Source organism: Mesorhizobium japonicum MAFF 303099, assembly GCF_000009625.1.
Lineage (GTDB): Bacteria > Pseudomonadota > Alphaproteobacteria > Rhizobiales > Rhizobiaceae > Mesorhizobium > Mesorhizobium japonicum.
In genome coordinates, this window is sequence record NC_002678.2 from 3,428,651 (window position 1) to 3,539,199 (window position 110,549).

The 110,549-nt window shown below is 64.1% G+C and carries 110 protein-coding genes, 1 tRNA gene and 2 pseudogenes (2 of these 113 running past the window's edge); 60 read left to right on the top strand and 53 right to left on the bottom strand.

What is annotated here, in order from left to right:
- The 4 genes in view from MAFF_RS17820 to mdh are tightly spaced (at most 50 nt apart) and all read right to left on the bottom strand, a layout consistent with a single transcriptional unit that may run on beyond the window.
- On the bottom strand, positions 1-94 hold the start of the coding sequence (locus MAFF_RS17820) for a DUF1579 family protein (RefSeq protein ID WP_010912335.1). It extends 404 nt beyond the left edge of the window; 94 of the gene's 498 nt are visible here — the first part of the coding sequence; it begins with the start codon at positions 92-94; its stop codon lies beyond the left edge, outside the window.
- A gap of 2 nt (positions 95-96) precedes the next feature.
- Complete coding sequence (locus tag MAFF_RS17825) at positions 97-468, bottom strand: cupin domain-containing protein (RefSeq protein ID WP_010912336.1); 372 nt, start codon at positions 466-468, stop codon at positions 97-99.
- Positions 469-472: 4 nt separating this feature from the next.
- Complete coding sequence (gene sucC / locus MAFF_RS17830) at positions 473-1,666, bottom strand: ADP-forming succinate--CoA ligase subunit beta (RefSeq protein ID WP_010912337.1); 1,194 nt, start codon at positions 1,664-1,666, stop codon at positions 473-475.
- A gap of 50 nt (positions 1,667-1,716) precedes the next feature.
- Entirely contained in the window at positions 1,717-2,685 is a 969-nt protein-coding gene (gene mdh, locus MAFF_RS17835) for a malate dehydrogenase (protein ID WP_010912338.1), read from the bottom strand.
- 234 nt (positions 2,686-2,919) lie between these two features.
- On the opposite strand from mdh, the gene MAFF_RS17840 reads away from it, so the two are divergent.
- The gene (locus MAFF_RS17840; RefSeq protein ID WP_032932254.1) at positions 2,920-3,348 is read left to right on the top strand and encodes a GNAT family N-acetyltransferase; all 429 of its coding nucleotides are present in this window, start codon (positions 2,920-2,922) and stop codon (positions 3,346-3,348) included.
- Positions 3,349-3,383: 35 nt separating this feature from the next.
- On the opposite strand, the gene zapE is transcribed toward MAFF_RS17840, so the two are convergent.
- A complete protein-coding gene (gene zapE / locus MAFF_RS17845) occupies positions 3,384-4,601 on the bottom strand; it encodes a cell division protein ZapE (RefSeq protein WP_010912340.1) in 1,218 nt (405 codons plus the stop codon).
- Positions 4,602-4,680: 79 nt separating this feature from the next.
- Positions 4,681-5,220 carry a protease inhibitor Inh/omp19 family protein gene (locus MAFF_RS17850; RefSeq protein WP_010912341.1) on the bottom strand — a complete coding sequence of 180 codons (540 nt, stop codon included), beginning with the start codon at positions 5,218-5,220 and terminating at the stop codon, positions 4,681-4,683.
- A 236-nt stretch (positions 5,221-5,456) separates the two neighbouring features.
- On the opposite strand from MAFF_RS17850, the gene MAFF_RS17855 reads away from it, so the two are divergent.
- From MAFF_RS17855 to MAFF_RS17895, 9 genes are all read left to right on the top strand, one after another.
- Positions 5,457-6,509 (top strand): MBL fold metallo-hydrolase, encoded by a 1,053-nt coding sequence (locus tag MAFF_RS17855; protein ID WP_010912343.1) that lies wholly within the window; start codon positions 5,457-5,459, stop codon positions 6,507-6,509.
- Positions 6,510-6,578: 69 nt separating this feature from the next.
- Complete coding sequence (locus tag MAFF_RS17860) at positions 6,579-7,145, top strand: hypothetical protein (RefSeq protein ID WP_044551031.1); 567 nt, start codon at positions 6,579-6,581, stop codon at positions 7,143-7,145.
- Positions 7,146-7,346: 201 nt separating this feature from the next.
- On the top strand, positions 7,347-7,508 hold the full coding sequence (locus MAFF_RS37110) for a DUF1328 family protein (RefSeq protein ID WP_010912345.1): 162 nt from the start codon (positions 7,347-7,349) through the stop codon (positions 7,506-7,508).
- Between the two features lie 167 nt (positions 7,509-7,675).
- A complete protein-coding gene (gene dapF, locus MAFF_RS17870; RefSeq protein ID WP_010912346.1) occupies positions 7,676-8,560 on the top strand; it encodes a diaminopimelate epimerase in 885 nt (294 codons plus the stop codon).
- On the top strand, positions 8,560-9,900 hold the full coding sequence (gene mtaB / locus MAFF_RS17875) for a tRNA (N(6)-L-threonylcarbamoyladenosine(37)-C(2))-methylthiotransferase MtaB (RefSeq protein ID WP_010912347.1): 1,341 nt from the start codon (positions 8,560-8,562) through the stop codon (positions 9,898-9,900). The genes dapF and mtaB overlap by 1 nt, the downstream gene beginning before the upstream one ends.
- 12 nt (positions 9,901-9,912) lie before the next feature.
- Complete coding sequence (gene ftsY / locus MAFF_RS17880; protein ID WP_044548471.1) at positions 9,913-11,745, top strand: signal recognition particle-docking protein FtsY; 1,833 nt, start codon at positions 9,913-9,915, stop codon at positions 11,743-11,745.
- A 45-nt stretch (positions 11,746-11,790) separates the two neighbouring features.
- Positions 11,791-12,465 carry a septation protein A gene (locus tag MAFF_RS17885; RefSeq protein WP_010912349.1) on the top strand — a complete coding sequence of 225 codons (675 nt, stop codon included), beginning with the start codon at positions 11,791-11,793 and terminating at the stop codon, positions 12,463-12,465.
- 18 nt (positions 12,466-12,483) lie between these two features.
- Entirely contained in the window at positions 12,484-13,104 is a 621-nt protein-coding gene (locus tag MAFF_RS17890; RefSeq protein ID WP_010912350.1) for a pyridoxamine 5'-phosphate oxidase family protein, read from the top strand.
- Positions 13,105-13,140: 36 nt separating this feature from the next.
- Positions 13,141-13,674, top strand: coding sequence for an NADPH-dependent FMN reductase (locus MAFF_RS17895; protein WP_010912351.1), 534 nt, complete (start codon positions 13,141-13,143; stop codon positions 13,672-13,674).
- Positions 13,675-13,870: 196 nt separating this feature from the next.
- Here MAFF_RS17895 and MAFF_RS17900 read toward each other — a convergent pair whose 3' ends face one another.
- Entirely contained in the window at positions 13,871-14,077 is a 207-nt protein-coding gene (locus tag MAFF_RS17900) for a tautomerase family protein (protein ID WP_010912352.1), read from the bottom strand.
- A gap of 177 nt (positions 14,078-14,254) precedes the next feature.
- The gene (locus tag MAFF_RS17905; protein WP_010912353.1) at positions 14,255-15,175 is read right to left on the bottom strand and encodes an SMP-30/gluconolactonase/LRE family protein; all 921 of its coding nucleotides are present in this window, start codon (positions 15,173-15,175) and stop codon (positions 14,255-14,257) included.
- Between the two features lie 296 nt (positions 15,176-15,471).
- Here MAFF_RS17905 and MAFF_RS40050 point away from each other — a divergent pair, with 296 nt between their 5' ends.
- A complete protein-coding gene (locus tag MAFF_RS40050) occupies positions 15,472-15,639 on the top strand; it encodes a hypothetical protein (RefSeq protein WP_080511879.1) in 168 nt (55 codons plus the stop codon).
- Between the two features lie 281 nt (positions 15,640-15,920).
- Here the strand turns inward: MAFF_RS40050 and MAFF_RS17910 are convergent, their stop codons facing one another.
- The 4 genes from MAFF_RS17910 to ccmA all read right to left on the bottom strand — a co-directional run bounded on the left by MAFF_RS17910 (position 15,921) and on the right by ccmA (position 18,312).
- Positions 15,921-16,499 (bottom strand): DsbE family thiol:disulfide interchange protein, encoded by a 579-nt coding sequence (locus MAFF_RS17910; RefSeq protein WP_010912355.1) that lies wholly within the window; start codon positions 16,497-16,499, stop codon positions 15,921-15,923.
- Positions 16,496-16,669 (bottom strand): heme exporter protein CcmD, encoded by a 174-nt coding sequence (ccmD, locus tag MAFF_RS17915; RefSeq protein ID WP_010912356.1) that lies wholly within the window; start codon positions 16,667-16,669, stop codon positions 16,496-16,498. Before ccmD ends, MAFF_RS17910 begins: the two co-directional genes overlap by 4 nt.
- 160 nt (positions 16,670-16,829) lie before the next feature.
- Complete coding sequence (gene ccmB / locus MAFF_RS17920; RefSeq protein ID WP_010912357.1) at positions 16,830-17,495, bottom strand: heme exporter protein CcmB; 666 nt, start codon at positions 17,493-17,495, stop codon at positions 16,830-16,832.
- A 211-nt stretch (positions 17,496-17,706) separates the two neighbouring features.
- Positions 17,707-18,312 (bottom strand): heme ABC exporter ATP-binding protein CcmA, encoded by a 606-nt coding sequence (ccmA, locus tag MAFF_RS17925; protein WP_010912358.1) that lies wholly within the window; start codon positions 18,310-18,312, stop codon positions 17,707-17,709.
- A 285-nt stretch (positions 18,313-18,597) separates the two neighbouring features.
- On the opposite strand from ccmA, the gene acnA reads away from it, so the two are divergent.
- Entirely contained in the window at positions 18,598-21,288 is a 2,691-nt protein-coding gene (gene acnA, locus MAFF_RS17930) for an aconitate hydratase AcnA (protein ID WP_010912359.1), read from the top strand.
- A 109-nt stretch (positions 21,289-21,397) separates the two neighbouring features.
- Here acnA and MAFF_RS17935 read toward each other — a convergent pair.
- Positions 21,398-21,598: pseudogene (locus MAFF_RS17935) on the bottom strand (ceramidase domain-containing protein); the annotation flags it as partial.
- Between the two features lie 178 nt (positions 21,599-21,776).
- Between MAFF_RS17935 and MAFF_RS17940 the strand changes: the two are divergent.
- Positions 21,777-22,583 carry a DUF1223 domain-containing protein gene (locus MAFF_RS17940; protein WP_032932270.1) on the top strand — a complete coding sequence of 269 codons (807 nt, stop codon included), beginning with the start codon at positions 21,777-21,779 and terminating at the stop codon, positions 22,581-22,583.
- 24 nt (positions 22,584-22,607) lie between these two features.
- Here the strand turns inward: MAFF_RS17940 and MAFF_RS40645 are convergent.
- Positions 22,608-22,971, bottom strand: a pseudogene (locus tag MAFF_RS40645) (UbiA family prenyltransferase); the annotation flags it as partial.
- A 418-nt stretch (positions 22,972-23,389) separates the two neighbouring features.
- On the opposite strand from MAFF_RS40645, the gene MAFF_RS17945 reads away from it, so the two are divergent.
- Positions 23,390-23,776, top strand: coding sequence for a DUF2794 domain-containing protein (locus MAFF_RS17945; protein WP_044551033.1), 387 nt, complete (start codon positions 23,390-23,392; stop codon positions 23,774-23,776).
- Positions 23,777-23,873: 97 nt separating this feature from the next.
- Here MAFF_RS17945 and MAFF_RS17950 read toward each other — a convergent pair whose 3' ends face one another.
- The 4 genes from MAFF_RS17950 to MAFF_RS17965 form a co-directional block, all read right to left on the bottom strand.
- Positions 23,874-24,458: a GNAT family N-acetyltransferase gene (locus MAFF_RS17950; RefSeq protein ID WP_010912363.1), complete on the bottom strand. Its 585-nt coding sequence runs from the start codon at positions 24,456-24,458 to the stop codon at positions 23,874-23,876.
- 221 nt (positions 24,459-24,679) lie between these two features.
- The gene (locus MAFF_RS17955) at positions 24,680-25,453 is read right to left on the bottom strand and encodes a Bax inhibitor-1/YccA family protein (protein WP_010912364.1); all 774 of its coding nucleotides are present in this window, start codon (positions 25,451-25,453) and stop codon (positions 24,680-24,682) included.
- Between the two features lie 228 nt (positions 25,454-25,681).
- The gene (locus tag MAFF_RS17960; protein WP_010912365.1) at positions 25,682-28,231 is read right to left on the bottom strand and encodes an ABC transporter permease; all 2,550 of its coding nucleotides are present in this window, start codon (positions 28,229-28,231) and stop codon (positions 25,682-25,684) included.
- Positions 28,231-28,926 (bottom strand): ABC transporter ATP-binding protein, encoded by a 696-nt coding sequence (locus tag MAFF_RS17965; protein ID WP_010912366.1) that lies wholly within the window; start codon positions 28,924-28,926, stop codon positions 28,231-28,233. The genes MAFF_RS17960 and MAFF_RS17965 overlap by 1 nt, the downstream gene beginning before the upstream one ends.
- An 88-nt stretch (positions 28,927-29,014) precedes the next feature.
- Between MAFF_RS17965 and MAFF_RS17970 the strand changes: the two genes are divergently transcribed.
- Both MAFF_RS17970 and thpR read left to right on the top strand, forming a co-directional pair.
- On the top strand, positions 29,015-29,659 hold the full coding sequence (locus MAFF_RS17970; RefSeq protein ID WP_032932275.1) for an arylesterase: 645 nt from the start codon (positions 29,015-29,017) through the stop codon (positions 29,657-29,659).
- Positions 29,660-29,787: 128 nt separating this feature from the next.
- Positions 29,788-30,384, top strand: coding sequence for an RNA 2',3'-cyclic phosphodiesterase (gene thpR, locus MAFF_RS17975; RefSeq protein ID WP_010912368.1), 597 nt, complete (start codon positions 29,788-29,790; stop codon positions 30,382-30,384).
- Here thpR and MAFF_RS37780 read toward each other — a convergent pair.
- Positions 30,288-30,800, bottom strand: coding sequence for a low molecular weight protein-tyrosine-phosphatase (locus MAFF_RS37780; protein WP_010912369.1), 513 nt, complete (start codon positions 30,798-30,800; stop codon positions 30,288-30,290). The genes thpR and MAFF_RS37780 overlap by 97 nt on opposite strands.
- A gap of 104 nt (positions 30,801-30,904) precedes the next feature.
- On the opposite strand from MAFF_RS37780, the gene MAFF_RS17985 reads away from it, so the two are divergent.
- Both MAFF_RS17985 and MAFF_RS17990 read left to right on the top strand, forming a co-directional pair.
- Positions 30,905-31,201, top strand: coding sequence for a 4a-hydroxytetrahydrobiopterin dehydratase (locus MAFF_RS17985; protein WP_010912370.1), 297 nt, complete (start codon positions 30,905-30,907; stop codon positions 31,199-31,201).
- A 128-nt stretch (positions 31,202-31,329) separates the two neighbouring features.
- A complete protein-coding gene (locus tag MAFF_RS17990; protein WP_010912371.1) occupies positions 31,330-31,692 on the top strand; it encodes a YkvA family protein in 363 nt (120 codons plus the stop codon).
- Positions 31,693-31,739: 47 nt separating this feature from the next.
- Here the strand turns inward: MAFF_RS17990 and MAFF_RS17995 are convergent, their stop codons facing one another.
- On the bottom strand, positions 31,740-32,054 hold the full coding sequence (locus MAFF_RS17995) for a methyltransferase family protein (RefSeq protein ID WP_010912372.1): 315 nt from the start codon (positions 32,052-32,054) through the stop codon (positions 31,740-31,742).
- A 618-nt stretch (positions 32,055-32,672) separates the two neighbouring features.
- Between MAFF_RS17995 and MAFF_RS18000 the strand changes: the two genes are divergently transcribed.
- Complete coding sequence (locus tag MAFF_RS18000; protein WP_010912373.1) at positions 32,673-33,176, top strand: invasion associated locus B family protein; 504 nt, start codon at positions 32,673-32,675, stop codon at positions 33,174-33,176.
- Positions 33,177-33,233: 57 nt separating this feature from the next.
- On the opposite strand, the gene MAFF_RS18005 is transcribed toward MAFF_RS18000, so the two are convergent.
- Entirely contained in the window at positions 33,234-34,577 is a 1,344-nt protein-coding gene (locus MAFF_RS18005; RefSeq protein WP_010912374.1) for a chloride channel protein, read from the bottom strand.
- A gap of 184 nt (positions 34,578-34,761) precedes the next feature.
- Entirely contained in the window at positions 34,762-35,070 is a 309-nt protein-coding gene (locus tag MAFF_RS18010) for a hypothetical protein (protein WP_044548482.1), read from the bottom strand.
- 262 nt (positions 35,071-35,332) lie between these two features.
- Between MAFF_RS18010 and rlmN the strand changes: the two genes are divergently transcribed.
- The 3 genes from rlmN to MAFF_RS18025 are packed head-to-tail and all read left to right on the top strand — an operon-like array spanning position 35,333 to position 37,490.
- Positions 35,333-36,565: a 23S rRNA (adenine(2503)-C(2))-methyltransferase RlmN gene (rlmN, locus tag MAFF_RS18015; RefSeq protein ID WP_010912376.1), complete on the top strand. Its 1,233-nt coding sequence runs from the start codon at positions 35,333-35,335 to the stop codon at positions 36,563-36,565.
- A complete protein-coding gene (locus MAFF_RS18020; protein ID WP_032932280.1) occupies positions 36,562-37,011 on the top strand; it encodes a hypothetical protein in 450 nt (149 codons plus the stop codon). Before rlmN ends, MAFF_RS18020 begins: the two co-directional genes overlap by 4 nt.
- Positions 37,008-37,490, top strand: coding sequence for a hypothetical protein (locus tag MAFF_RS18025; RefSeq protein WP_010912378.1), 483 nt, complete (start codon positions 37,008-37,010; stop codon positions 37,488-37,490). Before MAFF_RS18020 ends, MAFF_RS18025 begins: the two co-directional genes overlap by 4 nt.
- Here MAFF_RS18025 and MAFF_RS18030 read toward each other — a convergent pair.
- Together MAFF_RS18030 and MAFF_RS18035 are read right to left on the bottom strand one after the other, a co-directional pair.
- Positions 37,462-38,103 (bottom strand): LysE family translocator, encoded by a 642-nt coding sequence (locus tag MAFF_RS18030; protein WP_010912379.1) that lies wholly within the window; start codon positions 38,101-38,103, stop codon positions 37,462-37,464. The genes MAFF_RS18025 and MAFF_RS18030 overlap by 29 nt on opposite strands.
- Positions 38,104-38,222: 119 nt before the next feature.
- Positions 38,223-40,295: a putative bifunctional diguanylate cyclase/phosphodiesterase gene (locus MAFF_RS18035; RefSeq protein ID WP_244420806.1), complete on the bottom strand. Its 2,073-nt coding sequence runs from the start codon at positions 40,293-40,295 to the stop codon at positions 38,223-38,225.
- 348 nt (positions 40,296-40,643) lie between these two features.
- On the opposite strand from MAFF_RS18035, the gene MAFF_RS18040 reads away from it, so the two are divergent.
- The 4 genes from MAFF_RS18040 to MAFF_RS18055 all read left to right on the top strand — a co-directional run bounded on the left by MAFF_RS18040 (position 40,644) and on the right by MAFF_RS18055 (position 43,557).
- Positions 40,644-41,867 (top strand): argininosuccinate synthase, encoded by a 1,224-nt coding sequence (locus MAFF_RS18040; protein WP_010912381.1) that lies wholly within the window; start codon positions 40,644-40,646, stop codon positions 41,865-41,867.
- A gap of 270 nt (positions 41,868-42,137) precedes the next feature.
- Positions 42,138-42,479: a hypothetical protein gene (locus MAFF_RS18045; protein WP_244420807.1), complete on the top strand. Its 342-nt coding sequence runs from the start codon at positions 42,138-42,140 to the stop codon at positions 42,477-42,479.
- Positions 42,480-42,689: 210 nt separating this feature from the next.
- Positions 42,690-43,007, top strand: a complete 318-nt coding sequence (locus MAFF_RS18050; protein ID WP_244420808.1) for a hypothetical protein — start codon at positions 42,690-42,692, stop codon at positions 43,005-43,007.
- 61 nt (positions 43,008-43,068) lie between these two features.
- Positions 43,069-43,557: a hypothetical protein gene (locus MAFF_RS18055; protein WP_246723930.1), complete on the top strand. Its 489-nt coding sequence runs from the start codon at positions 43,069-43,071 to the stop codon at positions 43,555-43,557.
- 372 nt (positions 43,558-43,929) lie between these two features.
- Here MAFF_RS18055 and MAFF_RS18060 read toward each other — a convergent pair whose 3' ends face one another.
- A complete protein-coding gene (locus MAFF_RS18060) occupies positions 43,930-44,727 on the bottom strand; it encodes a lytic murein transglycosylase (RefSeq protein WP_032932283.1) in 798 nt (265 codons plus the stop codon).
- Between the two features lie 388 nt (positions 44,728-45,115).
- On the opposite strand from MAFF_RS18060, the gene MAFF_RS18065 reads away from it, so the two are divergent.
- The 8 genes from MAFF_RS18065 (at position 45,116) to MAFF_RS18100 (ending at position 52,162) form a co-directional block, all read left to right on the top strand.
- Complete coding sequence (locus MAFF_RS18065) at positions 45,116-46,213, top strand: zinc-binding metallopeptidase family protein (RefSeq protein ID WP_044548483.1); 1,098 nt, start codon at positions 45,116-45,118, stop codon at positions 46,211-46,213.
- A gap of 63 nt (positions 46,214-46,276) precedes the next feature.
- Positions 46,277-46,882, top strand: a complete 606-nt coding sequence (locus tag MAFF_RS18070) for a DUF1236 domain-containing protein (RefSeq protein WP_032932286.1) — start codon at positions 46,277-46,279, stop codon at positions 46,880-46,882.
- Positions 46,883-47,033: 151 nt separating this feature from the next.
- Positions 47,034-48,020: a CPBP family intramembrane glutamic endopeptidase gene (locus tag MAFF_RS18075; RefSeq protein ID WP_010912389.1), complete on the top strand. Its 987-nt coding sequence runs from the start codon at positions 47,034-47,036 to the stop codon at positions 48,018-48,020.
- Positions 48,021-48,304: 284 nt separating this feature from the next.
- A complete protein-coding gene (gene ffh / locus MAFF_RS18080; RefSeq protein ID WP_010912390.1) occupies positions 48,305-49,903 on the top strand; it encodes a signal recognition particle protein in 1,599 nt (532 codons plus the stop codon).
- A gap of 8 nt (positions 49,904-49,911) precedes the next feature.
- Positions 49,912-50,238 (top strand): chorismate mutase, encoded by a 327-nt coding sequence (locus MAFF_RS18085; protein WP_019862096.1) that lies wholly within the window; start codon positions 49,912-49,914, stop codon positions 50,236-50,238.
- Positions 50,239-50,296: 58 nt separating this feature from the next.
- Positions 50,297-50,698 (top strand): 30S ribosomal protein S16, encoded by a 402-nt coding sequence (gene rpsP, locus MAFF_RS18090; protein ID WP_010912392.1) that lies wholly within the window; start codon positions 50,297-50,299, stop codon positions 50,696-50,698.
- 144 nt (positions 50,699-50,842) lie between these two features.
- Positions 50,843-51,241, top strand: coding sequence for a hypothetical protein (locus MAFF_RS18095; protein WP_048894792.1), 399 nt, complete (start codon positions 50,843-50,845; stop codon positions 51,239-51,241).
- Between the two features lie 75 nt (positions 51,242-51,316).
- Positions 51,317-52,162 (top strand): acyl-CoA thioester hydrolase/BAAT C-terminal domain-containing protein, encoded by an 846-nt coding sequence (locus MAFF_RS18100; RefSeq protein WP_052292087.1) that lies wholly within the window; start codon positions 51,317-51,319, stop codon positions 52,160-52,162.
- Positions 52,163-52,226: 64 nt separating this feature from the next.
- Here MAFF_RS18100 and MAFF_RS18105 read toward each other — a convergent pair whose 3' ends face one another.
- The 4 genes from MAFF_RS18105 to MAFF_RS18120 form a co-directional block, all read right to left on the bottom strand.
- A complete protein-coding gene (locus MAFF_RS18105) occupies positions 52,227-52,490 on the bottom strand; it encodes a YMGG-like glycine zipper-containing protein (RefSeq protein WP_032932291.1) in 264 nt (87 codons plus the stop codon).
- Between the two features lie 138 nt (positions 52,491-52,628).
- Positions 52,629-53,156, bottom strand: coding sequence for an SRPBCC family protein (locus tag MAFF_RS18110; protein WP_010912394.1), 528 nt, complete (start codon positions 53,154-53,156; stop codon positions 52,629-52,631).
- An 18-nt stretch (positions 53,157-53,174) separates the two neighbouring features.
- Positions 53,175-53,585, bottom strand: coding sequence for a DoxX family protein (locus MAFF_RS18115; RefSeq protein WP_044548484.1), 411 nt, complete (start codon positions 53,583-53,585; stop codon positions 53,175-53,177).
- Positions 53,586-53,717: 132 nt separating this feature from the next.
- On the bottom strand, positions 53,718-54,623 hold the full coding sequence (locus MAFF_RS18120) for a bestrophin family protein (RefSeq protein ID WP_044551042.1): 906 nt from the start codon (positions 54,621-54,623) through the stop codon (positions 53,718-53,720).
- 170 nt (positions 54,624-54,793) lie between these two features.
- On the opposite strand from MAFF_RS18120, the gene MAFF_RS18125 reads away from it, so the two are divergent.
- Positions 54,794-55,207 carry an ACT domain-containing protein gene (locus MAFF_RS18125; RefSeq protein ID WP_010912397.1) on the top strand — a complete coding sequence of 138 codons (414 nt, stop codon included), beginning with the start codon at positions 54,794-54,796 and terminating at the stop codon, positions 55,205-55,207.
- Positions 55,208-55,211: 4 nt separating this feature from the next.
- Here the strand turns inward: MAFF_RS18125 and MAFF_RS18130 are convergent, their stop codons facing one another.
- Both MAFF_RS18130 and MAFF_RS18135 read right to left on the bottom strand, forming a co-directional pair.
- A complete protein-coding gene (locus tag MAFF_RS18130; RefSeq protein WP_010912398.1) occupies positions 55,212-55,670 on the bottom strand; it encodes a GNAT family N-acetyltransferase in 459 nt (152 codons plus the stop codon).
- Positions 55,671-55,877: 207 nt separating this feature from the next.
- Complete coding sequence (locus MAFF_RS18135; protein ID WP_010912399.1) at positions 55,878-56,912, bottom strand: aspartate-semialdehyde dehydrogenase; 1,035 nt, start codon at positions 56,910-56,912, stop codon at positions 55,878-55,880.
- A 439-nt stretch (positions 56,913-57,351) separates the two neighbouring features.
- Here MAFF_RS18135 and MAFF_RS18140 point away from each other — a divergent pair, with 439 nt between their 5' ends.
- From MAFF_RS18140 to MAFF_RS18160, 5 genes are all read left to right on the top strand, one after another.
- Complete coding sequence (locus MAFF_RS18140; protein WP_010912400.1) at positions 57,352-59,214, top strand: DEAD/DEAH box helicase; 1,863 nt, start codon at positions 57,352-57,354, stop codon at positions 59,212-59,214.
- 187 nt (positions 59,215-59,401) lie between these two features.
- A complete protein-coding gene (locus MAFF_RS18145) occupies positions 59,402-60,112 on the top strand; it encodes a DUF805 domain-containing protein (protein ID WP_044548485.1) in 711 nt (236 codons plus the stop codon).
- A gap of 70 nt (positions 60,113-60,182) precedes the next feature.
- Positions 60,183-60,836: a DUF805 domain-containing protein gene (locus MAFF_RS18150; RefSeq protein ID WP_010912402.1), complete on the top strand. Its 654-nt coding sequence runs from the start codon at positions 60,183-60,185 to the stop codon at positions 60,834-60,836.
- Between the two features lie 159 nt (positions 60,837-60,995).
- The gene (locus tag MAFF_RS18155; protein WP_044548486.1) at positions 60,996-61,424 is read left to right on the top strand and encodes a polyketide cyclase; all 429 of its coding nucleotides are present in this window, start codon (positions 60,996-60,998) and stop codon (positions 61,422-61,424) included.
- Entirely contained in the window at positions 61,417-61,872 is a 456-nt protein-coding gene (locus MAFF_RS18160) for a MarR family winged helix-turn-helix transcriptional regulator (protein ID WP_010912404.1), read from the top strand. Before MAFF_RS18155 ends, MAFF_RS18160 begins: the two co-directional genes overlap by 8 nt.
- Before the next feature lie 109 nt (positions 61,873-61,981).
- On the opposite strand, the gene leuB is transcribed toward MAFF_RS18160, so the two are convergent.
- From leuB to MAFF_RS18175, 3 genes are all read right to left on the bottom strand, one after another.
- Complete coding sequence (gene leuB / locus MAFF_RS18165; RefSeq protein ID WP_010912405.1) at positions 61,982-63,085, bottom strand: 3-isopropylmalate dehydrogenase; 1,104 nt, start codon at positions 63,083-63,085, stop codon at positions 61,982-61,984.
- A gap of 86 nt (positions 63,086-63,171) precedes the next feature.
- The gene (locus tag MAFF_RS18170; RefSeq protein ID WP_010912406.1) at positions 63,172-63,522 is read right to left on the bottom strand and encodes a VOC family protein; all 351 of its coding nucleotides are present in this window, start codon (positions 63,520-63,522) and stop codon (positions 63,172-63,174) included.
- Positions 63,523-63,526: 4 nt separating this feature from the next.
- The gene (locus MAFF_RS18175; protein ID WP_010912407.1) at positions 63,527-63,919 is read right to left on the bottom strand and encodes a RidA family protein; all 393 of its coding nucleotides are present in this window, start codon (positions 63,917-63,919) and stop codon (positions 63,527-63,529) included.
- 42 nt (positions 63,920-63,961) lie between these two features.
- On the opposite strand from MAFF_RS18175, the gene MAFF_RS18180 reads away from it, so the two are divergent.
- Together MAFF_RS18180 and MAFF_RS18185 are read left to right on the top strand one after the other, a co-directional pair.
- On the top strand, positions 63,962-64,570 hold the full coding sequence (locus MAFF_RS18180; RefSeq protein WP_157866008.1) for a hypothetical protein: 609 nt from the start codon (positions 63,962-63,964) through the stop codon (positions 64,568-64,570).
- Between the two features lie 29 nt (positions 64,571-64,599).
- Complete coding sequence (locus MAFF_RS18185) at positions 64,600-65,241, top strand: hypothetical protein (protein ID WP_244420810.1); 642 nt, start codon at positions 64,600-64,602, stop codon at positions 65,239-65,241.
- A gap of 13 nt (positions 65,242-65,254) precedes the next feature.
- Here MAFF_RS18185 and MAFF_RS18190 read toward each other — a convergent pair whose 3' ends face one another.
- Both MAFF_RS18190 and leuD read right to left on the bottom strand, forming a co-directional pair.
- A complete protein-coding gene (locus MAFF_RS18190) occupies positions 65,255-66,184 on the bottom strand; it encodes a hypothetical protein (protein WP_044548488.1) in 930 nt (309 codons plus the stop codon).
- Positions 66,185-66,254: 70 nt separating this feature from the next.
- Complete coding sequence (gene leuD / locus MAFF_RS18195) at positions 66,255-66,860, bottom strand: 3-isopropylmalate dehydratase small subunit (RefSeq protein ID WP_010912411.1); 606 nt, start codon at positions 66,858-66,860, stop codon at positions 66,255-66,257.
- A gap of 156 nt (positions 66,861-67,016) precedes the next feature.
- Here leuD and MAFF_RS18200 point away from each other — a divergent pair, with 156 nt between their 5' ends.
- From MAFF_RS18200 to MAFF_RS18220, 5 genes are all read left to right on the top strand, one after another.
- Positions 67,017-67,442: a GNAT family N-acetyltransferase gene (locus MAFF_RS18200; protein ID WP_044548490.1), complete on the top strand. Its 426-nt coding sequence runs from the start codon at positions 67,017-67,019 to the stop codon at positions 67,440-67,442.
- 92 nt (positions 67,443-67,534) lie between these two features.
- Positions 67,535-67,846 (top strand): ArsR/SmtB family transcription factor, encoded by a 312-nt coding sequence (locus tag MAFF_RS18205; RefSeq protein ID WP_064987727.1) that lies wholly within the window; start codon positions 67,535-67,537, stop codon positions 67,844-67,846.
- A complete protein-coding gene (locus MAFF_RS18210) occupies positions 67,846-68,292 on the top strand; it encodes an SRPBCC family protein (protein WP_032932306.1) in 447 nt (148 codons plus the stop codon). Before MAFF_RS18205 ends, MAFF_RS18210 begins: the two co-directional genes overlap by 1 nt.
- 44 nt (positions 68,293-68,336) lie before the next feature.
- Positions 68,337-68,828: an SRPBCC family protein gene (locus MAFF_RS18215; RefSeq protein ID WP_044548492.1), complete on the top strand. Its 492-nt coding sequence runs from the start codon at positions 68,337-68,339 to the stop codon at positions 68,826-68,828.
- A 70-nt stretch (positions 68,829-68,898) separates the two neighbouring features.
- Positions 68,899-69,630 carry a DUF72 domain-containing protein gene (locus MAFF_RS18220; protein ID WP_010912416.1) on the top strand — a complete coding sequence of 244 codons (732 nt, stop codon included), beginning with the start codon at positions 68,899-68,901 and terminating at the stop codon, positions 69,628-69,630.
- A gap of 7 nt (positions 69,631-69,637) precedes the next feature.
- Here the strand turns inward: MAFF_RS18220 and MAFF_RS18225 are convergent, their stop codons facing one another.
- The 4 genes from MAFF_RS18225 to MAFF_RS18240 are packed head-to-tail and all read right to left on the bottom strand — an operon-like array spanning position 69,638 to position 74,663.
- Positions 69,638-70,804, bottom strand: coding sequence for an NAD(P)/FAD-dependent oxidoreductase (locus tag MAFF_RS18225; protein ID WP_010912417.1), 1,167 nt, complete (start codon positions 70,802-70,804; stop codon positions 69,638-69,640).
- Positions 70,805-70,833: 29 nt separating this feature from the next.
- Positions 70,834-72,435, bottom strand: a complete 1,602-nt coding sequence (locus MAFF_RS18230; protein ID WP_044548495.1) for a HAMP domain-containing sensor histidine kinase — start codon at positions 72,433-72,435, stop codon at positions 70,834-70,836.
- Positions 72,426-73,118 carry a response regulator transcription factor gene (locus tag MAFF_RS18235; protein ID WP_010912419.1) on the bottom strand — a complete coding sequence of 231 codons (693 nt, stop codon included), beginning with the start codon at positions 73,116-73,118 and terminating at the stop codon, positions 72,426-72,428. Before MAFF_RS18235 ends, MAFF_RS18230 begins: the two co-directional genes overlap by 10 nt.
- A 3-nt stretch (positions 73,119-73,121) precedes the next feature.
- The gene (locus tag MAFF_RS18240) at positions 73,122-74,663 is read right to left on the bottom strand and encodes a DUF4153 domain-containing protein (RefSeq protein ID WP_044548496.1); all 1,542 of its coding nucleotides are present in this window, start codon (positions 74,661-74,663) and stop codon (positions 73,122-73,124) included.
- 315 nt (positions 74,664-74,978) lie between these two features.
- On the opposite strand from MAFF_RS18240, the gene MAFF_RS18245 reads away from it, so the two are divergent.
- The 3 genes from MAFF_RS18245 (at position 74,979) to MAFF_RS18255 (ending at position 76,571) form a co-directional block, all read left to right on the top strand.
- The gene (locus MAFF_RS18245) at positions 74,979-75,872 is read left to right on the top strand and encodes an HpcH/HpaI aldolase/citrate lyase family protein (protein ID WP_010912422.1); all 894 of its coding nucleotides are present in this window, start codon (positions 74,979-74,981) and stop codon (positions 75,870-75,872) included.
- A 49-nt stretch (positions 75,873-75,921) separates the two neighbouring features.
- Complete coding sequence (locus MAFF_RS18250) at positions 75,922-76,128, top strand: DUF1737 domain-containing protein (protein WP_027047555.1); 207 nt, start codon at positions 75,922-75,924, stop codon at positions 76,126-76,128.
- 155 nt (positions 76,129-76,283) lie between these two features.
- Positions 76,284-76,571, top strand: coding sequence for a GIY-YIG nuclease family protein (locus tag MAFF_RS18255; RefSeq protein WP_010912424.1), 288 nt, complete (start codon positions 76,284-76,286; stop codon positions 76,569-76,571).
- Positions 76,572-76,674: 103 nt separating this feature from the next.
- Here the strand turns inward: MAFF_RS18255 and MAFF_RS18260 are convergent, their stop codons facing one another.
- Positions 76,675-77,097 carry a metallopeptidase family protein gene (locus MAFF_RS18260; RefSeq protein ID WP_032932314.1) on the bottom strand — a complete coding sequence of 141 codons (423 nt, stop codon included), beginning with the start codon at positions 77,095-77,097 and terminating at the stop codon, positions 76,675-76,677.
- Positions 77,098-77,278: 181 nt separating this feature from the next.
- Here MAFF_RS18260 and MAFF_RS40650 point away from each other — a divergent pair, with 181 nt between their 5' ends.
- From MAFF_RS40650 to MAFF_RS18275, 3 genes are read left to right on the top strand one after another with little or no spacing between them, the layout of a single operon-like run.
- Positions 77,279-78,304: an ImuA family protein gene (locus MAFF_RS40650; protein ID WP_010912426.1), complete on the top strand. Its 1,026-nt coding sequence runs from the start codon at positions 77,279-77,281 to the stop codon at positions 78,302-78,304.
- Entirely contained in the window at positions 78,246-79,721 is a 1,476-nt protein-coding gene (locus tag MAFF_RS18270) for a DUF6504 family protein (protein ID WP_044548497.1), read from the top strand. The genes MAFF_RS40650 and MAFF_RS18270 overlap by 59 nt, the downstream gene beginning before the upstream one ends.
- Positions 79,718-83,074, top strand: a complete 3,357-nt coding sequence (locus tag MAFF_RS18275; protein WP_010912428.1) for an error-prone DNA polymerase — start codon at positions 79,718-79,720, stop codon at positions 83,072-83,074. The genes MAFF_RS18270 and MAFF_RS18275 overlap by 4 nt, the downstream gene beginning before the upstream one ends.
- Positions 83,075-83,369: 295 nt before the next feature.
- Here MAFF_RS18275 and MAFF_RS18280 read toward each other — a convergent pair whose 3' ends face one another.
- The 4 genes from MAFF_RS18280 to MAFF_RS18295 all read right to left on the bottom strand — a co-directional run bounded on the left by MAFF_RS18280 (position 83,370) and on the right by MAFF_RS18295 (position 86,007).
- On the bottom strand, positions 83,370-83,615 hold the full coding sequence (locus tag MAFF_RS18280) for a Trm112 family protein (protein WP_010912429.1): 246 nt from the start codon (positions 83,613-83,615) through the stop codon (positions 83,370-83,372).
- A gap of 9 nt (positions 83,616-83,624) precedes the next feature.
- Positions 83,625-84,296 (bottom strand): LON peptidase substrate-binding domain-containing protein, encoded by a 672-nt coding sequence (locus MAFF_RS18285; RefSeq protein ID WP_027047556.1) that lies wholly within the window; start codon positions 84,294-84,296, stop codon positions 83,625-83,627.
- Positions 84,297-84,420: 124 nt separating this feature from the next.
- Entirely contained in the window at positions 84,421-85,428 is a 1,008-nt protein-coding gene (gene trxA / locus MAFF_RS18290; RefSeq protein ID WP_010912431.1) for a thioredoxin, read from the bottom strand.
- Between the two features lie 81 nt (positions 85,429-85,509).
- Entirely contained in the window at positions 85,510-86,007 is a 498-nt protein-coding gene (locus MAFF_RS18295; protein WP_010912432.1) for a prolyl-tRNA synthetase associated domain-containing protein, read from the bottom strand.
- A 211-nt stretch (positions 86,008-86,218) separates the two neighbouring features.
- Here MAFF_RS18295 and MAFF_RS18300 point away from each other — a divergent pair.
- A tRNA-Gly gene (locus MAFF_RS18300) sits at positions 86,219-86,293 on the top strand.
- Positions 86,294-86,435: 142 nt separating this feature from the next.
- Here MAFF_RS18300 and MAFF_RS18305 read toward each other — a convergent pair.
- On the bottom strand, positions 86,436-87,350 hold the full coding sequence (locus tag MAFF_RS18305; RefSeq protein ID WP_010912433.1) for a LysR family transcriptional regulator: 915 nt from the start codon (positions 87,348-87,350) through the stop codon (positions 86,436-86,438).
- A 115-nt stretch (positions 87,351-87,465) separates the two neighbouring features.
- Here MAFF_RS18305 and MAFF_RS37795 point away from each other — a divergent pair, with 115 nt between their 5' ends.
- On the top strand, positions 87,466-88,923 hold the full coding sequence (locus tag MAFF_RS37795) for an alpha/beta fold hydrolase (RefSeq protein ID WP_048894793.1): 1,458 nt from the start codon (positions 87,466-87,468) through the stop codon (positions 88,921-88,923).
- Positions 88,924-89,364: 441 nt separating this feature from the next.
- Here the strand turns inward: MAFF_RS37795 and MAFF_RS18315 are convergent, their stop codons facing one another.
- Entirely contained in the window at positions 89,365-90,153 is a 789-nt protein-coding gene (locus MAFF_RS18315; protein ID WP_010912435.1) for a SapC family protein, read from the bottom strand.
- Between the two features lie 221 nt (positions 90,154-90,374).
- Between MAFF_RS18315 and MAFF_RS18320 the strand changes: the two genes are divergently transcribed.
- Both MAFF_RS18320 and MAFF_RS18325 read left to right on the top strand, forming a co-directional pair.
- Complete coding sequence (locus MAFF_RS18320; protein ID WP_244420576.1) at positions 90,375-90,713, top strand: DUF6916 family protein; 339 nt, start codon at positions 90,375-90,377, stop codon at positions 90,711-90,713.
- 73 nt (positions 90,714-90,786) lie between these two features.
- Entirely contained in the window at positions 90,787-91,365 is a 579-nt protein-coding gene (locus MAFF_RS18325) for a 2OG-Fe(II) oxygenase (protein ID WP_010912437.1), read from the top strand.
- 13 nt (positions 91,366-91,378) lie between these two features.
- On the opposite strand, the gene MAFF_RS18330 is transcribed toward MAFF_RS18325, so the two are convergent.
- From MAFF_RS18330 to MAFF_RS18350, 5 genes are all read right to left on the bottom strand, one after another.
- The gene (locus tag MAFF_RS18330) at positions 91,379-91,891 is read right to left on the bottom strand and encodes a GNAT family N-acetyltransferase (RefSeq protein ID WP_044548499.1); all 513 of its coding nucleotides are present in this window, start codon (positions 91,889-91,891) and stop codon (positions 91,379-91,381) included.
- 7 nt (positions 91,892-91,898) lie between these two features.
- Positions 91,899-92,417, bottom strand: a complete 519-nt coding sequence (locus MAFF_RS18335) for a phage tail protein (protein WP_010912439.1) — start codon at positions 92,415-92,417, stop codon at positions 91,899-91,901.
- A 9-nt stretch (positions 92,418-92,426) separates the two neighbouring features.
- On the bottom strand, positions 92,427-92,936 hold the full coding sequence (locus tag MAFF_RS18340; protein WP_010912440.1) for a phage tail protein: 510 nt from the start codon (positions 92,934-92,936) through the stop codon (positions 92,427-92,429).
- 12 nt (positions 92,937-92,948) lie between these two features.
- On the bottom strand, positions 92,949-93,458 hold the full coding sequence (locus MAFF_RS18345) for a phage tail protein (RefSeq protein ID WP_044548501.1): 510 nt from the start codon (positions 93,456-93,458) through the stop codon (positions 92,949-92,951).
- Positions 93,459-93,657: 199 nt separating this feature from the next.
- Positions 93,658-105,414: a hypothetical protein gene (locus tag MAFF_RS18350; RefSeq protein ID WP_052292088.1), complete on the bottom strand. Its 11,757-nt coding sequence runs from the start codon at positions 105,412-105,414 to the stop codon at positions 93,658-93,660.
- A gap of 288 nt (positions 105,415-105,702) precedes the next feature.
- Here MAFF_RS18350 and MAFF_RS18355 point away from each other — a divergent pair, with 288 nt between their 5' ends.
- From MAFF_RS18355 to MAFF_RS18365, 3 genes are all read left to right on the top strand, one after another.
- Positions 105,703-106,281 carry an invasion associated locus B family protein gene (locus MAFF_RS18355; protein ID WP_162034357.1) on the top strand — a complete coding sequence of 193 codons (579 nt, stop codon included), beginning with the start codon at positions 105,703-105,705 and terminating at the stop codon, positions 106,279-106,281.
- A gap of 205 nt (positions 106,282-106,486) precedes the next feature.
- Positions 106,487-107,728 carry a M24 family metallopeptidase gene (locus MAFF_RS18360; RefSeq protein WP_044548503.1) on the top strand — a complete coding sequence of 414 codons (1,242 nt, stop codon included), beginning with the start codon at positions 106,487-106,489 and terminating at the stop codon, positions 107,726-107,728.
- 199 nt (positions 107,729-107,927) lie between these two features.
- The gene (locus MAFF_RS18365) at positions 107,928-109,718 is read left to right on the top strand and encodes a flavin-containing monooxygenase (protein WP_044548505.1); all 1,791 of its coding nucleotides are present in this window, start codon (positions 107,928-107,930) and stop codon (positions 109,716-109,718) included.
- A 291-nt stretch (positions 109,719-110,009) separates the two neighbouring features.
- Here MAFF_RS18365 and MAFF_RS18370 read toward each other — a convergent pair whose 3' ends face one another.
- On the bottom strand, positions 110,010-110,549 hold the final stretch of the coding sequence (locus MAFF_RS18370; RefSeq protein WP_010912446.1) for an amidohydrolase/deacetylase family metallohydrolase. It continues 696 nt past the right edge of the window; 540 of the gene's 1,236 nt are visible here — the last part of the coding sequence; its start codon lies off the right edge, out of view; it ends in the stop codon at positions 110,010-110,012.

Genomic DNA, 110,549 nt, shown 5'->3' on the forward strand with positions numbered 1-110,549 from the left:
TGGCCGCGACCTCTTCCTCGCCGCGCCACGCACCGACCAGCGCCTGCAGGCGCTGGTGATCGGCGGAAAGCGAAGAGAAGGAGGCAGCGTTCATGGTCAGAGCCGCTTCAGATCGGTGACGGTGAGGTCGCTCTTGGCGTTGCCGGTGTTGAGCGTCGTCGCCGGCTCGAACATCAGCACCACGGGCTCGGCGGTGAGCGAACGCGGCCGATGTTCGACACCGCGCGGCACGACGATGAAGTCGCCCTCGCCAAGCTCGACCGGCCCGTCACGGAAATCGATGGCGATCCTGCCCCGCAGCACGAGGAAGGCTTCGTCCTCATGCTCATGCGCGTGCCAGTCGAAGATCTCGCCGAACTTGGCGACCTTCGCCTGGCTGTCATTGACGTCGCCGGCAATATGCGGATCGAAGACCTTGGTGATCTTCGCGTCCGCCGCCTCGACCAGGTTTATCTTGCGCGGAGGCACAGGCTCAGCCCTTCACCGCCGCGACGATCTTCTTGGCTGCGTCGTCGAGATCATCGGCCGACACGACGTTGAGGCCGCTGTCGTTGATGATCTTCTTGCCGAGTTCGGCATTGGTGCCTTCCAGACGCACCACCAGCGGCACTTCCAGCCCGACTTCCTTGACCGCGGCGATCACGCCCTCGGCGATGATGTCGCACTTCATGATGCCGCCGAAGATGTTGATCAGTATGCCTTTGACCGCCGGATCCTTGGTGATGATCTTGAACGCCGCCGTCACTTTCTCCTTGGAGGCACCGCCGCCGACATCGAGGAAGTTGGCGGGCTCGGCGCCATAGAGCTTGATGATGTCCATCGTCGCCATGGCGAGGCCGGCGCCGTTGACCATGCAGCCGATATTGCCGTCGAGCGCGACATAGGCGAGGTCGTATTTCGACGCCTCGATTTCCTTCTCGTCCTCTTCAGTGGTGTCGCGCAGTTCGAGCACGTCCGGGTGGCGGAACAGCGCGTTGTTGTCGAACGACACTTTTGCGTCGAGCACGCGCAGCCGGCCGTTCTTCATGACGATCAGCGGATTGACCTCGAGCAGGCTCATGTCCTTCTCGATGAAGGCCTTGTAGAGGATCGGGAACAGCGTGCCGCCATCCTTGGCGGCGTCGCCGTCGAGCTTGAGGGCTGCGTTGAGCTTCTTCACATCATCCGCCGTCACGCCCCTTTCCGGGTCGATGGCGACGGTGATGACCTTTTCCGGCGTGTCGTGGGCGACCGCCTCGATGTCCATGCCGCCTTCGGTCGAAACGACGAAGGCGATGCGGCCGACGGAACGGTCGACCAGGATCGACAGATAAAGTTCCCGCTCGATATCGGCGCCGTCCTCGATATAGAGGCGGTTGACCTGCTTGCCGGCCGGGCCGGTCTGCTTGGTCACCAGCGTGTGGCCGAGCATCTCGTTGGCGTTGGCGACGACGTCGGCGACCGACTTCGCCAGCCGCACGCCGCCCTTGGCGTCGGGCGACAGTTCCTTGAACTTGCCCTTGCCGCGGCCGCCGGCATGGATCTGGCTCTTCACCACATAGAGCGGGCCGGGCAGCGCGCGTGCCGCGGCTTCCGCCTCGCTCGCCTTGAACACCGGCACGCCTTCGGCCACCGGCGCGCCAAAGCTCTTCAGCAGCGCCTTGCCTTGATATTCATGGATGTTCATCGGGAGCTATCTCCAGGTCGTTTTTGCCGGGGTCGACGTTTTGGTGGGATTCACTTCGAAGCGAGCTGCGGCGCGATCTTGACGCAGGCCTCGGTCAGGCCCTGCACGGTCGCCACCGAACTCTCGAACATTTTCTGTTCGCTCTTGTTGAGGTCGATCTCGATGATGCGCTCGACGCCGCCGGCGCCGATCACCACGGGGACGCCGACATAGGTGCCCTTGACGCCATACTGGCCGGAAAGGTGGGCAGCGCAGGGCAGCACGCGCTTCTTGTCCTTGAGGTAGGATTCGGCCATGGCAATCGCCGAGGCCGCCGGCGCGTAATAGGCCGAGCCGGTCTTGAGCAGGCCGACGATCTCGGCGCCGCCATCACGGGTGCGCTGGACGATCTGGTCGAGCTTCTCCTTCGAGGTCCAGCCCATCTTGACGAGGTCGGGCAGCGGGATGCCCGATACCGTCGAGTAGCGGATCATCGGCACCATGGAATCGCCGTGGCCGCCGAGCACGAAGGCGGTGACGTCCTCGACCGAGACCTTGAATTCCTCGGCCAGGAAATAGCGGAAGCGCGCGCTGTCGAGCACGCCGGCCATGCCGACGACATGGGTCTTGGGCAGGCCGGAAAACTTCTGCAGCGCCCACACCATGGCGTCGAGCGGATTGGTGATGCAGATGACGAAGGCCTTGGGCGCATACTTCTTCAGACCGGCGCCGACCTGTTCCATGACCTTGAGGTTGATGCCCAGCAGATCGTCGCGGCTCATGCCAGGCTTGCGCGGCACGCCGGCTGTAACGATGCAGACGTCGGCACCCTCGATGCCGGCATAGTCGTTGACGCCGGTCAGCCGGGAATCGAAACCATCGACCGGCGACGACTGCGCGATATCGAGCCCCTTGCCTTGCGGAATACCCTCGGCAATATCGAACAGCACCACGTCGCCGAGGTCCTTGAGGCCGATCATGTGGGCCAGCGTGCCGCCGATCATGCCCGAGCCGATAAGCGCTATCTTGTTGCGTGCCATGTGAGGATGTTTTCCCTTTGTCTGTGACTGCGCCCAAATCTTTGACGACTTGATGACGGCGTCGAGGAAGAGGCCGGAATGCCGAGGAAACCCGCGAGATTTCGCCGCACCCAATAGCCCCGGTGCAAGATAAATTCAAACGATTATTTTGGAGTGAACATTTTCAATCGGTTAGATGGATTGGGACTTACGTAAACGTCAAAGTTTGTGAGCCGACTTGGGAGAATTTACACAATGAGTATGGAGATCGTAAGGCTTGAGGCAGGCGATGACGCCCTTGTGATGCGGATCGCCGAGGATGTGTTCGACGAACCGGTCAGGCCGGATAGATTGGCAGCCTATCTCAGCCAACCCGGCCATTTCATGGTCGTGGCGCTCGCCGATGGCGTGGTCGTCGGGCAATGCGCGGCGGTGATCCACCGCCATCCCGACAAGGTTGCGGAACTCTACATTGATGAGGTCGGCGTCTCGCCCAAATTCCAGCGCCAGGGGATCGCGCGCAGAATGCTCGACGCGATGTTCGCGATCGGCAGGGAGAATGGCTGCGAGGAGGCCTGGGTGGGCACCGAACCCGACAATCTTCCGGCCCGCGCGCTTTATGAATCGCGCAAGGAGCCGCATGGGGAAGCCGAGAGTTTCGTCATGTATGCGTACAGGCTTTAGTGATCAGGGCCTTCGCTCTGCTTGGGTCCCTCAGCCTAGGACGGCGAAGGTAGGGCCTGAGCCTGCGGCGCCTCAGCCGGCGCCGCCCTTTCTTTCCGCCGCTCCGCCCAGTCCTCCAGCCAATCGCGGCTTTGCATCTCGATCAGGCGTGAGGCCGTGCGCTCGAACTCGAACACCTCGACGCCGCGCTTGGCCACATAAAGCTCTTGCGGCGCCGCCTCGGCGCTCACCACCAGCCGCGCATGATGATCGTAAAGCGTGTCGATCAACAGGATGAAGCGCTTGGCCTCGTTGCGCTTGCCTTCGCCCAGCACCGGCACGTGGTCGATGAAGACGGTCGAGAAGCGCCCTGCGATCGCCAGGAAATCGCGCGCGCCGTGCGGTTTTTCGCACAGATCGGCAAAGGAAAACCGCGCCGCATCACCGGCGGCGGCCGGCACCAGAACCTGCCGGCCCTTCAGCGTCAGCGAGGTCGCGGCTGTCGGCGCGCCGCGCGTCATCGTTCGCCAGGCCTCGTCGAGCGCTTTGTCGGCCGCCGCGTCAGCCGGCGTGACATAGACCGGCGTGCGAGCAAGCTTTTCCAGCCGGTAATCCTTGTCGCTGTCGAGCGACAGCACCTGTGCGTGCCGTTCCAGAATGCCAATGAACGGCAGGAACAGCTGGCGGTTGAGCCCATCGCGGTAGAGATTTTGCGGCGCCGCGTTCGAGGTGGCGATCAGCACGACGCCATTGGCGAACAGCGCCGAAAACAGCCTGGACAGGATCATCGCGTCGGCGATGTCGGTAACCGAGAACTCATCGAAGCACAGCACCCAGGCCTGTTCGGCCAGCGCCTTGGCCACCGGCGGGATCGGATCGTCTTCTTTGACGTCGCCGTTCTTGCGTGCCTGCCGGTGCTTCTGGATGCGGTCCTGCACATCGGCCATGAAGTCGTTGAAATGGACGCGGCGCTTGCGCCGGACCGGCAGCAGTTCGAAGAACATGTCCATCAGCATGGTCTTGCCGCGACCGACGCCGCCATGGATGTAGAGGCCTTTGACGGCCTCATGCGTCTCGCGCTTGCGGGCAAACAGCCAGCCCAGCGCGCTGGACTTGTGCGCCAGCCGCTTGGCCGAGATCTCGTCGGTCAGCCGGTCGAGCGCGGCGGCGATCCGCTCCTGCGCCGGATCGCGTCCGATCGCGCCGGTTTCCACCAGGTGGTCGTAGCGCTGCCTGACGGTCGCATGGGTCTGGAGGCCGTCACGCAGATGCATCGGTCACGTCTTTTTTCATGCACGTCGTTGCCCCAAAACCGGAGCCCCAGTTCGGGCGACATGCACCGGGGAGATCGGGCTACCTTGTAAGCGAAATCGGCTGACCGTTGGAAGTCTGGCCGTCGAATTTCGAGCCGCCCGAGGAATAGAGCCGCGCCAGCGAGCCGCCATTCTCGTCGTAAAGCGTCAGCTGCTTGCCGGCGACGTTCCACGACTTGATGCCGTCGATGGGCGCGGGGCAATGCAGCGGCCCGGCGCGGAAGCCGGCGCCGAACTTGGTCTGCGGCGTCGCGATCTTGCAGCTCTGCCCGGAAACGCTGGCATTCCAGACACCGGCGACGGCTGCCGCGCTGAGATCCGAGGCGCCGGCGGGGGCCTGACCGTCCGGCGGCAAGGACGCAACCTGCGTGTTCGCCGGCGCGGTCGGGAACTTCGACGGGTCGGTGCTGCCGGGCGAGGCCGGCGGCGGCAGCTGATTGGAGGTCACCTGGCCGGCCGGCGCCGGCTGCAGCGGCGCCGGTTGCTGGTCGTCCATGGACGAGAAGCGTGAGGTTGAGCAACCGCTCGCAACGAGCGCCGCCAGCGATACGGCCACAAGACCGCTTTTCGAAAAATTCATTACAACCTCCGTCGGATCCGGCTGGGGGGAAGCCGTCCGCGCAATATCACCTCCCACCAAGATGGAGAAGGTGGCGAAATTTCAACCCGATATGGTTAAAATAGGGTTTGCGGCAAGATTGTTGCAAATTTATCGCAATCTCAACCTGCCATGTCCGCTCGCCGCTCAAATCCGTGGAGTTCGGCCGCGACCGCGCATTCGCCCTGCAAATGCTTGCACCAACCGGCGCAACGCCTATGTCTAGGGGCCGAAACCCGCTGGAGCATACCTTGGCCGCGAGAAAGAAAGCCGCCAACCGCTATTACAGCGGTCCGCCCAGCGACCATTTCGATGGCACCTTGTTCTTCAACCCCGGCGGCCAGATGCCCGGCCGCTTCACCGATCTGCTGAAATGGCAGTTCAACGGCCAACGCGCGAAATGGCCAGCGACCAGCCCGAGCCCCTTTCCGCAGGCAAGGCCCGCCGCGAAGGTCGAAGGCACCGACCTCACCGTAACCATGGTCGGCCATTCGACCTTGCTGATCCAGACGGCCGGGCTGAACATCCTCACCGACCCGGTCTGGTCGCAACGCACCTCGCCGTTTTCCTTCGCCGGGCCAAAACGCGTCAATGCGCCGGGCATCGTCTTCGACGATCTGCCGCCGATCGACCTCGTGCTGGTCAGCCACAACCATTACGACCATCTCGACCTCGCCACGCTGAAGCGGCTGAAGGAGAAGCACGATCCGCTGGTGGTGACGCCGCTCGGCAACGATGTGCTGATCGGCGAGGCGGTTCCCGATATGCGGCTTTCGGCGCATGACTGGGGAGACAAGGTCGACATCGCTGACCGCGCCGCCATCCACATCGAGCCGGCGCATCACTGGTCGGCGCGCGGCGCCCGCGACCGGCGCATGGCGCTGTGGGCCGGCTTCGTCATCGAGACGCCGGGCGGCAAACTCTATTTCGCCGGGGATACCGGCTTCCACGACGGCATCAACTACCGGCTGATGGCGGACAAACATGGCGGCTTCCGCTTCGCCATCCTGCCGATCGGCGCCTATGAGCCGCGCTGGTTCATGGCGCCGCAGCACCAGAACCCCAGGGAAGCGGTGCAAGGCATGAAGCTATGCAAGGCCGCCTTCGCCGCCGGCTGCCACTGGGGCACTTTCCACCTCACCGACGAACCGATGGACGAGCCGGTCCGCAAACTGGCCGAGGCGCTGGACGCCGAGGGCCTGCCGCAGGAGCGCTTTCGCGCCTTGCAACCCGGCGAGGTTTGGGACGTGCCGGAGATCGACCACCGCTGAAGTCTGCATTGGCCATTTACGGCACCATCATTTTCGCCGATGGTCCGCCCAGCAAAAAAGGGAATGCAGATGAAATCTATCCTTGCAGCGCTGATGGTGCTGGCAATTTCGGTGCCGGCGGCTTTCGCGGGTGAAATCACGGATCTCGCCGCCGATGCCGAAAAGGCGCTGCAGGCAGGTGACGGAGCCGGCGCGCTGGAGAAATTCCGCGGCGCCGAGGAGGCCTTGTGGCAAGCGATGCCGCTCGCCGTGCAGAATGTCAAACAGGTCGATTCGGCCGGCGGCTTCGGCATCTACAGCGAGCGTGCCAATCACATCTACAAGCCAGGCGAGAAGGTCGTGCTCTATATGGAACCGGTCGGCTATGGCTATGGCTCGGACGGCCTCGGCAACAGCCAGATCGCGCTTTCCATCGACTTCACCGTGCTTTCCGACTCGGGCGAAGCTCTGGGCACCTTCGAGAAGATCGGCAGCGTGCAGGTCGCTTCCCGCTCGCACAACCGCGAACTCTTCTTCAAGCCCGACCTGTCGCTCGATGGACTGCCGCCCGGGAAATACAAGTGCAACTTCCTCATGCATGACCAGAATTCGACCAAGACGGCGCCATTCAGCACCGATATCGAGATCGCCGGCTAATGCATGTCGCCCAAAAGTGATCTCGGTTTTGGGAGAACGACATGCATAACAGCAGAGACCTAAAGCGCCTCGCATGAGTCCGTTTCAACGTGACTCGCTTTAGGTTCTTTCACTGACGTCGCCTCGCAAGCCCGGGAACCCAGGCACGACAGAAGCGTTCTTCATGCGGTTTTGAAATCTGTCGGTTTGCGAGGCATTCCCATGATCAAATGGATCATCATCCTGCTTATCGTCGCCGCCGCGGCAAGCCTGCTTGGCATGCCGGCGCTGGCCGGAGCCGCGGCCACCGGCGCGCGCATCCTCATCGGCATCGTTCTCGTCATCTTCCTGCTGGTGGTGCTAGGCATCTTTGCGGTGACCTAAGTCCGGCGTCTTCGCCGTGGCCAGTCCGGCGTCTTCGCCGTGGCCAGTCCGGCGTCTTCGCCGTGGCCAGGTCCGGCGTCTTCGCCGTGCTGAACACGCCTGCGCACTGGTAATTCCCGCCCGTTTCCGCCATATAGCGCCAAACGGACACGGAATTTCGCGGAGCTATGGCAAGCACTGCCCCTTTCGCCAAGATGAACGGCATCGGCAACGAGATCATCGTCGCCGATATGCGCGGCCGTGCCGATCAGGTGACGGCGGCCGCCGCCCTTGCGCTGAACGGAGATGCCGCGACCCGCTTCGACCAGATCATGGCGATCCATGATGCGAGGACGCCGGGCACCGCCTACTATGTCGACATCCTGAATTCCGACGGCACCAGTGCACAGGCCTGCGGCAATGGCATGCGTTGCGTCGTCCAGGCGCTCGCCGCCGAGACCGGGCAAAAGACCTTCACCTTCGAGACCCGCGCCGGCATTCTCAATGCCCGGGAGCATGCCGACGGCACGATCTCGGTCGACATGGGCATGCCGCATTTCGGCTGGCAGGAGATCCCGCTCGCCGAGGAGTTCCGCGACACCCGCATGATCGAATTGCAGATCGGCCCGATCGACGCGCCGGTGCTGCATTCGCCCTCAGCCGTCTCGATGGGCAACCCGCACGCCATCTTCTGGGTCGACCGCGACGTCTGGTCCTATGAGCTCGAACGTTTCGGCCCGCTGCTCGAAAACCACCCGATCTTTCCCGAGCGCGCCAACATCACCATCGCCCAGGTGACCTCGCCCGAGAGCATGATCATCCGCACCTGGGAACGCGGCGCCGGCCTGACCAAGGCCTGCGGCTCCGCCGCCTGCGCATCGGTGGTGGCCGCGGCCCGCACCAGGCGCACCGGCCGCAGCGTCAACCTTTTGACGCCCGGCGGCGGCACGCTGCATGTCGAATGGCTAGATAACGACCACGTCATCCTGACCGGTGCCGCCGAGTGGGAATTTTCCGGCAGCTTCGATCCCTCGACCGGCACCTGGGCCCGCGACACCGAAAGCGCGGCCTGATGTCGGTTGCTCTGCCCAGGAGCCCGGACGTCGACGGCTCCCTTTCCGAGGCCCCCAACCGCATTGACGTGGTGACATTCGGCTGCCGGCTGAACACCTATGAATCCGAAGTGATGCGACGCGAGGCCGAAAGCGCCGGTCTTGGCGCGCTGCAAGGCGGCGCCGTGATCTTCAACACCTGCGCCGTCACCGGCGAGGCGGTGCGCCAGGCCAGGCAGGCGATCCGCAAGGCGCGCCGCGACAACCCTGGGGCGCGCATCATCGTCACCGGCTGCGCCGCGCAGACCGAGCCGGAAAAATTCGCCGCCATGGACGAGGTCGATCTCGTGCTTGGCAATGAAGAGAAGCTGAAGGCAAACTCGTACCGCGCGCTGCCGGATTTCGGCGTCAACGACACCGAGAAGGCCCGCGTCAACGACATCTTCTCGGTGCGCGAGACCGCCGGCCACATGGTCGACGCCATAGAAGGCCGCGCCCGCGCCTTCGTGCAGGTGCAGAATGGCTGCGACCACCGCTGCACCTTCTGCATCATTCCTTACGGTCGCGGCAATTCGCGCTCGGTGCCGATGGGCGCCGTGGTCGAGCAGGTCAAGCGGCTCGCCGGCAACGGCTATGCCGAGATCGTGCTGACCGGCGTCGACATGACCAGCTTCGGCGCCGATCTGCCGGGAGCGCCAAAACTCGGCAGACTGGTGAAGACCATTCTGAAGCAGGTGCCTGACGTGAAGCGCCTGCGGCTATCTTCGATCGATTCCATCGAGGCCGACGACGATTTGCTCGATGCCATCGCCACCGAACCCAGGCTGATGCCGCATTTGCATCTGTCGTTACAGTCCGGCGACGACATGATCCTGAAGCGCATGAAGCGAAGGCATCTGCGCGACCAGTCGATCCGTTTCTGCGAGGATGTGCGCAAATTGCGTCCTGAAATCGTCTTCGGCGCCGACATCATCGCCGGCTTCCCGACCGAGACCGACGCCATGTTCGAGAACTCGATAAAAATCGTCGAGGAATGTGGCCTGACCCATCTCCATGTTTTCCCGTTTTCACCGCGCGAGGGCACGCCCGCCGCGCGCATGCCACAGGTCCGCCGCGAGGTGGTCAAGCAGCGCGCCGCCCGTTTGCGCGCCGCCGGCGAAGCCGCCTATCGGCGCCATCTGTCCTCGCTGCCTGGAACCCGTCAGTCGATCCTGATCGAGCGCGATGGTCTCGGTCGCACCGAAGGATTTACCCTCGCCGCACTCGGCACCGGCGCGCCCGGCGAGATCGTCGAAGCGACAATTACTGGCCACGATGGCGCCCGGCTCAACGCAGTGCCGCTTGCCGCACGCGCCGCCTGAGAAACGCAAAGCATGGCTGGTTTTTTCAAGAAGATATTTTCGTTCGGCAAGAAAGAGGTTGTCGAGGAGCGCGTCGACGAGACCGCCCCGCTGCCCCCGATCAAATGGGACCAGCTCGATGCGCTGAAGCCGGCTGCCGAACAGGTTGTTCCGGAATTTCTGAAGCGCGAGGAGCCCCTGCCCGAGGCCGAGGTCGCGCTTTCACCCGCCGAACCGGAAGTAACTGCTCCGGAACCGTCGCCTGTCGAGGAACCGGCACCGCAGACCGCTCCGACCATCCCGCCCACGCCGGAGCCGACGGTTCCCGCCGAGCCGGAACCCCTGCCGCAGCCCGCGCCGCAAGAGGAACCGGCACCTGCGCCAGAGCCCGCAGAGCCGCCGGCGCCCGAGGAAATTCCGCTTCCCCCCGCCGCCCCGGAGCCCGCCCCCGAACCGCAGCCGCAAGAAGTCCCTCCCGCGCCAGCTGAGCCGGAGATTGCGCCGCCGCGCCCGGAAAGGCAGCCCGAACCGGCGCCGATCGAAGTGCCGGTCCCGCCTGCCGAGATCCCGGTCGAGACGCCCGCGCCCGTTGAAGTGTCGCCACCGGCCGCTCCTTCCGCACAGCCGACTTCAGAGGCAGGCGCCGCCCCTCAAGCACCGACACGTCCCTCGCCCCGGCCGCCGGAAGAGGTTGAGGAGCCGCGTGAACCTGCAAAAGAGTCGACGCCAACCGTCGAGGCTGCGCCGGAAGCTCCGCTGGCGGAAATTGCTCGTCCCATTCGCCAGCCGGCGCCGGTCGAGACGCAGCCCGTCATTGCCGAGATCGCGCCCGAGCCGCAGCCCGTCCCACGACCGAAGCCGGAACCGAAACCCGCTCCCGGCAAGGTGACCGTCACCAAAAAGGTCGAGCAGAAGGCCGAGCCGGTGAAGGCACCGGAGCCGGCACCGCGGCGCTCCTGGTTCCAGCGCATGCGGGACGGGCTTGCCCGTTCCTCGCGCGAGCTCACCGGCAACATCGCCGGCGTCTTCACCAAGCGCAAGCTGGACGAGGACACGCTGCAGGACCTCGAAGACGTGCTGATCCGCGCCGATCTCGGCATGGAAACGGCGCTTCGTATCACCGACGCGCTGGCCGCCAGCCGCTACGGCAAGGACGTCTCCGATACGGATGTCCGCACCGTCATGGCAGCCGAGGTGGAGAAGGTGCTGACCCCTGTCGCCCGGCCGCTGGAACTCGACCTCTCACACAAGCCGCATGTCATCCTGGTGGTCGGCGTCAACGGCACCGGCAAGACCACCACCATCGGCAAATTGGCGGCAAAACTGACCGATGGCGGCCTGTCGGTGATGCTCGCCGCCGGCGACACCTTCCGCGCCGCCGCGATCGAACAGCTGAAGATCTGGGGCGAACGGACGAAATCGCCCGTCATCGCCTCCAAGCTCGGCGCCGATGCGGCCGGCCTCGCCTATGACGCCTTCGAGAAGGCGAAGGAAGCCGGCTCCGACGTGCTGATCATCGACACCGCCGGCCGCCTGCAGAACAAGACCGAACTGATGGCGGAACTCGAGAAGATCGTGCGCGTGCTCGGCAAGCTCGATCCGGAAGCGCCGCACACGGTGCTGCAGACGGTCGACGCCACCACCGGCCAGAACGCGCTCAACCAGGTCGAGATCTTCCGCAACATCGCCGGCGTCAACGGCCTGGTGATGACCAAGCTGGACGGCACGGCGCGCGGCGGTATTCTGGTGGCGATCGCGGCAAAGCACAAACTGCCGGTCTATTTCATCGGCGTCGGCGAGCAGGTCGACGACCTCGAACCTTTCTCCGCGAGCGAATTCGCCAGGGCGATCGCTGGAGTGGCGTAACGGCATGATCCCTTTTCAAGGGGATCGTGCGTAAGAAGGAAGATCATGAACCCACCCATTCTCGAACGCGATCCGTCCGACCCGCAGAAAGAGAAGAAGGAAGGCGTCAATCCCGTGCTCAAGCTGGTGCTGGAGCTAGGGCCGCTGCTGGTCTTCTTCTTCGCCAATGCGCGCGGCGAGTGGCTGGTGCAGAAATTCCCTGTTTTGGGCGAATTCGGCGGCCCGATCTTCGTCGCCACCGGCCTGTTCATGGCCGCCACGGCCATCGCGCTGATCGCCTCATGGCTGCTGACGCGCACGCTGCCGATCATGCCGATGGTGTCGGGCGTCGTCGTCTTCATCTTCGGCGCGCTGACGCTCTATCTGCAGGATGACATCTTCATCAAGATGAAGCCGACCATCGTCAACACGCTGTTCGGCGGCGTGCTGCTCGGCGGCCTCTACTTCGGCAGATCGCTGCTTGGCTATGTCTTCGATTCGGCCTTCAGGCTCGATGCCGAAGGCTGGCGCAAGCTCACCTTCCGCTGGGGCCTGTTCTTCCTTTTCCTGGCCGTCGTCAACGAAGTGGTGTGGCGCAATTTTTCCACCGACGCCTGGGTTACCTTCAAGGTCTGGGGCATCATGCCGATCACGCTTCTGTTCACTTTCAGCCAGATGCCGCTGATCCTGCGCCATTCGCTGGACGACAAGGCAAGCGGGGAAGAGAAGGCTGGCAAGTAGGCAAACAGGGAGAGGGCCATGGAATTCGTCACCACGCACGAAGAGCTGAGGACGATCTACAAGACGCCACGGCCTACCGACGGTTCCATCCGCAAGGAGCTGAAGGCACTCGACGGCCACTGCCGCTCCTTCATCGGCAAGAGCCCCTTCGTGCTGATCGGCTCGTCCGACGGCGAAGGCAATGCCGACGTGACGCCGAAAGGTGACAAGCCGGGCTTCGCCGCCATTCTCGACGACAGGACCATCGCCATCCCCGACCGGCCCGGCAACAACCGGCTGGACACGCTGGAGAACATCCTGCGCAATCCCTCGGTCGGACTGCTCTTCCTCATCCCCGGCATGAACGAGACGCTGCGCGTCAATGGCGATGCCCGCATCACCGTCGACGCCGGTTTGCGCGAGCGCCTCGCCGTCGACGGCAAGGAGCCGCAAAGCGTCACCGTGGTCACGGTCAAGGCGGCCTACATGCATTGCGCCAAGGCCTTCATGCGCTCCGATCTGTGGAAGCCGGACACTTGGTACGACCGCGCGACGCTGCCGACGCTCGGCCAGATCCTGCGCGACCAGCTGGTGGTTGCCGATTCGGCCGAGGCGACCGACCGCTGGCTCGACGAGGAATACAAGCAGACGATGTGGTAGGTTTCCCAGCGATTCGCGCCGGACCGATCCCACGCTGTGCTGAACCTTCTCGCCATCTCCGGCAGCCTGCGGGCCGCCTCCACCAATTCTGCCCTGGTCGCGGCACTGGCGCGCAACGCGCCGGCGGGCTGCCGCGTCACCGTCTATGACGGGCTCAGCCGTCTGCCGATCTTCAATCCCGACGACGAGGGCGAGCGCACGCCGAGCGAAGCGGCCGAATTCATCGATGCCGTCACCGGCGCCGACGGCATCATCGTCTCCTGCCCCGAATATGCCCATGGCGTGCCGGGCGGACTGAAGAACGCGCTCGACTGGCTGGTCTCGCGCGACGCCGCCGTCGCCAAGCCCGCCATGCTGGCCCACGCCTCGCCGCGCTCGCTGTTCGCCCGTGCCGCGCTGGCTGAGATCATGCGGACGATGTCGTTCGCGATGTATGATGGTGGGCTGGAAATTGCCCTGCTGGGGAAGAAGCCGCCGGAGGTGGAGGGCATCCTTGCGGAGCCGGGAAATGTGGTGGCGATGCGCGATGCGGTGCAGGGTTTCGCGGAGTTCATACGCGGGCAAACATAGGGTCGTCATCCTAGGGCGCAAGGAACGAAGCGACGCAGCGCAGACCCTAGGATCCATGCCGTGACGTCAAGGCATTGCAATCCTTACAGAATTCTGCACCGCAGCACTCCACGTCGGAGGTCACGGCATGGATCCTCGGGTCAAGCCCGAGGATGACGAAGGAAAGGGTGCGCCCGCAGTCAAACGTCGCAACGCCCTACCCCTTCCGCAGCGTCTCGACATCGGTCTTGCCGACATACCAGTCCCGCGCGTTGACCTCCTCGAACACCACCCAGACATCGTCATTGCCAAGTCCGGTGGCCTCCATGATGGCCGCCGTGACCTTCTTGGCGATGTCAGCCTTCTTGCCTGCCGGATCGGCGGCTATCACTTCCTTGACGATGCGGATGTTGACGAATGGCATGACGACCTCCTTTTCAAATAGCTAGCGCCGCTGAGAGACCGTTTCGAAATTCGCTCTGGCGAGACATATGATGGTGGTTTCGAGAACCGGAGCGCAGCGGACATTTGGGTCCGTGAGCACCGGAAGCGCAGAAAACGCCTTCAGATGGCCGCCAGAGTAGAGTTTCCAAACGGTCTCTCAAAAAGTCTTGGCCCCGTTTACCATCAGCCGCACCGAATAGAGCGAGGTCGTGCCGGCGATGTAGAGGCAGTTCAGCTTGGCGCCGCCGAACACGCAATTGGCGGTCACCTCCGGCACCTTGACCTTGCCGATCAGTGTGCCGTCGGGATCGTAGCAATGGATGCCGTCGGCGGCACTGGTCCAGATGCGTCCGTCGGCGTCGAGCCGGAAGCCGTCGAACAGGCCGGCGGTGCAGTCGGCGAAGACCTTGCCGCTCGACACCTTCTTGCCGTGCTTGCCGACGTTGAACACCCGCATATGCGCCGGATTCTCAGCGCCATGGGTGCGGCCGGTGTCGACGACATAGAGCAGGCTTTCGTCGAGCGAGAAGGCGAGCCCGTTGGGTCGCACCATATCGGTGATGACGGCCTCGACCTCGCCGCTGTGGGGATCGACCCGGTAGACGTAGCAGGCACCGATCTCGCTCTCGGCCTTGTCGCCCTCATAGTCGGTGTCGATGCCGTAGCTCGGATCGGTGAACCAGATCGAGCCGTCGGACTTCACCACCACGTCGTTGGGCGAGTTCAGCCGCTTGCCCTTCCATTTGGCGGCAATAGTGGTGACCGAGCCGTCATGCTCGGTGCGGCTGACGCGGCGGCCCGAATGCTCGCAGGTGACCAGCCGGCCGTGCCGGTCGACGGTGTTGCCGTTGGAATTGCCCGAGGGCTGGCGGAAGACGCTGACGCTGCCGTCGGTCTCGTCATAGCGCAGCATGCGGTTGTTCGGGATGTCGGACCAGACGACATAGCGGCCGGCGGCGAACCAGGCCGGCCCCTCCGCCCAGCGGCATCCGGTGAACAGCTTGTCCACCTGCGCGTTGCCGTTGAACAGCCGCGCGAAGCGCGGATCGAGAACCTCGTAATAGTCTGCGGCCGCCATGCATTTTCCTCCCAGCATCACGTGATGCTGGATCAAGCCAGCCCGCGATCGATCTGGCAAGACGCGGCCTTCGCAATTTGTATGACAAAACAGGGAGGAAACCGCCGTGCGACCGGGGCTGGCCCACGACCGGCCATGCAGGACGCGCCTTAGGACTCGATTAACCGGCTATGCGCTGCGTGCAATGGTGCATTGCAACATCTTCTTTTTGCAACGCACCATTACTATGTCATGTTCCGTATCGACCAAGGGAGGAAGAAACCGCCGCCAGAATGCGGCACAGAAGGACCCTTGCTATGATCTTCAACGATCTCATGACCCGCGCTCGCAACAACATCGCCAAGCGCAAGCACTACAACCGCCTCGTCGCCGAAATCGACAGCTTCACCAGCCGCGATCTGGCAGACATGCGCGCCGACCGTTCGGAAATGCTCTACCAGATCCACAAGCAGATCTACGGCTGAGTATTCGGTCGACCTATCACGTTCGTCATCCTTGGGCGTAGCGACGCGAAGCGGAGCGAAGACCCCTGGAGCTGCTCAGCAGCCCGAGGGATCCATGCCGTGATCTTCGAGCGCCGCAGCGGTGCAGAATTTCTGTCTACCGCTGTCCGCAACGCCTATTCTGATCTGAAGTATCCTTTAACCAACGTCCCGGCATGGATTCCTTGGGCTGCAGAGCAGCTCCAGGGGTCTGCGCCGCGTCGCTTCGCTTCGCCGTAGAATGACGAAGCAAGAGATCGCCGTCAGTTCGGCACGGCCAGTGCCTTGTCGATTTGCGGCAGCAACACATCCCGCGCCGCTTCCGCCGTCAGCGGGCCGACATGCTTGTAGGCAATTTTGCCGTCCTTGCCGATGACGAAGGTTTCCGGCACGCCGTAGACACCCCAGTCGATTGCCGTGCGGCCGGCTTCGTCGACCCCGATGGCCTGGAACGGATTGCCGAGGTCGCCGAGGAACCGGCGGGCGTTTTCCGGCTGGTCCTTATAGTTCAGCGCCGCCATCGTGAACCGCTTGTCCTGCGCCAGCGCCAGAAGCACCGGGTGCTCTTCGCGGCACGGCGCGCACCATGATGCGAACACGTTGACCAGCGTGACCTTGCCGGCGAACGCCCTGGAATCAAGCCCCGGCAGATTTGATCCCTCCAGTGCCGGCAGATTGGTCTGCGGCGCCGGCAGGCCGATTAGCGCCGATGGCACTTCCGAGACATCGCGTCCCGATAACAGCTGCCACAGGAACAAGCCCGCCAGGCCGAGAAAAACCAGCAGCGGCAACAGGACGAACAGGCGGCGACCGCGCGTCGGTGTTTCGGTCTCGCCGCTCACGATTTCTCCGCCTCCGCCTTGTCGGAACGCCGCCGCACGCCGGCTGCTTCCAGCTCGGCAAGATCGCGCTTGCGCCCCTTTTGATCAAGCAGGATCCAGCCGATCAGCCCGGCCAGAACAACCGCCGTGATGCCATAGGCGGCCGTGACATAGAGGGCGTGCGCACTCATGCCTCCCGCTCCATCGGCATGCCTCTTTCCAGCCGTCTGCCTCGTTCGATCATGCTTTCCCTTAGCGACATGCCCATGGCTGCGCAACGCGCCGCGGTTTCAAACATACGTGGCCGCCGCGCCGCCGCCTTGATGTCGCGCAAACCATGCCAAACCTCGCTCAATCCGTTCCATGCCGCAGCGCAAGCGCCGCCGAGACCGGCCCCAGCACGGCAAGAAACAGCGTCAGCGCGGCAAGAATGAGGAAGGGCTGCAGGAAAGGATCGGGATTGGCCGTCGCGCCGTAGCTCGCCGAAACGCCGAAGATCAGCACCGGTATGGTCAGCGGCAGCACCAGCACCGAGATCAGAAGCCCGCCGCGCGGCAGCGCCACCGCCACCGCGGCACCCGCAGCGCCGATGAAGGTGATGGCCGGCGTGCCGACCAGCAGGGTCAGCGCCGTCGCGCCGATCGCGAGCGGCTCCATGTTCATGAACAGGCCGAGCAGGGGAGCAGCGACGACCAGCGGCAGAACGCTGCCCGCCCAATGCGCCAGGCATTTCACCAGCACCGTCAGCGCCAGCATGTGCCGGTCGTTGCCCAGCACCAGCAGATCGAGCGAGCCGTCCTCGCGGTCCGCCTGGAACAGCCGGTCGAGCCCAAGCAGGCAGGCAAGCAGCGCGCCGATCCACAGGATCGCCGGGCCGATGCGGGAAAGCAGCTTCAGGTCCGGCCCGACGCCGAACGGAATGGTGGCGATGACGGCGAGGAAGAAGATGACGCCGGTCAACGCGCCGCCGCCGGCACGGATGTTGAGGCGGATGTCGCGGGCAAAGAGGGACCACATTACGATGTGGTCCCTTGTTGAGGACGGTGTTCTGTGACGCCCCTCTCTGGCCTGCCGGCCATCTCCCCCACAAGGGGGGAGATCGCAAGCTTCGCCGTCGACGCACTTCTTGCGATGCTGTAGTTTGGCGAAACCCGAGCCAACAGCCAATCTCCCCCCTCGTGGGGGAGATGTCCGGCAGGACGGAGGGGGGCGCCGTAGAGTGCCGCCATCAACCGGCTACCCCCATCCTCAACTCCGCCCCCTCGATCCCCAGCGGCAGATGCGTCGCCGCGACAATCATCCCACCCCCGGCACAGTGCCCTGCCATCAGCCCGGCAAACCGCGCCTCCGACGCCTTGTCCAATCCCGCCGTTGGCTCGTCGAGCAGCCACAGCGGCCGATGGCTGACCAAAAGCTTGGCGATCGCGGCGCGCCGCCTTTGCCCGGTCGAGAGATAGCCGAACGGCAGATGGCCGACGCCACCCAGCCCGACCGTATCCAGCGCCTCTTCGACGCCCGAGTCGCCACGGCCATTGAAATCGCGCCAGAAGCGCAGGTTTTCCACGACACTTAGCGCCGTCTTCATCGCGTTCTGGTGTCCGAGATAATGGCAGGCCGAAGCGATCGACGGAAAGTCATCGCCGCCGTTCTCGAGCAGCAGCCGGCCTTCGGCCTTCGGCAGCAGACCGGCGATGATCCGGAGCAGGGTCGATTTGCCCGATCCGTTCGGCCCGGTGACGACCAGCGCCTGGCCCTGATCGAGCGCAAAGCCGACGCCGGAAAAAACCGCCTCGCCGCCGCGTTCGCCGCCCAGATTTTCGGCGATAAGCCGCATCCCTCGCCTGCCCTGAAAACAATGTTCCGCGGTCGCTGCCGCATCGCACAAATTTGCTTTTCGACTGTCTAGAACTATTCCAGAAAATTCTCTATATGCGGTGCATCCGTGCCAGCGGTCGGCGCGGGAACAGAATTAGCGCCGAACCAGCGCACGCGCCGCCTTGAACGGCTCGGGTTGCTTGGGAACGGACAGCGGAAATGGCCGTACCCGCACCTTTGCGCGTGATTGCATGCCATCGGCGTCCGTTCCCTTTCAGGCTGAACAGACAAGGACGGATCGCACGTGTCAAAATCCCTCGATAGTTTCAATTGCCGTCGCACGCTGACCGCGGGCGGCACCGAATATGCCTATTTCGACCTCGTCGAGGCCGAGAAGAACGGCCTCACCGGCATCGCCCAGCTGCCCTATTCGATGAAGGTGCTGCTGGAGAACCTGCTGCGCAATGAGGACGGCCGCTCCGTCACCAAGGAATCGATCCAGGCGGTGGCCGGCTGGCTGACCGACAAGGGCACCGCCGGCGTCGAGATCGCCTATCGCCCGGCCCGCGTGCTGATGCAGGATTTCACCGGCGTTCCGGCCGTGGTCGACCTTGCCGCCATGCGCGACGCCATGGCCTCGCTCGGTGGCGACCCGCAAAAGATCAACCCGCTGGTGCCGGTCGACCTCGTCATCGACCATTCCGTCATCGTCGACGAATTCGGCACGCCGATGGCCTTCGCCCGCAATGTCGAGCTCGAATATGAGCGCAACGAGGAACGCTACAAGTTCCTGAAATGGGGCCAGCAGGCGTTCCGCAACTTCCGCGTCGTGCCGCCCGGCACCGGCATATGCCACCAGGTCAACCTCGAATATCTCGGCCAGGTGGTGTGGACCAACACCGAGGACGGCGAAACCACGGCCTATCCCGACACTTGCGTCGGCACCGATTCGCACACCACCATGATCAACGGCCTTGGCGTTCTCGGCTGGGGCGTCGGCGGCATCGAGGCCGAGGCGGCCATGCTCGGCCAGCCCGTCTCCATGCTTTTGCCCGAAGTCATCGGCTTCCGCCTCACCGGCAAGCTCAAGGAAGGCGTCACCGCCACCGACCTGGTGCTGACCGTCACCCAGATGCTGCGCAAGAAGGGCGTCGTCGGCAAGTTCGTCGAATTCTTCGGCCCGGGCCTCTCCAACATGACGCTCGCCGACCGCGCCACCATCGGCAATATGGCGCCGGAATATGGCGCCACCTGCGGCTTCTTCCCGGTCGATGCGGAGACCATCCGCTACCTGACAATGTCCGGCCGCGAGGAAAGCCGCATCGCCCTGGTCGAAGCCTATTCCAAGGCGCAAGGCATGTGGCGCGAGGCCGGCTCCGCCGACCCGGTCTTCACCGACCTGCTCGAACTCGAGCTGAGCAGCGTCGTACCGTCGATGGCCGGCCCCAAGCGGCCCGAAGGCCGCGTCGCGCTGGAAGGCATTCCGGCCGGCTTCGCCAAGGCGATGGACACCGAATACAAGAAGGCGGCGGAGATTTCCAAGCGCTACGCCGTCGAAGGCACCGACCATGATCTCGGCCATGGCGACGTCGTCATCGCCGCCATCACGTCGTGCACCAACACCTCCAACCCGAGCGTGCTGATCGGCGCCGGCCTTCTGGCCCGCAACGCCAACCGCCTCGGCCTCAAGCAGAAGCCGTGGGTGAAGACCTCGCTCGCCCCCGGCAGCCAGGTGGTCGCCGAATATCTGGAGAAGTCAGGCCTGCAGAAGGAGCTCGACCAGATCGGCTTCAACCTGGTCGGCTTCGGCTGCACCACCTGCATCGGCAATTCCGGCCCGCTGCCGGCGCCGATCTCCAAGACCATCAACGATAAAGGTTTGATTGCTGCCGCGGTCTTGTCCGGCAACCGCAACTTCGAAGGCCGCGTCTCGCCCGACGTGCAGGCCAACTACCTGGCGTCACCGCCGCTGGTCGTGGCGCATGCGCTGGCCGGCACCGTCACCAAGGACCTCACGACCGAGCCGCTCGGCGAGGACAAGAACGGCAACCCGGTCTACCTCAAGGACATCTGGCCGAGCTCGGCCGAGATCCAGGAATTCATCGAGAAGAACGTCACCCGCGAGCTGTTCGCCCGCAAATATGCCGACGTCTTCAAGGGCGACGAGTACTGGCAGAACGTCAAGGCGCCTGAAGGCCAGACCTACGCCTGGGACGACAACTCGACCTATGTGCAGAACCCGCCCTATTTCGCCGGAATGACCGCCGGTTTCGGCAAGATCGGCGACATCAAGGGCGCCCGCGTGCTCGGCCTGTTCGGCGACAAGATCACCACCGACCACATCTCGCCGGCGGGTTCGATCAAGGCCGCCTCGCCGGCCGGCAAGTACCTCACCGACCATGGCGTCGGCGTCGCCGACTTCAACCAGTACGGCACGCGGCGCGGCAATCATGAGGTGATGATGCGCGGCACCTTCGCCAACATCCGCATCCGCAACCACATGCTGGGCGAGAACGGCCGCGAGGGCGGCTACACCATCCACTACCCGTCGAAGGAAGAGGAATCGATCTACGACGCGGCGATGGAGTACAAGAAGGAAGGCGTGCCGCTGGTGATCTTCGCCGGCGTCGAATACGGCAACGGCTCGTCGCGCGACTGGGCGGCCAAGGGAACGAATCTCCTTGGTGTCCGCGCCGTCATCGCCCGGTCCTTCGAGCGCATCCATCGCTCGAACCTGGTCGGCATGGGCGTCATCCCCTTCGTCTTCGAGGAAGGCACATCCTGGGCTTCGCTCAACCTCAAGGGCGACGAACTGGTCGAGATCGACGGCCTGAGCACCATCAAGCCGCGCCAGACGATGACCGCCAAGATCACCTATGGCGACGGCACGGTGAAGAACGTGCCGATCATCTGCCGCATCGATACGCTGGACGAGCTCGACTACTTCAAGAACGGCGGCATCCTGCAGTACGTGCTGCGCGATCTGGCTGCGTAGCCGCAGCCAGGGAATAGGGCTTGGGCAGTAGGGAATAAGGCCCCTACTGCCTACTGCCTACTGCCTACTGCCTACTGCCTACTGCCTACTGTCTTTCGGCGCCCCAAATCGAGCCGATGCCGATCGCTACCACCCACCAGGCCAGCACCTCGGCGAAGGTGCCGGCCTTGCATCGGCGTACTTCCCGCACACCCCATAATCCCGCTGCAATGAAAGCAAGGTTGGTCAAAGCATTGGCGGGCTCGGCCCAAAGTCCAGGCCCGGTCCGCTCGCAATAGAGATCGACAGGGGTCAGGAGAGTTTGCCACATGATGGTGATGCCACTCCCTAATCGAACCACGTCGTGAAATGCAGTGTCGGTCCTGTTGCGGCCTTACCTGCGGCTGCACCGGCAAAATTTCACTGCAACGTGACTTCCCGTTGACTTCCGCTTCTGCCACATATTTCAGACAATCAGAACAAAGCCGGCGCCACCGGCGGGAATTGGAATGATCATGGCCTCGCGAAGATCACTTTGGCTGGCAGCCTTCGCGCTGGCCTTCTCGGCGGTTGCCGGTGCCGGCCATGCCGGCGAGACCGAAAGGATCCAGGCCGAAAAACCCTCACCCGACAAGCCGCTCGGCGTGGTCGAACTGTTCACCAGCCAGGGCTGCAGCTCCTGCCCTCCGGCCGATGCCTTCTTCGCCGAACTTGCGACCAAGGATGACATTGTCGCGCTGTCCTATCACGTCGACTATTGGGACTATCTCGGCTGGAAGGACACGCTGAGTCGCAAGGAAAACACCGAGCGGCAAAATGATTACATGCGCGCCTTCGGCAGTCGCTCCGTCTATACGCCGCAGGCGGTGCTCAATGGCCGCGCGCATGTCAACGGCGCCAATCGCGGCGAGGTCGACGGCGCGCTCGCCCGCATGGCGAAATCCGGCGAAGGCATGCGTGTGCCCGTCAAAGTCAGCCGCACCAGCGACCGCGTGATCATCGATGTCGGCGATGCCGGCGCCGGTCCGAGCGACGCCCATGTCGTCATCGTCTATTTCGAGCCGCCGCAGACGGTCAAGATCGCCCAGGGCGAGAACTCCGGCCGCAAGATGACTTATTGGAACGCCGTCACCGGCATCCAGACCGCCGGCATGTGGCACGGCAAGGCGCAGCGCTATGAGTTGCCGATGAGCGAGATCACCAAAAAGGGCGGCTGCGCCGTGCTTTTGCAGTCGGTCGGCAAGGACGGCATGCCAGGCCCCATTCTCGGCGCCGCCTTCATCCACAAGCCCCCGAACAAGGCCCAGGACTTATAGTCAACTCCGGCAAGCCGCATAACCTCACCATGTCCCGGCGAGTGCCGTGCAGGCCAGCAGCACGCAGGTCAAAATGTTTGACAGGAAAAGCCTGAATTCAGCTCCGGGCGCTGAAGGTCAATACGCCAAGCCTGCCAAATGAGCGGCGATCACCGCCATTCCGGCGGCGTATCGCAGGGACATGCCTGATAACCAGCCTCCCAGCGACCGCGATGCGACCGCAAAGGCCTAGAACAGGCGATACAGGTCTTGCCCCGAACAGGATTGCTGTCGACTTCAAACCGAGGCGAGTGTCGTCTTTGACATCCACGTGGACGGTATCGTAACCGATTTGCCATGCGATCGCGCCGACCTAAATGACACCAGCAGGCACCTGCCCGGTCACCTCGCAAGCGCCGGCAAGGTCTACGCCGATCTGGACCTTCAGGCATGAAAAAACCGACGTCAGCTTGCTTCTGACGCCGGTCATTTAGGTTTTGGGATCGTCGCACCCGATTTTTCCAAGGAAAAACCGAGGTTGGTTCGATCCGACGCAGACCCGTGGGCGGGGGGCTTGGGGTTTACGAGCCGGTGCCGGACCGAACCGTCTCAGGCAACGCCGGTAAATTCGTCGGAGATTGGGGCATTAGCGCGGATAAAAAACGGCGGAAATGTGGCGAAGCATCACCAATTCCAACATGCGGTTTGCAAACGTGACTGGACGTGACCGAAAAGGCGCACCGCCGCGACCGCTTCGCCGGCTCTTGCAATTGCAGCGCGAAGGGGCCAATTTTGGTTGGCAAAGATTCATTTTGAAGGATCGAGGCATGACTGACGACAGCGGCGGGATGGGGGATGGTGACGCATCCGCAATATTGATCCCGCTGCACGAGGCGCGCAGCGCACGCCTCGACCAGCCGGTGCGCTTCGACCGGCGTGAACTGGACCAGATCCTCAGGTTGTACGGACGCATGGTCGCCGCCAATGAATGGCGCGACTACGCCATCGATCATCTGACCGACAGGGCGGTGTTTTCCGTCTTCCGCCGCGCCAGCGAAGTGCCGCTGTTCCAGATCGTCAAGGACCCGAAACTGGCCCGCAAACAGGGCGCCTTCGCCGTCATCGCCGCCGGCGGGCGCATCCTCAAACGCGGCCAGGAACTCGGCCGCGTGCTCGGTGTCTTCGACAGCAAGCTGAGAGTGGTCGAGGCCTGAGCTGGGAATTGAGGAATTGAGGAAAAAGGCACTCAGCGCCTGACGTAAGTGCCTCTTCTTGTTCTTCAATTCTTCAATTCTTCAATTCTTCAATTCTTCAATTCTTCAATTCTTCTTTATCCCCCCGAAACTTCCGCTCCGGCAAAGAAGCCGCATCCGGCGGCAGTGACGCGCCGCCATTCAGCGACAGCTGCATGAACACCGTGTCCAGCCAGCGCCCGTGCTTGTAGCCGGAGCCTTCGAGGCGGCCTGAATGGCGAAAGCCGAGCTTTTCATGCAGCCTGACCGAGGCGCTGTCGGCATGGCCGTCGCCGATCACCGCGACGATCTGGCGAAAACCCGCCGCCTCGGCCGCCGTGATCAGGCTCCGCATCAGCTTGAGACCGATGCCCTGGCCCTTGGCATCAGGCGCGACATAGACCGAATCCTCGACGATGAAGCGATAGGCCGGGCGCGGCCGGAAGGCGCCGGCATAGGCGTAGCCGAGCACGGCGCCGTCCTTCTCCGCCACCAGATAGGGAAAGCCGCCGGCCGTGAGCGTGGCGAATCGCGTGCCCATCTCGGCGCGGCTGGGCGGCTCCAGCTCGTAGCTCGCCGTGCCGTGTGTCACCGCGTCGGCGTAGATTTCGGTGATGGTGTCGAGGTCGGCGGCGCTGGCCGCCCGAATCACGATATTGCTCATTCTTTATGCAAGCCTTTTGTCTGCCTCCGATAACAGCAAACGTCGGCGCAAAAGAAAAGGGCGGCCGTTGGGCCGCCCTTTCCAAACCCGATGGTCCAGTCAGACCATGATGCGAAGCCTTAGAGCAATTCCAGGAAAAGTGTGAAACGGTTTTCCGTCCGGAATTGCGTCAAAACAAAAATTTAGAGCGGTCCGCCGTTTCCTTGAAACAGCGAGCTGCTCTAGCGGCGGTCGCCCATGAACTGCAGCAGGAACATGAACAGGTTGATGAAGTCGAGATAGAGCCTCAGCGCGCCCATGATGGCCTTGCGGCCGGCGATATCGGAAGCGTCGCCCTCGAAATACATCTCCTTGATCTTCTGCGTGTCGTAAGCGGTGAGGCCGGCGAAGACCAGCACGCCGATCGCCGAAACGGCGAAGGACAGCGCCGACGACTGCAGGAAGATATTGATCACCGTCGCGATGATGATGCCGAACACGCCCATGATCAGGAACGAGCCCATCGCCGTCAAGTCGCGCTTGGTCGTGTAGCCGTAAAGCGACAGCGCGCCGAAGGCGGCGGCGGTGGCGAAGAAGGTCTGCGAGATGCTGGCCGTGGTGTAGACCAGGAAGATCGACGACAGCGACAGGCCAACGAGGCCGGCATAGACCCAGAACGTCGTCTGCGCGGCAGCGACGCTCATCGACTGAATCCTGAACGACAGGAAGAACACGGCGGCCAGCGGCGCCAGCATCACCACCCAGCGCAGCGGCGAGCCGAAGATCGCATAGCCGAAGGACGTCAGCATCTCGCCGCTCGGCAGCGTTGCGACAGCCGAGGCCGGATCGGTGGTGGTGGCCAGCATGATCGTGCCGACCGCGGCAAGACCGGTGATGAGGAGGCCAAGCCCCATCAGATTGTAAACCTTGATCATATAGGCGCGCAGACCCTGATCGATGTCGGCGCGGACGCCGGGCACCGCCGACGTCTGATAGTTGCGAATGGGATCAGCCATTGGAATCCTCTATTGCTTCTGCCCCGTCCGGTGTCGGGCCTCTTACGGACCCAGGCGCCGCTGGCGGGGCTCCAGCATGCCTGTGGCGAAATATGATGGTTATTCGCGTCAAGAACAAGACCGTAACCGGATGTAACGGTTCGTGAGGGGCCGAAAGGCGGATTCCCGGGCTTTCCAGCTTGCATCCTTACCAAGATTTAATCCGCCACGGCCGCTTAGGCCCTGAAATTACAGCTCGCGCAGCACCGGTGCTGCCTTGTGGCCGAGCACCCGCCAGGTGCCGGCGAGGCCGATTCCGACGGTGATCACCAGCGCAAAGACGATGGTCGCCACCGCCACCTCCGGCATGAAATGCGACGGCAGGGTCATGATGCGGGCGACAATGTACCAGGCCGCGATGCCGCCGGCGGCCAGCGCGAAGATGGCGGTGGCCAATCCGATCAGCATGTATTCGAGGGAAAACGCCGTGATCAGAGTTCGCCTGGTGGCGCCGAGCGTCTTCAGCACCACCGCGTCATGGATGCGCGCCCGATTTCCCGCGGCGAGCGCGCCGGCCAGCACCAGCACCGATGCGATCAGCGCCACGCCGGCCGCCGCGCGGATCGCCGTGCCGAGCTGCCCGACCAGCCGGTTGACGACATCGAGCGCATCCTTGACCCGCACCGTCGTGACCGCGGGAAAGGCGCGGGTGACGGCATTGAGGATGCGTGCATCATCGGCCGTGGTGGCGTTCTTTTCGGTCAGCGTCGCCATCCAGCCATGCGGGGCGCCAGCGAATGCGTTGGGCGAGAACACCATGACGAAGTTGATGCCCATCGTTTCCCATTGGACCTGGCGGAAATTGGCGATCCTCGCCGTCACATTGCGGCCGAGCACATTGACGGTGACGGTGTCGCCGAGCTTCAGTCCGATCTCCTGGCCCTCATGCGCCGAGAAGGAAACCAGCGGCTCGCCGGCATAATTGTCCGGCCACCATCTGCCCTCCGTCAGCGTCGCATTTTCCGGTTGCCTGGCGTCGTAGGTCAGGCCGCGATCGCCTTTCAGCACCCAGGCGCCTTCGGCCGGCACCTTGACCTTGTCGACATCGACGCCGTTGAGCGCCATCACCCGGCCGCGCAGCATCGGCACCTTGGCCAGCGTCCCCTTTGGCGCCTCCTTGCCGATCAGAGCGGAGAACGCATCGACATCGCTGCCCTGGATGTCGACGAAGAAGAAGTTCGGCGCCCGTTCCGGCAGGCTGCCGGAGATCTGTTGCCGCAGATTGCCATCGATAAGCGCCAGCGTCACCAGGAGCGTCAGCCCGAGCCCCAGCGACAGCACCACCGATGGCGTCAGGGCGCCCGGCCGGTGGATGTTGCCGATGGCGAGCCGGAGTGCCACGAAACGCACGCGCGGGCTTTTTCTTGCCGCCCACTGCACCAGCGCACCGACGAGACGCAGCACCAGGAAGGCGAAGATAGTGGCGCCGGCGAAGATCGAGGCGATGCGCTGATCGCCGGAAAACAGGATCGCCAGCGCTGCCAGCAGCAGCGCGATGCCGAGCGCCGAAGCGACATAGACGAGGCGCGGCTGACCGCGGCCTTCGAGCCCCATCTCGCGGAACAGTGCCGTCGCGGGCACGTCGCGGGCGCGGCCGAGCGGCAGCAGCGCGAAGGCCAGCGTCACCAGCAGGCCGAACAGCGCCGCCATGGCGAGCGCGCCGGGATAGAAGCCGCCTTGCGCCGGCACTGGAATGACCGACTGGAGGGCAGCACTCGCCACGAACGGCATCAGCGCGCCGAGGACGAGGCCGAGCAAGATGCCAAGGGCGGCGATGATCAGGATCTGCACGAGATAGACGGCAAAGACGAAGCCGCCGGAAGCACCGAGGCTCTTGAAGGTGGCGATGACGCCGCGCTTGCCGTCGAGATAGGCGCGCACCGCATTGGCGACGCCGACGCCGCCGACCACCAGCGCCGTCAGCCCGACCAGCGTCAGGAATTGCGAGAAGCGTTCGATGTTGGACGACAGCGCCGGCGCCGCATTGTCGCGCGTGCGGATCGACCAGCCGGCCTCGGGAAAATCCTTCGCCGCCTGATCCTGGATGGCCTTGAGCCGCGCTTGGTCGGCGTCGGCGGGCAGCCGGACCTTGTAGGCGTTTTCCACCAGGCTGCCTGGTTGCACCAGCCCGGTGGCGGCCAGGCCTTCGGTCGAGATCATCAGCCTTGGCGCGAAGCCGAAACCCTCGGACACGGCATCCGGCTCGGTGATCAGTCTGGCGCGCAGTTCGAAGGTGGCGGTGCCGACCTTCAGCCGATCGCCGGGCTTGAGATGCAGCCTTTCGAACAACAGATCGGGCGCCGCCGCGCCAAAGACGCCGAATTCTTCGCCGAACAGTTCCCGTTTCGATAGCTTTGGTTCGGTTTCCAGCGCGCCATAGAGCGGATAGGCGTCATCGACCGCCTTGGCCTCGACCAGCGCCTGGTCCGTGCCGTCGGCCAGCCGCGCCATAGAGCGCATGCTGGCGGTGCGCGAAACGGTGCCGAGCCCAACGAGGAAGCCGCGCTCGGCCTGGCTGGCGTCGCGTTGGTTGATCTGGAAGCGAAAGTCGCCGCCAAGCAGCGTCTGGCCCTGGTCTGCGACGCCGGCGCTGATCGAGCGGGCAACCGAATTGACGCCGCCGATCGCCGCGACGCCAAGCGCGATGCAGGCGAGGAAGATCATAAAGCCGGACAGGCCGCCACGCATCTCCCTGAGCGAGAAGCGGACCGCTAGCTTCAGCGTCTGCGCCATCGGCATCAGGCGGTGACCTTCAGGGGCGCCGGCGCTTCAATCCGGCCCGAGCGCATCGAGACCTGGCGCGAACAGCGTGCCGCGAGCGCCGGATCGTGGGTGACCAGCACCAGCGTCATGCCGCGTTCGGCTGCCTTGGCGAACAAAAGGTCGGCGACCTGTCGCCCTGTCGCCTGGTCGAGATTGCCGGTCGGCTCGTCGGCGATGAGGATGCGCGGCGACGCCGCCAGCGCCCGGGCGATCGCCACGCGCTGCTGCTCGCCACCGGAGAGTTCGCCGGGATAATGGGTGACGCGGTCGCTCAGGCCCACCGCCGCCAGTTCCCGCGCCGCCACGGAAAACGGATCGGCATGACCGGCCAATTCCAGCGGCACGGCGACATTCTCGAGCGCCGTCATGTTGGGGATGAGGTGGAAGGACTGGAAGACGATGCCAATGTTTCGGCCACGAAACGAAGCAATCTGATCCTCGCTTTTGCCATTGAGCAATTCGCCGGCGATTCGTACCGTACCCGAATCGACCCGTTCCAGGCCTGCCAGAACCATCAGCAGTGTCGACTTGCCCGACCCCGAAGGACCGACAATACCGGTCGCCTCGCCGCGCGCCACTTCGAGGCTGACGCCCTTCAGCACGTGGACCGACGAAGCGCCCTCGCCCAGCGTCAGGGATACGTCTTTCAGCGCGATGACGGCTTCTGTCATAATGAAAGTGTCCTATATGGAACGTGAAGGCTCTGTTTGCCGGAAGCCGTCGCCCGGAAGAATCCTTTGGTCATATGGGGCCTGCCGCATGTCTTTCAAACGCCAGATAGCCGCAGGCTTGATCCTTTTCCTCGCCCTTTGCGGCGCCATTTCGTCGGCGCGGGCCGAACCCTTCAAGATCGTCGGCTTCGGCGACAGCCTGACGGCGGGATACGGTCTCGGGCCCGGCGAGGGTTTTACCGACAAGCTCCAGGCCGCACTTCGGGCCAAAGGCCGTGATGTCACCGTCGCCAATGCCGGTGTTTCCGGCGACACCACCAGCGGCGGCCTGGCGCGGCTCGACTGGTCGGTGCCGGACGGAACCCGGCTGGTCATCCTCGAACTCGGCGCCAACGACATGCTGCGCGGCGTTTTGCCCGATATCGCCAGGAAGAACCTCGACGAGATGCTGGCCAGGCTCAAGCAGCGCAAGATCGCCGTGCTTCTGGCCGGCATGCGCGCCGCGCCCAATCTCGGCGCCGATTACCAGACCGCCTTCGACGCCATCTTCCCGGAGCTGGCGAAGAAATACGATGTCGCACTCTACCCGTTCTTCCTCGATGGCGTCGCCGGCCAGCCCGGCATGCAGCTCGAGGATGGCCTGCATCCGAGCGCCAAAGGGGTCGACCTGATGGTCGAGCGCATCCTGCCGACGGTCGAGAAGGCCATTGCGGCGGTGCCCGGAGGCGCGTGAGGCCGGCCGGAACCGCTTTCCGTTAGGGAAATTTTTAGCAAAGACTGTGACCAATAAACCTCTTGCTCCGTTCGACTATCGATGATTCGCTATAGGTGACAGTTCGATTCGAGGAAGGGAGGCTCTTCATGCCGCGTCTTTTCACCGCCCTCGAAATTCCGCGTGATGCTGCCCTTTCGCTGTCCCTGCTCCGGGGCGGCCTGCCCGGGGCCCGCTGGATCGATGTCGAAAACTACCATCTGACGCTGCGCTTCATTGGCGATGTCGAGGGCCATGTCGCCGACGAGATCGCCAATGCGCTCGACCGCGTCCACCGCCCGTCCTTCTCGCTGACCCTGTCCGGTGTCGGCGCTTTCGGCCAGAAAAAGCCGCATGCGGTCTGGGCCGGAGCGTCCGCCTCGCCCGACCTGGCCGCACTTCAGGGCGAGATCGAGCGCATCTGCCAGCGGCTCGGCATTCCCGCCGATCCGCGCAAATTCATGCCGCATGTCACACTGGCGCGGCTGCGCAATTCGAGCCCGCTGGATGTCGCGCAATATCTGTCGGCGCGCGGCAATTTCTCGACATTGCCCTTCCGCATCGGTCGCTTCGTTCTGATGTCGTCGCGCGATTCGGTTGGCGGCGGCCCCTATATCGTCGAGGAAGCCTGGCCGCTGTCCGGCAACGATACCCGCGCCGCCAGCCGCGTCGCCAGCGCCTCCGACGCCTCGCGGATCATGCGGTAGACCTCGGCAAAGGCCTCCGGCCCGTCATAATAGGGATCGGGCACGTCACGCGCCTGTCCGTGCGCGAATTCTAAAAACAGATGCACCCGGTCCCGCGCGGGCGCCAGCGCCTTGAGGTCGGCGACGTTCGAGCGGTCCATGCCGAGGATCAGGTCGAAACGGGAGAAATCCTCACGCAGGACCTTGCGTGCTCTCTGTCCGGAAATGTCGATGCCGTGACGCATCGCGACCGCGATCGAGCGTGGATCGGGCGCCGAGCCGACCTCCCAGCCGCTGGTGGCGGCTGAATCGAGCAGCATATGGCGGCCCTGGCCTCGCTCGGCCCAGACGGTGCGAAAGACGCCCTCGGCCAGCGGCGAGCGGCAGATGTTGCCGAGGCAGACAAACAGAATGGAATTTATCGGCTTTATGCTCATGCGATATGCGCCGTTTGTGCATTTGGAACCCCAAAACCGCAAGGCACTTCGGGGCGACTTGCACTATGGTGAGGGTCAAATTCGAAATAGCACGGGAAATCATCATGACGAGAGAAAAACTCAGCAAGGACGCCATCACCGCTGCCCTTGCCGAACTCGGCGACTGGTCGCTGGCCACGGACGGCGCCTCGATCAAGCGCAGCTTCGTCTTCAGGAATTTCTCCGAAGCCTTCGCCTTCATGACCCGCGTCGCGCTGGCCGCCGAGAAGATGGACCATCATCCCGACTGGTCGAATGTCTACAAGACCGTCGACGTGACGCTGAACACCCATGACGCCGGCGGCGTCACGGCGCTCGACATCGCGCTGGCCAAGAAGATGAACCACTATTTCGGCGGCTGAGTGTACGCCTGGCCGTAAGCGGCGAGCCCAAATCGGCACCGGCATCTTGCAGCCGGGTCCGGCTTTCACCACATTTCGCCTCGCGAGGCATGCGCCAGGACGCGCGTGAGACCCGCAAGGAGTGATGGATGGCGCAACAACCCGGTTTTGATTTCTTCGGCTTCGGCGACAGGCTGGGCGGCGAGGGCGAAGTGCGCGAGAAATTCTGGCGCACGGCCAAGAAGGCCGCGCGGCAGATCCCGTTCATGGAAGAGGTCGTCGCCGCCTATTACTGCGCCATGGACAAGAACACGCCGCTGCGCGCCAAGGGCATATTGGTGGCCGCGCTCGGTTATTTCGTCCTGCCGGTGGACCTCATCCCCGACTTTATCTTCGGCCTCGGTTTCACCGACGACATCGCCGTGCTGACCGCCGCGATCACCGCCGTCAGCGCGCACATCACGCCGGCACATCGCCAAGCCGCCAGGGACGCCATAGCCGACAAGGGCTGAGCCGGTACGGCGCAAGGAATGGCGCGAGGCTCAGGCGCTGCGGCCGATCAAATCCACCGTCGCACCCGCACCCTGTAGGCACGATACGCATCGCCGAATTTCCGTTCCAGGTAGCGCTCTTCCGGCGCTATGACGCCGGTGTTGATCACCCACAGCAGCGGGATGACCAGCACGATGGTCCAAAAACTTGCCGCTGCGACGCCCAGACCCAGATAGACGAGGAAGGCTCCCAGATAGAACGGGTTCCTGGTTCGCCGGTAGATGCCGTCGACGACCAGCGCCGTGGTTGGCAGGGTTGGAGGAATGTTGGTGCCAGCGGCGTTGAAGCGCCCCGCCGCCATGAGATGATGACGAAGCCGCACGCCGCGAGCGCGGCCTCACCCAGATAGCGGGCGGGCCCGCCCAGGTCCGGGAGCGAAATGACCGCCTCGAGAACCGTTGCCGCCGCCAGGAAGCCCAGAAAGATCAGAGGCGGCAGCGCGATCACTCCAGCCACGTCGGATGCGCCCGATCCGTCCGCAGCCTCCCGACCGTTGGTCATCGCCCGGACGGCAACACGAATGCCGAACGCGATCGACAGGACGGCAGTGCCGCCCGCCAGGATCAGGACCGTCTCGGAAATGGCCATGCCCGAAATCTCCCGTGCACCCCCAATGAGACGCCCGGCCGAGCGCCTTGGAAGCGTAGGCGGGCATCCTACTGGCCGGAGGGAAATCCGTCACGTGTCTCGCAAGCAGAACGGCTGGAGGAGCTGGTTTGAAAAGTCAAACTCTTGCCGCTTTCGTGGCCTCCAAGTCGCCGCAGGGACGTCGCGCCGGCCGCTGACAAGGCGGCGGCGCGGGAATGGCGGCGGTTTCCTGGGGTGAGCGTCCTTTTCTTGAGGGAAATTCACCGTTTGGTAACCCAGATTAAATCAAAATGAAGCGACGGCAGGACGCCATGCGGCCCGCCCCCGCACCATTTGGAATACGGGAAAGACGATGCGCGGATTGATAGCACTAGTTTCGAGTCTGGTCCTGGTGGCCTCGGCAGCGCCCGTTCTGGCGCAGCAGGCGACCAAGATCGGCCAGCACAATGCCTGGGGCACCTACAGCTACCAGGCATCGGGCGGCAAGGTCTGCTACGTGCTCACCGTGCCGACCGACAAGCAGCCGCCGACGCTCGACCATGGCGACATGTTCTTCTTCGTCAGCCAGCGTCCCGGCCAGCAGGTGTCCTACGAGCCGCAATTCATCGCCGGCTACAATTTCCAGGAAGGCTCCAAGGCCACTGTCACCATCGACAAGAAGTCCTTCTCGATGTTCACGCGCGGCAAGTCGGCCTGGGTCGAGAACGCCGCCGAGGAGCCGGTGCTGATCGCCGCCATGAAGACCGGCACCGACATGAAGGTGACGGCGAAGTCCGGCCGCGGCAACCCCACCTCCTATGTCTTCTCGCTGAAGGGCATTTCGGCGGCGTTGTCGTCGATCGCCAAGTGCAAATAGGCAAAACATCGTTTTGAAGCGAAAGGGCCGGGCCGCAAAGCTCGGCCCTTTGCTTTTTCAGACCTGACCTGTCTCCGCCCGCCGCCGCCGGATCGCCTCGGCGATGAAGACGCGCGACAGCGCATGATAGAGCGGCTCGTGCGAGATCATGCGCGCCGTGCCGTAGCCCAGCATCGAGGCCAGCATCAGCGCGATGACATTGTCGTGATTGCCGGTCATTTCCAGGATGATGACGAAGGCCGTCATCGGCGCCTGCACGACGCCGGCGAAATAGCCGGCCATGCCGAGCAGCGCCGCAGCCCCCGCGCTGGCGCCGAACAGCAGCCCGAGCGAACTGCCGATGCCGGCGCCGACCGCCAGCGACGGCGCGAAGATGCCGCCGGGAATGCCCGAGACCATCGACAGCAGCCCGGCCAGGAATTTTTCGGCAAAGAAGAACCATGGCAGCGGCGTGCCTTCGACAGCGCCGCGCGCCTGCGCGTAGCCGGTGCCGAAGGTCAGCCCGCCCGAGGCGATGCCGATCACCGCCACGCCGAGCCCGCAGACAGCCGCCACCAGCAAGGCGCGCGCCAAAGGCTGCTGCGTGTGCCAGCGGCGGATCCGCCGTGTGATCTTCAGCGCCAGCAGCGAGAACAGCGCGCCGAAGCCGCCGCCGATGATGCCGCAACCAAGCACCAGCGGCCAGTCGGCGGCAAACGCGATCGTCTCCTTCGAGACGCCGAAATAGGTGTAGTTGCCGAGCAGGCCGAGCGAGGCAAGGCCGGCCAGGATCACCGCCGTCAGCACCAGCCCGTTGGTGCGCGCCTCATAGGTGCGGCCCATCTCCTCGATGGCGAAGACGATGCCGGCCAGCGGCGTGTTGAAGGCGGCGGCAATGCCTGCGGCCGAGCCGGCCAGGATCAGGCCGCGCGCCTGGGCCATGCCGCCCCAGCGCGCCGCCTGCAGCATCAGCGAGGCGCCGACCTGCACGGTCGGCCCCTCGCGGCCGATGGAAGCGCCGCAGAACAGGCCGACGATGGTGAGCGCGATCTTGCCCGCCGCCAGCCGCAGCGACAGAAGGTGGCTGCGATCGTCGTCATCGCGCAGATGGCGCGCGGCGATCGCCTGCGGAATGCCGCTGCCTTGCGAACCCGGGAAGAAGGCGCGGGCGAGCCAGGCGCATAGGACAAAGCCGAGCGGGGTGATCGCAAGCGGCAGATAGAAGCGCCGGCCGCCGCCATCGCCGATCATCATATGGAACAGCGCCTGCGCCTTGTCGGCCAGCACCGCGAACAGCACGCTGATGACACCGATCGAGACCGCGCCGGCCCAGAACACCAGCCGCGGCTGCCACACACGCCGCGAGCCCCACATCGCCCGCGAGCGCCGCAGCATGGGATATTTTCGCGATGTACCGGCCATGTCTGTCCTCGCGGTGAATGCCCAGCCCTAGCACAGGCATGAGGTCGATCAAGCCTGCGAGGTCAGGCCGTCACACGCGAGCTAAATGACGGGGAGCGGGAAACAAAGTCCGGCGAAATTGGACTCGTATCAGAATGACTCGCCGGCGTGGCGCCGGCGAGTCTCGATCGTGACAGGTCCAGTCCTACATGGCCATTTTTTCACATTCGGCCTGAGCCTTCTTGGTCGACGTATCGATCATGAAGGCTTTGCCCTTGGCGTCGGTCATCATCATCATGCAGTGCTTGATCGGCTTTGCCATCTTCATCATCTCGGCGCCCATCTTTGCATCCGGCATCATGGTGCCCATGTGCCCGTCCGGCATGATCGCCATCACTTCTCCGCCCTTCATCATGGTCATCGTGCCCATTGCGTCTTCAGCAAATGCCTGTGAGGCGGAAAGGCCGACGACGCCGACGAGGCCGGCAATGACGGCGAACTTGATAGAGTTCATTCTGCATACTCCCATTTTGTAGAGGCATGGTTGCCCCATTCAGACTTCGAAGGCGCGATGGGAATCGTTACGCGAACACGACCATGTGATCGGCTCCTTTGCAGCGGGAACATGGGCAAGGCAGCGGACAATCGTAGCGGGCTGTCGGCCGGCGGTTGTATTTCCCCGGCATGACTCTGCCCTCAACCTGTGCTATGCGCCGCGCTTCAGTTCCCGGCACGATGGATGAAATCGGCCGCAAACCGCTTATATCAGTGCGATCATGACCCTTTCCTTCGACCTCACCACTGAAGGTGCCCGTGACGCGTTGCGCGCCCGCGCCGCGCCCGAGAAGCCGTCGCTGATCGGCCTGACGCGCGCCGAGCTTGGCGAGGCGCTGGTCGCGTCCGGCATCGTGCCGGAGCGCCAGGCCAAGATGCGCGCCCAGCAGCTCTGGCACTGGATGTATGTGCGCGGCGTTTCCGACTTCGCCGGCATGTTCAACATCTCCAAGGACCTGCGCGCCGAGCTCGACAAGCATTTCACCGTTGCCCGTCCCGAAATCGTCGAGGAGCAGATCTCTTCCGACGGGACCCGCAAATGGCTGTTCCGCTTTCCGCCGCGCGGCGCCGGCCGGCCGGTCGAGATCGAGACCGTCTACATCCCCGAGGAAGGCCGCGGCACGCTCTGCATCTCCTCTCAGGTCGGCTGCACGCTGACCTGCTCGTTCTGCCACACAGGCACGCAGAAACTGGTGCGCAACCTCACCACTGAGGAAATCCTTGCCCAGCTGCTCACCGCCCGCGACCGGCTGGGCGACTTCCCCGACCGCGACACGCCGGACGGCGCCATCGTGCCGGCCGAGGGACGCAAGGTGTCCAACATCGTCATGATGGGCATGGGCGAACCGCTCTACAATTTCGAGGCGGTGAAGAAGGCGCTGCTGATCGCTTCCGACGGCGACGGGCTTTCCCTGTCGAAGCGCCGCATCACACTGTCGACCTCCGGCGTCGTGCCCGAGATTTTCCGCACCGGCGAGGAGATCGGCGTCATGCTGGCGATCTCGCTGCATGCCACCAATGACGATCTGCGTGACCTTTTGGTGCCGATCAACAAGAAGTATCCGCTGAAGGAGCTGATTGCCGCCTGCCGCGCCTATCCCGGCCTGTCGAACGCCAAGCGCATCACTTTCGAATATGTGATGCTGAAGGACGTCAACGATTCCATCGAGGACGCCAAGGGCCTGATCAAGCTGCTCAAGGGCATTCCGGCCAAGATCAATCTGATCCCGTTCAACCCGTGGCCGGGCACCAACTACCAGTGCTCGGACTGGGAGACGATCGAGAAATTCGCCGACTACATCAACAATGCCGGCTATGCCTCGCCGATCCGCACACCGCGCGGCCGCGACATCCTCGCCGCCTGCGGCCAGCTGAAATCGGAATCCGAGCGCATGCGAAAAGTGGACCGGCTGGCGCTGGAAGCCATGATGATCGCGGGGCACGGGGAGGCGTGAGCCGTCTCGTCGCCGGGGTCAAACGCATCGCCATCATAGCCGTCGGTTATATCGCCGGTGTGCTGACCTCGATCCTGGTGCCCGTCCTGCTGATCACACTGCTGGAGGGCATCGAATACGGCAACTGGTCCCTGGTTTTCACCTTCGACTGGCTGGGGTCCTTCCCGCTCGCCGTGCTGACGGTGGCGGTCTGCGCGCTGCTGATCGTCGGCCCCGCGATCCTGGTCGCTGAATGGCTGTCGCTGCGGGGATGGTTCTATTTCGCGGTCACGGGCGCGATCACCTCCATCGCCTTTGGCGTTCTTGTCCCGGGCTCGGCCGGAGGCTTTGTCTTCAATCCGGGCTTTCTCGGCTTCCTGGCCACGGCCGGCACCGTCGCCGGTTCGGTCTACTGGCTCCTGGCCGGGCGCAGGTCCGGCCGTCTGATGCCGCGAGATCCCGGATGACCCGTCTCGTCGCCTATCTCGTTCGCCTTGCCATGATCCTGTTCGGCTATGCCGTCGCCTCGCTGGCGGCGAGCGCCTTCCTCAACGTCCTGTTCCTGGCCTCGCTCGGCTACACGCCTGACCACACGCACCCGACGGCGACGGCTTCGCTGTATTTCTCGATTCCCTTCGTCGCCCTGTTCGTTGCCTATTTCGCCTTCCTGCCGGCGGTGATCGTCATCCTGGTCGCCGAAATCCTCGGCCGGCGCGACTGGCTGTACTATGCGCTGGCGGGTGCGGTGGTGGCGACCGTCTTCCTCGGCCTGGTCGACCACGCCCAAGAGTCCACCTTCGCGATCACCGACACCAGCGCCATCATGGCGGTGATCGGCGGCGGCATGGTCGGCGGCATCTTCTACTGGCTGAGCGCCGGGCGCTGGGCCGGAAGCTGGTGGAAGGACGAGAGCGCCTCTACTTCGCCTGGGCCGTCAGGATCTTGAGCGCGAAGGCTGAGAACACGCCGGCGAAGAGATAGTCGACCACCCGCGTGACGCGCGGGCTGGCCTTCATCGCCGCGGAGAATTTCTCTGCCGCCAGCACCATCGGCGCCGTCACCGGGATCGACAGCACGATGAACATCAAGCCCAGGAAGAACAGCTTGCCCGGCGCGTGCGGATCATGCGCGGAGACGAATTGCGGCAGGAAGGTCATGAAGAACAGGATGATCTTCGGGTTGAGCAAATTGACGCCGAGCCCGGCCGCCCAGCTGCGCAGCAGCGAGATTTGCGGGCCTGTCTTCTTCTCCGGCGAAAAGGCCGAGCCCTTGGCGATGGCCTGCCAGGCCAGGAAGACGAGATAGCCGGCGCCAAAGATCTTCAGCACGAAGAAGGCCATCGGCGAGGCGACGATCAGCGCCGAGACCCCGACCACCACCAGCGTGGTGTGGATCAGCGTGCCGCACAGCGCGCCCGCCATCGAGGCAAAGCCGGTGGCGCGCCCCTGGCTCAGCGTGCGCGAAACGAACAGGGTCATGTCCGGCCCGGGCGTGATCGCCAGGATGACCGTGGCGATGGCGAACTGGATCAGCGTGGCGGTGTCGGGAATGAAGGACATGGCAGGCCCCAGGGAACGCGTAGGCCTATACAGGATGCGGTGTGACGGCGCCAGACAAAGCATTGATCCAGCATGGCAATCGCTTCGGCAACTACAGTTCCCGCTCGTGGCGGCGAGCGTCAGCCGATGGCTACTCGCATCCTCACAGGCACCTCGAAGGTGGGTGCACCGGTGTCAGCACCGCTGATGAGCCCGATCTGATCGATCGGCTTGGGCCGGCCGAGGAAATAGCCTTGCGCCTCGTTGCAGCCTTCGACCTGCAGGATGGTGAGCTGGACATGGGTCTCGACACCTTCGGCAAGCACGGGAATGTCGAGGCTGCGCCCCAGCGTCAGCACGGCGCGAATGATCGCCTTGGCCTGCGGGCTGCGCTCGACATCGGCCATGAAGGAGCGATCGAGCTTGATCTTGTCGAATGGGAACGAGCGCAGCGTGTCGAGCGAGGAATAGCCAGTGCCGAAATCGTCGATCGCGATCGTCACGCCCAGCGCCTTGATCTGGCGCAGCACGTGCAGCGTGCGCACCTTGTCGGCGACGATCGTCGATTCGGTCAGCTCGAGCTCGAGACGCTTCGGCGACAGGCCGGTCTCGACCAGGATCTGATGGACGAGCGTGGCGAGATCGGCATGGGCGAACTGCACCGGCGACAGATTGACCGCGATCTTGTGGCCATTGTCCCAGGAGGCGGCCTGGCGGCATGCGGTGCGCAGCACCCATTCGCCGATCGCCAGGATGGAACCGTTCTCTTCGGCGATCGGAATGAATTCGGCGGGCGGGATCATGCCGTGCACGGGATGGGTCCAGCGCAGCAACGCCTCGTAGCCGCACGTGGCGCCGGTCTGCACCGAGGTCTGCACCTGATAGTGCAGCGAGAGCTCGCCCCGGTCGATTGCCTGGCGAAGGTCGGTGGCCAGCGCCCGGCGCGCCCGCGCCGTCTCGTCCATCGCCGATTCGTAGAAGCAGACGGCCCGCGTCACGTCGTTCTTGGCTCGGTACATGGCCAGATCCGCATTGCTGACCAGCCTCTCCCGGTCGGCCCCGTCCCGCGGATAGACGGCAACGCCGATGCTGGCGCCGGTGACGGTCTCGAAATCGTCGATCCGCAACGGCTCGAACAATGATTTCTCCAGCCGCGACACCAGGCCGAGCAGGTCGTTCTGGTCCTTGAAGCGCTTGATGGCGGCAAATTCGTCGCCGCCCAGCCGGGCGACGAACTCGCCGTCGCCGGTCAGCTTCGCCAGCCTGCGGGCAATGATCTTGAGCGCCTGGTCGCCGGCGGCGTGTCCCCTGAGGTCGTTGATTTCCTTGAACCGGTCGAGGTCGATGACGATGACGGCGGTCATCGTGTCCTGATGCTCGCGCGCCCGCTCGATCTCATGGTCGAGGCGGTCGTTGAAGGAGACCCGGTTGGCAAGGCCGGTAAGCGAGTCGTTGAGGGCAAGATGCTGCAGCCGCTCGAAGCTTTCGAGCCGACCGCGTTCGTCGATCAGATAGCTGGCGAAGCCGGTGGCGGCGACGATCAGCCCGGCCACGGCGACCGCGACGGCCATCGCTTCCAGGATATCGGGATTGGTCCCCGTGGTGATGAAGGAAAGCGGCGTCACCGCCACCGCCGCCATCGCGGTGAAATGCAGGCCGACGATCGCCAGCACCAGAAGCCCGATGCCGACATAGTGCGACCAGCGGTACGGCCGGCGCATCGCATGGCCGACCGCCACGGAGGAGAATGCCATCGCGATCAGCACGGAAGCGACGACGTAGAAGGCGTCCCATTCGACGATGCCGGCCACGTGATAGGCCATCATGCCGGTATAGTGCATGGCCGAGATCGCCAGCCCGACAAGGCATCCGCCCCATTCCGGCGCCAGGCCGCGGCCTTTGTCGAGCGCCAGACCGAAGCCCGCCCCGGTTCCGACCATGGCGATGACCAGGGAGATCATGGTGAACGCCGGATCGAAGGTGATCGGCGCGCCGGGCTGATAGGCCAGCATGGCGATGAAATGCGTGCACCAGATCGAGGAACCGGCCGCGACCGCGGTCAGGAAAAGCCATCCCCGCATCTGCACGCCAACGGTTTTCCTCGCGCGGTCCAGGAGGCCGATCGTCACCCAGCAACCGGTGACGCACATCAGCGCCGCCAGCAGGACGAGCCACAGATTATGCTCCGTGACGATGCATGAAATGACGCGCATCAGGAATGGTCCAAGCCCGAGACACCCGCAACGAGCAGGCAAAAGCCGCTTCGCCACGGTTGCGTGGCCAGGGCAATTCTGTGTCGCTGGTTTAGCGGCAGGACGTGAAAACTTGCTTAAATCCCGGGCATAAATGCAGCCCATGATTGTAGCAGGTTGTTTCCCAGGCGCTTTATCGCAAACCGAGGACCGCGCTAGCGAAAAGCTTGATGCGGTTCTATGCCCTCGCCGCGCGCTGGATCAGCAGTCTGGCGCCGCGCCTGCTTGCTCGCTTTGCCGTTCCTGCTAAAAGGCGCTCCGACAATGCGTGACGCCCTTGCCCAGGCGTCCGCCACCGACGGAGCAGAAATGTCCAAGACCAAAGACGTCAAGAAAGTCGTGCTCGCCTATTCCGGCGGCCTCGACACATCCATCATCCTGAAATGGCTGCAGACCGAACTCGGCGCCGAAGTCGTCACCTTCACCGCCGATCTCGGCCAGGGTGGCGAGTTGGAGCCGGCACGCAAGAAGGCCGAGATGATGGGCATCAAGGACATCCGCATCGTCGATGTGCGGGAGGAATTCGTCGCCGACTTCGTCTTCCCGATGTTCCGTGCCAACACCGTCTATGAAGGCACCTATCTGCTCGGCACCTCGATCGCGCGGCCGCTGATCTCCAAGCACCTTGTCGACATCGCCAGGGAGACCGGCGCCGATGCGATCGCCCATGGCGCCACCGGCAAGGGCAACGACCAGGTCCGCTTCGAGCTGTCGGCCTATGCGCTGAACCCCGATATCAAAGTCATCGCGCCCTGGCGCGACTGGTCGTTCAAGTCGCGCACCGACCTGATCAACTTCGCCGAGCAGCACCAGATCCCGGTGGCCAAGGACAAAAGGGGCGAGGCGCCGTTCTCGGTCGACGCCAACCTGCTGCACTCCTCTTCCGAGGGCAAGGTGCTGGAAGATCCGTGGAGCGAGCCGCCGGAATTCGTCCACCAGCGCACGGTCTCGCCGATGGACGCGCCGGACAAGGTAACCGAGATCGAGATCGAGTTCCTGAAGGGCGACCCGATCGCGCTCAACGGCAAGAAGCTGTCGCCGGCGACCATGCTGGCCGCCCTCAACGATCTTGGCCGCGACAACGGCATCGGCCGGCTCGACCTGGTCGAGAACCGTTTCGTCGGCATGAAATCGCGCGGCGTCTACGAGACGCCAGGCGGCGCCATCCTGATCGTGGCCCACCGCGCCATCGAATCGATCACGCTCGACCGCGGCGCCGCGCACCTCAAGGACGAGTTCATGCCGCGCTACGCCGAGCTCATCTACAACGGCTTCTGGTTCTCGCCCGAGCGCCTGATGCTGCAGGCGATGATCGACAAGAGCCAGGAAGACGTCGAAGGCACGGTACGGTTGAAGCTCTACAAGGGCAATGTCATGGTCACCGGCCGCAAGTCGAAGAAGACGCTCTATTCCGACGCGCTGGTCACCTTCGAGGACGATCGCGGCGCCTACGACCAGAAGGACGCCGCCGGCTTCATCCGCCTCAATGCGCTGAGGCTGCGCACGCTGGCTGCGCGCAACCGCAAGGGCTGATATCCAGACTGCGGCCTGGCGCTTTGCCAATCAATGTTCGAGAAACCCGGCGGAGACGCCGGGTTTTTATTTGGTACCGCTAATATAGATAAAATGAAGCCGCCTGTAGTCGGTTCCTGTTTGACCTTTTAGCGGCTTCGTTTAAGTTCATTTGCGGGTTTTGGGGTTTTGACAGTGAAAAATAGCATTTCTCTTCTGCTTGGCGCGGTCGTCGTCTTGTCGGTGTGCCAGTCCTCACAGGCAGGCGCCAAACGTGACCCGAAGGTGGATATGAACGAATGTATCGCCTCCGCCCGCACTTCGAACCTTACGTTCAAGCATGACATGGCTTCGTTCATGGGCGTTTCGCAGGAACGCATGCCGGCCCTGTTTTGCCAGCGCCTTGCCGATGGGATACGCACCGGCCGCATCAGCTATTCCGACATAAACAATCTGCAGCTCGACCAGCCGACCGAAATCTGGATGGTCCTCAAGGGCAAGCCAAAGCGGGCTGCACCCACGCATTCCCAGGCGCCGCGGTCGCCCAACTTCCGTAACTGCAGCGGCATTGACGGCGCCTTCCAGGTTCCCGCTTCCCAAAGATGCCCGGCGAGCGGCTACGCGCATTATTGAGAACGATGTGCGCAGGCGCTCGGATTTTTAGTTTTCTTAAGGGTGAGGGGAGCTTTTACAGTGAAAAATAGAATTTTTCTTCTGCTTGCGGTGGTCGCCGTCTTTGCCGGGCACCAATCAACGCAGGCTCTGGCGGCGCAGACATCCAAGTTCCGTACCTGCAAAAGTTTTGATGGCCCGTTCCAGATTCCCGCTTCCCAGCAATGCCCGTTGAGCGGCTATGCGCAGGGTTCCGGAGTTCCGACGGTCATCGAGGGCAAGCGAAAGGCGGTTACCCCGGCGCGGCAGAACCCCAACTTCCGTACCTGCAAAAGTTTTGACGGCCCGTTCCAGATTCCCGTTTCCCAGCAATGCCCGCTGAGCGGTTACGCGCAGGGTTCCGGAGTTCCGACGGTCATCCAGGGCAAGCGAAAGGCGGTTACCCCGGCGCGGCAGAACCCCAACTTCCGCAACTGCAGCGGTATTGACGGCCCCTTCCAGGTTCCCGCTTCCCAGAATTGCCCGTTGAGCGGTTACGCGCATTATTGAGAGTGATGTGCCCAGGCGCTCGGCCATTCCTGGAATCGGTTTCCTGCCCGCCTTGGCTGTCCTGGCAAGCTTGGCTGTTGCCAAAGCCGACGATTATGACCCCGCCTCGCTCGACCTCGCCGCGCTGATCGAATGCAGGGCCGACGTGTCCGCTTATACTGGCTATGCCCTTTGGCTGGCCGGTGATCCCGGCGCGGCCAGCACGCTCGGCTGGAAAGAGGTGCCGTCAGGCAATGCCTTCCTGCGGCAATATCAACTGCCCGCCCCGGCCCATGTCTTCGGTCATGAGACGGGGACAATCGTCTTTACCGCGTCGGGGCCGATGGCAGTGCTTGACGGCATTGCCGCTCCCGACCTCGCCCGGCAGCTCGACGTCCCGGCAATGGTCTCGTCGCCGGACAAATTCCTGGGCGAGAAGGTCGTGGCCGAGAGCACTGACGACACCGGCGGCGTCAGCCTTTCCACGCGCATCACGCTCAACGTCTCGACCGTCGCTTCCCATCCCGGCAAGACGCTGGCCGGCTGCTCCTACGTGCTTGATGTGAAATAGAAAATCCGGCGTTGCACGGAGTTCGATTGAGCCAAGTGAAATACGCCCCCGGCTCAGGGATTTGACCGGCGCATCGGCGACGACCCCGCATACCTTGGCGGTTAGCCGGGAACGCCACCGCTTCGTCATCCACGGGCGGAGCAAGGAGCGTAGCGACGCGGCGCAGACCCGAGGATCCATGCCGCGACCATCGAACTCCGCCACGGTGCGGAATTCTGCTCCGCTGCACCCTTCGTCCAACGTCACGGAATGGATCCCAGGGTCTTCGCGACGGAGCTTCGCTCCTGCTACGCCCAGGGATGACGAAGTAGGGGACTTCCACCAACAAAAAAGCCCGGCGCATGGCCGGGCTCTTGTCGGATAAGTTTTCAATCAATCGCCGTCGATCGCCGTGGCGATGCGCACGATGGCCTGCTGGTAGACGCTGGCGTCATTCCAGCCGGCAATTGCGCCGATATTGTCCGCCGCGCTCGCGCCGCGCCGCCAGCCATGGGCCTTGAGGAAGTTGGCGGTGGAAGCCAGTGCGGTGGCCTTGTCGCGCAGGTTGCCGCTGCCCACGCCATATTTCAGGACGTTCCCGGGCAGGAACTGCGTATGGCCGATTTCGCCATGCGCGGCGCCGACCGACGAGGCGCTCAAGGCGCCGCGATCGACCAGCTTCAGCGCCGCAATGGCATGCGGGTGAAAGAATTCCGGGCGGCGGCAATCATAGGCAAGTGTCAAAATGGCCGAGACCGTATTCTGGTTGCCCATGGACGAACCGAAGCCGGTCTCCATGCCCCAGATGGCCAGCAATACGCCGGGCGACACGCCGTAATTGCTCTCGATCTGGCTGAACATCGCCGCGTTTGCCTTTTTCAGCGAACGGCCCTTGGAAATGATCGCCGCGCCGCCACGGCGCTTCATGAAGGCATCCACCGAGCCGCTGAACGCCTTGTGAATGCCGCGGTCGACGGAAATTGTCTTTGTCGCGTAAGTGGCGCCAGCCAAAGCGGCCAGGCCCTTGGCGCCCACGCCTTCGGCTTTAGCCTGTTCGGCGAAGCCCGGCTTCCAGGCATCGAAGCCCGCACCGGTGCTGCCACAGCTGGCCGCCGCCTGTGCGCCCGTCGCCAGCCCAAGCACGGCCACCACCGCGGCCGCTAAAATCCTACCCTTGGCAAGAAATGCCATGTTGTTCTCCTGGTTGCCTGATTCACGTCCCATCTGCGAATTTGCCAGCGAAACGTGCATTTGTCACCGTCCGCGGCACGATGCTGGCGAATGCCGGGGAATTTGCCTACGATCAAGTGATTATTGTGGCGGGGTCGAAATTGCCATGGAAGACGTCGATGTCGCATCGGCGGCCGCGCCTGGGCCAACGCCCGGCATTTCGGCGTGCCTTCCGACATCGGCGGCGTGATCATCGGCGGCGCGGCGGGGCTTGCCACGGCCGGCACCCTGCAGGCGATGGGCGGCTTGCGGCGAAATGGCATCGAAACATGCGGAACGCCGGCCGGCGATTGGCGTTGGGCACCTGCCGCCCGACACGACAGGCTGGCTCTGAGGTTTTGAGGCCGACATGAAACTCTTCGACTGCCCGCATTGCGGCCACCGTCTCTACTTCGAGAACGCGCAATGCCTGAATTGCTCCAGCCTCGTGCTCTACGATCCCGAACACGCCCGCTTCGCCCTGTCGGGCGCCGACGGCATCTTCCAGTGCACCAATGCCGATGAATGCGCCTGCAACTGGATGGCCGAACCGGGACATGGGTTTTGCCGCGCCTGCGCGCTGAATCAGCTGATCCCCGATCTCTCCGTCGACGGCAACCGCCGCCGCTGGATCCGGGTCGAGGCGGCCAAGAAGCGCGCCATCTATTCGCTGCTCGCCTTCGGCCTGCCGGTGGCGCCCAAGCAGGCGCCCGCGGACGAGGTGGGTCTCGCCTTCGACTTCCTCGCCGATCCGATCGGCGGCGGGCCGGGCGGCGAACGCATCCTCACCGGCCATGACAATGGCCTGATCACGCTCAACGTCGCCGAGGCCGATTCGGCCGAGCGCGAGAAGCGCCGCGTCGAGATGGGCGAGAATTACCGGACGCTGCTCGGCCATTTCCGCCACGAACTCGGCCACTATTACTGGGATCGCCTGATCCGCGACGATGCGCAACGGCTGGACGCTTTCCGCGCTCTGTTCGGCGACGACCGCGCCGATTACGAACAGGCGCTGACGGCTTACTACGCCAACGGTGCCGCGCCCGACTGGCAGCAAAACCACATCTCGGCCTACGCCACCTCGCATCCCTGGGAGGACTGGGCCGAGACCTGGGCCCACCATCTGCACATCACCGACACGCTGGAGATGGTCCACGCGCTGAATTTCCCGCTCGGCCGGCTGGAGACGGTGGAAGCCAATGATTTGCCGCGCGGCGACACCGGCGGCGAACTGCAGGCGGCCCCTTCGGAGCCTGCCAACACTCCCGAGCCCTTCGAAAGGATCCTTACCCGCTGGCTGGTGCTGTCGGAAGCCTCCAATTCGATCAACCGCTGCATGGGTCTGCCCGACCTCTATCCCTTCGTCATTTCAGATGTGACGGCGCGAAAACTGGCCTTCGTTCACGAGCTTTTGACCGGACTGCCGAAAGACGCGGGAACAAATCGTGAGTTGGCGCGGGCGTTTTAGCCGGAACGCATGCGCTGCTGCCCCGTTTTCACGCCGAGGGACCAATGAAAACGGAGTGAGACCATGAAATCCGTCTTGTTGCCCGCAATCGCCGGGATGATGACCGTGATGTCGGGCGCAGCTTTTGCCGACACCGCCGTCTCGGCCGTCACCGATCTCAACGTGCGCGCCGGCCCCGGTCCGCAATATCCGGTCATCGGCGTGCTCGCCGCCGGCCAGTCGGCGACGCTCAATGGCTGCATCGAAAACAGCAAATGGTGCACCATCGCCGAAGCCGGCGGCCAGGGCTGGGTCTATTCCGACTATGTGACGGCCGATTTCAGCGGCAGCCGGGTGATCCTGACGCAGCGCCCGCACGGCTCCAGCGTGGCCATCGTCTCGCCTCCGAAAGACATCGGCAATTATTCGACCGACTATACCGGAGCGATTGTCGCCGGCCAGCCGGCCGAGGACGCCTTCCCCCCGCCTCCGGCCGAAGTCCGCACCTATGTCGATACGCATCGCCTCGACCCCGTCTATCTCGACGGCGAGGTGGTGACCGGCGCGACCCTGCCCGATACTGTCGAGCTGCGCGAAATTCCCGACTACAACTACCGCTATGTCTATGTGAACGGTCAGCCGGCGCTGATCGATCCGCAGACGCGCCGCATCATGTACGTGGTGCGTTGATGGAAACCAGCGGTCGCCAAGGCGGCCGCTGGCGACACTTGACAGTCGGTTTCTGCAGCACCCTGAGCAGTGCCTGATGTCGTGCGGGGTTCATTGATGTTGGACGAATGGCGATTCCGATTCCCGAGGCCATCGGCTAGATCAAAAGGCGATGGATTCGGGTGAGGGACCGAGCGTGACGATCGACGACACCGCCTTCGAGCGCTACCGCCGGTCGCCGAACGCCAGGACGACCTTGCCGCGCCTGTTCCTGGGAACGCTGATCGTCGTCGTATTATGGGGCGTCACCACCGCGGCTGTGCTGTATGGCGGCGCCTATGCCTTCTTCACCTGGCAGACACCGGCGGCTCCTCCGTCCGACGGAGCGATGCAAGGCTTCCTCGCCTCGCCGATCGGCATCCTCACCGCGCTCGCCTCCTTCGCCGGCATCTGGTTCGGCCTGTGGATCGCCATGCGCTGGGTGCATGGCGAACCGCTGTCGGCGCTGCTTGGCGCCAGCCGCCGCGTATCGCTGCCGGACTTCCTCAAGGGGCTGGTCGCGGTGCTGATCACTTCGGCTGTCTCCGAAATCCTGCTCTACCTGCTGCAGCCCGGGATCGCGCGTGGCACGATCAACCTGTCGTCCTGGCTGCTGTTCGCGATCCCGATCGTCTCGCTCACTCTGCTGCAAACGTCCTCGGAAGAGATGCTGTTTCGCGGCTATCTGCCGCGTGGCCTGGCCAACCGGTTCAGGAGCCCGCTGATCTGGGCCCTGCTGCCCGGCCTGCTGTTCACCTCGCTGCATTGGAGCAGCGCCTCGTCGCTCGCCATCAACGCCTGCGTGCTGGTCTCGATCGCCGCTTTCGCGCTGCTTCTGACGCTCGTCGTCTACGCCACCGGCAATCTTGGTGCCGCGCTCGGCGCCCATCTCGGCAACAACCTGACCGGCTTCCTGGTCATCTCGCACCAGGAGAGCTACAATTCCTTCGCCCTGTTCACCGCCAAGCCGCTCGAAGGGCCGGGCTGGGTGATGTCGGATGCGGTCCTCATCGCCCTTATCGGCATCGCCTGCAGCCTGCTTACGATCGTGCTGCTGCTGCATTCCCGCTCGCCGCTCAGGATCACGGCCGGGCTTTCCGACGCCAAAAGCGCGGCCTGATTGCGGCGCAAGCAACGGCGCCGCCCGGCCCTTGTCTTGACTCTTCGGTCGATTTCCTGTCTACACGCCTCGAATTCCGCGACGAGTATCCCTCCGAGCAAGCCGACCAGGACGCCGAAGCCTCTTTGAGGCCAAGTGCTGTAAACAGATCCTGGAGGCCAACACCCGGCAGCGCAATGCGCCCCCGGGTGCTTTTTGGTTTTGGGCTTTGCTTTTGCTTGGACAGTTGGCGCGAACGCATTACCTCTCGGGCATCATCCGGGTGCCAGGGAAAAGGAAAACGAATGTTTGAATCGCTGCAGGAGCGCCTTGGCTCCATCCTGAACGGCCTCACCGGTCGCGGCGCGCTTTCCGAGGCTGATGTCTCGGCGGCGCTGCGCGAGGTGCGCCGTGCGCTGCTCGAGGCCGACGTGGCGCTGGAAGTGGTGCGGTCCTTCACCGACAAGGTGCGCGAAAAGGCCGTCGGCGCCGCGGTGCTGAAGTCGATCAAGCCCGGCCAGATGGTCGTCAAGATCGTTCATGACGAGCTGGTCGACATGCTGGGCGCCGAGGGCGTCGCCATCGACCTCAATGCGCCGGCCCCCGTCGTTATCATGATGGTCGGCCTGCAGGGCTCCGGCAAGACGACCACTTCGGCCAAGATTGCCAAGCGGCTGACCGAGCGCCAGAACAAGAAGGTTCTGATGGCCTCGCTCGACACGCGGCGGCCCGCCGCGCAGGAGCAGTTGCGCCAGCTCGGCGAGCAGACCAAGGTCGCGACGCTGCCGATCATTGCTGGCCAGAACCCCGTCGATATCGCCAGGCGCGCCGTGCAGGCGGCCAAGCTCGGCGGCCATGACGTCGTCATCCTCGACACCGCCGGCCGCACCCATATCGACGAGCCGCTGATGGTCGAGATGGCCGACATCAAGAAGGTGTCGAGCCCGCACGAGATCCTGCTGGTCGCCGATTCGCTGACCGGCCAGGACGCCGTCAACCTGGCCAAAAGCTTCGACGAGCGCGTCGGCATCACCGGCCTGGTGCTGACCCGCATGGACGGCGACGGCCGCGGCGGTGCGGCGCTTTCGATGCGCGCCGTCACCGGCAAGCCGATCAAGCTGATCGGCACCGGCGAAAAGATGGACGGGCTGGAGGAATTCCACCCCAAGCGCATCGCCGACCGCATCCTCGGCATGGGCGACATCGTCTCGCTGGTCGAAAAGGCCGCCGAAAACATCGACGCCGAGCAGGCGGCGGCGATGGCCAAGAAGATGCAGTCGGGCAAGTTCGACCTGAACGACCTCGCCCAGCAGCTTCAGCAGATGTCGAAAATGGGCGGCATGGGCGGCATCATGGGCATGATGCCCGGCATGGGCAAGATGAAGGACCAGATGGCCGCCGCCGGCCTCGACGACAAGATGTTCGGCCGCCAGCTCGCCATCATCTCGTCGATGACCAAGGCCGAGCGCGCCAACCCCGATATTCTCAAGCATTCGCGCAAAAAGCGCATCGCCGCCGGCTCCGGCACCGACGCCGCCGAGATCAACAAGCTGTTGAAGATGCATCGCGGCATGGCCGACATGATGAAGGCGATGGGCGGCAAGGGCAAAGGCGGCGGCCTGATGCGCGGCATGATGGGCGGCCTTGCTTCCAAGATGGGTCTCGGCGGCATGATGCCCGGCGGTATGGGAGGCATGGGCGGCATGCCCGATCTCTCCAAGATGGATCCCAAGCAGCTCGAAGCCTTGCAGAAGCAGGCGCAGGCCGCCGGCCTCGGCGGCATGAAGGGCCTGCCCGGCGGACTTCCCGGTGGCGGCCTGCCAGGCCTGCCCGGCGGAATGAAACTTCCGGGGCTTCCCGGCCTCGGCGGCGGCGGACTGCCGGGCCTTGGCAAGAAGAAGTGAGAATGCGGATGAACGAAGAAAAGGACATGGCCGACGCCCGCACCATCCTGGCCGGCTACCGCGCTTCGATCGACAACATCGACGCCGCCCTCATCCACATGCTGGCCGAGCGCTTCCGCTGCACCAAGGCAGTCGGCGTGCTGAAGGCCGAGCATGGCCTGCCGCCGGCCGACCCGGCGCGCGAGCAGCAGCAGATCGCCCGTCTGCGCCAGCTGGCCAAGGACGCGCATCTCGACCCCGATTTCGCGGAGAAATTCCTCAACTTCGTCGTCCGCGAAGTGATCCGCCACCACGAACAGATCGCCGCTGCCAACGGCGTGACGAAAACCGGCTGAAAACAAAAAATTTAGCCGAAATCATATCAACGAAATCAGAGCTTTTAGGAGATAAGAAATGGCACTGAAGATCAGACTGGCCCGTGCGGGCTCGAAGAAGCGTCCTTACTACCACGTCGTCGTCGCCGACGCCCGTTCACCGCGTGACGGCCGGTTCATCGAGTCGCTCGGCTCGTGGAACCCGCTGCTGCCGAAGGACGGCGAGCGCGTCAAGGTCGATGCCGACCGCGTCAAGCACTGGCTGTCGCACGGCGCCCAGCCGACCGACCGCGTACTGCGCTTCCTCGACGAGGCCGGCCTTGCCAAGCGCGACGCCCGCTCCAACCCCAAGAAGGCCGAGCCGGGCAAGAAGGCGCAGGAACGCGCTGCTTTGCTGAAGAAGGCGCAGGAAGACGCTGCCGCCGCCGTTGCGGCCGCTGCCGCAGCACCCGCCGAGGCGGAAGCCGCCACCGCCGAGTAAATATCGCTTCATCGCATCGACAAAACGGCGGGCCAGTGCCCGCCGTTTTGCTGTTCAGCCCCATCTCGCCCCGGCATCGCCTGCATCCCGCTTGACGAAAGACCTCGACGTTGATTTCCTTCCAGCTTCAGAGGGGTGTGAGTCTTGAAATCAGTTCTGGTTCTGGCCATCGCGGCCCTGGCGGCGCTAACCCTTGCCATGCCAGCCCAAGCGGCCGGTTTCGACAACATCGTGGTTTCAGCGACGAAGGGAGGCGAGCCCCAGAGCGAGTTCCCCGCGGACACACCGGTCGTCTATTTATCGGCTGACCTGGTGGACATCCCGGCTACGTCGACGATCACATTCTCCTGGATTTCGATCGATTCTCATGGCGTTGCGCCAGCCAACTATACGATCGACAAGGTTGACCTCCACGTCGGAGAGAACACCGAGGCGGATTCGCAACTCAGCAAGCCCACGGCGGGGTGGCCGGTTGGCACCTATCGTGTTGATCTGTCTATCGACGGAACGGTTGCGGACTCGGCGCCCTTCAGCATTCGATGATTTGGCTGGCCGTAGCGCGGTTCTGTGCGAATAGGTCCCAGCCGACCACACCTCGCTGAGGCGCGGACGGGTCGGATGGACGAACCGGCAGTCACCGAAGAAATCCTGTCCGGTGGCGTTGCCGGAACGCTGCTGCAATGCGCCGACGCCATGACGGGCGTCGTGGTGCTGAGCGGATCCAGCGGCCGCGTCGACGCCGCCCGCGCCAAGCTGTTTGCCAGCGAAGGCGTATCCGCCCTGGCGCTCCAGTGGTTCGGCGGCGAAGGCCAGGTCCCCGGCATATGCGAAATCCCGCTCGAGATTTTTTTCGCCGCGACCGACCATCTTGTCGGACTGGGCTGCCGGCGCATCGTCTATGTCGGCACGTCCAAGGGCGCCGAGGCGGCCTTGCTTGCAGCGGCGCACGACCAGCGCATCGACGCCGTGATCGCGATCAGCCCGACATCGGTGGTCTGGGGCAATATCGGGCCGGGCCGCGACGGCATCAGCTGGCCCGAGCGATCGTCATGGACGCTGAAGGGGGTGCCGCTCCCGTTCGTTCCGACCCGGCCAAACTGGCGCGCGAGCCACGTCGATGGCCTTGTGTCCTACAGGGGGCTTTTCCAGCACTGCCTGGCGAGCTTCGGGCAGGAGGCGGACAGGGCCGCCATTCCCGTCGAGGCCATCTCGGCGAAGCTTGTGCTCGTCGCGGGCGGCGACGACGCGCTCTGGCCATCGCTCGATTTTGCCCAGTCGATTGTTCGGCGCCGAGAAGATGCCGGAAAGGCCACGCGCCTCGTTTCCAGCCCAGATGCCGGCCACCGCATTCTCTTGCCGGGCGAAACCACGCCACGGTCCGCATTGCACGCCCATGGCGGCAATGATCATGCCGATGCGCGCCTCGGCCGCGACGCCTGGGAATTGATCCGGGACTTGTTGTAGGCGTTTTCAGACGAAAACGGCGGGCCTGCGCCCGCCGTTTTGCCGTTTCCGTGCCGGTCGCCGCTCAATAGCCGCTTGGGCAGCGGTCGACATAGACACGGCCATGACGGTCGCGATAGCGGCACTGGCCACTTTCGCTGGCGTGCCCGATCAGGGCGCCTGCAACGGCGCCAACCGCGCCGCCGACGACAGCGCCCTGGACCGGATCTCCGGCCACGGCTGCGCCGATCGCGGCGCCACCAAGGCCGCCTACAGCAGCGCCTTTTTCGGTCTGCGAGCAGGCGCCCAACGCCATCGTCAGTACCAGAATGGTCAAGATTTTCTTCATTTTGTTCCTCTCACAGGGGGATCGCCATCGCTCCGCCAAGTGCTTAACTCGCAGACGGCTAATTTGATCCAAGAGAGGATGAAGATCGCGACGCCACTTGCCCGGCCGACTTCAGGCGAGCGGCCGTGTCCACTCGGATCATGCCTCGGTGTTGCGCTTCAGATTGGCGAGGCCGACCTCGAAATCCCGGCCGATCAGCGTGTCGAAATTCATGAACAGGCCCATCAGCTTGGCAATGAAGGGCCGGCTGCCGCGCATCGCCCAAGAGACGGCGGTGGTGTCGCCCGATGGCGTCAAGGTGAAGTCGACGCTGTTGTTGGCGCGGAACGGCTTCTCGAAATCGAGCTTGAGCGACACCAGCGAGAAGGGCACCGAATTGACGATCTCCATGCACCCCTTGCCCGCCTTGCCATTGCCTTCCCAGGCATAGACGGCGCCCTTGCCGCTCTGCGCGCCGGAGAGCCTGCGCTTCATGTCGGGGTCAAGCTTCTCGTAGGGCGACCATGTCGGCCAGCGGCTGAAATCGTTGATCAGCGGGAAGATCGCCTCGGGCGCAGCCTTGATGGTGGCCGTGCGGGTGACGACGAAATCATTCGGCCGCGTCGCGGCATAGGTGAGGATCGCGGCGATGATGACGACGAGGATGATGAGGATGGTGCTGAACATTTTTCTCTCCCTGAAAAACTATTGGCTGAGCGGGATCAGCGCGCGCACCCTGGGATCGCGCAGATAGAGGCCGCCCCACAGGATGATGCCGAGATAGACGCCGAACAGCGTGTGCGAGAACAGCGGATTGCCGATCCGCGCATTGGTGGCGATGGCTCCGCCCATATAGGCGGTGAGCAGGATGGCGCCGAGCACCGATGTGCGCGGCAGCGCGTAGAGCGCGGTCGCGACCAGGCCGATGACGCCGAGCATGCGCGCGACATTGGCGTCGGCCGGCCAGCCGAGCGGCACCATCGTCTGGGTGACGACATCGAGCGGCGGCAGCTTGATGGCGCCGTCGAAGATCATGAACAGGATGATGAGGCCGCTGAGCACACGGCCGGTCCACAAGGCGCCGGGCGAGGCAGGCGCGGTTTCGGAAATGCTCATCAACGTTCCCTCCGGTTGGTTCGAACCCCATTTGCTGGGGTCGAACCAAGGACGCGGCACGAGGCGGCAATCCTACAGGGGGTTGGGTTTTTTCAATCCGTCATTTGGCCGGCAGGCAGGCCGGGCCGGATTCTAGGAGAAATAAAACTTCTCGGCCGGCAGCATCTTCGGCGGCGCCTCCCCCAGCGCCTCGAATACCGAGATCTCGCAAACGCGGCACAGGCCGTCGAGCGCGAGGTCGTTGGCTTCGGTGCCGAACGGGTCCTCGAGTTCCTCCGACAGCGCGTCGAGGCCGAAGAAGGTGTAGGCGATCAACGCCGTGAACAGCGGCGTCGCCCAGCCGGTGGTCGAGATCAGCCCGATGGGCAAAAGCAGGCAGACGATATAGGCCGTGCGGTGCACGAGCAGCGTATAGGCGAAAGGCAAGGGCGTGCCGGCGATCCGCTCGCAGCCGGCCTGGATGGCCGTGATCGACGCCAGCCTCTCGTCGAGGATGCGGAAGCCGATCGGATCGACGTCGCCCGCCCGGCGCTGCGCATTGGCGCGCCGGCCCATGCGCCGGACCATCTCGTCGGCGGGATTGGCGAAGCCTGCGACCGTTTCCGCCTGAGCGTCGATGAAGGCGCGGGCGTCCTTGATGCTGTCGGTCTTGCGCAACTGGCCGCGCAGGAAATGGCAGAAGGCCAGCGCCTCCATCAGCAAGGCGCGCTGTTCGGCCGGATCGGGAATGAGGCTGGTCGTGGCGCGCGCCAGATTGCGGATTTCGAAGACCAGCGTGCCCCACAGCTTGCGCGCTTCCCACCAGCGGTCGTAGGCGGCGTTGTTGCGGAAGGACAGATAGATAGACAGCGTCACGCCCACCAGCCCGAAAGGCGTGATGTTGAAGACGCCGAGATCGAGCTCGAACCACCGCGCCAGGGCCAGGATGACCGCCGAATAGACGGCGAACCCAAAGATCTGCGGCAGGATGCGCGGCACCACGGAGCCGCGCATGATGAAGAACAGCTGCAGGAAGTTGGGGCGCGGGCGAACGATCATGGACGGCCTTTCACGGACCGGCATCGGCCCTCAGCTCCTCTATTGTGCGATGCGACGGATCCGCAAGCCCGGCCGCCAGCGACATCGCCATGTCGTGCGCGCGGACTATCGGCATGTGCCGGTTGCGGATATTGAGAAGGCTGTTGCCCGTTCCTGTTCAGGCGAGAGAAATGACCGGCGAGACCGACCTGAAGACATTGTTGGCGTCGATGACGCCGGAATTGCTTGACGGCATCCATGTCTTCGCCACGCTGGCGCCTGGAGTTTCCCAGCCGAAGAACCTCGACCCGGTGATGCTGTTTCGCGAGCGTGAGGGCACGACGCTGATCGTGACCGAGGACGCGGCAGAGGCAGCCGGACTGAGCGCCTCGTTCCGCTGCCGGATGATCACGCTGAACGTCCACTCATCGCTGGAAGCGGTCGGCTTCCTCGCCGCCATCACCACGCGGCTCGCCGCCGCCGGCATGGGCGTAAATCCGGTCTCGGCGTTCTACCATGATCACCTGTTTGTGCCGGCGGAGCGGGCGGAGGAGGCGATGGTCTTGTTGCGTGGACTGGCGGCAGAGAACGGACAGGTGGAGTAAGGCGTCAGCGCCTGCGGACGTACAGAATGTCCGGCAGGCCTTCCTCGTTGTTCGTGCCGTCGCCAAACGACTCGGCGCGGAACCCATGGCGCTCGTAAAAACGCTGGGCCCCGGTGTTGGCCTGGAAGCAATGGAGTTTCGTGACCGGCAAGGCTGCGGTGGCGTCCGTCAGCAACCGGCTGCCGATGCCTTGCCCCGTCCAGGCCGGGTCGAGGTAGAGCTGCTCCACCCAATCGCCGCTGACGGCAATGAAACCGGCAATCACCGGGCCGGCCTCAGCGACCGTCACCTGCTGTCGTGGCAGCACGATGTCGCGGATGAAGAAAAGGTCTTCCTTCGGCGTATGCAGCACCGGCATCCAGTCGAAAGCGTTGAGCGACGCGCGCATCATGGTCGCGATGGCGGCAGCGTCCGAGCCGCTGGCCGGGCGCAGGACGATACCTACGGGCTGAGTGCTAGTCATGAAGGGAACGCCAACGTCTCACTCCGCTGGAACACCCTCATCCGTCTCGGCGCTTCGCGCCGATCCACCTTCTCCCACAGGGGAGAAGGAAGAGGCGCCCGGCCGAAGGCCGAGCCCGCGACCGCGGGCCGCCGGTCGTCCGGCGCCCTCGCGGAGGGCCCGCCGCGGCAGCGGCGATACGGCCCGCGAGCGAAAAACAAACCGCCGTCAGGCCGCCTTCTTCTTCGGCTGGATCAGGCCGCGCTCGACCAGAAGCTCGGCGATCTGGACCGCGTTGAGCGCCGCGCCCTTGCGCAGATTGTCGGAGACGACCCACATCGACAGGCCGTTGTCGACGGTCGAATCCTCGCGGATGCGCGAGATGAAGGTGGCGTCCTCGCCGGCCGATTCCAGCGGCGTGATGTAGCCGCCGTCCTCGCGCTTGTCCAAGACCTGGCAGCCCGGCGCGTCACGCAGGATGTCGCGCGCCTCGTCGGCGGTGATCGGCTTCTCGAACTCGATGTTGACGGCTTCCGAATGGCCGATGAACACCGGCACGCGCACGCAGGTCGCCGTCAGCTTGATCTTGGGGTCGAGCATCTTCTTGGTCTCGGCGACCATCTTCCACTCTTCCTTGGTGAAGCCGTCGTCGAGGAAGACGTCGATATGCGGAATGACGTTGAAGGCGATGCGCTTGGTGAACTTCTTGACGTCGACCTGGTCGGCGACGAACACGGCACGGGTCTGCGTGAAGAGCTCGTCCATGCCTTCCTTGCCGGCGCCCGACACCGACTGGTAGGTGGCGACGACGACGCGCTTGATGGTGGCGAAATCATGCAGCGGCTTCAGCGCCACGACCAGCTGCGCCGTCGAGCAGTTCGGGTTGGCGATGATGTTCTTGCGCGTGAACAGCGAGATCGCGTCCGGATTCACTTCCGGCACGATCAGCGGCACGTCCTGGTCGTAGCGGAAGGCCGACGAATTATCGATGACGACGCAGCCCTGCTTGCCGATCTTCGGCGACCATTCCTTGGAGACATTGCCGCCGGCCGACATGACGCAGATGTCGGTGTCGGAAAAATCATACTGGTCGAGCGCCTTGACCTTCAGCGTGCGGTCGCCGAACGACACTTCCGTGCCCTGGCTGCGCCGCGACGCGAGCGCCACCACTTCGCTTACCGGAAAGCCGCGCTCTTCCAGTATGTTGAGCATTTCCCGGCCCACATTGCCCGTGGCGCCGACGACTGCAACCTTGAAACTCATAAAGATCTCCTGTCCCTCTCCGCTTGGTTTTTGGAGAAAACCCGCCGGCCAATGCGGGTTCCGTCCCCCGGGCCGAACCCGGGAGAGGGTGGTTAGGCCAAGGGAATCACACCGTTTTGGTGGTGGTTTTGGCCATGGTTTTGCTGGAACGAGGAGACGCGCCGAGGCGCCCGGCCCAATGGTTCGCATTGAGGCTGGGAGCATCGTATGCAAGAAGAGCCATCGAAAGGCCGCGCATCGAAAAACGATCCCGTTCAAAGCGGGCTTTTACGCGGTTTGCGGCAGGAGTCAATGCGCGGCGCGTCGCATGGCCTTCATGGCGCGCCCTGTACAAGAGCGGCGGCAGGAAGTACGAACGGCCAAGATTGTTGGGCTGGCGCGGCGCCGGCCCCGATGTGCTCCATGATGAGCGCAGAACCCTGAATTCCGAAAGAGCGAGATGTCCAACTTTGTAGGTATCGTCCCGGCGCTGGCACAGGCGCTGGAAAAACGCGGCTATTCCGAACTGACACCGGTGCAGAAGGCGGTGCTTGAACTTGGGTCCGCCGATGCGCTGGTGTCGGCGCAGACCGGCTCCGGCAAGACCGTGGCCTTCGGCCTTGCCATGGCGCCGACGCTTCTCGACGGCGCCGAGCGCTTTGGCGCGGCCATGGCGCCACTGGCATTGGCGGTGGCGCCGACGCGCGAACTGGCGCTGCAGGTGACGCGTGAACTGGAATGGCTTTACGAGCCGACCGGCGCCACGGTGGCGTCCTGCGTCGGCGGCATGGACATGCGCACCGAGCGGCGCGCGCTGGAGCGCGGCGCCCATATCGTCGTCGGCACGCCCGGCCGTTTGCGCGACCACATCACGCGCAACTCGCTCGACATGTCGGCGCTGAAGGCGGTGGTGCTCGACGAGGCCGACGAGATGCTCGATCTCGGTTTTCGCGAGGACCTCGAATTCATCCTCGATGCCGCGCCGGCCGAGCGCCGCACGCTGATGTTCTCGGCTACCGTGCCGCGTTCGATCGCAACGCTGGCGCAAGGCTATCAGCGCGATGCCGTGCGCATCTCCGCCGCCGGCGAGGAAAAGCAGCATCTCGACATCGAATACCGGGCGCTCAACGTCGCCCAGGCCGATCGCGAGAACGCCATCATCAACGTGCTGCGTTTCTATGAGGCCAAGAACGCGCTGGTGTTCTGCAACACGCGTGCCGCCGTCAATCATCTGACCGCGCGCTTCAACAACCGCAATTTTTCGGTCGTGGCGCTTTCGGGCGAGCTCAGCCAGAACGAGCGCAGCCACGCGCTGCAGGCGATGCGCGACGGCCGCGCCAAGGTATGCATCGCAACGGATGTCGCGGCGCGCGGCATCGACTTGCCCAACCTCGAACTGGTCATCCACGCCGACCTGCCGACCAATCCCGAAACGCTGCTGCACCGCAGCGGCCGCACCGGCCGCGCCGGGCGCAAGGGCGTCAGCGCGCTGATCGTGCCAGGCAGTGCCCGCAGGCGCACCGAGCGGCTGTTGCAGAACGCCGGCCTCAAGGCGACCTGGGCAAGCCCGCCCTCGGCCGACGACGTGATCCGCCGCGACGACGAGCGCATCCTGGCCGATCCGGCCTTCGACGAGCCGGTGAAGGACGATGAGCGCGCTTTCATCGACGCGCTTCTCGCCAAGCATGGCGCCGAACAGGTGGCCGCCGCCTTCGTGCGCCAGTGCCGCGCCAGCCGCTCGGCGCCCGAGGATCTGATAGACGTCGCTCCCTTCACGCCTTCACGCGAAAGGCCGGCGGGCGAAAAATTCGCGCAGCGCGACGAGGCGCCGAGCCGCCGCGACGATTTCGGCGCCAGCGTCTGGTTCTCGCTGTCGGTCGGGCGGAGGCAGAATGCAGAACCGCGCTGGCTGATCCCGATGCTGTGCCGCACCGGCAGCATCTCCAAGCGCGAGATCGGCGCCATCAAGATGCAGCCGGAAGAAACCTTCGTGCAGATCGCCGCGGACTGGGCCGATCGCTTTCTTGCCGCCATCGGGCCCGACCGCAAACTGCAGGGCAATATCCTGGTGAAGCGGCTCGACGGCACGCCGGACCTGTCGCGGGCCGGCTATCAGGCGCCGAGCCCCGACAAGAAGCCGCATCGCGGCAAGGCGCCATTCGACCCGAACGCGCCGAAGCGCAAATTCGAGAAGCGCACGCCGGCTTCAGCCGAGCAGCGCCCAGCCCATGAGGCAAAGCCGTGGGCGAAAAAGCCGGGCAAGCCGAAATTCGACAATGCCGGCCCGCCGAAGCACAAGAAGCCGAAGAAGCGGCCTTCGTAGGACAGGGTTGACGCCGCTGGCTGGCGTCAGAATGCTCGACTGTCATGGCCCGCTTTGGCCAAGATGCCTGCACGTGAAGCTTTACGCCTGATTTGCCGCTAATATGACAGCCACGTCGCACGGTCTTGCCCGCGGGCTCGCCACTGTGCCACACCTTGGCGGGGACGCGGCGACAGGGGGTGGGGCGATGCGTGGCGAAGTGCTTCACTATGACGAGGACCAGGGTTTCGGTTTCATCACCGGAGCCGACGGCAACCGCTACACATTCACCCGCGAAAACCTTCGCCGGCAAACCGCGATGGCCAAGGGTACGGCGGTCGAGTTCCAGCCGGGCGGCGGCCAGGCGCGTGACGTTTTCTCGATCGCCGCCCAGGCGGCAAGCCCGGCCGCCGACGCCGGCACGAGCGCCGCACCGGCTCAAGCCGCCCCCGCACCGGCGGCCGTCGCATCGCAAGCGCAGCATTTCGGCCGGACGGCCGAGCCGGCGGAGCCCACCGATCTCTGGTCCTATTTCTGGAACGGCGTAACCCGGAACTACTTCAATTTCGCCGGCCGCGCCCGGCGCAAGGAATATTGGGGCTATTGCCTGTTCTGGACGATCGCGTTGCTGGTGATCGTCGGCATCGGCGTTTTCGCCGATGCCGAGATGGGCAATTTCGACAGCGCCGAGATGCCGGCGATGACGGTCGGGCTTTTCGGCCTTTTCCTGCTGGCCACCTTCCTGCCCAGCCTCGGCATGATCGTGCGCCGCCTGCACGACCTCGGCCTGACCGGCTGGCTCTGCCTGCTCATCCTGATCCCGACCTTCGGCAGCCTGATCATCCTGGTCTTCGCGCTCATCCCGACACAGGGGCGCGAAAACCAATGGGGACCGGTGCCGGCGGGGGTTAGGGTTTAGTGTGGCGTGCATATTGCACTTGTGAACAACCCTGGGTAGCATGCTGGCGAAGCGACGCAGGGGGAAAGCAATGCGCGGTACGGTGTTTCACTACGACGCAGATCAAGACTACGGTTACATCGACGGCGCTGACGGCAAGCGCTATTTTTTCACACGGACGGATCTGAGTCAGGAGATAGCCCTCGTCAGAGGCCGTTTTGTCGAATTCCAGCCGGACGACGGAACAGCGCGCAACATCGTCGCCGCGAGTTCGCCCGCACCCTCGGCGACCCCTGGCCAGCCTGGTCTTACCACTGAAACCCGGCCCACTCGTTCCAGAGGACTGTGGGCATACTTCCTGTGCACGGTCAGTGTGGATTTTTTCAATTTCAACGGACGCGCCCGTCGCAAGGAATATTGGGCCTTCTGGCTGTGCTCGACCATCTTGGTGTTTGCCCTGCTGGGTTTCGGGATACTCGTGGATCTTGCCATCAACGGTTTCCGCGACGTTTCGAGCAGGAACGCCATCGGATTCCTGCCCTTCTATATTTTCGCGTTGGCATTGAATCTGTCCTGGATCGCGCTTGTGGTGCGGCGTCTCCACGACATCGGCATGAGCGGCTGGCTTGTCTTGCTCTGCGTCATCCCAGCCATCGGTGGCATAGCCTTGCTGGTCTTCGGGCTTGTACCTTCTCAGGCGGGCAAGAACGCCTGGGGGCCGGTGCCCGCAGGGGTCAGAGTTTAACGGCCAGTTTTCCAGAGAAAAGGGGTAATTCACTCCCAAAAGCGGCCGTTCGGCCGAACTTCGTCACGGCTGAAGATTCCTCTTGCAATTTAATCCGCGCACAGATCGTCTGTGCACAGATCGAATGGTCGATCAGGCAAGATGAATGGAGCCAGGACAATGTGGAGCAATGAATACACCGCCATTTCCTCCCTTCCCGCAGCAGCCATCTGGAACGCGCTGAAGGCTTTGCACGAGGGCCGCCTGACCTATGAAGGGTCCGACACGTTCGTGCTGCACGGCCCGTTCGCCAAGGGCACCCGGGTCTCGGTGACGCCGGTCGGGCAGGACACGTTCGAATCGACCATCGTCGATCTCGTCGATAATTTCACCTATGCCGACGAAACCACGTTCGGTGACACGAAATTGCTGTTCCGGCACACGCTGGTGCCGGTCGAGGGCGGCACGCGGGTGACGCATCGGCTCGAAATTTCCGGCCCTTCTGCCGCCGAGGTCGGACCGGAGCTCGGCCCGCAGATCAGCGGCGATTTCGACGTGTCGATGGCTAAATTGTTCGAGCAGGCAAAGGAGTTGGCGAACGGTGGCTGATGGACAGGATTTGAAGACGCGCTTCAGCGGACCTTCGGAGAGCCCCGGCTTGTTGTTGTGGCGAACCACCATGCGCTGGCAGCGCGTCATGACGGCGGCATTGGCGCCGCTCGACCTGACGCATGTCCAGTTCGTGCTCTTGGCATCGGCCATGTGGCTCGGCCGCAATGGCGAGCCGCCCAACCAGGTGCAGCTCGCCGCCCAGGCCGGCACCGAGGTGAAGATGACCTCGGACGTCGTTGCCCGGCTCGAGGCCAAGGGTTTGATCGCGCGCGAAGCCGACCCCAGGGATTCGCGCGCCAAGGTGATCCGCGTCACCCCGGCCGGGGCCGCCGCCGCGCGGCGCGCCATCGTTGCCGTGGAGACCGCCGACGCGGCCTTTTTCGAACCGGTGGACGAAGCGCAACTCGTCGGCCTGCTGCAGCAACTGGCCGGCGAGATTCGCTAGAGCAATTCCAGGAAAAGTGTGAGCGGTTTTCCGTCCGGAATTGCGTCAAAACAAGAGTTAGATCGGTTCGCCGTTTCCATGAAACGGTGAAACGCTCTGAGTGAGCGGGTTAACCCAGGAACTTGGCGATGATCGCGTCGCCCATCTCGACCGTGCCGACCTCGGTCATGCCCGGCGAGAAAATGTCCTTCGTCCGCAGGCCCTGATCGAGCACGGCGGCGATCGCGCCTTCCAGCCTGTCGGCCTCATCGACCATGCCGAAGGAATAGCGCAGGCACATGGCGAAGGAAGCGATCATGGCGATCGGGTTGGCGATGCCCTTGCCGGCGATGTCGGGCGCCGAGCCGTGCACGGGCTCGTAGAGCGCCTTGCGCTTCTTGGTCTTGACGTCGGGCGCGCCGAGCGAGGCGGACGGCAGCATGCCGATCGAGCCGGTCAGCATGGCGGCGATGTCGGACAGCATGTCGCCGAACAGATTGTCGGTGACGATGACGTCGAACTGTTTTGGCCAGCGCACCAACTGCATGCCGCCGGCATCGGCCAGCATGTGGTCGAGCTTGACGTCGGCGTAGCGCGCCTTGTGCGTCTGGGTGACCACCTCGTTCCACAGCACGCCCGACTTCATGACGTTGCGCTTTTCCATCGAGGTGACGTGGTTCTTGCGGGTGCGCGCGAGCTCGAAGGCGACGCCCGAAATGCGCTCGATCTCGAACGTGTCATAGACCTGCGTGTCGATGCCGCGCTTCTGGCCGTTGCCGAGATCGATGATCTGCTTGGGCTCGCCGAAATAGACGCCGCCAGTCAGCTCGCGCACGATGAGGATGTCGAGCCCTTCGACCACCTCCTGCTTGAGCGAGGAGGATGCGGCGAGCGCCGGATAGCAGATGGCGGGGCGCAGATTGGCGAACAGCTCCATGTCCTTGCGCAGCCGCAGCAGGCCGGCCTCGGGGCGCACCTCGTAAGGCACCGCATCCCATTTCGGTCCGCCGACCGCGCCGAACAGCACCGCGTCCGCCGCCATCGCCTTGGCCATGTCGGCATCGGAAATCGCCGCGCCATGCGCGTCGTAGGCGCAGCCGCCGACCAGGCCCTCATCGGTGGCGAAGCCGCTGCCGAGCTTTTCGTTCATGGCCGATATCAGCTTCTTGACCTCGGCCATGGCCTCGGGGCCGATGCCGTCGCCGGGGAGCAGGAAAAGATGCTTCGTTGCCATGGAGAAACCGTCCTGGAAAGATTTGAAACCGCGGCCTTGCTAAACGCCAAGCGCTTGCGGCGCAAGCCTGCGGTTCGGAACCACGATCACCGATGTGAGAGAATGTTGACCAGCCGGCCCAGGGGATCGCGCACATAGAAGCGCCGCACGCCCCAGGGTTCGTCGGCCGGGCCATATTCGATGGCGAAGCCGGCGGCCTTCATGCCTCGAAGTGCTGCCTCGACATCGTCGACCTCGATCGACAGGTCCGGCACCGGCGTACCGGAGCCGCCTTGCGCCATCAAGGAGACCTGCACCTGCATCTTTTCCTCGGAGCCGTAGGTGGCGATCCAGCCCTGATCCATCAGCACGTCTAGGCCAAGCACGTCCTGGTAGAAGCGTTTCGCCGCCGCCACATCCTGCGTCTCGATATTGGCCACGATGCGCCGGACCTTCATGGTCTCAACGCCCCTGAGCTGAGCGCCGCAGCGCCGTGACTTCGATCTCGATCTTCATTTCCGGCTTGTTGAGCTGGCACACGATCATCGTCGCCGCCGGCCTGATGTCGCCGAATGTCTCGCCCAGGATCGGGAAGACCACGTCCACAAAGGCCTGGTCGGTGATGTAGTAATGCGCCCGCACCACATCGGCCACCTCGAAGCCGCCATCGGCCAGCGCCTTGCCGATCGTCGCCAGGCAGTTGCGCGTCTGCGCCTCGACCGTTTCCGGCATCGTCATCGTGGCGTAGTCATAGCCGGTCGTCCCGGACACGAAACACCAGTCGCCCTGCACCACCGCGCGCGAATAGCCGGCGGTCTTCTCGAAGGGCGAACCGGTGGAGATCAGTTTGCGCATGGGCGGCCTCGCGGTTGTTGCAGCAATCTGTCGGACAGCTGGTTGCCTGGCTATATGCCAGGGAAAATTGGTTGTTGTCCTGCTGGGAAAGAAACTTACCGGATCATTCTGTTCGTCGTCGTGTCGCAATTGACGTGTATCCAAAACGAACTGAAGTCCGGCAAGGATTACCGCTTATCTGCTGTTAATCCATTGCGAGTTGTGTCATTCTTGTTGTCTCAATACTTGGAGGCCGCCATGATTACGCATGTGATCGGGATTCCGGACAAGAACGGCATCATTCGGGTTTCATGTGGCTCAGACATCATTGAAATTCAGGTCGTTCCGCCCGCCGGGGGTTCGGCCGGCGAGCCTGCCGGTGGAGAGGTCGACCCGCCCCCGGGTCCTGTTGGAATAAACCCGGGTGACATACCAGTAATCTATCTCACCGTACCGAAAAAGGCGGGCGGCGAACTGGATCTCGAACAACTCCTGAAAGATTATGAGGGTCGAATTTCCGACCCTGACAAGCCCAATCCGAGCATGATCCTTTTTCAAGCTCAACATGCTGACCTTCATGAGGTCAGTAGATTGAAACAGCAGATCGCAAAGGAGATGAGGGATCTTCCCCTGGCGATCGATTTCGGCGATCTGGGATACTTGGAGAAATGAGCGATCCTATTCCGCCCGTTGTGACGGCGATGGCGGCCGGGGCGCAATCGTTGAGGGATACCGCCAAATGGCTGGTCGGTGGGGTGGTGGCGACCGCGGCGGCGGTCTTTGCCGGCAGCTCCCTGACATCGTTTGGAGCGCTTGATCCGACGGCAGACGGGCACAGGATGGTGCTGGCCGTCGGAGGTCTTGCCGCGGGATTTGTCGGCCTCTGCGTCGTCATGGTGCCGGCACTTCGGGTTCTGGTCGTCGAGGCCAGAACGTTTCGCGATTTCGCCACCACCATGGATGCGGAAATCCAAGCGGTGCGGAATCGTCTGGTTCCGCGCTACCAGAAGGAGTTTCCGCCGACTGTGGATTCCTTCGAAGGCTATCAGGACGTTGTTGATGACGCGCTGGCGCGAATAAAAGCGGGCGGAAGAGATCAAAACGACGCGACCTTGATCGCCGATAAGGCGTTGGTCGCCAAGGCTCAAAACGACTTCGCGACAATCAACGCCGACGCCGGGTTCAATGTCGTGCGCGACCGGGTGACGAAGCTTTGGTACGGGCTGGCGATCGGCACGATAATTGCGATCCTCGGCTTTGGCCTGTTCGCGTGGGCTGCAAATCCCGGCGCGCCAAAATCCCCACCTCCGGCTTTCTCGCTGACCATTCAGGGCAAACAATAACGTCGGATTTGCGCTAGTTCCCCGACCCCTGCGCGTCGTCGAGCGCCTTCTTGATGTCCTCCGGCCAGTCCTTCAGCGGCGGCCAGGCTGCTGGCGCGCCATCATCGCCGCGCCGCGAGAAATAGAGCTTGTGCTTGGCCGGGTCGACCGCCATGAAGCCGTCATTGCCGCCGCAGTCATGCGGCACGCAGCCGGTGGCGTAGAAGGCGCCCGACGCTGTCTTTTCCGTGCCGCCGCCGACCAGCAGGCTGGTCGCCATGTCAGGCATGGTGTCGCCGAGCAGCGCCTTGGCCGCCTTGTAGACAGCCTCGTTGTGGAAGGCATCGATGATGTTGTCGTATTTCGCCGGATCGATGTCCTTCCAGTCAGTGCCGGGTTCCGGCGTGTAGGCGAGGTTGCCGGACGTCGTCAGGCCTTCGGTCGGCGACCATTGCAGCGCCGCCCTTATCTCGCCCGGCAGCAGATAGGGCACGAAATAAATGGCGCTGTCGGAGATCGCCGCCGGCGGCGCTCCGCATTCGTCCTGTTCGACCGTCGTGGTCTTGATCTCGCCGTCCTTCGGCTTCCAGACGATGACCTTGGCCGGGCCGCATTGATTGCCGCCGTCGCCGACATCGACCAGCGCCACGTTGACGTCGCCGATCTTCACGATCTTGTCGAAGAAGACATCGTAGTTGCTGGCCAGCTGCTTGCCGTCATAGGCGAGCACCTTCTCGCCGTCCTGCTCCGGCTGCGTGATGGTCAGCTGGCCGCCCTCGAACGCTATCGGCGCCTGCTTGTCGTCGTCGGCGGGCGCCGCGTCGCTGGACGATCCCTGGTCGGTCGCCGGCTGGTCAGCCGGCTTCTGGGCTGCCGCTGGCGTCTGTGTCTGGGCAAAGGCGCTCGCGGCTGGCACCACCAGCAGCGCCAGCCCGCAAACGCCGGCAAGAAGCGAACGTGCCATGACTGTCCCTCCCTCAGTCGCCACCAAACCCGGCCGGAACGCGGCCGGGCCTATCGTCGGATGGTGCCGGTCAGGCCCAGGGGCGCTGTTCGGCGTTTTTCTTCTCGAACGAGGCGATGGCGCCGGCCTTCTCCATGGTCAGGCCGATATCGTCGAGCCCGTTGAGCATGCAGTGCCGCTTGAAGTCGTCGAGATCGAACTTGACCACGCCGCCATCGGGGCCGCGGATTTCCTTGGCTTCGAGGTCAACCGACAAAGTGGCGTTGGAGCCGCGCGAGGCGTCATCCATCAGCTTCTCGAGATCCTCGGGGCTGACGGTGATCGGCAGCACGCCGTTCTTGAAGCAGTTGTTGTAGAAAATGTCGGCGAACGAGGTCGAGATGACGCAGCGAATGCCGAAATCGAGCAGCGCCCACGGCGCGTGCTCGCGGCTCGAGCCGCAGCCGAAATTGTCGCCGGCGACCAGGATCTGCGCCTTGCGGTAGGCCGGCTTGTTGAGCACGAAATCCGGATTTTCCGAACCGTCGTCATTGTAGCGCATCTCGGCGAACAGGCCGGTGCCGAGGCCGGTGCGCTTGATCGTCTTGAGATAATCCTTCGGGATGATCATGTCGGTGTCGACATTGACGATCGGCATCGGAGCGGCGACGCCGGTGAGCTTGGTGAATTTTTCCATGGCTTTGGCCCGTGTTTTCGTTGCGGGGGGATTTGCTGAAGCCCCGTTTACACAAAGCCGAGGGCAAATAAAAGGCAACTGTTCGTGCGCGCTGGCACAAGGGGCGTACCACAAAACGACTTCGAATTCGCGAGGCGATGGTGCAGTCTGGCCGGCATGGCTGAAAACTCCCATGTCCTCTACGCAAGCGAGCCTGCGCTCGACATCGCCGAATTCCGCCGCGTGCTGGTCGAATCCGGCCTCGGCGAGACACGGCCCGTCGATGATCCCGCGAGGCTGCAGGCGATGCTGTCCGGCGCCAATCTTGTGCTGACCGCGCGTCTCGACATCGAAGGCAAGCCGCTGGTCGGCGTGGCCCGTGCGGTCACCGACTTCTCCTGGGTCTGCTACATCTCGGAGCTCGCCGTCTCCCGATCGGCGCAAGGGCTCGGCATCGGTAAGGGCCTGATGGACGAGGCACGGCGGCAGCTCGGCCCGTCGGTCGCCATCAGCCTGATCTCCGTGCCCGGCGCCGTCGGCTTCTACGAACGCATCGGCATGCAGCGCATGGCCGACGCCTTCTGGTTCTCCCGCAAGGGCTGACTTTTTTCTCCCGTGGCCGCGCCCGGCCGCCGACGGCGTGCGATCTTGCCGCTTGACATGCAACCAAATGGTTGCATATTAAAGCCATGAGCATGGATGCAGTCTTTCGCGCCCTGGCCGACCCGACACGCCGGCAATTGCTGGACAACCTCCATGCCCGGAACGGGCAGACGCTGAACGCGCTGTGCGCGGAGATGGACATGACACGCCAGGCGGTGACCAAGCATTTGGCGATCCTGGAGGAAGCCAACCTCGTCACCACGCTGCGCAAGGGACGCGAGAAGCAGCACTACCTCAACCCGGTTCCGATCAACGAGATCGCCGAGCGCTGGATCGGCAAGTTCGAGCGCCATCGGCTGGATGCATTGAGTGATCTGAAGAAACGCCTCGAAAGGGAAGACTGATGAGCAACAGCTTCGTTTACGTGACCTACATCCGCACCACGGCCGAAAAGCTCTGGGAGGCGCTGACCGACCCGGAGTTCAACCGGCAGTTCTTCCTCTGCTCCTATCAGGAGAGCGAGTGGAAGGTCGGCTCCAGCTGGAAACTGATCTTCCCCGACGGCCGCATCGCCGACTCGGGCGAGATCCTCGAGATCGACCCGCCGCGGCGCCTGGTCATCAAATGGCGCAATGAGTGGATGCCGGAGGTCAAGGAAGACGGCTACACGCGCTGCACCTTCGCCATAGAACAGGACGGCGAGTTGATGAAGCTTGCCGTCACCCACGAGGCCGACGGCCCACACCGGCTGATCCCGAATGTCAGTAAGGGCTGGCCGCTGGTGCTGGCCAGTCTCAAGAGCCTGCTCGAGACCGGCAAGGGCTTCGAGCGCCCGCCAACGAAAGGGTGAAGGGCTCGTTTCGATACCGAAACAAAACGGATGCGGAGGCATCGATGATGCACGTCCTCGGGGTACAGAGCATGACCAATGGCGAGACGATCATGGCGTCGGCCGAGATCGAAGCGCCTATGGAACGCATCTTCACGGCGCTGGTCACGAGCGAGATCGAGCAATGGTGGGGGTCCGCCGACACCTACCGCATGGCCGACTGGTCGGCCGACCTTCGCGTCGGCGGCCGCTGGACGGTTGTCGTCCGCACGGCCGACGGCAGGGAGCTGCCGGCCGGCGGCGAATTCCTCGAGATCGAAGCGCCGCGCCGGATCGTGCAGACACGGGCCTATGCCTGGGACCATCCGACGCTTGGCCGGCGGCAAACCACGGTCGCCTGGCTGCTTGCGCCGACCGCCAAGGGCACGCGCCTCACCATCTGCCATGGCGGTTTTGCCGGCCTGAGCGATGCGGCGGCCGAGCATGCCGAGGGCTGGGGCCGGGTGCTGGCCTGGCTGCAGGCCTATGTCGAGGCCGGGAGACTGGCGGCAGCCTGAGCGGCTGTCACACCTCCGCCTTGACCTGCCCCTTGCTTGACTTGCCCCTTGTCTGGTCCACATCCCATGCATGGGAAAGCAGGGATGTTTCATAGGCACGGCCGGCTGGGGAATTCCAACCCGATATAAGGAAGACTTGCCGCAACCCGGTTCGCATCTCGAACGCTACGCCCGCCACCTTCCGATCGTCGAGATCGACACGTCCTTCCACAAGCCACACCGTCGCGAGACCTATGAGCGCTGGGCACGCTCCGTGCCGGAGCACTTCCGCTTTGCCGTCAAGACGCCCAAGGCAATGACCCATGAGCATCGTCTCGCGGGTGGCGATGCGCTTGCCGAAATGTTCCTCCAGCAGGTCGAAGGTCTCGGCGAAAAACTGAGCGTGCTTTTGGTGCAGCTGCCGCCGAGCTTGCCGTTCGAGCCGGACATCGCTTGCGGTTTCTTTGACATGCTGGGCAGGCGGACAAAGGCAAGGCTGGCATGCGAACCACGCCACCCGAGCTGGTTCGAAGCGGAGGCGGAAACGCTCCTTGCCGACCGGCGGATCGCGCGCGTTGCGGCCGATCCCGCTCCTGTGCCGGCTGCTGCGATGCCGGGCGGTTGGGCCGGCCTTGCCTATTTCCGCTGGCACGGCGTGCCGCGTGTCTACTACTCGGACTACGACCCCGAAAGTCTCGACCGAATCGGCCGGCAGGTGCAGGCAGCGGCCGCTTCGGGCGCCGAGGTCTGGGGCATCTTCGACAACACGGCCGCCGGCCACGCGCTCGGCAATGCTCTCGCTATCGCTGCGACGGTTGACTAGGCGCTTCTCAAATCACGTTCAATTCCCGGAACGCCCTTCCTTCCGCCACCCGCCCATAGCCAAACGCCGAGCAATCGATCGTCCGGTATCCACCATGCACCAGGAACTCGGCCAGCGCCTTGCCCACCGCCGGCGCCTGCTGCAGGCCGTGGCCGGAAAAACCGTTGGCGAAGATGAAATTGCCGACCTCTGGATGCGGGCCGATCACCGCGTTCTGGTCGAGCGTGTTGTAGTCATAGTGCCCTGCCCATGCGCGGGTCGCCTTGATTGCCTCGAAGGCCGGAATGCGGGTCGCCAGCACCGGCCAGATCACCTCTTCGAACAGTGGCCAGTCGACCTCGAAATCGCTGGGGTCGGCCGGGCCGTCGCCTTCTTCCGGTTCGGCGCCGCCGGTGAGGTAGACCGAGCCTTCGGGGCGCACGTAGATGCCGGAGGGATCGACCAGCAGCGGCATGTCGGCATATTTCTCGCGCGCCTCGAAGACGAAGACGTTGCGCTTGCGCGGCTCGACCGGCAGCGCCAGCCCGGCAAGGGCCGCGACCTTGCCGGCATTCGGCCCGGCGGCGTTGACGACGATGCCGGCCTCCAAGGTCTGGCCATTGTCGAGCGAGACGCCGGTGACGCGATCGCCGTCGCGCGCAATGCCGGTGACAGAGGCGGCGATGAAATCGATCTTCTTGTCGCGCAGCGCCTTGCGGAACAGCATCAGCATCGCATGCGCGTCGAACCAGCCTTCGCCGGTCCGGCCGTAGGCGCCGGCGGAGATGCCCTCAGCCGACAGCCAGGCGAAGCGCCGCGTCAGCTGCTCGGCGTCCTCGAGCACGATGTCGGCGCCCTCGGCGACCTGAGCATCATGGTTCGCCTTGAGCACCGGCAGGCCATTCTCGCCGGCCAGGATGAGATAGCCGCCCTCGCGGAAACCGATATCGGCATCGGTGCCGAATGTCTCCTTCAGCCGCCGGAACAGTTTCAGCGTGAACTGCGACAGGCGGATGTTTTCGGGAATCGAGAATTGCTGGCGGATCGAGGCCATGGACAGCGTCGTCGCCGCATGCGCGAATTGCGGATCGCGCTCGATCAGCGCGATCGAGCCGGAAAACCCTTCCTCGCGCAGATAGTAGGCAATGGAGGACCCGACGATGGCCCCGCCGATGATGACGATGTCGTAGCGCATTTTTTCTCCGATCCGAGCCGGCGGCCTGTCTATGCCGCCGGCAGTGTGATCTCGAAGCGCGTGCCGCGCTCGGAGTCAACCAGCCGGATCATGCCATCATGCGCTTTCAGGAGGGCCAGCACGATACCGAGCCCCATGCCTGTGCCGCCGGTCGAGCGCCGCGTGGTGAAGAACGGCTCGAAGATGCGCGCCCGGTTGCTCGGCGAAATGCCGGCGCCGTCATCGCCGACCAGCAGCGTGGCCTTGCCGCCGGAGCTCGCCGCCGTAATCGAAACCAGCGTCGCGCCATGCCTGACGGAATTGTCGATGAGATTGGCCAGCACGATCGCCGCGTTCTCGGCCGAGATGCGTAAGGCGAGATCGCCGCCCGCCTCGATGCGGACCGCCAGCCTGGTGTCGGCGGGCAGCAGGGCCAGCGCGGCACCGATCGAGGTGCTTTCGCCGCTCGGTGCGAGATTTTCGGCCTTGGCCAGATCGAGCAGCCGCCGCACCAGCAGATTGAGTCGTCCGGCGTCGGTGACGATGTTGTTGGAGAAGCGCCGCCGCTCCTCATCATCCATCGTGCTGCCGGAATCGCGCAGCAATTCGGCCGCGCCCTGGATCGCCGTCAGCGGCGATTTGAGCTCGTGCGAGACATGGGTGGCGAAAGTCTGGATGCTATCCGATCGCGCCTGCAGCTTTTCCGCCATGTCGAGGAAGGCGGCGGACAGCTCGGCCATTTCATAGGTGCCGTGATGGTCGAGCGGCCGGATCGCGTCACGTTCGCCGGCGGCGATGCGTTGCGTGCGGTCGATCAGCGCATAGATCGGCCGGCTGACGGTGCGCAGGAACACCAGGCCGATCAGCAGCGTGCCGCCGAGGATGGCGATCGCCGCCAGGGTCACCTTGCCGCGTTCGCCATAGAGATGCTTGATGATGTTGTTGGGCGTCCGCGAGACATAGACCACGCCGACGACCCGGCCATCGACGACCACCGGCAGGGCGACGAAGACCCGTACCTTGGTGCCGCGGCTGACCGAATAGAGCGGTGGCGTCGGCTGGTCGGGAATGCGCAGCCTGAGCGCACTGGCATAATGGCCGGCAAGTGCCGTGCGCACCTCATCGACCTCGCCAAGCGACTGCCCGACCTCGCCACGTCCGGCAATGACGACACCTGTGGGATCAAGCAGCCGGAAGCCGGCCAGCGTGGTTTTCTGCGTCGCGTCGAGAATGCCCGACAGGCGCACGCCGATCGCGGCGAAGGCCGGATCGGCGGTAGCGGCGACCGCCGCCGGCCGGGTCGGAAGCACAGTGTCCGAAGCGAGATCGAGGCGCGGCTCGATCGGCCGGTACGGTCCATCGGGATTGGCGGCGCGGCTGGCACTGCCATTGGCCTGCGGCATCGGCGCGCCAAGTTTTTCCGGAGGAATGTGGGCGTCGCGCACGTCCTGCGCATAGATGGCGGCGATGGCCGCGCCTTGCGCGATCAGCTCCGCCTCGGTCTGGCGGATCAGCTGGTTCTCGTAGAGGCGGAAGAAGAACAGGCCGACCAAAGGCAGCGCCATCACCATGATCAGGATGGCGACGACGACCGTGGCAAGCCTTGGCCGCCATTTGCGGCCGATCCATTTGCTGGACGTGCTCAGCCGCATCGGCCGAGCCGGAAGCCGACGCCATGCACGGTCTCGATGGCGTCCACGCAGCCGACCGCCGCCAGCTTGGCGCGGATGTTGCGGATATGGCTGTCGACGGTGCGGTCGGCGACATGGATCTTGCCGGCATAGGCGTTTGCCATCACCGCGTCACGGTCGAGCACATGCGCCGGCCGCGCCAGAAACCCCTTCAGGATGGAGAACTCTATCCCTGTCAGGGCAAGCGGCGTGCCGTCGAAGGCGGCGGCGTGGCTGGCCGGCGCCAGAGTGAGCTTGCCATGTGAAAACTGCCGGTCGTCGGCCGCTTCGGGCGCCGCCGGGCGGGCGCGGCGCAGGATGACGTTGACGCGGGCGACCAGCTCGCGCGGACTGAACGGCTTCGTCACATAGTCGTCGCCACCCATTTCGAGCCCGAGGATGCGGTCGATCTCCTCGTCGCGCGCGGACAAGAACAGCACCGGCACGTCCGATGTGTGGCGCAGCCGCCGGCAGACCTCCAGCCCGTCCATCTCCGGCATGCCGATGTCGAGCACAACGAGGTCGGGCGCACGGCGTCCGATTTCCTGCAATGCGGCGGCGCCATCGGCCACCCCAAGCGTCTTCATGCCGGCCTTTTCCAGCGCGAAGCAGATCACCTCGCGGATATGCGGGTCATCGTCGGCGACGAGGATGTGATGCGGCATCGGTCAGCGGCCCGGCAAGGAAGGTTGCGAAGGCTGAGGAAGCACGAGCGACCCCCTGCTGTCGAGATAGCCAAGCAGGCGCCAGTCGCGAAAGCTCCAGGCCCGCCAGTTTGCCTGGACGGTTCGGTACCAACCCTCGTCGATGCCACGCAGTCTCACAAGTTCGCGTGTGGCGCCGGCGTCGGGGGTCTTGCCCTGACGATCGAAGAAACGATCGAGCGCCGGAAACGCGCCCGGGCCGAGCGAGCGCAGGTACCAGGCGTCGAGGGGAATACCCTGGCCGGTCATTTCGAGGGAATGGTCGACATTGTAATTGGCGATCGTCGCGGCGAAATTGATGAAACAGCAGGCATAAAGCGTCAGAGATAACGTCAGAAGATTGGCGGAGGAGAGCCATTCATTGGATTTTCCGAGCGCGATGCGGGCGACGATCAGCGCAAGCCCTGCCGCCACCAGCCCCATCCAGACAAAAGCGGCGATGCGCCAGTAGGTCAGCGCATAGATGCCGACATAGAGGTCGAGCCGCAGGATCGACGAGATGACCAGCATGATGTTCTGCGCCACCCAGGCATAGACCAGCCGGCGGATGAGCGGATCTTTGGACGTTTCATTGCCGGGCCGCAGCGCCGCCAGCACAAAGCCGGCGGCGAGCAGCGCGGTAACAATCAGGGGATAGGCGCCGCGATGCGCATAGGCGGCGTAGCTCAAGCCATCGGGAAGGGCGACCCCGCCCCACAGATAGGTGGCATCCAGCCCGGTCTGAAGCGCAAACAGCACGTTGAAGACGATCAGCGCGCGCAGGATGGCGGCCTTGCCGAACACGATGTCCTCGATGACGTGCCTTTGCGCATGGATCGCTGGTCGGGCAGCGGCAAGGGGTGGCCGGGAGATGCGCCGCGAAAAACGCGGCAGGCGCGGCCGCAGAAACGCCCAGACGCCGGCGAGCGCGAACAGCCAGAAGGCGATCCGCGCCAGCTGGATGAGATCGAGCAGTTTTAGAAGATCGATCAGCGACAGCCAGTAGTCGATGACCGGATTGGCGGCGCCGAACAGCGCCAGGAAGACGGCGCCCAGCGTCAGCGGCATCACCCAGACCGTGATCGCCGCCAGCCGCACGCGTCGCCCGCCCAACCGGCGCGCCGTCTTGCGCCAGCGGATGAAATCGCGAACGAACCGCAGCGGCGCCACCAGCAGGAACAGCGCGATCTGGCCGGCAATGCACGCCATGCCGTGCCGCAGCCGGCCGCTGAGCGAAAGCGCGAAGACGACCAGCGCCGCAAGCGCGATCGAGACGGACAGAGGGCTGACATTTTCGGCGAGCGGCAGCAGCGCGACAAGCAAGGCGGCGGGCTTGAGCCAGACCCTGATGTCGCTGAAGGCCGTGGGATGCACGGCCACCACGGCAGCGGCCATCAGGATGGCGAACAGGAACACCGTGATGCCGGCGGGCTGGCCGTAGAACAGGAAATCCGCCAGCACGACCAGCAGCACGGCAACACCGAAGCGGCTGCAATAGCTCGGCGCGGCAGAAAAAAACGCTGTCACGACCTGACCCTCCCGATGGCGTCCAGCCGGACGGTCTGCGGACACTTGCGGGCGAAAGGGATGAGAATCGCCATGGGATTGGCGCGTGGCGGATCGACCAGCCACCAGCCTTCGCTGCGCAGGCGCTGTGGCAGGGACCAACGGGGTTTTGCTCGCTTGTGCATGCCGCCTGTTTCGCAGGCCGACAGGGAGGTGGCAGGGCGGATCCGAGGAGCTTTTCCGCAGGCCTGTGCAGTTTTCGTGCAGGGTGCGAGCCAGTTTTCATGCGGGCTTGGACGGCTTGCCTCGACCGAACCCAGGCGGCATAGATCGGATATGACCGAATCCTACCGTCCGCGCCGCTCGGTGCTCTATGTCCCGGCCTCCAACGACAAGGCGCTGGCCAAGATCGCGCTTCTGTCCTGCGACGCAATCATCATCGATCTCGAGGACGCCGTCGCGCCGGCCGACAAGATTGCCGCCCGCGAAAAGCTGCCCGCGATCTTCGCCAGCCGCCCGGCTGCCAATCATCTCGGCAACCGCTGCGAGATGGTGGTGCGCGTCAATGCGCTGGCCAGCGAATGGGGCGCCGACGACCTCTTGGCCGTGGCGAAAGTCGAGCCCGACGGCATCCTGCTGTCCAAGGTCGCCACGCCGCGCGACATCCTCGAAGTCGGCGACGTACTCGACGACAATTTTGCCTCCGATAGCGTGAAACTCTGGGCGATGATCGAGACGCCCAAGGCGCTGCTCAACATCGGCGCCATGGCCGAACTGGGCCGCGATCCAGCCTCTCGGCTCAACTGTTTCGTTGCCGGAACGAATGATCTGGCCAAGGACACCGGTGTGCTGGTGACGCCGGACCGGCGCTACCTCGTGCCATGGCTGATGCAGATGGTGCTGGCCGCGCGCGCCGGCGGCCTCGACATGCTCGACGGCGTTGCCAATGATTTTCGCGACCTCGACGCCTTTGCCCGTGAGTGCGCGGAGGGGGCCGCCATGGGCTTCGACGGCAAGACGCTGATCCATCCGGCCCAGATCGACGCGGCGAACCGCGCCTTCGCGCCCTCGCCGGAGGCGGTTGCCGAGGCGCGCCTGATAAAGGACGCCTTTTCACGTGGCGAGAATACTGGCAAAGGCGTGATCGCGCTGAACGGCAAGATGGTCGAGCGGCTGCATCTGGCACAGGCCGAAAAACTGCTGGCGAAGGCGGCCGCCATCGGCGCATGATATAGCCCCATGCTCGCGGGCTATGGGCACTTACGACAGGACTTGGGACATGAAACTCTACCGCTTTCTCACCGGCCCGGACGACGCCAGCTTCTGCCACAAGGTGACGGCGGCGCTGAACAAGGGCTGGCATCTGTTCGGCTCGCCGACCTATGCCTATGACAAGAAAGCCAAGACCATGCGCTGCGGCCAGGCGGTGGTGAAGGATGTCGACGGCCAGGAATATGGGCCGGATACCAAGCTCAGCGACTGGTAGCTGCCAGCTACCTTCCTCTCTTCGTCATCCTAGGGCGAAGCAAGGAGCGAAGCGACGCGGCGCAGACCCTAGGATCCATGCCGTGACGTTGGTCATAGAATGCGGCGGATCAGAACGGCGCTTGTGCGCGCATCGACGCTGGCTACGCTAGGACTATGACCGGTTATGTCTACATGACGGCGAGCCAGAAGCGCGGCACGATCTACATCGGCGTCACCAACGATCTTGGCCGTCGCGTGCCGGAGCACAAGGCTGGACAGGGCTCAAATTTCACCAGTCGCTACGGCGTGCAACGCCTCGTCTGGTACGAAGAGCATTTCGATATCACCGATGCGATCCAGCGCGAAAAGTCGCTGAAACGTTGGCCACGCCTATGGAAGATCGAGCTGATCGAAAAAGCCAATCCTGAGTGGTTCGAACTCTTTCGCGGAACTGGGTGGTGAGCGTTTGCACCGTCGCAACGCACCACAGTCACGGCATGGATCCTAGGGTCTGCGCCGCGTCGCTTCGCTCCTTGCTTCGCCCTAGGATGACGAAGTGTGGGCTCTATTCAGCTGCCTCTTCGATCTTCTCCATATCATCATCCGACAGGCCGAAATGATGGCCGATCTCGTGGATCAGCACATGGGTGACGATGTCGCCCAGCGTCTCCTCGTTTTCGGCCCAGTAGTCGAGCATGGCGCGGCGGTAGAGCGTGATGCGGTTAGGGCCTTCGCCGGTCTGCGGGTTCCAGCGCTCGGCGATGCCGCGGCCCTCGAACAGGCCGAGCAGGTCGAACGGCGTCTCCAGCGACAGATCGTCCATGATCTCGTCGGTCGGAAACTCGGCGATCTGGATGACGATTTCGCCGGTCAGCTTGCGAAAATCCTCCGGCAGATGGGCGTAGGCCTCCAGCGCCAGGAACTCCATCTCCTCCATCGAGGGCGCGAGTTCGCCATGCCAGGTGCGGGTCTTGTAGATGCGGGCCATGCTTTGTCCTTTGACCGGCATATAGGCTTTCGCACCGGTCGAGGCAAACGATGCGGCCCATACGTCCATGCCACGCAGGGTTCGCAGGAATAAATTCCTTATGACTCTGCTTGACTCTTCGGACCGCCTCTGGAATCTATAGGAACATAACAGGAACAACTCTGAGTGGACACTGACCGTCATGGCGATATCAGCCGTGGCGCGGGAGACTGTTTTTGCCCTGCGCCGCCAGATCGCGAAGATCGAGGGAACGCTGCCCGAGCGCCTGCAGGCGCCGGCTGGCGCGCCGCTTGATGCCGACGCCAGCCCCGATCTCACAATCGTCCGGCGCGGTCTTGCCGCGGCCTTGCCGGATGCCTTCCTGCCGATCGGCATCGAACCCCTCGATGCCGCCCTGAGCGGCGGCCTGCCGAAAGCGGCCCTCAGCGAAATCCATGGCCTGGAAACCCGCGATGCCGGAGCCGTCGCCGGCTTTGCCCTGTCGCTCGCCAGCCTGATCCTCAAGCAGGCGCAAGGGCTGCCGGTGTTGTGGATCGGCACCACGGAAATCTTCCGCGAGGCGGGCTTTCCCTATGCCAGGGGGCTGCAATCCTCCTTCGGCATCGGGCCTGAGCAATTGCTGTTTTCCGAGGCGCCGAAACTCGTCGATGCGTTGTGGGTCGCCGAGGAAGCGGCGCGGATGACGGCGCTCGCCGCCGTCATCCTGGAAATCCGCGGCAATCCGCAGCGGCTCGACCTGACCGCGACGCGGCGGCTGCATGCGCGGGCGCAAAGTGCCGGCCGCCCCGTATTCCTGCTGCGGCAGGCGGCCGAGCCCGAACCGACGGCGGCGCCCGTCCGCCTCATCGTCTCGCCGGCGCCGGCCGTGCCGCGCGAGACCGTCGCCGGGCCGCTCGCCGGATCGATCGGCCGCCCGGCCTTCGCCATCAGCATCGGCAAGAGCCGCACGGCCCTGCCTGGACAATTCACACTGGAGTGGAACCCCGATGAACGCGTATTCGACGAAAGAAGGGGCGAGGAAGGCCGGGCAAAGAATCCTGTCCCTGTGGTTTCCCTATTTGGCGGCCGAAAGGATCCTGCGGCAGCGTCTGGGGCGGTCCTGGCGTTCCCGGCCCCAAGATCATCCGACGCCATCTCATCCGCCACTGGTGATCAGCCACCGCCAGGGCAACGCGCAGCGCATCTCAGCCCTCGACGAGCGGGCTGAGGCGCTGCACCTGAAGCGCGACATGGGCATTGCCGACGCGCGCGCCATGCATCCCTCGATCGACATTGTCGAGGCCGATCCGGAGGCAGACCGGCGCCTGCTCGAAGCCCTTGCCGACTGGTGCGACCGCTACACCCCGCTGGTGGCGCTGGACGGGGCGGACGGCCTGTTTCTCGACGTCACCGGCTGCACCCATCTGTTCGGTGGCGAACGCGCCATGCTGGACGACATCCTGTGGCGCTTCCTGCATCAGGGGTTCGATGTCCGCGCCGGCCTTGCCCCGACGCCGGGCGCGGCCTGGGCGGCGGCCCGCTTTTGCGGCGACCGCATCGTCGATGGAGGCGAGGAGGAAGCGCTGCTGGCGCCTCTGCCGCTCGCAGCACTGCGCATCGCGCCGGAAACCCGTGCCAGCCTGGAAAGTGTCGGCCTGCGCACGGCGGGCGCAGTCATGGCCGCCCCGCGCGCGCCGCTTGCCCGCCGCTTCGGCGCCACCTTGCTGCTGCGCCTCGACCAGGCGCTTGGCCGTCTCGACGAGGCGGTGTCGCCGCGCCTTCCCGTCGCGCCGCTTTCGGTCGAGCGGCATCTCGCCGAGCCCGTCACGCTCACCGAGGACATCGAACGGCTGGTCGGCCTGCTGGCGACGACGTTGAAGACCGATCTCGAGCGCCGCGGCGAGGGCGCCCGGACGCTGGCGCTGCTGCTCTTTCGTGTCGACGGCGCCGTCAGCCGCATCGCGCTCGGCACCTCGCGGCCGATGCGCGACCCCCGGCTGATCCAGAAACTGTTCCATGAAAGGCTGGCCGCCCTCGAGCAGGACATCGATGCCGGCTACGGCTTCGATCTGGTGCGGCTTTCGGTGCTGGCGGCCGCGGCCTTCGACATGGCGCAGGCCGATCTGACGGGCGAGGTGACCGACGACGGCGCCGACATCGCGCTGTTCGCCGACCGCATCCGCGCCCGGCTCGGCGAGGGCGCCGTGCTGCAGCCGGTCGCGGTTGAAAGCCATCTGCCGGAGCGTGCCGTCGCCATCGTCCCCTTCAGCGAAGCGCCGCGCCGGACCACGCCGCCGAAGAGACCGGACAGGGTGCAGGCGCCCACAACCATCTTTCCGCCGGAACGGCCGATCCGGCTGTTCCGCGCGCCCGAACCCATCGAGGTGCCGGCCACCGAAATGCCGGAGGGTCCGCCGTTGCATTTCCGTTGGCGGCGCGCGCTCTATCGCGTCACCCGCGCCGAGGGTCCCGAACGCATCGCCGCCGAATGGTGGCGCCAGGCGCCAGGCGACGCGGCGGCCTCGACACGCGACTATTTCCGCATCGAGGATGCCGACGGCCGCCGCTACTGGCTCTACCGGCAAGGGCTTTACGGCGGCTCGCAAGCCGCGCCGCGCTGGTTCATGCACGGGGTCTTCGCATGAACGCGCTGACCGTCATTCCCTATGCCGAGTTCGGCATCCAGTCGAATTTCTCCTTCCTGCGCGGCGCCTCCAAGCCGGAGGAGCTGGTGGTCGCGGCCAAGCTCATGGGTTTCTCGGCGATCGGCCTCGCCGACCGCAACACGGTGGCCGGCGTGGTGCGCGCCTGGCAGCAGGCCAAGGTCGAAAAGCTTGCCTATCACCCTGGCTGCCGGCTGGTTTTCGGCGACGGCACGCCCGACATTCTCGCCTATCCCAGGAACCGGGCAGGCTGGGGGCATCTGTGCCGCATGCTCACCCAGGCCAATCTGCGCGACGAGACCGAAAAGGGCGCCACCCTTCTCCAGCGCGACGACCTGCTCGAATGGGGGGATTTGATGTCGCTGGCGGTCCTGCCCGACCTGGCGGCGGGCGCTGAAGACAGTCTTGCCTTGCTTGGCCAGATCAAGGACCGTTTCGGCAGGGCCCTGCGGCTTGGCGTCTCGCCCTGTTATGCCGGCTATGACCGTTTCCGGATCGAGCAGGCGGCGGCGTTGGCCCAGGTTGCCGGCATCCCGCTGATGGCGACCAACGATGTCCTCTACCACACCGCCGAACGCCGCCCGCTGCAGGACGTGCTGACCGCCATCCGTCTCAACACACCCGTCGCCGAGGTTGGGCTGGAACTCAGCGCCAATGCCGAACGCCATCTGAAGCCGCCGCTGGAAATGGCCCGCCTGTTCCGCAGGCATCCGCAGGCGCTGGCCGAGACGCTGCGGTTTGCGGAAGAGCTGACCTTCTCGCTCAGCGACCTCCAGTACAATTACCCCGACGAGCCGACGGAATCCGGCCTCGGGCCGCAGGCAGAGCTGGAAAGACTGGCGCGGGAGGGGGCTGCGAGGCGCTATCCCTCGGGCGTGCCTCACTCGGTGATCAAGCGCATCGAGGAAGAGCTCGCCCTGATCGAGCGCCTCAACTACGCCCGCTACTTCCTGACGGTTTACGACATCGTCAAATACGCCCGCAGCCAGGACATTCTCTGCCAGGGACGCGGCTCGGCCGCCAATTCGATCGTCTGTTTCTGCATCGGCATCACCGAAGTCGGGCCCGACCGGATCGACACGCTGTTCGAGCGCTTCATTTCCGAGGAGAGGAACGAACCGCCCGACATCGATGTCGACTTCGAGCATGAGAAGCGCGAGACCGTCATCCAGTACATCTACGAGAAATACAGTTCCAAGCGCACGGCGCTCGCCGCCGCCGTCATCAGCTATCGCGGCCGTTCGGCGCTGCGCGAAGTGTCGAAGGCTATGGGCCTGTCGGAGGATGTCCGGGCGTCCCTGTCAGGCTCGATCTGGGGCTGGTCGACCTCCGAGGTCGGCGAGAAGGAAGCCCGCGCCGGCGGCCTTGACCGGAGCGACCCGACATCGCGTCATGTGATGGAACGGGCCAACGAGATCATGGGCTTCCCCCGCCACCTCTCCCAGCATGTCGGCGGCTTCGTCATCACCAAGGACCGGCTCGACGAGATCGTCCCCATCGTCAAGACGGCGATGGACGAGCGCAAGATGGTCGAGTGGGACAAGGACGATCTCGACGCGGTGAAGATCCTGAAAGTGGATGTGCTGGCGCTCGGCATGCTGACCTGCCTGCAGCGCGCCTTCATTCTGCTTACGGACCACTATCCAAAAGCCCGGGATCCCTATGGCCAACCCTATGTGCTCGCGAGCCTGCCGCCGGAAGACAAGCGCGTCTACGACATGATCGGCCGCGCCGACACGCTCGGCGTCTTCCAGATCGAATCGCGCGCCCAGATGTCGATGCTGCCAAGGCTCAAACCAAAGGATTTCTATGACCTTGTCATCGAGGTGGCGATCGTGCGGCCGGGCCCGATCCAGGGCGATATGGTGCACCCCTATCTGCGCCGCCGGCAAGGCAAGGAAAAACCCGAATATCAGAAGCCGGAGCTCGAGGCGATTCTCAGCAAGACGCTTGGCGTGCCGCTGTTCCAGGAACAGGCGATGAAGATCGCCATCGTCGCCGGCGGCTTCAGGCCGGGCGAGGCCGACGAACTGCGCCGCGCCATGGCCACCTTCAAGCGCACCGGCACCATCGGCAATTACCGCCAGCGCATGATCGACGGCATGGTCGGCAAGGGCTACACCAAGGACTTCGCCGAGCGCTGCTTCAAGCAGATCGAGGGTTTTGGCGAATACGGCTTTCCCGAAAGCCACGCGGCCTCCTTCGCCTTGCTCGTCTATGCCTCCTGCTGGTTCAAGACCTTCTATCCCGACGTGTTCTGCGCCGCGATCCTGAATTCGCAGCCGATGGGGTTCTACCAGCCGGCGCAGCTGGTGCGCGACGCGCGCGACCATGGCGTCGACATCCGCGAGGTCGACGTCAATTGTTCCGCCTGGGACTGCACCCTGGAAAAAGTGCCGTTCGATCCGGCCCGTATCCTGCCGCGCCATGCCGATATGCGTGGTGTCATCGAGACGAACCATGCCGTGCGGCTCGGCTTCCGGCAGATCAAGGGTCTTTCCAAGGAACGCATGGAGGATTTCGCAAAGCGGCGGGGTTCAGGTTACGAAACCGTCCGTGACGTCTGGCTGCGCTCCGGCCTCGATGTCGACGAGATCGAGAGGCTGGCGCAGGCCGATGCCTTTCGTTCGATCGGCCTCGACCGCCGTGCCGCATTGTGGGAAGTGCGCGCGCTGGGCGCCAAGAGTGCGGCCGAAAAGCTGCCGCTGTTCGACCAGCCGGCGTTGCGCCTGCGCGAACTGGAGCCGGAGACGAAGCTGCCGAAAATGCCGCTCGGCGAGCATGTCATCCACGACTACCGCTCGCTCGGCCTGTCGCTGAAGGCGCATCCCGTCGCCTTCCTGCGCGAGCGCCTCGACCGCGCCGGCGTCACCCCCAATGCCAACCTGCCATCCCAGCGCGACGGCAGGCGGGTTTCGGTCGCCGGCCTCGTGCTGGTGCGCCAGCGCCCCGGCAAGGGCAATGCGATCTTCCTGACGCTGGAGGACGACAAGGCGGTCGCCAACGTCATCTTCTGGGAGCGGACCTTTACCCGCTTCCGGCCCATCGTCATGGGCGCGCGGTTCGTCAAGGTCAGCGGGAAATTGCAGTCGGAATCCGGCGTGATCCATATCGTCGCCGAAAAGATCGAGGATCTGACGCCCTGGCTGACCGTGCTCCTGGAGAAGGTCAGCGGAGCCGGAGCGCCGGGGCCCCAACCGATGGGGTATGCCAAAGAGGTAGGCTCGGATCGCCGCAGCCGGCCCGAGATTGGGAACGCGCCGGCAAGGCAGGACCTCGCAACGCTGTCGGAAGAGGCGGAACAGGTCATGCCCAAGGGGCGCAATTTTCAGTAGGCGCGGCCCTTGTCTTCGTCATCTGAAGAGACGCTGTGATCCTTGGCGCCCCCCTCTGTCCTGCCGGACATCTCCCCCACGAGGGGGGAGATTGGCAGCTTCGATCTCGACGCCTCTCTTAACTCGCAATGCTGAAAATTCGCGAAGGCCGAGGTGACAGCCGATCTCCCCCCTTGTGGGGGAGATGCCCGGCAGGGCAGAGGGGGGCGCTGTCCCGCCGGCCTCTCAAACTTCTACGCCCAGCTGCTTCGCGGCTGCTCTCCTTGGGAGAACAAACGATGGACGGCTATGCAGTTCAGGCCGGCCCGCTCAGCCTCGGCGGCGGCGCCAGCACATCTTCCGCCGACAGCGTCCGCGCCTCGGAGGGCAGCATGATCGGGATGCCGTCGCGCACAGGATAGGCGAGCTTGGCGACCCGCGAGATCAGTTCGCCGCGCTCTGGATCCCAGGCCAGCGGCCCCTTGGTCAGCGGGCAGGCCAAAAGCTCCAGCAGCTTGGGATCGACATCGATCTTCTTTCCGTCACGCCCATCCGCCGCCATCGGTTCCTCTTACTGTAGGCTCGAGCCAAAATCCTCATTCTCCCGTGCCAGCGCCATTTCGGTGATGGCGATCAGCGTCTCGGCCCGCGTCTTCAGGTCGGCGGCTTCGAGCAGCGCCTGTTTCTCGGCCGGACCGTAGGGCGCCATCATCGACAGCGCGTTGACCAGCATGGCATTTTCGGCGCGGCTGACGCTTTCCCAATCGGCCTCGAGATCGTTGGCCTGCAGATAGGCGCGAAACGCCTTGAGCAATGCCGGCCGGTCGATCTCGTTCGCCGCCGGATCATCATCGAGATCGGCGAGGAAGGGCGCGGGCTTTGCCTGGCGAAACGGCGTCTTGACCGTCAGTTCATGGGCGATGCGGAAGCGGAACACACCCTGCAGCGAAATCAGGTAACGGCCGTCGCCGGTTTCGGAGAAGGCGATGATACGGCCGGCGCAGCCGACATTGCAGAGTTCCGGCTCGCCATCCTCGCGCAGCGCGCCGTCCAGACGGGGCTGGATGACGCCGATCAGCCGCGAACCGGCAACCGCTTCGTCCACCATCTGCAGATAGCGCGGCTCGAAGATGTTGAGCGGCATGCGGCCGCCCGGCAGCAAAAGCGCGCCCTCGAGCGGAAAGATCGGGATCGTCGACGGCAGATCCTTGGCCAGCCGGTAATGCGCGTTTCCCGCTTGCACCACATTCCTCCGATCGACTTCTTCCGTCGCCCGCCGCCGGGATCGTCGGCTTGGCCGAAGTCAGCTACCTAATCTGGCGCGGCCGCCGCCGGCCACAAGCCCGTGCGACGAAACAGCCGCCTGCTCAGGAAAACAGCAGCGCCGACAATTTGCGCCGCGCGGCCAGCGTCGCCTCGTCGGTCATGCCCCAGGCCTCGAAAAACTGCAGCAATTGCGTCCTGGCGCCATCCTCGTTCCAGCCGCGATCGGCCTTGATGATGGCCAGCAGATTATCGGCGGCCGCCGTGCGTTCGCCCCTGGCGTTCTGGATCATGGCCAGATCGAAACGCGCCTGATGGTCTTTGGGGTTTTCGGCCAGGCGGCGCTCGAACTCTGCGGGATTGCCCAGTTCCGCCGCTTGCGCGGCCAGCGCCATCTTGGCGCGCAAGGCGGCCAGAACAGGCGCGTCCTTCTTGGCCTCGGGCGCCGTTGCCAGCAACGCCTCGGCGCCTTCCGTGTCGCCGGCCTCGAACAGCAGCTCGCCCAGCCCGGCGATCGCCTCGATCGTCTCCGGTGCCTGCGCCAGGATGGCGTCAAAAATGTCGGCGGCGGTCTGCATGTCGCCGGCCTCGCGCGCTTCGGTCGCAGCCGCCAGCGCCTCGGCCACGGCCGGAGCACCATTGCCCTTGCCGCCGACCTTGGTGATGAACTCGGCGATCTGGCTCTCCGGGATGGCACCCATGAAGCCGTCGACCGGCTGGCCGTCCTTGAAGGCGATGACCGCCGGAATCGACTGGATGCCGAGCTGGCCGGCGATCGAGGGATGGTCGTCGATGTTCATCTTGACCAGCTTGACCTTGCCGCCGGCGGCCCGGACCGCCTTTTCCAGCTGCGGCGTCAGCTGCTTGCAAGGGCCGCACCACGGCGCCCAGAAATCGACCAGCACCGGCTGGCGGCGCGATTCCTGGATGACGTCGGCGGCAAAGGCGGCGGTCGTGGTGTCCTTGATGACATCGCCCGCGGGGGCGGCGGCCGGCGTATCTCCAAGCGAGACCTTCGCAGGCGCGGCTGCGGTTCCGCCATACTGAACGGTGGTCGCATATTGGCCGCCATTGCTGCCGAATGACCCGCCAAACGGCTTGTTGTCGCTCATCTCGTCACCCTTTCGGTCGCGCCGCCGGCCCGCGGGTCGGCGCCATGTCATTGGAAGTCGGTTTCGCCATGCATGTGGCGATCATGCCGAGACTTTCAAGATAGCAGCATCGTGCCCGGTTGCCTCGACGAATCTGATGAGATCGGCCGCCGCGATCGATGTCGTCGCCTCATTGGTCAGCGGATGCGCATTGATGACGGCATGCGCCATCAGATCCTGGTCGAGCACCAGCTTGACCCGGTTCGCGGTGTCGTTGATGACGCCGAAGACGGTGACGGCGCCCGGCGACACGCCCAAAAGCTCCATCAGCATCTCCGGCTTGCCGAAGGAAACACGGCTGGCGGCGCCGATCAGCTGGTGGATCTGCTTGAGATCGACGACCGCATCCTCGCCGACGGTGACCAGGAAGAAATTGTCCTTCTTGTCCTTCAGGAACAGGTTTTTCGTGTGCCCACCGGCGATTTCACCGCGCAGCGCCTGCGAATCGGCGACCGTATAGAGCGGCGGATGGCGTTTCGTCGAAACGGCGACGCCGAGTTCGGCGAGAAAGGCAAAAAGTTCGGCTTCGGTCTTCGGCATCGGTCTTCTTCTTCGTCGTTTTCCGCCTTGCCGTTTACGGCCAATGCGGTGGCCGACACAAGGCCATCGCACGACAGGCCGATGAAATCCGTGCGCCGCGGGCGGTTTGCCGGCATCGTTTGGCATGTTGAAAAAAGCCTGCGATTTCCCTGTTGCAATCGCCGCGCTCTTAAGCCATATAGGCCCGGCTTGCGGCCAAGACGCCGTGTGAGCGGGTGTAGCTCAGGGGTAGAGCACAACCTTGCCAAGGTTGGGGTCGAGCGTTCGAATCGCTTCACCCGCTCCAATTTCCTCCAGGGAAATCAAGCATTTAGATCAGGGCCACCAGATGGTGGCCCTTTCTGTCTTCCTCTTGGTCAACACGCGGCACGATCAGATTCGCACGAACCAGCCTGGCCGGTTCGTGGCCTTCTCGGACGCCGGCCGCTTCACCGGCCGCTATTGACGACCTCCAGGACTTGAGTTCGCAGCCAAGATTGTGCCGCATCGGACTGCTCGCGCGGGTGCCACGCCATGTGCATGGCGAAACCGGGCACGGCGAACGGCAACTCGAAGACGTCCAATTCATCCTTCAGGCTTTTGGCGAAACGCGCCGGCATCGTGCAGACGTAGTCGGTAGCCTGGAGCACCTGTGGCACGGACGTAAAATTCGGCAGCGACAGACGCACACGTCGGTTGCGCCCGAGCTTGGCAAGGGCCTGATCGACGCGGCCTTCGTAGAGGCCGCCCTTAAGGGACACGAGGACGTGGTCCAACGCGCAATAGCCGTCGAGACTCAATGGTTCGGTACCACGCGGATGATCCCGCCTCTGCGCCATGGCATAGACTTCATCGTAGATGCGCCGCGCTTTGAGAAACGGGGGAAACATGCTGGGCGGTGCGATCACAAGATCCACTTCCCTGCGCTCAATCTGCTGTGACAGTTGCGTGGTGTCCAGCAGTCGAAAGGCCACTCGAACGCCGGCGCCGGCTTCCGATTGCAGTCTTGAAAGCAACGGCAAGCCAACGACGATGATGCCGTTGTCCGTCGTCGCGATCTGAAAATCGCGCGCGTCTTGTGCTGGATCGAAGGGATGCTCTCGAGCCAAAACGACTTCGAGGCCCTTCAGCGCGGCTTTCAACGAGTCCCTAAGCGGCAGGGCGCGCGCAGTTGGGGTCATCCCGCGCCCCACAATCGCGGGCACAAGCAGCGGATCGTCGAAGAGATGACGCAGCCGGCCAAGCTGCGCTGACAACGCAGGCTGGCTCACATGTAACCGCTGCGCCGCGCGAGTCACGTTGCATTCTTCGAGCAGCACGTCGAGCGAGACAAGCAGATTGAGATCGACGCGGCTCAAATCCATCTAAGTTATGCGTCCTATATTTATTATCAATTTGAATGATACCTGACCCTACACCTATTCTCAAGACGGCCCGGGAAGCCCCGGTCATGGAACGCAGCTTTCCGGAGAATCCGAGATGAGTCAGCTTGCCTCTGAAGGGATCGCGTCGACGTCGGCCGATCACGATAGAAATACCATCGATCCGCGCCTATGGCTGCTGGCCGCGGGCACCTTCACGGTCGGAACAGACGCGCTCGCGATCGCTGGAATCCTGCCTCAGATCACGGCGGAATCGCATGTGTCGCTTGCGAGCGGAGCAGCTATCGTCTCTGCCTATGCGCCGAGATATGCGCTCGGGGCACCCTTTCTTGCGGTTCTGACTGCGCGGGCCGTGCTGCATGGCGGGCATACGGCAGACCTGCTTCCGTATGTTGCAGCGCCGCTCTTCCTCCTGGCTTTGGTCACTGTTCTTCTTACGAACGGTCGGCGCGCCAAAAAGGGCCACACCGCAAGCGGCCCGCGGCGCCAGTCGCCCTATTCCGTCGGCGTACCCGCTCATCGAGTCGCTTCGGCCGGGCACGGCCATCGCCGGGCGTCGGTTGCGACAGGGTTGATCCTCGCGTCGACGCTCGCTGCGACCCTGATCGGCGCAATGCCGGCCACAGCACACGCGGCGCCATCGATTGGCGCGGATTATGGTGTGCCAGCGGGGTTCTCATCCCGCTTCGCAACCGCCAACGGCGTGCGCCTGCACTACGTGATTGGCGGCTCAGGTTCCCCGGTCCTGCTCATCCATGGTTGGCCGGAGACCTGGTACGAATGGCGCAAGGTGATGCCGCAGCTGGCAGCGGGGCACACGGTGATCGCCGTCGACCTTCGGGGCTTTGGCTGGTCCGATGTCACAGCCTCGGGCTATGACCGCCGTACGCTGGCCGAGGATCTCTACCAGCTTATGCGGCAATTGGGCTATCCGAAGGCGACAGTCGTCGGGCACGACTGGGGCGCGCCGGTAGGCTACGCCTATGCGGCCACCCACCGCGACGCCGTTGATCGGCTCGTCATCGCCGAAGGAGCACCGGACGGTCCGTGGACCCATCAGCAGACGACCCCCTTCGCTCACAATCCCTTCTGGTTCTTTGGCTTCTTTGAGATCCCCAACTACGCAGAGACCGTGCTCGCGGGACGGGAGACGCCGTTTCTCGACTGGTTCTACCGCAACAGGGGCTTCCACGTGGTCCCGGGCGGGTTCTCGGACGACGATGTCGCCTACTTTGAGGAGGCTTACGCCCGCCCAGGCCGGTTTGCTGCAAGTCTCAATCTTTATCGCACGATTGACCAGGACATCGCGGACAACGCTGTTCTCTCGCAGTCACCGCTGACGATCCCGGTGATGGCGATCGGTGCGGATCACGGCATCGGCCAAGGCGTGCCGGCTGGGATGCGTCATGTTGCCAGCAATGTGACACCTGTGCTGATGGGCGCAACCGGCCACTTCCTGACGGAAGAGCGGCCAACTGCCTTCGTCGAGATCGTCGAGACGTTCCTCGCCGGTCGGCCGGTCGCGCCCGCCTGGGCACCGGTAGATTCAAAGTGACATTTGTCCGGGCACACTTCAGGAAATGCGCGTCGCTCAATCCCTCTCCGTCCGAGGGCGAACCGACCGGGATCTGGTTCGAGGAGATCGCGACGCCGAATATGCTCCATCGGGGCAGATGGCACGGATCGCCGCGGTCGCATGCATAAAGCTGCACGGCGGGCTGGGCTGAACAACTGTTTTGGTCGAGCCTATTTCTTGCTGAGGTCAAATAGCATCTGGTCATCCTCTGATTGACCTATGAGATGGCCAAACGGGGTAAGAGCACAAATCAGAGCGTCGCATGTCAGGTTTAGCATGGGCCAACCCGCGCCTTCCAGTGGATGCACGAGACGTACGGAATTCCTGCAGCACGAAAACCGATTTTCAGGCGGCGCTGTGCCGGCCTGTCGGCAAGCCGAGGTTCGCCGCGGCTTTTCGTTTTGAGACCGCCGGTCGCGCTTACCCCGCCTTGCGCAGCGATGCCTGGTGCACCAGCGATGTCCAGCTGTTGGTCGAGGCGAGGTGGCAGTAGAGCAGGCCGAGGGCGCCTGACTTTCTCAGGTCGAGGAAGGCCTCGTCGCTCAGCTTGTTGAAGGCCGGCTCGTCGATCACCTGGAAATCGGTGAGGTTGAGCACTTCGCCGCCTTCCAGCGTCACCTTGCTCTGGCGCGGCGCGAACAGGCCGTGCGCGTCGATCCTGTCGATCATTTCGCGCGTGGCCCTGAAGTCGATCTGGAACTGGTTGCAGAAGGCGAGCGCCTGCTTCGTCGCTTCGGTCGGCTCGTTGCCGCTGAAGAACGGGGCGATCTTGTCTTCGCGAAACGGCGCCATGAGCCGGTCGATCACCCGCTCACTGGTCCTGTCGACGCACAGCGTCAGCCGGCCCGCCGTGGTCGGGTCCTCGGCAAGGATGAAGGGATAGCGGCGGACATAGGCGGGAACGTAATGCGGCGCGGTCCACTGGCCGTCGGCATCGACGAACAGGTTCTCGCCCTGGCGCACGCCGGTGATGATGACAGGGGATTTGGCCGGGCCGATGAAGACGATCGGGTAGGAGCGCATCGCCGCCGGCATTTCCGACGCCACCACCGGAATGGCGTGCGCCGTGCGCGCGAAAGCAAAGTCGCCGCGCGCGGTCAGGCCCAGCGAGCCGTGCCGTACCGGGTTGAGCGCTTCGGGCCTGGAATAGAACAGCGGCATGGCCGCGTCCGCAGGCGCCGCTTCCGTCTTTGCCCCGATATCAGCCATGGTCGGTCCCTTTCTCCCGCCGGCCGATCAGGCCGGCTTCTCCGTATCAGACCCCAAGACTGGCATCTGCTCTTGTTGCGCTGATCTTGGTTGGGCCAAGACTCCGGCGCAGGGACAAAGTACTACAGTGTCCGTGACACGCATAAAAGCACGGCCGCCGCGGTATTTTGCGGTTTGCCCCGATGAATTGTCTCGCGCAGCGTTTGGGTTGCTGCCGGCCTATGGACAGCCTGACGCGAAGCGGCGACATTGCGCCCGGCAACAAGCGGAGTGAGATAGACGGTATGGCGTCGGTAGCGGATTTTAAGCAGGCGATCGGGTCGGTTTTCACTGTTGCGATTGGCGGCCGGGCGGTTTCCCTCGAACTGACGGCCGTTCACCAGATCGCTTCCAGCCCACGCCCTGGCGGCGGGTTCACGCTTCTGTTCAAGGGGCCGCGCGATATAAGCCTGCCGCAGGCCATCTACCACCTCGCCGGCGATGCCATCACCGACGACATCTTCATAGTGCCGGTTTCAGCCGACGCGACCGGCTATCAGTACGAGGCTGTCTTCAACTGATTTTTGATTTTCGACGGCCCGGTCGGTCAGGACGACGATCAGGGCACAGGGCGGTTCGGAGGGGCGGCTCTACATGATCGACTATATCCAGATCACAGAGGTCCTTGACGAAGCAGCATGCAGCGCGCTGTGCGCAGAAATTCGGGCGGCCGGCGGTCGTGCGGCCGGCCTGATGGGTCGTGCCGACCAAAAACCGGCATGGCCCGAAGTCCGCCGCACTAGGCGCGCCGAGGTCTCAGAAGCGACCGAAGGGTCGGTGAATGCCTTGTTGGCACGGCAGAAGACGGCTCTGGAACGGCATTTCGGGCTCGCGCTCGGCACCTGCGAAAAGCCGCAGTTTCTTCACTACCGGGAAGGTGATTTCTTCGTCCCGCATCAGGATGGCAACACGCCACTCATCCACGACGAGTCGCGGTTCAGAAAGATCTCGGCGGTGATTTTTCTCAACCGCCAATCGGACGATCCTTCGCCCGAAGACTATTCAGGGGGCTCGCTGGTCCTGCATGGGCCTTACAGCGGTCCGAACCTGCGCGTCACCATGCCGGCGCTGCCGGGCTCACTCGTCGCCTTCCGTTCGGAAACGACGCACGAAGTCACACCGGTCACGCGCAACGAACGTTTCACCATCGTGTCGTGGTATCGCGGGGCGTGAGAGCACCAGCAGTTTACCGGGGAGGACACACCATCAGGTCGTAAACGCCCTTGTCCTCGGCGACGGCGAAGCCGAGCCTGGCGTAGAGCTGTCTGGCCGGATTGTTCTTCTCGACATGAATTGACACTGATTTGCCGGCTAACCACGCCTCGTCGATCAGGTCGCCGAGCAGTGCCGCGCCGAGCCCTCTGCCGCGATATGTCGGCAGAAGGGCGATATCGATGATGCGATGCTGGGTCGGCCAGCGCTCGATATAGAGACGACCAATATCGTCTCCATCACGCATGATCACCAGCCAGTCCGCGTTGGGATAGTGCTTGATGTAATGCGCGTGCTGCGCCCGGAACTGCATGTCGAGAAAGGCGGTCTTCTGCGCCTCGGTCCAGGACGTGACAGAAAGTTCCTCGGTACGGGTCGAGGCATAGACCCGTGCCAGGAACGGCAGGTCGGTATCCGTCATTGGACGAAACGTCAGCCCGGCGGTAGCCGCGCGTGCCCAGCCGGCCACTCCGTGAAAGTGCCTCATCGAAAGATCAGGGGCGCGGCGGAAACACGCCTTGCAGCGCGATGCAGAAGCTCAAGGTGAGGTAGGGCATCATGTTGTTGTGCGGCTGGGAGCCGCCTGCAGGAGCGATGGCTGAAGGGCTGAATTGCGCGTTTGGCTGGTTCGTCCCCCATATCGACACGCCAGCGCCTTGGGCAAATAGCTGGCCCGCCGGCTTGGTGTTGATGCCGTCCGACGCCGACGCCACGAGTCCATGGGAATGCGTCGGAATTTCACTTTCCAGCAATGTCACGGTTTCCGAGCCGCCAGTTTCACCCAGATCGTGGAGCGACAGGCCGGGACCTTGGCCGGGATGCATAGGGGCATTCCCCTGCATGTCCGGCAAGGCAAAATTCGATTTGCCATCACCGCCATAGGTCGTCCCAAGCAGCGAGAACAGCGCCGTATTCTGCGAGATTGGCAAGATTTGCCCGTCGCAGAACGCCCAGCCCTTGGGCGCAAAATTGAACGGGAAAATCCGGATTTCTGCGACGAACGGATCGGCCATGGCGTCCTCTCAGGTCTGTGACGGGAATATGCCGAAGAGCGAGATGATGAAGTCCACGCACAGATACGGCTGGAAATTGCTGTGTGGCTGGCTGCCGCCGGTCGCGGATATCGACTGAACACTGACGGGCGTAGTCGGCTGGTCGGTGCCGTAAGCGTCAATGTTCACGACGCTTGCCGCCGCCGGCACATTGTTTTGGACGGCTGTTGTGGTGGCGAAGTCGTTCGTTGCCAGCAAGGGATGCGAGTGCGCAGGGATTTGCGCGACGGTAAGCGTGACCTCTTCCACCCCGCCGGTTTCGGCCAAGACGAAGCCACCACCCTGATGGATCGGAACGCGGCCACGCAGATCAGGCAATGCAAAGGTGCTCTGGCCATCGCCGCCATAGGTGGTGCCGATCAGTTGGAACAGCGTCTCATATTCTGAAATCGGCAGGAGCTGTCCTTCGCAAAACATCCAGCCGGCAGGCGCGAAATTGCCGGCAAACATTCGGATCTCGCCAATGTAAGGCTGTGCCACGACGCGTCTCCGTCAATTCTGCGAGGGGAAGATGCCCTGCAAGGCGATACAGAAGTTGAGCACCAGGAATGGTTGCATGTTGAGATGCGCCTGGCTTCCGCCGACATTCGCAATGGCGTTCGGTGCCATTGCCACAAGGTGGGCGGCACCTGCATAGATGTTTTGTGGGGTCGACCCCGAAAGGACCGTGTTCGTATCCGGCGAAATAGTCGTCGACTGGGTTGTCGATCCATTCAAGGTATGGAGATGGGTGGGTATCTCGGCGATTGAAAGCGTATGCGCCTGTTCGCCGCCACGCTCTCCGAGGGAGTGCCCGCTACCCCCGATATGGTTCGGCACGCGACCGCGCAGGTCGGGAAGTCCAAAGGTGACTCGCCCGTCGCCGCCATACGTCGTTCCAAGCAACGAAAACAATCCCTGATTTTGGTTGATCGGCAACAATTGTCCGTCGCAAAAAGCCCACCCTTTGGGAGGGAATCCGAAGGACATTATTCTGATCTCGGAGAGAAAGGGTTCCGCCATAAACCACCTCTGTCTGCTGCGCCTCACCTTACGTCATGTTCTACGAAACACAATCTACTTTTGACCGCTGAAGCCGAAATTTCTTGAAATTTACTGTTGCCGCCGTTGCAGGTGAACAACTGGGAGCAATGTCCAAACATAACTGTAAAGCCGGCTGAACACATTTGATACAAATTGTGTTCAGCATGCGTGCAAAGAGTTATGGGAACACCGGCAGAACGCCAACAGTGTAAGTAGCTCCACTTGAGATCGAGGCAGTTCCACCAGTGCCGAATGTACCGGCGGCGCTGCCCGGATTCTGCCCACTGACATACGTCTCCATCTGCGCATCGTTTGCCGGCGAAGGTGCAAGGCCGACGATCTGGAACGTGCTGGTGACGCCACTGTGCTGTTGGCGAATGCCGATACCCGGATCGGTGATCGTACCACCCGCGTTGGAGTGGCCAACCGCGATGTTGCCATCTATCTGAAGGATCACATGAGCGCCGGTCGCTTCCGTGCCGTTGCCCGCGTCGACGCGAATGCCGTACTGCAGCCCCGGCGCCGTCAGATTGGTCACCGAATTGTTCTGGATCTTGAAGTAGCCCGTGCCATCGACGCTGCGGATCGTCGACAAGATCCCGGCACCTTGGGTGTGCTGGACATTGTTGTTGTGAATGTTGAGATAGAGCGTCGGCGTATTCGTGTTGCTCGTGGCCTGGTCCGCCCCCGTATTGATGCCAGCGGAGCCAGCCGTGTTGTTGGCGTCGATCGTATTGTATCCGATATCATAAGATGCCGTTCCGGTGCCAAACAGGCTGGCCGCGATACCATTGCCTGCAACATTGGTGATAGTGTTGCCGTGCCCGGCTTCACCGATGGTGAAGTAACCCGAACTGAGATGACCGATGGTGACCTCGATACCATTGGTTCCGATACCGGCCAGGCCGGTGCCAAATCCGGTAATGACATTGCCGTCGATCTTGAAGTGATTTCCAGAGCTTCCGATGTTCACGGCTGGAAGGGCGGCAGTGCTGCCACCGTGGACCATGATGCCGCCGCCGCCCGGGAAATTGTTGATGGTGTTGTCGCTGATGCTGCCGGCGGTGATCTGTGCCGCTGCCGACGCGCCTTGCTGGGCAAGAACCTTGATCGCGGTGCCCGCGGAGCCAGCCGCAAACGCGGACGCACTCGTAAGGCTGTTTCCGGTGATTGTCAGACTGCTGATGGTGCCGGCATAATTGTTGATGCTGATGCCGTCCTGCCAGGAATTGTTCAGAACGTTGCCGGTGATGGAAACCACGCCCGACAAATTCGTCTCGGTCGAACCGCCGGCGCTCAGGTTGAACGTGACGTTGCCGTCCGTCGTCGTGTGAGCGGTGTTGACATTGTTGATCGTGCTGTTGGCCAGCGTGAAGTTTGTAACAATCGTTCCCTTGATGCCGCTGTTGGCGGCATTTTGAATGTTGATGTTGGTGAACGACGGGCCCTTGGTGTTCGTCAGCAGGATGGCATCGCCGGTGGTATTCTGAATCGTGCCGCCGGAGCTGTTGCCGCCCAAGGCAGTGTTGCCATTGCCCGTAACGATGAGCCCACCACTCGTCCCGGTGTTGTTGAGCACGATACCGTTCACGGCGCCGTTAGCGGAGATGCTCTGGAACGTGACGTTGCCCGAACCGATCGTCGTGTTGGCGATGTTGAGCGCCGTGCCGGTCGTCGAAGTGATCGTGTTACCAGTGCCCTGCACCGTAACCGTGGCACCGCCGGTGGCGTTGAAGCCGGTGCCGCTCGTGGTGTTGATGACCAGGCCGCCGCCGGTGAAGTTGATGGTGGCTCCGGTGTTGCTGGTCAAGTTGACCGCCGTGTTGGCGCCCGTGGTCAGCGTCTTGGTGGCATTCGAGAAGTTGATCACCGCCGTGCCGGAATTGCCGCTGACATCGATGCCGTTGGCGAAGCCGCCGGTTGCACTGAGGCTGCCGCTGAATGCGACGGTTCCGGCGGTGCGACCGCTGACGTTGACGATGTTGCCGGCGCTGGTCTTCGTCACCGACGCCGCGATGGTTACGTTGCCCGTGCCGCCATTGATGTCGACACCGTTGCCGGTCGGGTCGTTGGTCGCGCCGAGCGAACCGCCATTCACATTGACCGCATTGGTGTTGTTGTCGATCCTGATGCCGGCCTGGCCTGTGTTGTTGATCGCCACCGTCGAGAAGGTGACCGCGCCGTTGGCGCCACTGAGGAAGATGCCGTTGTCTGCGGTCGCCGCGATCGTCGCCGAGGTGAAGTTGAACGCCGCGCTCGAGCCGTTGATCTCGATTCCGTCGCTGCCGACGCCCGTGGTTCCGGCAACTGTCACCGCGCCGCCATTGAACGTGCCACCGCTGACCCCGGTCAGGTTGATCGCGTCGAGGCCCGTGATCGAACCCGACGATTGCAGCGAGGAGAAGGTGGCGCCGCTGCCGCCGATGATCATGCCGTTCCAGTTCAGGATCTGGCCGGTCGCCGTCTGCACGGTGTTGCTGCCCGTCACGTTGACGGTGCCGCCGCCCGTGGCGTTGAGGCCGATACCGCTGGTGGTGGTGATCGCCAGGCCGCCGCTGAAGTTGAACGTCGCGCCGGGGTTGCTGGTCAGGTCGACGGCATTGTTGACGCTGGTGGTCAGCGTCATCGCCCCGCCGAAAGCGATCGTCCCGCCGGCATTGCTGGTGGCGACGATGCCCAGGCCGCCATCGTTGCGGGTGATCGTGCTGGCCGCATCGAACGTGACCGAACCGGCACTCATACCCTGGATGTTGACGACATTGCCGCCCGGGTTGGTGATATCGACATTGTTCAGGGCGATCGTCGCGCTGACGTCGTTGTTGGCCGGCGTGCCCTGGTCGCCATCGACAACGAAGGCATGGTTCGTGGCGCCTGCGACGGTATCGATCGCGACATTGTTGAATGTGTAGGTGCCCGTCGCGTTGTTGGCCGCATCGCCGAGGATCGTGATGCCGCGCGTGCCGGTCAGGCTGGCATTGTTGACGGTGACGTTGCCCGCCGCCCCGTCGATCAGGATGCCGGTGCCGGCGGTATCGTTGAGGCCGTTTGCGACGGCGGTGGTGAAATTGATCGCGCCGCCGGTCGTGTCGGCGATCGCGATCATGCGCTGGCCCGCCGTACCCTGGGTGATCGTGCCGGCATAGGTGACGGTGGCGCTGCCGCCGGCGACATTGAACGCGGTTCCCGTCGGGCTGGTGATCGTCGTGGTGGAGGCGAAGTTGAACGAGCCGCCCGAGCCGTTGAGGATGTCGACTCCGGCATCGCCGCCATTCAGCGTCGTCGTGCCGTTGAAATTGTAGGCGCCGTCGGCATTGTCGAACTGCAGCCCGGTGCCGTTGCTGGCCGACATGGGGCCGAAGAAGCTGACGGTGCCGCCGCTGTGGCCGCCCGAAATGCTCACCAGGGCGGCGTTGTTGCCTTGCGTGATGGTACCGGAATAGAAGACGCTGGCGGTGCCGCCAACCAGGTTGAACGCCGTGCCGGTCGGGCTGGTGATCAAGGTGACGGGGCCGAAGGTGAAGGTGCCGGCCGAGCCGTTGAGGATGTCGATGCCGGCATCGCCGCCATGCAGCGTCGTCAAGCCGTTGAAATTATAGGTGCCGTCGGCATTGTCGAACTGCAGCCCGGTGCCGTTGGTCGCGTCCAGCGCGCCGGTGTTGAAGGTCAGCGAGCCGGCGTTGCCGCCGGAAACGCTGACCAAAGCGGCATTGTTCGCCTGGCTGATATTGCCGCCATAAGTGACGACGGCCGTACCGCCGACAACATTGAACGACGCGCCCGACGCGCCACCGAGCGTGCCGGTGCCGAGGCCGACCGTGCCGCTGACGTTGGTCAGGCTGACATTGTTGGTACCGCCGCCCGACGAGGTGGAATCCAGCGTGACATTGGCGGCGATGTTGTCGAGGCTGATTGCCTGGCCCCCGGTCGAGGTCACCGTCTCGGCGCCGGCAGTAGCGGTGACGCCCATCGTGCCGCCGGTACCGACGATGCCGGTGCCGGTGGTGGTGTCGATGGTCAGGCCTCCGGTGAAGCTGGTCGTGCCGCCGCTCTGCGAGAGACCGACGCCGCTTGTCGTGTCGATGTTGGCGAGGCCGGTGACGTTGAGCGTGCCGGATGCGACATGGATGCCGCCACCGCCGGTAGTCCCGCCATTGTTGATCCCCACCGCGCCAAATTGGAACGTGCCTGTGTTGGCGGTGACAGTGTTGATGGCGTCGATGCCGAAGCCCGTCGTGTTGGTAATGCTTGTCGTGCCGGTGACGGTGAAGGTGCCGGCAACGCCGTCGAAGATGATGCCGTTGGCGATGTTGGCGGCGGGATTGTTGACGGAGGTAACGCTGGCAAACGTCATGTGAACGGTCAGCGGATCGAGATCGAATGCCGCGCCGCTGTTGGTTAAGACCGTGCCGGCGCTGTTGTTCAGCGTGAAGATCGTGCCGGCGCCCTTGGTGTTGACCAGGACGCCCGTGCCGCCATTGTTGGCGAGGTTGAGCGTACCCAGGTCAAAGGTGCCGCTGGTGTTGGCGAAGCTGAGGCCGTCGCCCTGAATCCGCGCACCGGGATTGCCCATGCCGAGCGTGCCGGCGCTGACGGTGCCGCCGGCGCCGTCGGAGTCGAAACGGACATTGTTGAAGGCGATGCCGCCGCCGGTCCCGCCGGTCACTTTGTTGCCGGCAAACGACCTGATCGCGATCGAGTTGTCCGTCGCGCTGATGTTCTGGCCGGAGAAGGATGCCGCCAGGGCGGACCCGCTCGATTTCAGCGTGTTGCCGTCGATGGAAAGCAGCAGCGTATTGGCCGGCGCACCGGTCGTGGAGAAGTCGAGCGCCCTGCCGCCGGCGGTTATGGTGTTGTTCCTGAGGAAGAAACTCGAGGCACCCGTCGCATTGACGGCAACGCCGGCGCCGGTCCCAACATTACTGACGATCAAATTCTCGATGCCGCCGGTGAAGGTACCGGTGCCTGATGTCGCGAAGTTGATCACCGAGGTGGCGTTGTTGCTCTGCAGCACCGGCCGCAGCGTATCGATGCCGCCCGGTGCCGAGATGATCGGCGTGTTCTGAATCGTGGTGAAGTGGAATGCGGCGGATGCGCCACCGCTGGTGTCGACACCGAGTTGCGAGACATCGACGGCCGCGTCGCCGCTCTTGAAGGCGAGCAGCACCTGCCCGTCATCGAGGTTGAACGTGGTGCCGCTGAGGTCGATGGTTTCTTGGGCCCCGTTGACGTTCTTGTCGATCAGCACCACGACATTGGCGGTGGACGCCTGCGCTCCCAAATAGCTGCCCGGGTTGGCGAGGCTGCCGTCGCCAGTGCCACCTGCGGTGACATAGTAGACGCGGACCGCCGAAAGGTTCGACGTGTCCCCGCTGAAATTGACGTCGTTGAAATTGTAGTCGCCCGATGTCGGCAGCGTGTCGGTGGCGTGGATGACCTGGCCGCCCGTCGTCGCGATCGACGATTCGGCCGGGCCGGCGCCGTCGCCGAACACCAGCTGGGCGTTGGTGGCGCTGGAGAACTGGACGCCATAGCCGACATTGGCGATGGTCGAGGTCTGGCCTGCCGGGTTGTTGTTGACGGTGTCGCCGAGCTGGATCGTGCCGGTGCCCGTCGTGCCGGCCATGTCGATGCCGATCGTGCCGGCGAAGCTGCCGCCGTCGACATCGAAATCGCCGGCGGTGATGTTGCTCACGCCAAGCGCTGCGCTGTTGAGATCGAGCCCGATGGCATTCGCGGCATTGAGCCCGATGTTGAGGCTGGTGAAATTCAGCGTCGAACCCAGCGTGCCGGAAACATCGACGCCGCGCGAGGTGATGCCTTCCAGGTCGACTGCACCGAGATTGATGGCGCCGCCGCTGACATTGTTCAGCGCAATGCCGGTTCCCGTGCCATTGCTCGAGATGGAGTCGAAATTGATACCGCCCACGCCGACCGTCACATTGTCGAGGTTGAGCGCGTTGCCGGTTGTCGTGGTGATCGTATTGTTGGCACCACCATCCTTGGTAACGGTCACCGTGCCGGTACCGAAGGTGCTGGCGTGGAAGCCGGCGCCGCTGCTGGTGGTGATGACGAGGCCGCCACTGATGAAGGCGAGCGTGCCGTTCGGATTGCCGAGCAGGCTGACGCCGTCGGTCGCGCCCGAATCGATCTGCTTGGTCGAGCCCGAGAATGTGACGGTGGCCGCCGTGCCGTTGTCGATGCCGGTGACGACGATGTTGCCGCCGGCCCCCGCGAGGCCGTCCGTCACGTTGCCCGACAGCGTCACCGAGCCGCCGGTCAGCTCCTGGATCGAGACCGCGGCGCCGGTGCCGTTGCTGGCAATCGTGCCGCCGTAGGAGATAACAGCGTTGCCGCCGCTGAGGTTGGTCGCCGAACCGACATTGAACGACGTGCCCGAGCCGGTGTTGGTCAGCGTGCCGGTGCCGAAGCTCGCCGTGCCGCTCAGATTCTGCAGGTCGATGCCGTTGCCGGAAGCGAATGTCGCGCTGGTCGAGGCGAAGTTGATGCCGGCCGTGATGCCGTCAAGCGCCGCCGCCTGCGCATTGGTGGCATTGATCGTGCCGGTCGTGACATTGACCGTGCCGCCGCCGCTGGCGCTGAACGCCGTCGCGCCGCTGGTGGTGATGTCCAGATCGGCGAAGGTGACGGTGGAGCCGGTGTTGCCGGTGAGCGAGACGCCGGCGCCGCCGACCGTCACCTTGTCGGTGAAGTTGACCAGGCCGCCGCTGCGGTTGGCGATCGAGATGCCGCCGCCGGTCAGCGTGCCCGGTGTCGCGCTGTTGGGCAAGGTGCCGCGCGTAAGCGTGATATTGCCGGTGCCGCCATTGACGTCGAGCAGCGTGCCGGCGACGTTGACGTTGTTGTTGGTGATCGACAGGTTCGAGTCGAGGCCGGCGACCTTGAACGCCGTGCTGCCGGTGGCGACATTGCTGACGGTGACGCCTTCGATAACGATGCCGCCGGCATTGTTGAAGCCGCCGGCGCTCTGGTCGACGTTGAAGACCGAGCCGCTGGCGCCGCTGAAGTTGAAAGCGGTGTTGCGCACCTGGTTGCTGCCAAGCAGATGCAGGAAGTCACCCGTGCCGGTGACCACGCCTTCATTGCCGGTGACGTTGCCGCCGCTGGCGCCGAGATTGCCCTGGACATTGACCGGCTGGATGGTTCCGGAGACGGTGATGGAGGTGTTGTTGCCGAAGCCGGTGATCGACTGTCCCGAATCGAGCGTGAACGGCGTGCTGCTGAGATCGACGGTGCCGACGAAGGCGAAGGTCTGCGTGCCGGCCAAGGCATCGGCCTGTGCGACCGAGATGGTCGTCACCGCGGCGCTGAGCCCGTCCGTGCCGGCGGCGATAACGCCGCCGTTCTGCGAGACCATGATGGTCCCACCAACCGCGCTGGCCAGATGCGCGCTGCCGGTGAAGAACACGTCGTTGAAATTGTAGTTGCCGAGCGTCGGATCGAGCCCGATCGTGTTGACCGTGTAGCCGCCGGCTGCCGCGCTGATGGTGGACTGCAGCCCATCGCCCGCATTGCCGTCGCCGAAGGTGAAATTGGCGTTGGCCGAGGTCGCCGTGGTGCCGCCCGACGACAGTTCGACGCCGACACCGACATTGGTGATGCTGGAGCCGCGCGCGAAGGTGATGGTCTTGTTGCCCGTCGTCGACGACAGGTCGATGCCGCGCGAGGTGAGGTCGCCGGTGCCGGTGATGGTGGTCAGGCCGAAACCGGCCGTGGCCGACGATCCGCTGAAGTCGATGCCGGTCTGGTTGGCGCCGGCGCCCATGGTCACGTTGGTTGTGCCGAACAGCACATCGGCATTGGTGCCGCTGAAATTGATGCCGGCCGCGTTGGCCGCCGAGCCCAGCGTCACGTTGGTCGTGCCGGTGAACGTAACCGAGCCAGCATTGCCTGATATGCCGATGCCGTTGCCGGCTGCACCCGACACGGTCACCGCACCGAAGCCGACACCGCTGCCGGCGGCGGTGTTCGAAACCGACACGCCTGTCCCGGTCCCGGTTGACGTGATCAGCCCGCTGAAGGTGACCGAGCCGCCGGTGATGCCATCGACCTTGACCGCCGTGCCGGGCGCCGTTGCCGAGCTGGAGATATCGGCCGAGACCGTGATCGCAGCGCTGCCGCCGGAGACGACGACGCCGTTGCCGGTACCGGAGTTGGTGATCGTGCCGCCGATGCCGATGGTACCGGTGTTGTTGGTCAGGCTGACATCGGCGCCGGCGATATTGGTGGTGACGAGATTGCCGACATTGACGGTCGCGGCACTGTTCTGAACCAGGAAGCCGGGGCCTCCGCCCACCACGGTGTCGACCTTGGTCGTGCCGTTGAAGCTGTAGGTGCCGCTGGCAGCATTGTCGAGGCTGATGGCGGTACCGCTGATGCGGAACAGGTCGACGCCACCGAAGGTGACGTTGCCGCCGCTGGTGTTGGAAATGGCGATGCCGGTTGAAACGCCGCCGCCCGAGCCGTCCACGGCGACGCTGGAGAAGTTCACCCCGGCCGCGCCGATCGTCATGCCGGCGATCTGGATGCCCTTCTCATCCGGCCCGAGACCGGTCGCCACGGTATTGCCCGAGCCGGTCACCGTCAGCGTGCCGCCACCGACGGCACTGAAGGCGAAGCCGCCGTCGGCGGTGAGGTCGAGACCGCCGGTGAAATTGATCGCGCCGCCGGCATTGGTGGACAGGTCGATCGCATTGGCCGCACCGGTGCTGGCGGTGATCATGCCGCCGAAAGTGGCGGTGCCGCCGGTCATGTTGGAGATCTTCACCGCACTTGCGGCACTCGTCTGGCTGATGGTGCCGTTGTAGGTGACGTTGGGCGTGGAGTTGCTGATCGAGAAGGCGTTGCTGCTCGTGCCGGCGATGGAGCTTCCGGCCCCGAAGGTCAGCGTTCCACTCGAGCCGTTGACGATACCGACGCCTATGCCGCCGCCGGTAATATCGAGGTCGTCGAAAGTGGCGGTGCCATCGAAATTGTTGGCGGACAGCCCGACATTGGTGGCATTGCCGATCGTCGCGTTGCCGGTGAAATTGACGGTCGCGCTCGAGCCGAGAAGCTCGATGCCGGTTTGGCTCGCATTCTGGACATTGAGATTGTCGACCGAAACCGTGCCGGTCACGCTGCCGAGGAAAAGACCTGTGTCGACATTGCTGACGGTCACGCCCTGGATCGTCAGGCCGTTGATCGAGGTTGCGTTGATGCCCGCGTCGCTGCCGCCCGAAATGTTGAAGTCGAGCAGCGAATTGCCGTTGGCCGCCGTGACGACTGCGCCGGAGCCGGAATTGGTCAGCGTCGCCGCGCCGCCCGGGTCAGAGATGGCCACGTCATGCGCGACATTGTCGCCGGTGATGTTGATCGGCACGCCGCCGAGCGAGAAGGAGCGGCCATTGCCGAACGAGGCCAGCGTCTGCCCGTCGCTGAGCGAGAATCCGTTGGCGGCATCGATGGGAGATCCTTCGTTGACCAGCACGAAGATCGCATTGTTCTGGGTGTTCGCGTCGGCCAGGTTGATCGCGAGCAGGCTCGATGTCGAAGAACCGTCACCCAACGAGCCGACGCCGCCGACGAAGATCACATTCTGCTGGTCGAACAGCTGCGGCCCGCTGAAGGTGGTCGAGCCGAACGCGTAGTGGCCGAGCGTCTGGTTCAGGCCGCGCGCGTCGAGCGAAGCGGTGCTGCCGCCGATCGAACCGCCGCCGAAAGAAAACTCGGCATTGGCCGAATGGGCCAGCGAGCCCGCTATGCCGAAGCGCACGCCGGTGTCGACGCCCGAAATGGAACCGCCATTGGTGACGACGATCGTTCCGCCGGTGGTGTCGGAGAGGTCGATGCCGATGGTGCCGGCGGCACCCGGGCCGGTGATGTTGAGCGATTGCGCGGTGAAATTCGTCCGGCTGCCGGAGAAGTCGAGACCCGCGCCAACGCCCAGCCCGGAAATGACGATGTTGCCGGCCACCACCGCGGCGTTGACGCCGCTGAACGACATGCCGCCGGCGCCGGGATTGGTGATGTTGATGTCGCCGAAGCGGATCGTCGCCGGCGAATCGGAAATGGCGATCGCCGGTCCCGTCGTGTTGGAAATCGTCGTCGCGCCGTTGACGGTGAAGCTGCCCGAGACATGGTCGAGCACAACGCCCGACGTGCCGCCGGTCTGGCTGATCGAATCCAGCACCACATGGGCGGTGATCGGGTCGATGAAGACGGCCATGCCGCCATTGCCCGACACCGTGCCGCCGGTGGTGGTGAAGCTGCCGCCGCTCGACGTACCCTGCACGGTTATGCCGCGGTCGGTGTTATCAAGCGCATTGACGGTGGCGAAGGTGTAGGTGCCCTGGCCGGTGACATCCAGACCGTCGTCGAGATTGCCCGACAGCAATGTCGTGCCGGCGAAATTGTAGGTGCCGTTGCCTTCTATATGCAGGCCGTCGAGGCCATTGCCGGTCGCGGTGAAACCGGACGCGCTGACGTTGGTCGAATTGCCGGTGAATTCAGCGCCGTTGCCGCCGGCGCCCGTCACCGTGACATTGGTCAGCGTCGTGCCGGTGACATTGTTGCCGAAGATGCCGTTGGCGCCGCCAGTGATGGTGATGCCGTTCAGCGTGTTGCCGGTGCCGAGCGTGATGACGTTGTTGGCGACATTGGTGCCCTGGATCGTGCCGTCGCTGCCGCCCAGATTGAAGGTGGTGGTGCCGCCGCCGGACAGTTTCGCGGTGACGCTTTCGCCACCGCCGATCACGGTCTGGCCATTGGCAAGTGTCACGCCGGCAGTCGTCAGATTGCCATTGCCACCCAGCGCAACGACAAAACCGCCGTTGCCGGCCTTGGCGACCGCGTCGTCCAGCGTCGTCGGGTCGGCCTGCGTGCCGGCGCCCGCCAGCCCGCCATCGGCGAAATAGAACTTGCCGAACGCCGCATTGGTGGCGGCGTTGATGGCGACGCGCGTCGTCGAGCCGCCGTTAAGCTCCTGCGACTGGATCCTGACGCCGATATCGCCGCGCACCCGCTCGTTGACGCGCTTGCGCAGGCCTTCGCTGACCGGATAGACCGGGTCCGTGCCGATGGCCCCTGTCGTGTCCGAGCCATGGCCGGGGTTGAACGGGATGTTCAGCCGCACGCTGCCGGCGAACTGGGTGTCGTCGCGATTGTCGTTGCGGACCTCGCCGGCGAAGACCAGCTCGGTGCCGCTGCCGAAGACATCGCCGATCGTGTATTCGAACCCGGCCTTGGCGCCGGTGACGCTGCCGTCGTCGCCATGCGGGTCCTCGAAATGGTAGCCGCCAATATCGAGCCGCAGCGAATGCTTGTCGGGCAGGTTGACCGGAACCTGGGCGCCGATCTCGCCTTCGATGCCCCAGGCCGCGTAGTCGCGGTGGTCGAGCACCGATATCTGTTCGATCAGCTGGTTGCTGACCATCGACAGGGTCGAGCTGGTCGTATGATCGGTACTGTCGCCCTTGATCGGCACGAAGACGTTCACATGCGCGTCGAAGTTCGGCGTGATCGCCTCGACGCCCAGCGTGGCCGCGGTGAACTGCGTGCTGTTGTAGTTCTCGAGGTTGATATAGGCGTAGCCGCCGACCATCAGGTCGGGATTGACGATGCGGCGGATGCCCAGGCCGATGTCCTGGCCGGACGCATCCTTGAAATCGTGCTTGGCCCGGACATCCAGGAACAGCACAGACTCGGCCGTCTGCTTGATCGGGATGAAGCCTTCGAGCGCGGCGTTGCCGCCATTGTTGTCGGCACCGACGATCGCGCGGATCTGCGGCTGCCAGAGCCCGTCGGGGTCGCCATAGGCAACCACGCCCGAAAGGCCGAGCGCCAGCGTCGTCAGCGCCGTCGTCTTCCAGAGATGGCTTACAAGTCGCGAACGGCGATGGCCGGCGTGCACGCGGAAAGCCTCCCCACGCGCCACCATCCCACCACCCTGCCGAGACGTCTCGGTAGTTTCCATCCCTGGCGAGTCCCTTCAGGGACTGCACGTCCCGCGTGTCAATTCTTACGCGAATTCTATTGTATAGCGAGTCCGGAAGGTTGTGAGTGTTGTTGTCGGACCTCAAAGTTCTGCCCTGTGATCATATTGCCACAGTAGATTTGCCGGCTTGCTTGGTCCGGGACCCGGCTTTCGTAGCAGTCGCCATTGTTGTATCAAGCCTTTCCGAGAGAATACCTGCCGGAGCAAGGAAAAATGAGGGGCGTCAAGAACATGGCAAGTATTTTAGTGAAAGCTAATCTAAAGGGTGTCGCGGCATTGGCTGTCGTGTGGCTGTTGTCGGCCTCTATTGGCCCCGTGCTTGCCGAAGACGCCGCCAAGGAGTCCCAATCCAAACAGTCTCAGCCGAAGGAGGCCGGACCCAAGCCGGCCGACGCCAATCCATGGGCTGTGAACTGCTCCAGCGGCTCGACGGCCAACGAGCTTCAATGCCAGGTGTCGCAGAACCTCACCGAGGCCAAGACCGGGCAGCGCGTGCTGACCGTCACCGTGCGCCGCGACAACGCCAATGGCAGCTTCGCCATGCTGCTCGCTTTGCCGCACGGCCTGTTCCTGCCGTCCGGCGTCAGCTATCAGATCGACAGCGGCAAGAAAGTCACCGTCGCCATCCAGACCAGCGACCAGAACGGCGCCTATGCCGCGGTGCCGGTGGCGCCGGAACTGGCCAAGGCGATGAAGTCGGGGACGACGCTGAACATCGGCATGGAATCGGTGACGCGCAAGCCGGTCACCATCCCGGTTTCCCTCAAAGGCTTCGGCGCGGCGGTGGCCAAGCTGGAATCGATCAAGTAGGGATTGCGCCGGCAACCAACGGCCGATGCCCTATCAATTCGTCATCCACGGGCGGAGCAGTCACGCAGCGGCGTCGCGGAGATCCGAGGATGACGAAGTCACCTCCGCTGCACTTCAATTCAATGCGGGCAATACAAGCAAGCAACCCGCTTGATTGTCCGCGTCCGCAATGCTCCGCTGCCGCCCAGGACATCGGGAGAAACCCATGACAGGCTTTGTCGACCGCCAGCGCGCCGCGCAGTTGATGGAAAGCGCCGGCATCGCGGCGCTGGTGCTCTGCGCACCCGAGGCTTTCCACTATGCGACCGGCGCGTGGATCGGCCCGGCGGGACTGTTCCGGCGCGCCGGCGCCGGCTTCGTGATCATCCCGGCCGAACAAGATCAGCCGATCGGCGTTGTCGTCGCCGACTTCAACGCGACGCAGCTGCGGCTCACCGCGCCCGAAGCGGCTGTGCGGTCGCACCCGATCTGGATCGAATCCGCGCCGGTCGAGACGGCGCACGGACTGCCCCTGGCCCAACGCATCGAGGCTGGCCTTGCCTCGCTTGGCCGCGCGCCGGATTTCTCCCGTCCCGCCACCTTCGATCTCGCCGGCTCGGTGCGCCAGCTGCAGGCTTTGCTCAAGGAATTCGGACTGGGACGCGCAACGCTCGGCATCGATCTCGACTTTGTCCCGGCCGCCGATTTCGCGGCCATCCAGACGCTGCTGCCGGATTGCCCAATGGTCGACGGCGCGCCGGTGCTGGACAGGCTGCGAGCCATCAAATCGCAGCGCGAGATCGATCTGCTGCAGCAAGGCATTTTCCTCTCGGAAGCCGGGCTGGAGCGCCTGCAGGTGGATGCGATGGCCGGCATGCGTCAGGCCGATCTCGTCGCGCTCTACCGCAAGGGCGTCGCCGACGCGGCCGCCGGCCTGTCGCATCCTGTCGCGACAGCCGAGTATGTGACGCTGGGCGCTCGCGCCAAGGGCGCCGACGCCAGGGCCGTGGCCGGCGATCCCTTGAAATGCGACATGGTCTGCACGGTCGGTGGCTACGCTTCCGACATGTCGCGCAATTTCACCTTCGGACCGCCTTCCCAGGACCAGGCCGAGCTGCATGCCATCGCCGAGCGCGCCTTCGAGGACGGGGTGGCCGCACTGATCCCCGGGAACACGCTCGCCCATGTGCATCGCGTCGCCACCGACAGCCTGGCGCGGCAAGGCCTGCGCAGCTTCCGCCGCGGCCATTTCGGCCACAGCGTCGGCCAGTCGGTGTTTTCCGAGCAATGGCCGTTCATCGCCGCTGACAGCGACGTGGTGATCGAAGCCGGCATGGTGCTGGCCTTCGAAATCCCACTCTACATAGACGGCCTCGCCAGCTTCAATCTTGAGGACCAGTTCCTGATCACGGCGGACGGGCCGACGCCGATGAACCGGCTGCCGAGGCGGCTGGAGGGGATTGGGTAGCGGGGGTCCCTATCGCCGTAGAGCGCGACCGCCGGTGATCGCCCAGGGTCACGCCTTGATATTGCCAAGGCTCGAGGTCACCGCCATTCGCATGTTGGTGTCGGTAGCCCACACGCCGTCGAGCGGCATGTCGTGGAACGACAGCGTGCAAACATGATAAGAGGTCAGGTCGAAAAGGCAGGGAACGAGAGGAACAAAAATGCTCGAAATGGCACCGACGAAACAGGCAGCCGCATGGCTCGACTCCCTGGGGCAGGCGCTCGCGGCCGGTGATGCGATCGCCGCAAGCAATTTGTTCGTCGACGACTGCTACTGGCGCGATCTTCTGACCTTCACCTGGAACGTCACGACCATGGAAGGCCGTGATGCCATCGCCGCCATGCTCAAGGCAACGCTGGCGACGACCAAACCGACCGCATGGCAGCTCACCGGCGAGGCGACCTCGGACGAAGGCACGATCGAAGCCTGGTTCACCTTCGAGACCGCGGTAGCCTCGGGACAAGGCATCCTGCGGCTGCGCGACGGCCGCTGCCGCACCCTGTTCACGGCGATGACCGACCTCAAGGGGTTCGAGGAGCGCAAGGGCTTGGCACGGCCGCTCGGCGTGCGCCACAAGGCCGACCCCGAACGCGAGACCTGGTCGGAATCGCGGGCGCGCGAGACGCGCGAGCTCGGCGCTTCGGAGCAGCCCTATTGCCTGGTCATCGGCGGTGGCCAGGGCGGCATCATGCTGGGCGCGCGGCTGCGGCAGCTCGGCGTGCCGACCATCGTCATCGAGAAGAATGCGCGCCCGGGCGATTCCTGGCGCAACCGCTACCGCACGCTCGTGCTGCACGATCCGGTCTGGTACGACCATCTGCCCTACATTCCGTTTCCGGAGAACTGGCCGGTCTTCACGCCCAAGGACAAGATGGGCGACTGGCTGGAAATGTACACGCGCGTCATGGAGCTCAACTATTGGGTGGCCACCAAATGCCTCAGCGCCTCCTATGACGAGGGGCGGAAGGAGTGGACCGTCGTGGTCGACCGCGTTGGCCGGCAGATCACGCTGAAGCCGAAACATGTCGTCTTCGCCACCGGCGCCTACGGCCCGCCGCGAAAGATCGACCTGCCCGGTGCCGCAGCGTTCAAGGGCGAGCTGCTGCATTCCAGCCAGTATGCAAGCGGCGACAAATTCCGCGGCAAGAAGGTCGCCGTCATCGGCGCCGCCAGCTCCGGGCATGATGTCTGCGTCGACCTCTGGGAAAGCGGCGCCGACGTCACCATGATCCAGCGCTCGCCGACCACCGTGGTCAAGTCGGACACGCTGATGGAAGTCGGCTTCGAGATCTTCTCGGAGGGCGCGCTGGCGCGCGGCATCACCACCGAGAAGGCCGACATGATCGTCGCCTCGACGCCCTTCGCGCTGGTGCCCAAGGGCCAGCGCGCGCTCTACGAGGTGATCAAGGCACGTGACGCGGCCTTCTACGAGCGCCTCAGCGCCTCGGGCTTCGCCATCGATTTCGGCGACGACGAGACCGGCCTCTTGATGAAGGCCTATCGCACCGGCTCCGGCTTCTACATCGATGTCGGCGCCTCCGACCTGATCATCGACGGCAAGATCGGCATCCGCAGCGGCGTCGCCATCAAGGCGCTGACGGCGAAAGGTATCCTGTTCGAGGACGGCAGCGAGCTCGAGGTCGACGCCATCATCGCCTGCACCGGCTACCAGTCGATGAACGAGAATGTCGCGGCACTGGTCTCGCGCGAAGTCGCCGACAAGGTCGGCCCCTGCTGGGGCCTCGGCTCCGGCGTCAAGGGCGATCCCGGCCCCTGGCAAGGCGAGCTGCGCAACATGTGGAAGCCGACGGCGCAGGAAGCGCTGTGGTTCCACGGTGGCAATCTGGCGCTGTCGCGGTTTTATTCGAAATATGTGGCGCTGCAGATCAAGGCACGCATGGAGGGGATTGCCACGCCGGTTTACGGGAAGCCGAGCAATTCGAGACGATAGCATCCCGTGAGTTCGTCATCCTAGGGCGAAGCAAGGAGCGAAGCGACGCGGCGCAGACCCTAGGATCCATGCCGTGCCATTCATCACATGCGAATGCGGACCAGAACTAGCTGCCAATGCACGAACGGCGATAAAAGACGGCGTTCTGATCCGTTGCATTCTTCGGTGGCGGTCGCGGCATGGATCCTAGGGTCTCCGCTCCGCTTCGCTTCGCTCCCGCCCTAGGATGACGAGGGTCGCACAGCACTTATAGAGGAACTCGACACTCCGAGCCCTCACGGGCATCCCCCCTCACTCATGCCGGTGCCCGAAATGCCGCGCCGCCACCTCGACATGCGTATGCGCAGCATGCGCCTCGAAACGCTCGGTCTCGCTGACATCGTTCACCGCCTCGTTCGGCCACCAGGTGCCGCCGATGGCGATGCCTTCCGACACCAGCCGCTGGTCGGCGACCAGCGAGGCGCCGACCGCGTCGACGAAGGTGAACCGGCCGGACCGCTGGCGAAGCACGACGACGTCGCCGACGGTGCCGACCGCCAGCGTGCCGAGATCCGGCCTGGCGATCGCCCGCGCCGGCGCTTGGGTCGCGGCGCGCAGCACTTCGACCAGCGGCATGCCGAGCGCCATCAGCTTCGACATGCAGACCAGTATGTCGAAGGCCGGCCCGTCGACGCAGTAGAGATGCACGTCGCTCGAGATGACGTCCGGCGCCAGCCCCTCGGCCAGCATGGCGCGCGCCACGTCGAAATCGAACGAACCCATGCCATGGCCGAGATCGAAGATGACGCCGCGCTCGCGCGCCAGCCGCATGTTGGGTCGCACCGCGCCGGA

What these genes read in the sequence shown, in the direction of transcription:
- MAFF_RS18330 (WP_044548499.1), bottom strand. Translation starts at nt 91,891, where the DNA reads ATGAGGCACTTTCACGGAGTGGCCGGCTGGGCACGCGCGGCTACCGCC.
- MAFF_RS18135 (WP_010912399.1), bottom strand. Translation starts at nt 56,912, where the DNA reads ATGAGTTTCAAGGTTGCAGTCGTCGGCGCCACGGGCAATGTGGGCCGG.
- MAFF_RS18140 (WP_010912400.1), top strand. Translation starts at nt 57,352, where the DNA reads ATGTCCAACTTTGTAGGTATCGTCCCGGCGCTGGCACAGGCGCTGGAA.
- MAFF_RS18040 (WP_010912381.1), top strand. Translation starts at nt 40,644, where the DNA reads ATGTCCAAGACCAAAGACGTCAAGAAAGTCGTGCTCGCCTATTCCGGC.
- MAFF_RS18320 (WP_244420576.1), top strand. Translation starts at nt 90,375, where the DNA reads ATGGACAGCCTGACGCGAAGCGGCGACATTGCGCCCGGCAACAAGCGG.
- MAFF_RS18170 (WP_010912406.1), bottom strand. Translation starts at nt 63,522, where the DNA reads ATGAAGGTCCGGCGCATCGTGGCCAATATCGAGACGCAGGATGTGGCG.
- ftsY (WP_044548471.1), top strand. Translation starts at nt 9,913, where the DNA reads ATGGCTGGTTTTTTCAAGAAGATATTTTCGTTCGGCAAGAAAGAGGTT.
- MAFF_RS17905 (WP_010912353.1), bottom strand. Translation starts at nt 15,175, where the DNA reads ATGGCGGCCGCAGACTATTACGAGGTTCTCGATCCGCGCTTCGCGCGG.
- MAFF_RS18315 (WP_010912435.1), bottom strand. Translation starts at nt 90,153, where the DNA reads ATGGCTGATATCGGGGCAAAGACGGAAGCGGCGCCTGCGGACGCGGCC.
- MAFF_RS18205 (WP_064987727.1), top strand. Translation starts at nt 67,535, where the DNA reads ATGGATGCAGTCTTTCGCGCCCTGGCCGACCCGACACGCCGGCAATTG.
- leuD (WP_010912411.1), bottom strand. Translation starts at nt 66,860, where the DNA reads ATGGAAAAATTCACCAAGCTCACCGGCGTCGCCGCTCCGATGCCGATC.
- MAFF_RS18125 (WP_010912397.1), top strand. Translation starts at nt 54,794, where the DNA reads ATGACCGGCGAGACCGACCTGAAGACATTGTTGGCGTCGATGACGCCG.
- rlmN (WP_010912376.1), top strand. Translation starts at nt 35,333, where the DNA reads ATGACCCTTTCCTTCGACCTCACCACTGAAGGTGCCCGTGACGCGTTG.
- MAFF_RS18225 (WP_010912417.1), bottom strand. Translation starts at nt 70,804, where the DNA reads ATGCGCTACGACATCGTCATCATCGGCGGGGCCATCGTCGGGTCCTCC.
- MAFF_RS17960 (WP_010912365.1), bottom strand. Translation starts at nt 28,231, where the DNA reads ATGCCGATGGCGCAGACGCTGAAGCTAGCGGTCCGCTTCTCGCTCAGG.
- MAFF_RS18115 (WP_044548484.1), bottom strand. Translation starts at nt 53,585, where the DNA reads ATGAGCATTTCCGAAACCGCGCCTGCCTCGCCCGGCGCCTTGTGGACC.
- MAFF_RS40050 (WP_080511879.1), top strand. Translation starts at nt 15,472, where the DNA reads ATGATCTTCAACGATCTCATGACCCGCGCTCGCAACAACATCGCCAAG.
- mtaB (WP_010912347.1), top strand. Translation starts at nt 8,560, where the DNA reads ATGTCGGTTGCTCTGCCCAGGAGCCCGGACGTCGACGGCTCCCTTTCC.
- MAFF_RS18345 (WP_044548501.1), bottom strand. Translation starts at nt 93,458, where the DNA reads ATGGCGGAACCCTTTCTCTCCGAGATCAGAATAATGTCCTTCGGATTC.
- MAFF_RS17940 (WP_032932270.1), top strand. Translation starts at nt 21,777, where the DNA reads ATGATCATGGCCTCGCGAAGATCACTTTGGCTGGCAGCCTTCGCGCTG.
- MAFF_RS18070 (WP_032932286.1), top strand. Translation starts at nt 46,277, where the DNA reads ATGAAATCCGTCTTGTTGCCCGCAATCGCCGGGATGATGACCGTGATG.
- MAFF_RS18150 (WP_010912402.1), top strand. Translation starts at nt 60,183, where the DNA reads ATGCGCGGTACGGTGTTTCACTACGACGCAGATCAAGACTACGGTTAC.
- MAFF_RS18025 (WP_010912378.1), top strand. Translation starts at nt 37,008, where the DNA reads ATGACCCGTCTCGTCGCCTATCTCGTTCGCCTTGCCATGATCCTGTTC.
- MAFF_RS17970 (WP_032932275.1), top strand. Translation starts at nt 29,015, where the DNA reads ATGTCTTTCAAACGCCAGATAGCCGCAGGCTTGATCCTTTTCCTCGCC.
- MAFF_RS18105 (WP_032932291.1), bottom strand. Translation starts at nt 52,490, where the DNA reads ATGAAGAAAATCTTGACCATTCTGGTACTGACGATGGCGTTGGGCGCC.
- MAFF_RS18200 (WP_044548490.1), top strand. Translation starts at nt 67,017, where the DNA reads ATGGCTGAAAACTCCCATGTCCTCTACGCAAGCGAGCCTGCGCTCGAC.
- MAFF_RS17850 (WP_010912341.1), bottom strand. Translation starts at nt 5,220, where the DNA reads ATGAATTTTTCGAAAAGCGGTCTTGTGGCCGTATCGCTGGCGGCGCTC.
- MAFF_RS37795 (WP_048894793.1), top strand. Translation starts at nt 87,466, where the DNA reads ATGAGTCAGCTTGCCTCTGAAGGGATCGCGTCGACGTCGGCCGATCAC.
- MAFF_RS18010 (WP_044548482.1), bottom strand. Translation starts at nt 35,070, where the DNA reads ATGAACTCTATCAAGTTCGCCGTCATTGCCGGCCTCGTCGGCGTCGTC.
- ccmA (WP_010912358.1), bottom strand. Translation starts at nt 18,312, where the DNA reads ATGCGGCTTATCGCCGAAAATCTGGGCGGCGAACGCGGCGGCGAGGCG.
- MAFF_RS18210 (WP_032932306.1), top strand. Translation starts at nt 67,846, where the DNA reads ATGAGCAACAGCTTCGTTTACGTGACCTACATCCGCACCACGGCCGAA.
- MAFF_RS17990 (WP_010912371.1), top strand. Translation starts at nt 31,330, where the DNA reads ATGGCGCAACAACCCGGTTTTGATTTCTTCGGCTTCGGCGACAGGCTG.
- MAFF_RS18220 (WP_010912416.1), top strand. Translation starts at nt 68,899, where the DNA reads ATGGGAAAGCAGGGATGTTTCATAGGCACGGCCGGCTGGGGAATTCCA.
- MAFF_RS18245 (WP_010912422.1), top strand. Translation starts at nt 74,979, where the DNA reads ATGACCGAATCCTACCGTCCGCGCCGCTCGGTGCTCTATGTCCCGGCC.
- MAFF_RS18185 (WP_244420810.1), top strand. Translation starts at nt 64,600, where the DNA reads ATGGCGGCCGGGGCGCAATCGTTGAGGGATACCGCCAAATGGCTGGTC.
- MAFF_RS17840 (WP_032932254.1), top strand. Translation starts at nt 2,920, where the DNA reads ATGAGTATGGAGATCGTAAGGCTTGAGGCAGGCGATGACGCCCTTGTG.
- MAFF_RS18325 (WP_010912437.1), top strand. Translation starts at nt 90,787, where the DNA reads ATGATCGACTATATCCAGATCACAGAGGTCCTTGACGAAGCAGCATGC.
- mdh (WP_010912338.1), bottom strand. Translation starts at nt 2,685, where the DNA reads ATGGCACGCAACAAGATAGCGCTTATCGGCTCGGGCATGATCGGCGGC.
- MAFF_RS18175 (WP_010912407.1), bottom strand. Translation starts at nt 63,919, where the DNA reads ATGCGCAAACTGATCTCCACCGGTTCGCCCTTCGAGAAGACCGCCGGC.
- trxA (WP_010912431.1), bottom strand. Translation starts at nt 85,428, where the DNA reads ATGAGCGACAACAAGCCGTTTGGCGGGTCATTCGGCAGCAATGGCGGC.
- ccmD (WP_010912356.1), bottom strand. Translation starts at nt 16,669, where the DNA reads ATGAGTGCGCACGCCCTCTATGTCACGGCCGCCTATGGCATCACGGCG.
- MAFF_RS17950 (WP_010912363.1), bottom strand. Translation starts at nt 24,458, where the DNA reads ATGAGCAATATCGTGATTCGGGCGGCCAGCGCCGCCGACCTCGACACC.
- leuB (WP_010912405.1), bottom strand. Translation starts at nt 63,085, where the DNA reads ATGGCAACGAAGCATCTTTTCCTGCTCCCCGGCGACGGCATCGGCCCC.
- MAFF_RS18000 (WP_010912373.1), top strand. Translation starts at nt 32,673, where the DNA reads ATGCGCGGATTGATAGCACTAGTTTCGAGTCTGGTCCTGGTGGCCTCG.
- MAFF_RS17955 (WP_010912364.1), bottom strand. Translation starts at nt 25,453, where the DNA reads ATGGCTGATCCCATTCGCAACTATCAGACGTCGGCGGTGCCCGGCGTC.
- MAFF_RS18365 (WP_044548505.1), top strand. Translation starts at nt 107,928, where the DNA reads ATGCTCGAAATGGCACCGACGAAACAGGCAGCCGCATGGCTCGACTCC.
- dapF (WP_010912346.1), top strand. Translation starts at nt 7,676, where the DNA reads ATGGCAAGCACTGCCCCTTTCGCCAAGATGAACGGCATCGGCAACGAG.
- MAFF_RS17945 (WP_044551033.1), top strand. Translation starts at nt 23,390, where the DNA reads ATGACTGACGACAGCGGCGGGATGGGGGATGGTGACGCATCCGCAATA.
- MAFF_RS37110 (WP_010912345.1), top strand. Translation starts at nt 7,347, where the DNA reads ATGATCAAATGGATCATCATCCTGCTTATCGTCGCCGCCGCGGCAAGC.
- MAFF_RS18005 (WP_010912374.1), bottom strand. Translation starts at nt 34,577, where the DNA reads ATGGCCGGTACATCGCGAAAATATCCCATGCTGCGGCGCTCGCGGGCG.
- MAFF_RS37780 (WP_010912369.1), bottom strand. Translation starts at nt 30,800, where the DNA reads ATGAGCATAAAGCCGATAAATTCCATTCTGTTTGTCTGCCTCGGCAAC.
- MAFF_RS18060 (WP_032932283.1), bottom strand. Translation starts at nt 44,727, where the DNA reads ATGGCATTTCTTGCCAAGGGTAGGATTTTAGCGGCCGCGGTGGTGGCC.
- thpR (WP_010912368.1), top strand. Translation starts at nt 29,788, where the DNA reads ATGCCGCGTCTTTTCACCGCCCTCGAAATTCCGCGTGATGCTGCCCTT.
- sucC (WP_010912337.1), bottom strand. Translation starts at nt 1,666, where the DNA reads ATGAACATCCATGAATATCAAGGCAAGGCGCTGCTGAAGAGCTTTGGC.
- MAFF_RS18145 (WP_044548485.1), top strand. Translation starts at nt 59,402, where the DNA reads ATGCGTGGCGAAGTGCTTCACTATGACGAGGACCAGGGTTTCGGTTTC.
- MAFF_RS18295 (WP_010912432.1), bottom strand. Translation starts at nt 86,007, where the DNA reads ATGCCGAAGACCGAAGCCGAACTTTTTGCCTTTCTCGCCGAACTCGGC.
- MAFF_RS18085 (WP_019862096.1), top strand. Translation starts at nt 49,912, where the DNA reads ATGAACGAAGAAAAGGACATGGCCGACGCCCGCACCATCCTGGCCGGC.
- MAFF_RS18350 (WP_052292088.1), bottom strand. Translation starts at nt 105,414, where the DNA reads ATGGTGGCGCGTGGGGAGGCTTTCCGCGTGCACGCCGGCCATCGCCGT.
- zapE (WP_010912340.1), bottom strand. Translation starts at nt 4,601, where the DNA reads ATGCATCTGCGTGACGGCCTCCAGACCCATGCGACCGTCAGGCAGCGC.
- MAFF_RS18110 (WP_010912394.1), bottom strand. Translation starts at nt 53,156, where the DNA reads ATGTTCAGCACCATCCTCATCATCCTCGTCGTCATCATCGCCGCGATC.
- MAFF_RS18335 (WP_010912439.1), bottom strand. Translation starts at nt 92,417, where the DNA reads ATGGCCGATCCGTTCGTCGCAGAAATCCGGATTTTCCCGTTCAATTTT.
- MAFF_RS18045 (WP_244420807.1), top strand. Translation starts at nt 42,138, where the DNA reads ATGAACGAATGTATCGCCTCCGCCCGCACTTCGAACCTTACGTTCAAG.
- MAFF_RS18280 (WP_010912429.1), bottom strand. Translation starts at nt 83,615, where the DNA reads ATGGCGGCGGATGGGCGTGACGGAAAGAAGATCGATGTCGATCCCAAG.
- MAFF_RS18255 (WP_010912424.1), top strand. Translation starts at nt 76,284, where the DNA reads ATGACCGGTTATGTCTACATGACGGCGAGCCAGAAGCGCGGCACGATC.
- MAFF_RS18355 (WP_162034357.1), top strand. Translation starts at nt 105,703, where the DNA reads ATGGCAAGTATTTTAGTGAAAGCTAATCTAAAGGGTGTCGCGGCATTG.
- MAFF_RS17885 (WP_010912349.1), top strand. Translation starts at nt 11,791, where the DNA reads ATGAACCCACCCATTCTCGAACGCGATCCGTCCGACCCGCAGAAAGAG.
- MAFF_RS18190 (WP_044548488.1), bottom strand. Translation starts at nt 66,184, where the DNA reads ATGGCACGTTCGCTTCTTGCCGGCGTTTGCGGGCTGGCGCTGCTGGTG.
- MAFF_RS18360 (WP_044548503.1), top strand. Translation starts at nt 106,487, where the DNA reads ATGACAGGCTTTGTCGACCGCCAGCGCGCCGCGCAGTTGATGGAAAGC.
- MAFF_RS18230 (WP_044548495.1), bottom strand. Translation starts at nt 72,435, where the DNA reads ATGCGGCTGAGCACGTCCAGCAAATGGATCGGCCGCAAATGGCGGCCA.
- MAFF_RS18235 (WP_010912419.1), bottom strand. Translation starts at nt 73,118, where the DNA reads ATGCCGCATCACATCCTCGTCGCCGACGATGACCCGCATATCCGCGAG.
- MAFF_RS18130 (WP_010912398.1), bottom strand. Translation starts at nt 55,670, where the DNA reads ATGACTAGCACTCAGCCCGTAGGTATCGTCCTGCGCCCGGCCAGCGGC.
- MAFF_RS17855 (WP_010912343.1), top strand. Translation starts at nt 5,457, where the DNA reads ATGTCTAGGGGCCGAAACCCGCTGGAGCATACCTTGGCCGCGAGAAAG.
- MAFF_RS17900 (WP_010912352.1), bottom strand. Translation starts at nt 14,077, where the DNA reads ATGCCATTCGTCAACATCCGCATCGTCAAGGAAGTGATAGCCGCCGAT.
- MAFF_RS17890 (WP_010912350.1), top strand. Translation starts at nt 12,484, where the DNA reads ATGGAATTCGTCACCACGCACGAAGAGCTGAGGACGATCTACAAGACG.
- ffh (WP_010912390.1), top strand. Translation starts at nt 48,305, where the DNA reads ATGTTTGAATCGCTGCAGGAGCGCCTTGGCTCCATCCTGAACGGCCTC.
- MAFF_RS18120 (WP_044551042.1), bottom strand. Translation starts at nt 54,623, where the DNA reads ATGATCGTTCGCCCGCGCCCCAACTTCCTGCAGCTGTTCTTCATCATG.
- MAFF_RS17965 (WP_010912366.1), bottom strand. Translation starts at nt 28,926, where the DNA reads ATGACAGAAGCCGTCATCGCGCTGAAAGACGTATCCCTGACGCTGGGC.
- rpsP (WP_010912392.1), top strand. Translation starts at nt 50,297, where the DNA reads ATGGCACTGAAGATCAGACTGGCCCGTGCGGGCTCGAAGAAGCGTCCT.
- MAFF_RS17860 (WP_044551031.1), top strand. Translation starts at nt 6,579, where the DNA reads ATGAAATCTATCCTTGCAGCGCTGATGGTGCTGGCAATTTCGGTGCCG.
- MAFF_RS18305 (WP_010912433.1), bottom strand. Translation starts at nt 87,350, where the DNA reads ATGGATTTGAGCCGCGTCGATCTCAATCTGCTTGTCTCGCTCGACGTG.
- MAFF_RS18065 (WP_044548483.1), top strand. Translation starts at nt 45,116, where the DNA reads ATGAAACTCTTCGACTGCCCGCATTGCGGCCACCGTCTCTACTTCGAG.
- MAFF_RS40650 (WP_010912426.1), top strand. Translation starts at nt 77,279, where the DNA reads ATGGCGATATCAGCCGTGGCGCGGGAGACTGTTTTTGCCCTGCGCCGC.
- MAFF_RS18250 (WP_027047555.1), top strand. Translation starts at nt 75,922, where the DNA reads ATGAAACTCTACCGCTTTCTCACCGGCCCGGACGACGCCAGCTTCTGC.
- MAFF_RS18155 (WP_044548486.1), top strand. Translation starts at nt 60,996, where the DNA reads ATGTGGAGCAATGAATACACCGCCATTTCCTCCCTTCCCGCAGCAGCC.
- MAFF_RS18030 (WP_010912379.1), bottom strand. Translation starts at nt 38,103, where the DNA reads ATGTCCTTCATTCCCGACACCGCCACGCTGATCCAGTTCGCCATCGCC.
- MAFF_RS17985 (WP_010912370.1), top strand. Translation starts at nt 30,905, where the DNA reads ATGACGAGAGAAAAACTCAGCAAGGACGCCATCACCGCTGCCCTTGCC.
- MAFF_RS18260 (WP_032932314.1), bottom strand. Translation starts at nt 77,097, where the DNA reads ATGGCCCGCATCTACAAGACCCGCACCTGGCATGGCGAACTCGCGCCC.
- MAFF_RS18100 (WP_052292087.1), top strand. Translation starts at nt 51,317, where the DNA reads ATGGACGAACCGGCAGTCACCGAAGAAATCCTGTCCGGTGGCGTTGCC.
- MAFF_RS18035 (WP_244420806.1), bottom strand. Translation starts at nt 40,295, where the DNA reads ATGCGCGTCATTTCATGCATCGTCACGGAGCATAATCTGTGGCTCGTC.
- MAFF_RS18275 (WP_010912428.1), top strand. Translation starts at nt 79,718, where the DNA reads ATGAACGCGCTGACCGTCATTCCCTATGCCGAGTTCGGCATCCAGTCG.
- MAFF_RS18075 (WP_010912389.1), top strand. Translation starts at nt 47,034, where the DNA reads ATGGATTCGGGTGAGGGACCGAGCGTGACGATCGACGACACCGCCTTC.
- MAFF_RS18215 (WP_044548492.1), top strand. Translation starts at nt 68,337, where the DNA reads ATGATGCACGTCCTCGGGGTACAGAGCATGACCAATGGCGAGACGATC.
- ccmB (WP_010912357.1), bottom strand. Translation starts at nt 17,495, where the DNA reads ATGTGGTCCCTCTTTGCCCGCGACATCCGCCTCAACATCCGTGCCGGC.